101 protein-coding genes, 1 tRNA gene and 1 pseudogene (1 of these 103 running past the window's edge) are annotated in these 114,350 nt (G+C 64.4%); 49 read left to right on the top strand and 54 right to left on the bottom strand.

The genetic code is table 11. The annotated features are described in order from the left end of the window. Positions 1-664: 664 nt before the first annotated feature. On the top strand, positions 665-1,033 hold the full coding sequence (locus ABIB06_RS15510) for a DUF2794 domain-containing protein (RefSeq protein ID WP_247344437.1): 369 nt from the start codon (positions 665-667) through the stop codon (positions 1,031-1,033). Positions 1,034-1,060: 27 nt separating this feature from the next. On the opposite strand, the gene ABIB06_RS15515 is transcribed toward ABIB06_RS15510, so the two are convergent. From ABIB06_RS15515 to ABIB06_RS15530, 4 genes are all read right to left on the bottom strand, one after another. Further along, complete coding sequence (locus ABIB06_RS15515; protein WP_354049765.1) at positions 1,061-1,591, bottom strand: GNAT family N-acetyltransferase; 531 nt, start codon at positions 1,589-1,591, stop codon at positions 1,061-1,063. A gap of 291 nt (positions 1,592-1,882) precedes the next feature. Continuing rightward, positions 1,883-2,674 (bottom strand): Bax inhibitor-1/YccA family protein, encoded by a 792-nt coding sequence (locus tag ABIB06_RS15520; protein WP_247344431.1) that lies wholly within the window; start codon positions 2,672-2,674, stop codon positions 1,883-1,885. A 269-nt stretch (positions 2,675-2,943) separates the two neighbouring features. Next, positions 2,944-5,514 carry an ABC transporter permease gene (locus ABIB06_RS15525; protein ID WP_354049764.1) on the bottom strand — a complete coding sequence of 857 codons (2,571 nt, stop codon included), beginning with the start codon at positions 5,512-5,514 and terminating at the stop codon, positions 2,944-2,946. Continuing rightward, the gene (locus ABIB06_RS15530) at positions 5,511-6,233 is read right to left on the bottom strand and encodes an ABC transporter ATP-binding protein (RefSeq protein ID WP_354049763.1); all 723 of its coding nucleotides are present in this window, start codon (positions 6,231-6,233) and stop codon (positions 5,511-5,513) included. Before ABIB06_RS15530 ends, ABIB06_RS15525 begins: the two co-directional genes overlap by 4 nt. A 55-nt stretch (positions 6,234-6,288) precedes the next feature. Between ABIB06_RS15530 and ABIB06_RS15535 the strand changes: the two genes are divergently transcribed. Together ABIB06_RS15535 and thpR are read left to right on the top strand one after the other, a co-directional pair. Further along, positions 6,289-6,924: an arylesterase gene (locus ABIB06_RS15535; RefSeq protein ID WP_354049762.1), complete on the top strand. Its 636-nt coding sequence runs from the start codon at positions 6,289-6,291 to the stop codon at positions 6,922-6,924. A gap of 173 nt (positions 6,925-7,097) precedes the next feature. Continuing rightward, a complete protein-coding gene (gene thpR / locus ABIB06_RS15540; protein WP_354049761.1) occupies positions 7,098-7,634 on the top strand; it encodes an RNA 2',3'-cyclic phosphodiesterase in 537 nt (178 codons plus the stop codon). Positions 7,635-7,675: 41 nt separating this feature from the next. On the opposite strand, the gene ABIB06_RS15545 is transcribed toward thpR, so the two are convergent. Beyond that, positions 7,676-7,930: a type II toxin-antitoxin system VapB family antitoxin gene (locus tag ABIB06_RS15545; protein WP_354049760.1), complete on the bottom strand. Its 255-nt coding sequence runs from the start codon at positions 7,928-7,930 to the stop codon at positions 7,676-7,678. Between the two features lie 138 nt (positions 7,931-8,068). Here ABIB06_RS15545 and zapE point away from each other — a divergent pair, with 138 nt between their 5' ends. The 10 genes from zapE to ABIB06_RS15595 all read left to right on the top strand — a co-directional run bounded on the left by zapE (position 8,069) and on the right by ABIB06_RS15595 (position 20,630). Further along, entirely contained in the window at positions 8,069-9,253 is a 1,185-nt protein-coding gene (gene zapE / locus ABIB06_RS15550; protein WP_354069137.1) for a cell division protein ZapE, read from the top strand. A gap of 255 nt (positions 9,254-9,508) precedes the next feature. Then, positions 9,509-10,477 carry a malate dehydrogenase gene (mdh, locus tag ABIB06_RS15555; protein ID WP_247344412.1) on the top strand — a complete coding sequence of 323 codons (969 nt, stop codon included), beginning with the start codon at positions 9,509-9,511 and terminating at the stop codon, positions 10,475-10,477. A 202-nt stretch (positions 10,478-10,679) separates the two neighbouring features. Next, positions 10,680-11,876 carry an ADP-forming succinate--CoA ligase subunit beta gene (gene sucC, locus ABIB06_RS15560; protein ID WP_247344410.1) on the top strand — a complete coding sequence of 399 codons (1,197 nt, stop codon included), beginning with the start codon at positions 10,680-10,682 and terminating at the stop codon, positions 11,874-11,876. A gap of 4 nt (positions 11,877-11,880) precedes the next feature. Beyond that, positions 11,881-12,360, top strand: coding sequence for a DUF1579 family protein (locus tag ABIB06_RS15565; RefSeq protein WP_354049758.1), 480 nt, complete (start codon positions 11,881-11,883; stop codon positions 12,358-12,360). Positions 12,361-12,394: 34 nt separating this feature from the next. Then, on the top strand, positions 12,395-13,279 hold the full coding sequence (sucD, locus tag ABIB06_RS15570) for a succinate--CoA ligase subunit alpha (protein ID WP_354049757.1): 885 nt from the start codon (positions 12,395-12,397) through the stop codon (positions 13,277-13,279). A 137-nt stretch (positions 13,280-13,416) separates the two neighbouring features. Further along, entirely contained in the window at positions 13,417-16,386 is a 2,970-nt protein-coding gene (locus ABIB06_RS15575) for a 2-oxoglutarate dehydrogenase E1 component (RefSeq protein ID WP_354049756.1), read from the top strand. Between the two features lie 182 nt (positions 16,387-16,568). Next, positions 16,569-17,813: a 2-oxoglutarate dehydrogenase complex dihydrolipoyllysine-residue succinyltransferase gene (gene odhB, locus ABIB06_RS15580; protein WP_354049755.1), complete on the top strand. Its 1,245-nt coding sequence runs from the start codon at positions 16,569-16,571 to the stop codon at positions 17,811-17,813. Between the two features lie 52 nt (positions 17,814-17,865). After that, positions 17,866-18,627 (top strand): SDR family oxidoreductase, encoded by a 762-nt coding sequence (locus ABIB06_RS15585; RefSeq protein WP_249804385.1) that lies wholly within the window; start codon positions 17,866-17,868, stop codon positions 18,625-18,627. Between the two features lie 38 nt (positions 18,628-18,665). Next, positions 18,666-20,066 (top strand): dihydrolipoyl dehydrogenase, encoded by a 1,401-nt coding sequence (lpdA, locus tag ABIB06_RS15590; RefSeq protein WP_354049754.1) that lies wholly within the window; start codon positions 18,666-18,668, stop codon positions 20,064-20,066. Between the two features lie 33 nt (positions 20,067-20,099). Continuing rightward, the gene (locus ABIB06_RS15595) at positions 20,100-20,630 is read left to right on the top strand and encodes a hypothetical protein (protein WP_354049753.1); all 531 of its coding nucleotides are present in this window, start codon (positions 20,100-20,102) and stop codon (positions 20,628-20,630) included. Between the two features lie 97 nt (positions 20,631-20,727). Here the strand turns inward: ABIB06_RS15595 and ABIB06_RS15600 are convergent, their stop codons facing one another. Then, on the bottom strand, positions 20,728-21,318 hold the full coding sequence (locus ABIB06_RS15600) for a DUF4337 domain-containing protein (protein ID WP_247444070.1): 591 nt from the start codon (positions 21,316-21,318) through the stop codon (positions 20,728-20,730). 120 nt (positions 21,319-21,438) lie between these two features. Between ABIB06_RS15600 and ABIB06_RS15605 the strand changes: the two genes are divergently transcribed. Beyond that, complete coding sequence (locus tag ABIB06_RS15605; RefSeq protein ID WP_247444069.1) at positions 21,439-22,002, top strand: hypothetical protein; 564 nt, start codon at positions 21,439-21,441, stop codon at positions 22,000-22,002. A 4-nt stretch (positions 22,003-22,006) separates the two neighbouring features. Here the strand turns inward: ABIB06_RS15605 and ABIB06_RS15610 are convergent, their stop codons facing one another. Next, positions 22,007-22,972, bottom strand: a complete 966-nt coding sequence (locus ABIB06_RS15610; protein ID WP_247344385.1) for a tyrosine recombinase XerC — start codon at positions 22,970-22,972, stop codon at positions 22,007-22,009. Positions 22,973-23,083: 111 nt separating this feature from the next. Here ABIB06_RS15610 and ABIB06_RS15615 point away from each other — a divergent pair, with 111 nt between their 5' ends. Next, positions 23,084-25,294 (top strand): primosomal protein N', encoded by a 2,211-nt coding sequence (locus tag ABIB06_RS15615; protein WP_354049752.1) that lies wholly within the window; start codon positions 23,084-23,086, stop codon positions 25,292-25,294. A 234-nt stretch (positions 25,295-25,528) separates the two neighbouring features. Here ABIB06_RS15615 and ABIB06_RS15620 read toward each other — a convergent pair whose 3' ends face one another. After that, positions 25,529-26,038: a septal ring lytic transglycosylase RlpA family protein gene (locus ABIB06_RS15620; protein WP_247339432.1), complete on the bottom strand. Its 510-nt coding sequence runs from the start codon at positions 26,036-26,038 to the stop codon at positions 25,529-25,531. A gap of 636 nt (positions 26,039-26,674) precedes the next feature. Here ABIB06_RS15620 and ABIB06_RS15625 point away from each other — a divergent pair. The 6 genes from ABIB06_RS15625 (at position 26,675) to ABIB06_RS15650 (ending at position 33,504) form a co-directional block, all read left to right on the top strand. Beyond that, positions 26,675-27,235, top strand: a complete 561-nt coding sequence (locus tag ABIB06_RS15625; RefSeq protein WP_247339434.1) for a F0F1 ATP synthase subunit delta — start codon at positions 26,675-26,677, stop codon at positions 27,233-27,235. Beyond that, positions 27,235-28,764, top strand: a complete 1,530-nt coding sequence (gene atpA / locus ABIB06_RS15630; RefSeq protein ID WP_247339437.1) for a F0F1 ATP synthase subunit alpha — start codon at positions 27,235-27,237, stop codon at positions 28,762-28,764. The genes ABIB06_RS15625 and atpA overlap by 1 nt, the downstream gene beginning before the upstream one ends. A 154-nt stretch (positions 28,765-28,918) precedes the next feature. Then, positions 28,919-29,794 carry a F0F1 ATP synthase subunit gamma gene (locus ABIB06_RS15635; protein WP_354049751.1) on the top strand — a complete coding sequence of 292 codons (876 nt, stop codon included), beginning with the start codon at positions 28,919-28,921 and terminating at the stop codon, positions 29,792-29,794. A gap of 54 nt (positions 29,795-29,848) precedes the next feature. After that, positions 29,849-31,291 carry a F0F1 ATP synthase subunit beta gene (gene atpD, locus ABIB06_RS15640; RefSeq protein WP_247339443.1) on the top strand — a complete coding sequence of 481 codons (1,443 nt, stop codon included), beginning with the start codon at positions 29,849-29,851 and terminating at the stop codon, positions 31,289-31,291. 86 nt (positions 31,292-31,377) lie between these two features. Then, complete coding sequence (locus tag ABIB06_RS15645; RefSeq protein WP_247339445.1) at positions 31,378-31,785, top strand: F0F1 ATP synthase subunit epsilon; 408 nt, start codon at positions 31,378-31,380, stop codon at positions 31,783-31,785. Positions 31,786-31,935: 150 nt separating this feature from the next. After that, positions 31,936-33,504: an adenylate/guanylate cyclase domain-containing protein gene (locus tag ABIB06_RS15650; RefSeq protein ID WP_354049750.1), complete on the top strand. Its 1,569-nt coding sequence runs from the start codon at positions 31,936-31,938 to the stop codon at positions 33,502-33,504. A gap of 255 nt (positions 33,505-33,759) precedes the next feature. On the opposite strand, the gene ABIB06_RS15655 is transcribed toward ABIB06_RS15650, so the two are convergent. The 10 genes from ABIB06_RS15655 to proB all read right to left on the bottom strand — a co-directional run bounded on the left by ABIB06_RS15655 (position 33,760) and on the right by proB (position 43,430). Next, a complete protein-coding gene (locus ABIB06_RS15655) occupies positions 33,760-34,260 on the bottom strand; it encodes an RNA pyrophosphohydrolase (RefSeq protein ID WP_354049749.1) in 501 nt (166 codons plus the stop codon). Between the two features lie 63 nt (positions 34,261-34,323). Then, positions 34,324-34,827 (bottom strand): RNA pyrophosphohydrolase, encoded by a 504-nt coding sequence (locus ABIB06_RS15660; protein ID WP_247339447.1) that lies wholly within the window; start codon positions 34,825-34,827, stop codon positions 34,324-34,326. A gap of 76 nt (positions 34,828-34,903) precedes the next feature. Continuing rightward, positions 34,904-36,133, bottom strand: a complete 1,230-nt coding sequence (locus ABIB06_RS15665; RefSeq protein WP_354049748.1) for a divergent polysaccharide deacetylase family protein — start codon at positions 36,131-36,133, stop codon at positions 34,904-34,906. A 144-nt stretch (positions 36,134-36,277) separates the two neighbouring features. Next, positions 36,278-37,636 carry a S41 family peptidase gene (locus ABIB06_RS15670; RefSeq protein ID WP_247444063.1) on the bottom strand — a complete coding sequence of 453 codons (1,359 nt, stop codon included), beginning with the start codon at positions 37,634-37,636 and terminating at the stop codon, positions 36,278-36,280. Then, positions 37,633-38,964, bottom strand: a complete 1,332-nt coding sequence (locus ABIB06_RS15675; RefSeq protein ID WP_354049747.1) for a murein hydrolase activator EnvC family protein — start codon at positions 38,962-38,964, stop codon at positions 37,633-37,635. The genes ABIB06_RS15670 and ABIB06_RS15675 overlap by 4 nt, the downstream gene beginning before the upstream one ends. A 33-nt stretch (positions 38,965-38,997) precedes the next feature. Beyond that, the gene (rlmH, locus tag ABIB06_RS15680) at positions 38,998-39,480 is read right to left on the bottom strand and encodes a 23S rRNA (pseudouridine(1915)-N(3))-methyltransferase RlmH (protein ID WP_247444061.1); all 483 of its coding nucleotides are present in this window, start codon (positions 39,478-39,480) and stop codon (positions 38,998-39,000) included. A 94-nt stretch (positions 39,481-39,574) separates the two neighbouring features. Continuing rightward, on the bottom strand, positions 39,575-39,931 hold the full coding sequence (rsfS, locus tag ABIB06_RS15685) for a ribosome silencing factor (protein WP_247339456.1): 357 nt from the start codon (positions 39,929-39,931) through the stop codon (positions 39,575-39,577). 224 nt (positions 39,932-40,155) lie between these two features. Then, the gene (locus ABIB06_RS15690; RefSeq protein ID WP_247444060.1) at positions 40,156-40,800 is read right to left on the bottom strand and encodes a nicotinate-nucleotide adenylyltransferase; all 645 of its coding nucleotides are present in this window, start codon (positions 40,798-40,800) and stop codon (positions 40,156-40,158) included. A gap of 20 nt (positions 40,801-40,820) precedes the next feature. Next, on the bottom strand, positions 40,821-42,116 hold the full coding sequence (locus tag ABIB06_RS15695; RefSeq protein WP_354049746.1) for a glutamate-5-semialdehyde dehydrogenase: 1,296 nt from the start codon (positions 42,114-42,116) through the stop codon (positions 40,821-40,823). Positions 42,117-42,308: 192 nt separating this feature from the next. Further along, positions 42,309-43,430, bottom strand: a complete 1,122-nt coding sequence (proB, locus tag ABIB06_RS15700; protein ID WP_247339465.1) for a glutamate 5-kinase — start codon at positions 43,428-43,430, stop codon at positions 42,309-42,311. 194 nt (positions 43,431-43,624) lie between these two features. On the opposite strand from proB, the gene ABIB06_RS15705 reads away from it, so the two are divergent. Beyond that, positions 43,625-44,590 carry a Bug family tripartite tricarboxylate transporter substrate binding protein gene (locus ABIB06_RS15705; protein ID WP_354049745.1) on the top strand — a complete coding sequence of 322 codons (966 nt, stop codon included), beginning with the start codon at positions 43,625-43,627 and terminating at the stop codon, positions 44,588-44,590. A gap of 133 nt (positions 44,591-44,723) precedes the next feature. Here ABIB06_RS15705 and ABIB06_RS15710 read toward each other — a convergent pair whose 3' ends face one another. The 3 genes from ABIB06_RS15710 to ABIB06_RS15720 all read right to left on the bottom strand — a co-directional run bounded on the left by ABIB06_RS15710 (position 44,724) and on the right by ABIB06_RS15720 (position 48,091). Next, positions 44,724-46,358, bottom strand: coding sequence for an alkaline phosphatase family protein (locus tag ABIB06_RS15710; RefSeq protein WP_354049744.1), 1,635 nt, complete (start codon positions 46,356-46,358; stop codon positions 44,724-44,726). Positions 46,359-46,456: 98 nt separating this feature from the next. After that, a complete protein-coding gene (gene obgE, locus ABIB06_RS15715; protein ID WP_354049743.1) occupies positions 46,457-47,497 on the bottom strand; it encodes a GTPase ObgE in 1,041 nt (346 codons plus the stop codon). 114 nt (positions 47,498-47,611) lie between these two features. After that, on the bottom strand, positions 47,612-48,091 hold the full coding sequence (locus tag ABIB06_RS15720; protein WP_354049742.1) for a MaoC family dehydratase: 480 nt from the start codon (positions 48,089-48,091) through the stop codon (positions 47,612-47,614). Between the two features lie 132 nt (positions 48,092-48,223). Here ABIB06_RS15720 and ABIB06_RS15725 point away from each other — a divergent pair, with 132 nt between their 5' ends. Then, complete coding sequence (locus tag ABIB06_RS15725; RefSeq protein WP_354049741.1) at positions 48,224-49,138, top strand: DMT family transporter; 915 nt, start codon at positions 48,224-48,226, stop codon at positions 49,136-49,138. Between the two features lie 3 nt (positions 49,139-49,141). On the opposite strand, the gene ABIB06_RS15730 is transcribed toward ABIB06_RS15725, so the two are convergent. From ABIB06_RS15730 to rplU, 3 genes are all read right to left on the bottom strand, one after another. Then, positions 49,142-49,735 carry a GNAT family N-acetyltransferase gene (locus ABIB06_RS15730; RefSeq protein ID WP_354049740.1) on the bottom strand — a complete coding sequence of 198 codons (594 nt, stop codon included), beginning with the start codon at positions 49,733-49,735 and terminating at the stop codon, positions 49,142-49,144. Between the two features lie 156 nt (positions 49,736-49,891). Next, complete coding sequence (gene rpmA, locus ABIB06_RS15735) at positions 49,892-50,161, bottom strand: 50S ribosomal protein L27 (protein WP_007598923.1); 270 nt, start codon at positions 50,159-50,161, stop codon at positions 49,892-49,894. A 97-nt stretch (positions 50,162-50,258) separates the two neighbouring features. Next, positions 50,259-50,654, bottom strand: a complete 396-nt coding sequence (gene rplU, locus ABIB06_RS15740; protein ID WP_247444051.1) for a 50S ribosomal protein L21 — start codon at positions 50,652-50,654, stop codon at positions 50,259-50,261. A 345-nt stretch (positions 50,655-50,999) separates the two neighbouring features. Here rplU and ABIB06_RS15745 point away from each other — a divergent pair, with 345 nt between their 5' ends. Then, positions 51,000-52,148 carry an ROK family protein gene (locus ABIB06_RS15745; RefSeq protein WP_354049739.1) on the top strand — a complete coding sequence of 383 codons (1,149 nt, stop codon included), beginning with the start codon at positions 51,000-51,002 and terminating at the stop codon, positions 52,146-52,148. Positions 52,149-52,695: 547 nt separating this feature from the next. Further along, positions 52,696-52,785, top strand: a tRNA-Ser gene (locus tag ABIB06_RS15750). A 377-nt stretch (positions 52,786-53,162) separates the two neighbouring features. On the opposite strand, the gene ABIB06_RS15755 is transcribed toward ABIB06_RS15750, so the two are convergent. Next, entirely contained in the window at positions 53,163-53,453 is a 291-nt protein-coding gene (locus tag ABIB06_RS15755) for a ParB N-terminal domain-containing protein (protein ID WP_354049738.1), read from the bottom strand. A gap of 395 nt (positions 53,454-53,848) precedes the next feature. Between ABIB06_RS15755 and ABIB06_RS38905 the strand changes: the two genes are divergently transcribed. Then, positions 53,849-54,010, top strand: coding sequence for a type II toxin-antitoxin system VapC family toxin (locus tag ABIB06_RS38905; protein ID WP_502916551.1), 162 nt, complete (start codon positions 53,849-53,851; stop codon positions 54,008-54,010). A gap of 86 nt (positions 54,011-54,096) precedes the next feature. Here the strand turns inward: ABIB06_RS38905 and ABIB06_RS15765 are convergent, their stop codons facing one another. Next, positions 54,097-54,375: a PIN domain-containing protein gene (locus tag ABIB06_RS15765; RefSeq protein ID WP_354049736.1), complete on the bottom strand. Its 279-nt coding sequence runs from the start codon at positions 54,373-54,375 to the stop codon at positions 54,097-54,099. Between the two features lie 224 nt (positions 54,376-54,599). On the opposite strand from ABIB06_RS15765, the gene ABIB06_RS15770 reads away from it, so the two are divergent. Then, positions 54,600-55,460, top strand: coding sequence for a DMT family transporter (locus tag ABIB06_RS15770; RefSeq protein ID WP_354049735.1), 861 nt, complete (start codon positions 54,600-54,602; stop codon positions 55,458-55,460). 7 nt (positions 55,461-55,467) lie between these two features. Here the strand turns inward: ABIB06_RS15770 and ABIB06_RS15775 are convergent, their stop codons facing one another. Beyond that, entirely contained in the window at positions 55,468-56,676 is a 1,209-nt protein-coding gene (locus ABIB06_RS15775) for an EAL domain-containing response regulator (protein WP_354049734.1), read from the bottom strand. Positions 56,677-57,232: 556 nt separating this feature from the next. Continuing rightward, positions 57,233-58,396, bottom strand: a complete 1,164-nt coding sequence (locus tag ABIB06_RS15780) for a hypothetical protein (protein ID WP_354049733.1) — start codon at positions 58,394-58,396, stop codon at positions 57,233-57,235. 339 nt (positions 58,397-58,735) lie between these two features. Here ABIB06_RS15780 and ABIB06_RS15785 point away from each other — a divergent pair, with 339 nt between their 5' ends. Further along, positions 58,736-59,356 carry a LuxR C-terminal-related transcriptional regulator gene (locus ABIB06_RS15785; protein WP_354049732.1) on the top strand — a complete coding sequence of 207 codons (621 nt, stop codon included), beginning with the start codon at positions 58,736-58,738 and terminating at the stop codon, positions 59,354-59,356. Between the two features lie 81 nt (positions 59,357-59,437). Here the strand turns inward: ABIB06_RS15785 and ABIB06_RS15790 are convergent, their stop codons facing one another. The 3 genes from ABIB06_RS15790 to ABIB06_RS15800 all read right to left on the bottom strand — a co-directional run bounded on the left by ABIB06_RS15790 (position 59,438) and on the right by ABIB06_RS15800 (position 61,064). Continuing rightward, positions 59,438-59,686, bottom strand: coding sequence for a hypothetical protein (locus ABIB06_RS15790; RefSeq protein ID WP_247339500.1), 249 nt, complete (start codon positions 59,684-59,686; stop codon positions 59,438-59,440). A gap of 161 nt (positions 59,687-59,847) precedes the next feature. Continuing rightward, positions 59,848-60,225: an Hpt domain-containing protein gene (locus ABIB06_RS15795; RefSeq protein WP_354049731.1), complete on the bottom strand. Its 378-nt coding sequence runs from the start codon at positions 60,223-60,225 to the stop codon at positions 59,848-59,850. A 137-nt stretch (positions 60,226-60,362) separates the two neighbouring features. Further along, positions 60,363-61,064 (bottom strand): Crp/Fnr family transcriptional regulator, encoded by a 702-nt coding sequence (locus ABIB06_RS15800; RefSeq protein ID WP_354049730.1) that lies wholly within the window; start codon positions 61,062-61,064, stop codon positions 60,363-60,365. A gap of 664 nt (positions 61,065-61,728) precedes the next feature. Between ABIB06_RS15800 and ABIB06_RS15805 the strand changes: the two genes are divergently transcribed. From ABIB06_RS15805 to ABIB06_RS15830, 6 genes are all read left to right on the top strand, one after another. Beyond that, positions 61,729-64,554, top strand: coding sequence for a hybrid sensor histidine kinase/response regulator (locus ABIB06_RS15805; protein WP_354049729.1), 2,826 nt, complete (start codon positions 61,729-61,731; stop codon positions 64,552-64,554). Positions 64,555-64,662: 108 nt separating this feature from the next. Beyond that, positions 64,663-65,136 (top strand): chemotaxis protein CheW, encoded by a 474-nt coding sequence (locus ABIB06_RS15810; protein ID WP_354049728.1) that lies wholly within the window; start codon positions 64,663-64,665, stop codon positions 65,134-65,136. A 29-nt stretch (positions 65,137-65,165) separates the two neighbouring features. Further along, positions 65,166-65,552 carry a response regulator gene (locus tag ABIB06_RS15815; RefSeq protein ID WP_354049727.1) on the top strand — a complete coding sequence of 129 codons (387 nt, stop codon included), beginning with the start codon at positions 65,166-65,168 and terminating at the stop codon, positions 65,550-65,552. 59 nt (positions 65,553-65,611) lie between these two features. Next, entirely contained in the window at positions 65,612-66,493 is an 882-nt protein-coding gene (locus ABIB06_RS15820; RefSeq protein ID WP_354069140.1) for a CheR family methyltransferase, read from the top strand. Positions 66,494-66,495: 2 nt separating this feature from the next. Next, on the top strand, positions 66,496-66,810 hold the full coding sequence (locus ABIB06_RS15825) for a PilZ domain-containing protein (protein WP_247345200.1): 315 nt from the start codon (positions 66,496-66,498) through the stop codon (positions 66,808-66,810). 141 nt (positions 66,811-66,951) lie between these two features. Continuing rightward, positions 66,952-67,455 carry a response regulator gene (locus tag ABIB06_RS15830; RefSeq protein WP_247345197.1) on the top strand — a complete coding sequence of 168 codons (504 nt, stop codon included), beginning with the start codon at positions 66,952-66,954 and terminating at the stop codon, positions 67,453-67,455. A 48-nt stretch (positions 67,456-67,503) separates the two neighbouring features. Here ABIB06_RS15830 and ABIB06_RS15835 read toward each other — a convergent pair. Then, positions 67,504-67,792 (bottom strand): annotated as a pseudogene (locus ABIB06_RS15835) (hypothetical protein). Between the two features lie 150 nt (positions 67,793-67,942). Here ABIB06_RS15835 and ABIB06_RS15840 point away from each other — a divergent pair. After that, positions 67,943-68,578, top strand: coding sequence for a response regulator transcription factor (locus tag ABIB06_RS15840; RefSeq protein WP_354049725.1), 636 nt, complete (start codon positions 67,943-67,945; stop codon positions 68,576-68,578). A gap of 151 nt (positions 68,579-68,729) precedes the next feature. Here the strand turns inward: ABIB06_RS15840 and ABIB06_RS15845 are convergent, their stop codons facing one another. The 3 genes from ABIB06_RS15845 to ABIB06_RS15855 form a co-directional block, all read right to left on the bottom strand. Beyond that, positions 68,730-72,230, bottom strand: a complete 3,501-nt coding sequence (locus tag ABIB06_RS15845; protein ID WP_354069142.1) for a PAS domain S-box protein — start codon at positions 72,228-72,230, stop codon at positions 68,730-68,732. A 67-nt stretch (positions 72,231-72,297) separates the two neighbouring features. Continuing rightward, positions 72,298-72,726, bottom strand: coding sequence for a response regulator (locus ABIB06_RS15850; protein ID WP_354049724.1), 429 nt, complete (start codon positions 72,724-72,726; stop codon positions 72,298-72,300). Between the two features lie 192 nt (positions 72,727-72,918). Continuing rightward, positions 72,919-73,635, bottom strand: coding sequence for a GntR family transcriptional regulator (locus ABIB06_RS15855; protein WP_354049723.1), 717 nt, complete (start codon positions 73,633-73,635; stop codon positions 72,919-72,921). A 91-nt stretch (positions 73,636-73,726) separates the two neighbouring features. Here ABIB06_RS15855 and ABIB06_RS15860 point away from each other — a divergent pair, with 91 nt between their 5' ends. From ABIB06_RS15860 to ABIB06_RS15885, 6 genes are all read left to right on the top strand, one after another. Next, positions 73,727-74,746 (top strand): ABC transporter substrate-binding protein, encoded by a 1,020-nt coding sequence (locus ABIB06_RS15860; RefSeq protein WP_354049722.1) that lies wholly within the window; start codon positions 73,727-73,729, stop codon positions 74,744-74,746. Next, complete coding sequence (locus tag ABIB06_RS15865; RefSeq protein WP_354049721.1) at positions 74,746-75,507, top strand: ABC transporter ATP-binding protein; 762 nt, start codon at positions 74,746-74,748, stop codon at positions 75,505-75,507. The genes ABIB06_RS15860 and ABIB06_RS15865 overlap by 1 nt, the downstream gene beginning before the upstream one ends. Positions 75,508-75,518: 11 nt before the next feature. After that, positions 75,519-76,379, top strand: coding sequence for an ABC transporter permease (locus ABIB06_RS15870; protein ID WP_354049720.1), 861 nt, complete (start codon positions 75,519-75,521; stop codon positions 76,377-76,379). Further along, entirely contained in the window at positions 76,376-78,115 is a 1,740-nt protein-coding gene (gene araD, locus ABIB06_RS15875) for an L-arabinonate dehydratase (protein ID WP_354049719.1), read from the top strand. The genes ABIB06_RS15870 and araD overlap by 4 nt, the downstream gene beginning before the upstream one ends. Positions 78,116-78,125: 10 nt before the next feature. Next, positions 78,126-78,845: a ribonuclease activity regulator RraA gene (locus ABIB06_RS15880; RefSeq protein ID WP_354049718.1), complete on the top strand. Its 720-nt coding sequence runs from the start codon at positions 78,126-78,128 to the stop codon at positions 78,843-78,845. A gap of 83 nt (positions 78,846-78,928) precedes the next feature. Beyond that, on the top strand, positions 78,929-80,020 hold the full coding sequence (locus ABIB06_RS15885; RefSeq protein ID WP_354049717.1) for an SMP-30/gluconolactonase/LRE family protein: 1,092 nt from the start codon (positions 78,929-78,931) through the stop codon (positions 80,018-80,020). 194 nt (positions 80,021-80,214) lie between these two features. Here the strand turns inward: ABIB06_RS15885 and ABIB06_RS15890 are convergent, their stop codons facing one another. Beyond that, entirely contained in the window at positions 80,215-82,320 is a 2,106-nt protein-coding gene (locus tag ABIB06_RS15890; protein ID WP_354049716.1) for a S9 family peptidase, read from the bottom strand. A gap of 155 nt (positions 82,321-82,475) precedes the next feature. Between ABIB06_RS15890 and ABIB06_RS15895 the strand changes: the two genes are divergently transcribed. Both ABIB06_RS15895 and ABIB06_RS15900 read left to right on the top strand, forming a co-directional pair. After that, the gene (locus tag ABIB06_RS15895; protein WP_354049715.1) at positions 82,476-83,912 is read left to right on the top strand and encodes an MBOAT family O-acyltransferase; all 1,437 of its coding nucleotides are present in this window, start codon (positions 82,476-82,478) and stop codon (positions 83,910-83,912) included. Further along, complete coding sequence (locus tag ABIB06_RS15900; RefSeq protein WP_354049714.1) at positions 83,912-85,018, top strand: hypothetical protein; 1,107 nt, start codon at positions 83,912-83,914, stop codon at positions 85,016-85,018. The genes ABIB06_RS15895 and ABIB06_RS15900 overlap by 1 nt, the downstream gene beginning before the upstream one ends. 30 nt (positions 85,019-85,048) lie before the next feature. On the opposite strand, the gene ABIB06_RS15905 is transcribed toward ABIB06_RS15900, so the two are convergent. The 3 genes from ABIB06_RS15905 to ABIB06_RS15915 form a co-directional block, all read right to left on the bottom strand. Further along, positions 85,049-86,236, bottom strand: coding sequence for a pyridoxal-phosphate-dependent aminotransferase family protein (locus ABIB06_RS15905; protein WP_354049713.1), 1,188 nt, complete (start codon positions 86,234-86,236; stop codon positions 85,049-85,051). Positions 86,237-86,397: 161 nt separating this feature from the next. Further along, complete coding sequence (locus ABIB06_RS15910) at positions 86,398-87,138, bottom strand: thermonuclease family protein (RefSeq protein ID WP_354049712.1); 741 nt, start codon at positions 87,136-87,138, stop codon at positions 86,398-86,400. A 132-nt stretch (positions 87,139-87,270) separates the two neighbouring features. Beyond that, the gene (locus ABIB06_RS15915) at positions 87,271-89,001 is read right to left on the bottom strand and encodes a hypothetical protein (protein ID WP_354049711.1); all 1,731 of its coding nucleotides are present in this window, start codon (positions 88,999-89,001) and stop codon (positions 87,271-87,273) included. A 418-nt stretch (positions 89,002-89,419) separates the two neighbouring features. On the opposite strand from ABIB06_RS15915, the gene ABIB06_RS15920 reads away from it, so the two are divergent. Continuing rightward, entirely contained in the window at positions 89,420-90,268 is an 849-nt protein-coding gene (locus ABIB06_RS15920; protein WP_354049710.1) for a caspase family protein, read from the top strand. Between the two features lie 166 nt (positions 90,269-90,434). Here the strand turns inward: ABIB06_RS15920 and ABIB06_RS15925 are convergent, their stop codons facing one another. The 3 genes from ABIB06_RS15925 to ABIB06_RS15935 all read right to left on the bottom strand — a co-directional run bounded on the left by ABIB06_RS15925 (position 90,435) and on the right by ABIB06_RS15935 (position 93,016). Next, on the bottom strand, positions 90,435-91,322 hold the full coding sequence (locus tag ABIB06_RS15925; protein WP_247345150.1) for an efflux RND transporter periplasmic adaptor subunit: 888 nt from the start codon (positions 91,320-91,322) through the stop codon (positions 90,435-90,437). A gap of 317 nt (positions 91,323-91,639) precedes the next feature. Continuing rightward, the gene (locus ABIB06_RS15930) at positions 91,640-92,764 is read right to left on the bottom strand and encodes a lactonase family protein (protein ID WP_354049709.1); all 1,125 of its coding nucleotides are present in this window, start codon (positions 92,762-92,764) and stop codon (positions 91,640-91,642) included. 120 nt (positions 92,765-92,884) lie between these two features. Next, positions 92,885-93,016, bottom strand: a complete 132-nt coding sequence (locus tag ABIB06_RS15935; RefSeq protein WP_256467631.1) for a hypothetical protein — start codon at positions 93,014-93,016, stop codon at positions 92,885-92,887. Between the two features lie 131 nt (positions 93,017-93,147). Between ABIB06_RS15935 and ABIB06_RS15940 the strand changes: the two genes are divergently transcribed. Beyond that, positions 93,148-93,324, top strand: coding sequence for a hypothetical protein (locus ABIB06_RS15940; protein ID WP_354049708.1), 177 nt, complete (start codon positions 93,148-93,150; stop codon positions 93,322-93,324). A gap of 96 nt (positions 93,325-93,420) precedes the next feature. Beyond that, entirely contained in the window at positions 93,421-93,543 is a 123-nt protein-coding gene (locus tag ABIB06_RS15945; protein WP_279666951.1) for a hypothetical protein, read from the top strand. 29 nt (positions 93,544-93,572) lie between these two features. Here ABIB06_RS15945 and ABIB06_RS15950 read toward each other — a convergent pair whose 3' ends face one another. From ABIB06_RS15950 to ABIB06_RS15975, 6 genes are all read right to left on the bottom strand, one after another. Then, complete coding sequence (locus ABIB06_RS15950) at positions 93,573-93,932, bottom strand: hypothetical protein (RefSeq protein ID WP_354049707.1); 360 nt, start codon at positions 93,930-93,932, stop codon at positions 93,573-93,575. A gap of 206 nt (positions 93,933-94,138) precedes the next feature. Further along, positions 94,139-95,056 (bottom strand): MBL fold metallo-hydrolase, encoded by a 918-nt coding sequence (locus tag ABIB06_RS15955; protein ID WP_354049706.1) that lies wholly within the window; start codon positions 95,054-95,056, stop codon positions 94,139-94,141. A 93-nt stretch (positions 95,057-95,149) separates the two neighbouring features. After that, entirely contained in the window at positions 95,150-96,355 is a 1,206-nt protein-coding gene (locus ABIB06_RS15960; RefSeq protein WP_354049705.1) for an NAD(P)/FAD-dependent oxidoreductase, read from the bottom strand. 108 nt (positions 96,356-96,463) lie between these two features. Next, on the bottom strand, positions 96,464-96,754 hold the full coding sequence (locus ABIB06_RS15965; RefSeq protein WP_354049704.1) for a hypothetical protein: 291 nt from the start codon (positions 96,752-96,754) through the stop codon (positions 96,464-96,466). A gap of 98 nt (positions 96,755-96,852) precedes the next feature. Continuing rightward, the gene (locus tag ABIB06_RS15970; RefSeq protein WP_354049703.1) at positions 96,853-97,812 is read right to left on the bottom strand and encodes a helix-turn-helix domain-containing protein; all 960 of its coding nucleotides are present in this window, start codon (positions 97,810-97,812) and stop codon (positions 96,853-96,855) included. Between the two features lie 320 nt (positions 97,813-98,132). Then, positions 98,133-100,796, bottom strand: a complete 2,664-nt coding sequence (locus tag ABIB06_RS15975) for a bifunctional diguanylate cyclase/phosphodiesterase (RefSeq protein ID WP_354049702.1) — start codon at positions 100,794-100,796, stop codon at positions 98,133-98,135. Between the two features lie 261 nt (positions 100,797-101,057). Here ABIB06_RS15975 and ABIB06_RS15980 point away from each other — a divergent pair, with 261 nt between their 5' ends. Next, positions 101,058-102,071 (top strand): LysM peptidoglycan-binding domain-containing protein, encoded by a 1,014-nt coding sequence (locus tag ABIB06_RS15980; protein ID WP_354049701.1) that lies wholly within the window; start codon positions 101,058-101,060, stop codon positions 102,069-102,071. A 158-nt stretch (positions 102,072-102,229) separates the two neighbouring features. Beyond that, positions 102,230-103,498 (top strand): Spy/CpxP family protein refolding chaperone, encoded by a 1,269-nt coding sequence (locus ABIB06_RS15985; RefSeq protein ID WP_502916552.1) that lies wholly within the window; start codon positions 102,230-102,232, stop codon positions 103,496-103,498. On the opposite strand, the gene ABIB06_RS15990 is transcribed toward ABIB06_RS15985, so the two are convergent. The 3 genes from ABIB06_RS15990 to ABIB06_RS16000 all read right to left on the bottom strand — a co-directional run bounded on the left by ABIB06_RS15990 (position 103,499) and on the right by ABIB06_RS16000 (position 109,397). Then, positions 103,499-104,326 (bottom strand): hypothetical protein, encoded by an 828-nt coding sequence (locus ABIB06_RS15990; protein WP_354049699.1) that lies wholly within the window; start codon positions 104,324-104,326, stop codon positions 103,499-103,501. Positions 104,327-104,632: 306 nt separating this feature from the next. Then, complete coding sequence (locus tag ABIB06_RS15995; RefSeq protein WP_354049698.1) at positions 104,633-107,080, bottom strand: adenylate/guanylate cyclase domain-containing protein; 2,448 nt, start codon at positions 107,078-107,080, stop codon at positions 104,633-104,635. 250 nt (positions 107,081-107,330) lie between these two features. After that, a complete protein-coding gene (locus ABIB06_RS16000; RefSeq protein ID WP_354049697.1) occupies positions 107,331-109,397 on the bottom strand; it encodes an AsmA family protein in 2,067 nt (688 codons plus the stop codon). Positions 109,398-109,658: 261 nt separating this feature from the next. Here ABIB06_RS16000 and ABIB06_RS16005 point away from each other — a divergent pair, with 261 nt between their 5' ends. Then, entirely contained in the window at positions 109,659-110,333 is a 675-nt protein-coding gene (locus ABIB06_RS16005) for a Crp/Fnr family transcriptional regulator (protein WP_247345109.1), read from the top strand. Between the two features lie 71 nt (positions 110,334-110,404). Here ABIB06_RS16005 and ABIB06_RS16010 read toward each other — a convergent pair whose 3' ends face one another. The 3 genes from ABIB06_RS16010 to ABIB06_RS16020 form a co-directional block, all read right to left on the bottom strand. Beyond that, the gene (locus ABIB06_RS16010) at positions 110,405-110,584 is read right to left on the bottom strand and encodes a DUF433 domain-containing protein (protein ID WP_354049696.1); all 180 of its coding nucleotides are present in this window, start codon (positions 110,582-110,584) and stop codon (positions 110,405-110,407) included. A gap of 63 nt (positions 110,585-110,647) precedes the next feature. Next, entirely contained in the window at positions 110,648-113,797 is a 3,150-nt protein-coding gene (locus ABIB06_RS16015; protein WP_354049695.1) for an efflux RND transporter permease subunit, read from the bottom strand. Further along, positions 113,797-114,350 carry the 3' portion of an efflux RND transporter periplasmic adaptor subunit gene (locus ABIB06_RS16020; RefSeq protein WP_354049694.1) on the bottom strand. The gene runs 376 nt beyond the window's last position, so 554 of the gene's 930 nt are visible here — the last part of the coding sequence; its start codon lies off the right edge, out of view; the stop codon is at positions 113,797-113,799. The genes ABIB06_RS16015 and ABIB06_RS16020 overlap by 1 nt, the downstream gene beginning before the upstream one ends.

Consider the following 114,350-nt stretch of genomic DNA (forward strand, 5'->3'; position numbering starts at 1 on the left):
CAACCAAGTGCACCAGAGGATCATGCGGCCACACTGCTCCAGGCGGAACCCCGCAGCCACGATACCGTGTTCATGGTCCGTGTGCAGCGCCGGTTCGGAGCTGGGGGCTCATGGTGAGGAGCGCGCCCTTGCGCGCGTGGCGGACGATGCTGCGCATCGCCGCGAGAACCATGCAGGCCCCGCTGATGCAGCCCGGCCTCGATCCTTCGAGACGCCGCTTCGCGGCTCCTCAGGATGAGGGGAAAGAGTTTGTGGTGAGATATCCGTCGAGGCAGAAACATCCCGGCACAAACAAAAAAGGACCAACTTGCGTTGGCCCTCCTTGTCGTGCGAACAGACCCGATCCTGACGACCCCGGGGGGCTGGGGGCTGAGGAATCCGGAACCGAAAGGACCGGGTCAACGCACACCTGCTTCTTCGCAGGGCAGGGCGGCAGTCGCTTGGCGGAAAAGCGGCGACACTATGATTCTTGCTAACGATCCCGTGACGATTTGCGCGACAGAGTTCCACCCTGCGTGTGCCCGGAATTCATCGGATTTTATGCGTCCTCTCAAGGCCCCCTTGCGGTGGGGAACAGTTGGGGCAATCATGCAGCTGTCATGATCCGCGGTTCCGGGGACGGTCTTCGCGGACGTGGTCATGCTGTGGCGACAGGAGGCTTTCTATGAGTCTGTCGGAGGATGCCGATCCGAGCGAACAGCGCGCGGCGGCGCGCCCAGCCGCTGCGAATGCGCAACTGGGCCGGGTGACGTTCAACCGGCTCGAGTTGCATCGTATTCTCAATCTCTACGGCCGTATGGTCGCCGACGGCGAGTGGCGTGACTATGCCATCGACTTCCTGAAAGACCGCGCCGTGTTCTCGGTGTTTCGCCGCGCCTCGGAAGTGCCGATCTATCGCATCGAAAAAGATCCGCGCCTCGCGCGCAAGCAGGGCATGTACAGCGTGATCTCTGCGACGGGTCTGATCCTGCGCCGCGGCCACGAGCTCGAACGCGTGCTGCTGGTGATCGATCGCAAGCTGGCTGTGGTGTAGCTGCCCACCCATCCTGCGAGAGCGAGCCTAGTTCCCCGGCACCGTACCCGCGCCCTCGCCGAGGTCGCGCTGCATCATCACCGTATCCAGCCAGCGGCCGAATTTCAGCCCGACGCTGGGGTGCGTGCCGATCATCTTGAAGCCACCCTTGGTGTGCACGCCGATCGAGCCGGCATTGGCGGAGTCGCCGATCACCGCGATCATCTGGCGGAAGCCTCGCGCCTCGCATTCGGCGACCAGACGCTCCAGCAACAGAAGTCCGACGCCGCGACGGTGAAAGCCTGGATCGAGATAGATCGAGTTCTCGACCGTGAAGCGGTAGGCCGGCCGCGGCCGGTAGGCCCCCGCATAGGCATAGCCGGCAACGCGGCCGTCGAGGATGGCGACGAAATAGGGATAGCCGCCGTCGATCAGCGTACGATAGCGGCGCGTCATCTCGGCGAGGTCGGGCGGGTCCAGCTCGAAGGTCGCGGTGCCCTCGCGGACGGCCTGCTGGTAGATGGCGGTGATGGCGGGAAGGTCGGCCTCGAGGGTGGGCCTGATTTCAGGTGCGGACATGGGGCGAGATTAGAGCGTTCCCGGGACGGCTGGAAGAGGCAACGGCTTCTCGGCGTGGTCTTCGCGAGCGCAGCAGGCCCATCTTCTCCGCTGTCATGCCCCGCATAGGCATCCAGTACTCCGAGACAGCGCGGCTAGAACGGAGCCGCTGCGGCGTACAGGATCGCCCGCCCCAGTGCGCAATTGCGGACAAGGCGGGACGATGACAGCGGCGGGTGCTGCGACGTCCGGCCCCAAACAAAAACCCCGGCCTTTCGGCCGGGGCTCGTGTTGTTCGCTCTGGGCTTGCGCTTAGTCGCGCTGGCCCAGGAGCTGCAGGAGCAGCGTGAACAGGTTGATGAAGTTCAGGTACAGCGACAGTGCGCCGGTGATGGCCGCACGCTCCGCGACTTCACCGCCGGCCGAGGCGTAGCCGTAGATGTAGTCATTCTTCAGCCGCTGGGTATCCCAGGCGGTGAGACCCGCGAACACCAGCACGCCAACCACCGAAACGACGAACTGGAGCAACGAGCTCGCCAGGAACAGATTGACCAGGCTCGCGATGACGATGCCGATCAGGCCCATGAACAGGAACGAACCCATTCCGCTCATGTCACGCTTTGTGGTGTAGCCGTAGAGGCTGAGCGCGCCGAAGGTCGCCGCGGTGATGAAGAACACCCGCACGATCGAGGTGTGCGTGAAGACCAGGAAGATCGAGGACAGCGAGACGCCCATCAGCGCGGCGAACACCCAGAACAGGATCTGGGCGGTCGAGGGCGCGAGACGGTTGATGCCCGCCGAGATCACGAACACCATGGCGAGCGGCGCGAGCATGAACAGCCACTTCAAGGGGCTGACGAACATCGCGTAGCCGAATGGCGTCAGGAACAGCTTGCCGACGCGGACGGCTTCCGGGGTCGGAACATCCGTCACGGCGGCCATGTAGACGCCGAGTGCGGCAAGGCCGGTGATGGCCAGGCCGATGCTCATGTAGTTGTAGATGCGCAGCATGTAGGCGCGCAGGCCGGCATCGACCGTCGCGGCGTCAACACGCCCGGCGGCCCTGCCGAAAGGAGAAGCGTAGTTACGGTCTAGGTCCGACATGGTCGAATTCCCGTTGGTTAGCCCGGTCCGGCATGAGGGCTCCATGCCACCGGTTCGTCAAATTCTATCTCGGATACCGATGTCTGCCGACTAAATTTTGGCTAACAATCGGGGCTCCGAACCCATTCGATATGTGGGAAACTAACACATTCGCTGCAACCGTCCACGCGCGGCTGAATGTCGCCCTCGCCCGCAATCCTGGCGAGCAAACGTGGTTAATCGCCGGAATCGTGCGATTCCGCCCCCGCACAGCCGCCCGCTACCATTTGTCACAAATTCCGCAGCACCGTGGCGGGCTTTTTGTTCAACGCTAGGAGCGTGCCGGCGAGCCCGAGCCCGACCGTGACGACCAGGGCGGCCGCGACCACGCCAGCCGCGCTGCCGGCCTGCCAGACGAAGGTGAGCGTCATCAGCCGGGTCACGATCATCCATGCAGCGACGCTGCCGGCGAAAACGCCGAAAACCGCAGTGGCGAGGCCGATCAGGAGGTATTCGAGCGCATAGGCGCCGAGCAGCCGCAGCCGGGTCGCGCCCAGGGTCTTGAGGATCACCGCATCGTAGACCCGGTGGCGATGGCCGGCGGCGAGCGCGCCGCCCAGCACCAGGATCGCCGAAATCAGGGTCACCGCGCTGGCGCCTCGGATCGCCAGCGCCAGATTGGTCACGACCGAGCCGACCGTCTCCATCACCTCGCGCACACGCACGCTCGTCACCATCGGATAGGCGTCGGCGACCTCCTTGATGATCTTGCCGTCGCCAGCCGCGTCGCCGCCGGCTTCCGTCAGCGTCGCGATGTGGGTATGCGGCGCGCCCTTGAATGCGTTCGGCGAGAACACCAGGACGAAATTGATGCCGAGGCCCTGCCAGTCGATGCTGCGCAGATTGCTGATCTTCGCGGGGATGTCGCGGCCGAGGATATTGACCACGACCTCGTCGCCGAGCTTGAGGCCGAGCCCGTCCGCGATCTTCTTCTCCATCGAAACCAGCGGTGGGCCGGTATAATCGGCGCTCCACCACTCGCCCTCGACCACCTTGGAGCCTTTCGGCAGATCGGCGGTATAGGTCAGGCCACGGTCGCTCTGCAGCACCCACTCGGAATCGGTAGTGGGCTTGAGCTCCTCGGCGCGGACGCCGCGGGCTCCGACGATGCGCCCGCGCAGCATCGGCACGTCCTCGACCTTCGCGCCAGGGGCGATCTGGCGCAGATAACCGTCGAACTGCTCGGCCTGCGTGCTCGGGATGTCGATGAAGAAGAACGATGGTGCGTGCTCGGGCAATGCCGCCAGGAACTGCCGGCGCAGATTGCCGTCGATCTGGGTGATGGTGACGAGCACCGCGAGCCCGAGGCCCAACGACAGCACGACCGAGGGCGTCAGCGCGCCCGGCCGGTGGATGTTGGCGATCGCGAGGCGCAGCATCGGCAACCGCGTGCGCGGCAGCCGCCGCGCGATCGCCATCAGCAGCACGGCAATGCCGCGCAGCAGCGCGAACACGACGACGGAGGAGGCCACGAACACCGCGGCGATGCGCTTGTCGAACGACAGGCCAATCACGACCGCGATCAGCAGCGCGACCACGACGGCCATGAAAACGAGGTAGCTCCAGCGTGGCCGGTGCCATTCGTTGCTGATGGTGTCGCGGAACAGCGCGGCCACCGGCACGTCGTGCACGCGCCCGAGTGGCCACAGGCCGAAGGCAAGCGCAGTGAGCAGCCCATAGACGAACGACAGCGCGAGCTCGTCGGCATGCACCGCCGGGACCACCGGCAGCGGCAGCAGCTTGCCGAACAGGCCGACGATCGCAAAGGGCATGGCGGCGCCGAGTGCAAGGCCGATCAACGAGCCGATCGCTGCGAGCAGGAGAACCTGCGCGAGATAGATGCCGAACACGTCGCGCCCGGTGGCGCCGACGGCCTTCAAGGCCGCGATCACCTCGAGCTTGTGGTCGATATGGCTCTTGACGGCATTGGCGACGCCGACACCGCCGACCAGCAGCGCAGCGAGGCCGACCAGCGTCAAGAACTGCGTGAAGCGGCTGATATTGCGTTCGAGCTGCGGCGAGGCATTGGAACGGCTGCGGACCTCCCAGCCGGCCTGCGGCGCGGCGTTGCGCGCATCCGCGATGAAGGTTTCGGTGTCGCGCTCGCTGTTGGCGATCTCCGGCAGCTTCACCCGATAGACCCAGCGCACCAAGCTGCCGGGCTGGATCAAGCCGGTGGCGCGCAGGCCCGCCTCGCTGATCAGGAAACGCGGGCCGAAGCCGATGCCGCCGGCGAGCTTGTCGGGCTCGGCCTCGACGGTGCTGCGGATCTGGAACGTTGCTGAGCCGACGGTGACGCGATCACCGGTCTTGAGCGAGAGCCGCGCCAGCAGCGTCGGATCGGCGGCGGCGCCGAACGCGCCGTCGCGCTCCGCGAGCAGGTCGGACATCGGCAGCGGCGGCGCCAGCGTCAGCTGTCCGAGCATCGGATAGGTGTCGTCGACCGCCTTCATCTCGACCAGTGCGAGCTGGCCCTCCGCCGACCGCGCCATGCCGCGCAGTGTGGCGGCGCTCGAGACCGTACCGCGCGAACGCAGGAAGGCGACTTCCTCCGGCTTCGCTTCGCGCTGAAACAAGACGAACGACACGTCGCCGCCGAGCAGCGTGCGGCCCTCGCGAGCGAGGCCGTCGCTCAGGCTCGCCGAGACCGAGCCGACGCCGGCGATGGCCATCACGCCGAGCGCGATGCAGGAAATGAATACGTAAAAGCCGCGCAGGCCGCCGCGCAATTCGCGCAGCGCGTAGCGCAGCGACAGCGCGACGCCGTTGGGCTTCGCGAACGGTTCGACTGCTGCGCTCATGCGGGTGCAGACTGCGTGTCGATGCGCCCCGAACGCAGGCGGATCACGCGATCGCAGCGATGCGCGAGCGAGGAATCGTGCGTGACCAGCACCAGGGTCATGCCGCGCTCGGCATGCTTGCTGAACAGGAGATCGACGATCTGCTTGCCGGTGGCTTCGTCGAGATTGCCGGTCGGCTCGTCGGCAACGAGGATCGCGGGATCGGGCGCCAGCGCGCGCGCCAGCGCAACGCGCTGCTGCTCGCCGCCGGAGAGTTGCGTCGGGTAATGATGCAGGCGGTCGCCGAGCCCGACCGATTGCAGCTCCTGCGCCGCGCGCTTGGCGGCGTCGGGATTGCCGGCGAGCTCGAGCGGCACGGCGACGTTCTCCAGCGCCGTCATCGTCGGGATCAAATGGAAGGACTGGAAGACGATGCCGACCTGGCGGCCGCGGAAGCGGGCCAGCGCGTCCTCGTCGAGGGCATTGAAAGGCGTGCCGCTGACCACCACCTCTCCGCTATCAGGACGCTCCAGCCCAGCCATCACCATCAGCAGCGTGGATTTGCCCGAGCCTGACGGGCCGATCAGCCCGATCGTCTCGCTGCGGCCGACGCGCAAGCTGATATCCTTGAGAATGTGAACGCGTGCCGCGCCCGTACCCAATGACAGATTGACGTTGGAGATGGCGATGGTGTCTGCCGAGCTGTCGGCGAGCGAAGAGGAAGAGATGCGAGTGTCCATGGTCCGGTCATATGGCAACTCCGTACGCGCGGTCGAGAGGCGTTACGGATTGTTCATGCACATAGCCGTGTTGATGTTCGCTTTGATGACGGTCGCAAATCCGGCGTGGGGGGAAGCGACAAAATCGGTCAAGCTTGTCGTTCTCGGCGATTCCTTAAGCGCCGGTCTCGGTCTCCCGGCCCAGGAAGCATTCCCCATAAAGCTTAAAAAAGCCTTGCAGGACAAAGGCATAGAAGCCGACATGACCAATGCCGGGGTGTCCGGGGACACCTCGTCGGGTGGCCGTGACCGGCTCGACTGGTCGGTCCCTGACGGAACCGATGGTGTCATCATCGAGCTCGGCGCCAACGACGCGTTGCGCGGCATCGATCCCGATTTGACGCGCACCGCGCTGGCCGAGATCGTCCAGCGCCTCAAGGTGCGCAAGATTCCAGTCATGCTGTGCGGCATGCTGGCGCCGCCGAATTACGGCCCGGATTATGCGGCACGCTTCAATTCGATTTATCCGGATCTGGCGAGAAAATTCGACGTGCCGCTCTATCCGTTTTTTCTTGACGGTGTCGCAGCCGACGCCAAACTCAACCAGGCCGACGGCATTCATCCGACCGCGGCGGGCGTCGACATCATCGTCAAGAATATCTTGCCCACGGTTGAGGCATTCCTTGGCACGATAGCTGAGCAACGGCGTTGAAAAGCAGGCAGCGCCGACCGCAATTCCCAGGGTTTTACCGGGGTGAGGCGCGCGATGCTTCGCAGGGTCACACAACTGCGATAGGAATTGGGGTACCGGTGATTCGTCGCCGGCTCTAAAATTTGGATATGGTCTTTCCGAGGATCATGCCCAAGCATCGGGAGTGCGAAACGATGCCGCGTTTGTTCACCGGTCTGGAAATTCCGGCCGAGATTAGCCAGTCGCTTTCCAATTTGCGGGGCGGGCTTCCCGGCGCCCGCTGGATCGATCCCGAAAATTACCATGTCACCCTGCGTTTCATCGGCAATATCGACGGCATGTCCGCCAACGAAATCGCCTCGATGCTGTTTCGCGTCGACCGCAAGCCGTTCGAGGTGAAGGTGCAGGGACTGCAGAGTTTCGGCGGACGCAAGCCGCGTGCGGTGGTCGCAACCATCGTGCCAAGCAAGCCGCTGATGGAATTGCAGGCCGAGCTCGAGCGCATGATGCAGCGGATCGGCCTCGACCCTGAAGGCCGCAAGTTCATCCCGCACGTCACGCTGGCCCGTCTGCATGACGCCACCGACCGAGATGTCGCCGACTATCTCTCGCTGCGCGGCTATTTTCCCAGCAAGGCGTTCACGGCCGAACGCTTCGTGCTGTTCTCCTCGCGCGCCTCCACCGGCGGCGGTCCCTATGTGGTCGAGGACGCTTACGAGTTGTGTGAGTGAGCTTGGCTCGCGAGCCATATGGCGCGTGGCGTCTATCGCGGTCAGAATGGCAACCCGTGTTTGTCATAGACAACAATTTCGTCTGCCGTCTGGTCGGCTACCACAGGCAGCTCGCTCCAGCGTCGGCGGCTCGCAGCCATATCGTCCAAGAGAGCAGTCTTGCGGTGCTGATTGTCGATCCGGCTAAGCCGCTCCTCGATAGCTCGCTTCGTCGCGACCACAACGGTCTCGCCGGTGAGTTGCGCCAGCCTCCACGCGAGATGCTCGGTCTCGGGGTCCTTGATACTAAGAGCCATGTCAGGAACCTCAAAGTAGCCGCTAAACTCTCTGATATTTCAATCATCCGCCCGCACCCACGTGACCAGGGTAAGCGCATGCGCCCCTTGCGCCAATACACAGTTGCAATTTCCGCCGGTCTCTGGCGGTAAAGAGCCATGCTCTCGATTCCCAGTTCCCCATTCCGCGAGGCGTATCAGGCCCTGATCGTATCAGGCGCGATCGAGGCCGACGCTGCGCAGGCCGAGATCGCCGAAGCCTATACGGCGCTCGACCAGCGGCTCGCCGATTACAAGCCGCCGCGCAAGCAGGGCCTGCTCAGTCGCCTGTTCAGCAGCGACAAGGACGAGGCGCCGCACGGGCTCTACGTCCATGGCGAGGTCGGCCGCGGCAAGACCATGCTGATGGACCTGTTCTTTCAGCACAGTACCGTCGAGCACAAGCGGCGCGCGCATTTCCACGAGTTCATGGCCGATGTGCACGAGCGCATCTACGACTATCGCCAGGGCATCGCGCGCGGCGAGATCGCCGACGGCGACGTCATCACGCTGACCGCGAACGCCATCTTCGAGGAGAGCTGGCTGCTCTGCTTCGACGAATTCCACGTCACCGACATCGCCGACGCGATGATCCTCGGCCGCCTGTTCGCAAAGCTGTTGGAGCTCGGCACCGTGGTGGTCGCGACCTCCAACGTCGCGCCTGACGATCTCTACAAGGGCGGCCTGAACCGTTCGCTGTTCCTGCCGTTCATCAAGCAGATCACCGACCACATGGACGTGCTGCGGCTCGACGCGCGCACCGACTTTCGGCTGGAAAAACTTCAGGGCGTGCCGATGTGGCTGACGCCGGCAGACACTGAGGCGGACACCGCGCTCGACCGCGCCTGGTCGAAGATGTCCGGCAGCGCCAAATGCAAGTCGCGCGATATTTCGATCAAGGGGCGCATCCTGCACGTGCCGTGCTCGGCCCCCGGCGTGGCGCGGTTTTCGTTCGCCGATCTCTGCGAGAAGCCGCTCGGCGCATCCGACTATCTCAGGCTGGCGCACGACTATCACACCATCCTGGTCGACCATATTCCAGTGATGGACCTCTCCCAGCGCAACGCCGCCAAGCGCTTCATCACGCTGATCGACACACTCTATGACAATGCCGTGAAGCTGATGGCTTCCGCCGATGCCAACCCGATCTCGCTGTACCTCGCCCACGAGGGCAACGAGGCCAACGAGTTCAAGCGAACGTCGTCGCGCCTGATTGAAATGAGCTCGGAATCCTATCTGGCGCTGCCCCACGGCCGCAAGGATTCCACCGCCAGCGGCTCGACCAAGGGCTTGGTGGAGACTTAAGAGGGCTTGGTGGAAGAGGGCTTGGTGGAGACTTAAGTCCTATTTGCCAGCGCTGTCATTCCGGGGCCGCGACGGAGCCCGTCATCGGGCCATGTTTCGTGCAAACCGGTTGGATGCGATCTGGAATGACAGGGATGCGCTCCAATACGCGGCAAGCCCGACAAATGGGCAACCGGCGACTTGAACGGGGGAGGCTAAAGGGATAACCACCCGTCTCAGTTTTCCCCTCCTGACGTGTCTAAAGGACAGGTTCACATGGCGCGCGACAAGATTGCTTTGATTGGCTCCGGTCAGATCGGCGGAACGTTGGCTCATCTCATCGGCTTGAAAGAGCTGGGCGATGTGGTGATGTTCGACATCGCCGAGGGCGTGCCGCAGGGCAAGGCGCTCGACATCGCGCAGTCCTCGCCGGTCGACGGCTTTGACGCGCATTTCACCGGCGCGAACTCCTACGAGGCGCTCGACAACGCAAAAGTCTGCATCGTCACCGCCGGCGTGCCGCGCAAGCCCGGCATGAGCCGCGACGACCTCCTCTCCATCAACCTCAAGGTCATGGAGCAGGTCGGCGCCGGCATCAAGAAGTACGCCCCCGACGCTTTCGTCATCTGCATCACCAACCCGCTCGACGCGATGGTCTGGGCGCTGCAGAAGGCCTCCGGCCTGCCGCACAAGAAGGTCGTCGGCATGGCCGGCGTGCTGGATTCGTCGCGCTTCCGCTACTTCCTGGCCGACGAATTCAACGTCTCGGTCGAAGACGTCACCGCCTTCGTGCTGGGCGGCCATGGCGACACCATGGTGCCGCTGGTGAAGTACTCCACCGTCGCCGGCATCCCGCTGCCCGACCTCATCAAGATGGGCTGGACCTCGCAGGCGCGCCTCGACGAGATCGTCGACCGCACCCGCAACGGCGGCGCCGAGATCGTCAATCTGCTCAAGACCGGCTCGGCCTTCTATGCGCCCGCGGCCTCCGCGATCGCAATGGCCGAGAGCTATCTGCGCGACAAGAAGCGCGTGCTGGCCTCAGCCGCCTACCTGAACGGCGAATACGGCGTGAAGGACATGTATGTCGGCGTGCCCGTCGTGATCGGCTCCAAGGGTGTCGAGCGCGTCGTCGAGATCGAACTCGTCGGCAAGGACCGCGAGGCCTTCGACAAGTCGGTCGGCGCGGTTCAGGGCCTGGTCGACGCCTGCAAGAAGATCGCACCCGATCTTCTCGGCCGCTAAGGTCAAAACGTCCCCGCCGAAGACGAAACCCGGTCTTCGGCGGTTTCATTTCCGGAGGCCGCGTCGGGCGGGTTCCGGGTCCGCAAGTCCAGAGATCGATGTCAAAGAATCCGAGTTGCAGTTCCTGTGGTATATGGTATGCCAGCCACAAGACTGAGGTGGGCCCATGCGGTCACCGCCCGCGGGTTCAGGGAGCGACCATATGAATATCCATGAATATCAGGCCAAAGCGCTGCTGAATGAGTTCGGCGTGGCGATCTCCAAGGGCGTTGCGGTCCTGAAGGCGGCTGACGCAGACGCAGCGGCCAAGGCCCTCCCGGGCCCGGTCTGGGTGGTCAAGAGCCAGATCCACGCCGGCGGCCGCGGCAAGGGCAAGTTCAAGGAGGCGTCCGCCGGCGACAAGGGCGGCGTCCGCATCGCCAAGTCGGCCGCGGAGGTCTCCGAGTTCGCCAAGCAGATGCTCGGCGCCACGCTCGTGACGATCCAGACCGGCGCCGCCGGCAAGCAGGTCAACCGCCTCTACATCGAGGACGGCTCCGACATCGACAAGGAATTCTATCTTTCGATCCTGGTCGACCGCGAGACCTCTCGCGTCTCGTTCGTGGTATCGACCGAGGGCGGCGTCAACATCGAAGACGTCGCGCACAACAGCCCCGAGAAGATCGTGACCTTCTCGATCGATCCCGCGACGGGCATCATGGGCCATCACGGCCGCACCGTCGCCAACGCGCTGAAGCTTTCCGGCGATCTCGCCAAGCAGGCCGAGAAGCTCACAGCGCAGCTCTACGCGGCGTTCGTCGCCAAGGACATGTCGATGCTGGAGATCAACCCGCTGGTCGTGACCAAGCAGGGCCAGCTCCGCGTGCTCGACGCAAAAGTGTCGTTCGACGACAACGCGCTGTTCCGTCACCCCGAGGTGCTGGCGCTGCGCGACGAGACCGAGGAAGACGCCAAGGAAATCGAGGCGTCGAAGTACGATCTCAACTACGTCACGCTCGACGGCAACATCGGCTGCATGGTCAACGGCGCCGGTCTCGCCATGGCGACGATGGACATCATCAAGCTCTACGGCATGGCGCCGGCGAACTTCCTCGACGTCGGCGGCAGCGCCAGCAAGGAAAAGGTCGCGGCCGCCTTCAAGATCATCACCGCCGATCCCAACGTGAAGGGCATCCTGGTCAACATCTTCGGCGGCATCATGAAGTGCGACGTGATCGCCGAGGGCGTCACGGCTGCGGTGCGTGAAGTCGGCCTCAGCGTGCCGCTCGTGGTTCGCCTCGAAGGCACCAATGTCGAACTGGGCAAGAAGATCATCCGTGAATCCGGCCTCAACGTGGTGCCGGCCGACAATCTCGACGACGCCGCGCAGAAGATCGTGAAGGCCGTCAAGGGAGGCTAAGGCCATGACCCAGGACCATCTCGCCGCATCATCCCCGCTGCCGGAGCACGCGCGTCTTGCCGCGTTCGCCGGCGAATGGAATGGCGAAGAGGTGGTCTTTCCGTCGCGCTGGACGGAAGGCGGGCCGGCCACCTCGCGCACCGTCGCGCGCATGGACCTCAACGGGTTTTACCTGATCCAGGACTCGGTTCAGATGCGCGACGGCAAGCAGGTCTTCGCCACCCACGGCATCTTCACCTTCGACCGCGAGGACCGGACCTACAAATTGTTCTGGTACGACTCGCTCGGCTACACGCCGCCCTCGCCCGCCTCCGGCGGCTGGGTCGGGAAGACCCTGACACTGGTGCGCGGCTCGCTCCGCGGCAATGCGCGCCACGTCTACGAAATCATCGACGACGATTCCTATTCGTTGAAGATCCAGTTCTCGCCGGACGCGGAAGGCTGGGCCGACGTCCTCACCGGCGTCTACCGCCGCATCCACTGACCTCTCACACGTTAGTTTCGCGAAAGCAGACCTCATGTCCATCCTGATCGACAAGAACACCAAGGTCATCTGCCAGGGCTTTACCGGCAAGAACGGCACGTTCCACTCGGAGGCCGCGATTGCCTACGGCACCAAGATGGTCGGCGGCACTTCGCCCGGCAAAGGCGGCGCGACGCATCTGGGCCTGCCGGTGTTCGACACCGTGCGCGAGGCGCGTGAGAAGACCGGCGCCGACGCGTCCGTGATCTACGTGCCGCCGCCGGGCGCGGCCGATGCGATCTGCGAAGCCATCGATGCCGAGGTCCCGCTGATCGTCTGCATCACCGAGGGCATTCCTGTCATCGACATGGTGCGCGTGAAGCGTTCGCTGGCCGGTTCCAAGTCGCGTCTGATCGGGCCGAACTGCCCGGGCGTCATGACCGCCGGCGAATGCAAGATCGGCATCATGCCGGCCAACATCTTCAAGACCGGCAGCGTCGGCATCGTCTCCCGCTCCGGCACCCTGACCTACGAAGCCGTGTTCCAGACCAGCCAGGAAGGCCTCGGCCAGACCACCGCGGTCGGCATCGGCGGCGATCCGGTCAAGGGAACCGAATTCATCGACGTGCTGGAAATGCTGCTGGGCGACCCCAAGACCGAGTCGATCATCATGATCGGCGAGATCGGTGGTTCCGCCGAGGAAGACGCCGCCCAGTTTCTCAAGGACGAAGCCAAGCGCGGCCGCAGGAAGCCGATGGTCGGCTTCATTGCCGGTGTCACGGCCCCTCCCGGCCGCCGCATGGGCCATGCCGGCGCGATCATTTCGGGCGGCAAGGGCGACGCGGGTTCCAAGACCGACGCGATGAAATCGGCAGGAATTACAGTGTCTCCGTCTCCCGCCCGCCTTGGGCACACGCTTGCCGAAAAATTGAAGGGCTAATTCACTCCTTCGCACTTTTCCGGGCGAAGTTTCGCAGCAAATAGGGTAAATGGTGCCTGTCGCGCTGGTCCTCTGCCGGGGAGCCCAGCGCCAGCGCCGTTTGTTATGCGCGAACCGAAATCGCCAGGAACTCAAGTATGTCTCGCCAAGACGCGAACGCAGCCTTTGCCCTCTCCTCCTTTTTGCAGGGCACCAACGCCACCTACATCGATGAAATCTACGCCCGCTACGAGAAGGATCCGTCCTCGGTGGATGCCGAGTGGCAGGACTTCTTCAAGAGCCTCAACGACCAGCCGGCTGACATCAGCAAGAACGCCGAAGGCCCGTCCTGGGAGCGCGCCAACTGGCCGCTGACCCCGCAGGACGATCTGACCTCCGCCCTGGACGGCAATTGGGCGGAAGTCGAGAAGACGGTCGGTGCCAAGATCGCCGCCAAGGCGCAGGCCAGGGGCGGCGATAAGGGCGGCGGCCTCTCCTCCGCCGACCTGCTCCAGGCCACGCGCGACTCGGTCCGCGCCTTGATGCTGATCCGGTCCTACCGCATGCGTGGTCATTTCCACGCCAAGCTCGATCCGCTCGGCATCGAAGCCCAGCGCAATCGCGAAGAACTCGATCCGCGGACCTACGGCTTCAGCGAAGCCGATTTCGACCGCAAGATCTTCCTCGACCATGTGCTCGGTCTCGAATACGCCAACTTGCGCGAAATCACCGCGATCTGCGAGCGCACCTACTGCCAGACGCTCGGCGTCGAGTTCATGCACATCACCAACGCGGCGCAGAAGGCGTGGATCCAGGAGCGGATCGAGGGGCCGGACAAGGAAATCTCCTTCACCCGCGAAGGCCGTCGCGCCATCCTGATGAAGCTGGTCGAAGCCGAAGGTTTCGAGAAATTCTGCGACACCAAATTCACCGGCACCAAGCGCTTCGGCCTGGACGGTGCTGAATCGCTGATCCCCGCGCTCGAGCAGATCATCAAGCGCGGAGGCAATCTCGGCGTGAAGGAGGTCGTGCTGGGCATGCCGCATCGCGGCCGCCTCAACGTGCTGACCCAGGTAATGGGCAAGCCGCATCGCGCGCTGTTCCACGAGTTCAAGGGTGGCTCGGCCAATCCGGACGCGGTCGAAGGCTCGGGTGACGTCAAATATCACCTCGGCGCATCCTCGGATCGCGAGTTCGACGGCAACCGCATCCATCTGTCGCTGACTGCCAATCCCTCGCATCTCGAGATCGTCGATCCCGTCGTGCTCGGAAAAGTCCGCGCCAAGCAGGATCAGCACGGCGATCCGCCGGACCAGCGCATCTCGGTGATGCCGCTCCTTATGCACGGCGACGCAGCGTTTGCCGGCCAGGGTGTGGTCGCGGAATGCTTCGGCCTGTCGGACCTGAAGGGCTACCGCACCGGCGGCTCCGTGCACTTCATCGTCAACAACCAGATCGGCTTCACCACCTATCCGCGTTATTCCCGTTCTTCGCCGTATCCGTCGGATGTTGCGAAGATGATCGACGCGCCGATCTTCCACGTCAACGGCGACGATCCGGAGGCCGTGGTGTTCGCGGCCAAGGTCGCGACCGAGTTCCGGCAGAAATTCCACAAGCCCGTCGTCATCGACATGTTCTGCTACCGCAGGCATGGCCATAACGAGGGCGACGAGCCGGCTTTCACCCAGCCGGTGATGTACAAGAAGATCGCGGCCCATCCGTCGACGCTCGAGCTCTACGCCCGCCGCCTGATCAGCGAAGGCGTGCTGACCGAGGGCGAGGTCGAGAAGGCCAAGGCGGACTGGCGCGCGCGGCTCGATGCCGAGCTCGAAGCCGGCTCCGGCTACAAGCCCAACAAGGCCGACTGGCTCGACGGCAAATGGGCCGGCTTCAAGATCGCCGATCAGGAAGAAGATGCGCGGCGCGGCGTCACTGGCGTCGACACCGCAGAACTGAAGGATATCGGCCGCAAGATCACCAAGGTGCCGGACGGTTTCCGCGTCCACCGCACCATCCAGCGCTTCCTCGACAACCGCGCCAAGGCCATCGACACCGGCGCCGGCATCGACTGGGCGACCGGCGAGGCATTGGCGTTCTGCACCCTGCTCAACGAGAATCACCATGTCCGCCTGTCGGGTCAGGATTCCGAGCGCGGCACCTTCTCGCAGCGCCACTCCGTCCTGATCGACCAAGAGGACGAGAGCCGCTACACACCGTACAACCATCTCGGCAACGAGCAGGGCCATTACGAGGTCATCAACTCGCTACTGTCGGAAGAAGCGGTGCTCGGCTTCGAGTACGGCTACTCGCTCGCCGAGCCGAACACGCTGACGCTGTGGGAAGCCCAGTTCGGCGACTTCGCCAACGGCGCGCAGGTCGTGTTCGACCAGTTCATCTCCTCGGGCGAGCGCAAATGGCTGCGCATGTCCGGCCTCGTCTGCCTCTTGCCGCACGGCTATGAGGGCCAGGGGCCAGAGCATTCCTCGGCGCGTCTGGAGCGTTTCCTGCAGATGTGCGCCGAAGACAACATGCAGGTGGTCTACCCGACCACGCCGGCGAACTATTTCCACGCGCTACGCCGGCAGCTTCATCGCGAGATCCGCAAGCCGCTGATCGTGATGACGCCGAAATCGCTGCTGCGTCACAAGCGGGCTGTGTCGCGTCTCGAGGAACTCGCGAAGGGAACGACCTTCCACCGCATCCTCTACGATGACGCCCAGATGCAGCCGAGCGAGGCGACCAAGCTCGTTCCGGACGACAAGATCCGCCGCATCGTGCTCTGCACCGGCAAGGTCTATTACGATCTCTACGAGGAGCGCGAGAAGCGCGGCATCGACGACATCTACCTGATGCGCGTCGAGCAGCTCTATCCGGTGCCGCTGAAGGCGCTGGTGGCCGAGCTCTCCCGCTTCAAGAAGGCCGAAATGGTGTGGTGCCAGGAAGAGCCGCGCAACATGGGTGCCTGGCACTTCATCGAGCCCTATCTGGAATGGGTGCTGAATCAGGTGAACGGTGTGAGCCGGCGTCCGCGTTATGTCGGCCGCGCCGCTTCCGCCGCGACCGCCACTGGCTTGATGTCGAAGCATCAGGCGCAGTTGAAGGCGTTCCTGGACGAAGCACTGAGCTGAGCTTTTTCGAGCTGCGTCATGCCCCGCCTTGTGCGCAATGGCGCACTGGAGCGGGGCATCCGGCAAACCGTGGCGTCCGTGGTGAATGCGAACGTTTGGGCCTGCTGGATGGTCTGCTTTTCGCCGGCCGATGACACCTGAAAATTCCCGACCGCATTGGCGATCTCCTTAAGGAAAAGACCATGACTGAAATTCGTGTGCCGACCCTCGGCGAATCCGTCACTGAGGCCACCATCGGCCGCTGGTTCAAGAAGGCCGGCGATCCCGTCGCCGTCGACGAGCCCTTGGTGGAGCTCGAGACTGACAAGGTCACCATCGAAGTCCCGGCGCCCTCCGCCGGCACGCTGAGCGAGATCGTCGCCGCCGATGGCGCGACCGTTGCGGTCGGTGCGCTGCTCGGCCAGATCACCGAGGGCGCCGCTGGCGCTGCCAAGCCGGCTGCCGCTGCGCCCGCAAAGCCCGCGGCTGCCGCTCCTGCCGCCGCCGCGGCTGCTCCCGCTGCGGCGTCAAAGGCGCCGCCGGCCGACGCCCCGCTCGCCCCGTCCGTGCGCAAACTCTCGGCTGAGACCGGCATCGACGCCTCGACCGTTCCGGGCTCCGGCAAGGACGGCCGCGTCACCAAGGGCGACATGCTCGCCGCGATCGAGCGTGCGGCGTCTGCGCCGACCCCGGTCAACCAGCCTGCCGCCGCCGTTCAGGTCCGCGCGCCGTCGCCGGCCGATGACGCCGCCCGCGAAGAACGCGTCAAGATGACCCGGCTGCGCCAGACCATCGCGCGCCGCCTCAAGGACGTGCAGAACACCGCGGCGATGCTCACGACCTTCAACGAGGTCGACATGACCAACGTCATGGCGCTGCGTGCCCACTACAAGGATGCGTTCGAGAAGAAGCACGGCTCGAAGCTCGGCTTCATGGGCTTCTTCACCAAGGCCGTCGTGCAGGCGCTGAAGGACATCCCGGCTGTCAACGCCGAGATCGACGGCACCGATCTGATCTACAAGAACTACTACCACATCGGCGTCGCCGTCGGCACCGACAAGGGCCTCGTCGTGCCCGTGGTGCGCGACTGCGACAGCAAGTCGATCGCCGACATCGAGAAGGGCATCGCCGATTTCGGCCGCCGTGCCCGTGACGGCCAGCTCAAGATCGACGAGATGCAGGGCGGCACCTTCACCATCACCAATGGCGGCATCTACGGCTCGCTGATGTCGACCCCGATCCTGAATGCGCCGCAGTCGGCCATCCTCGGCATGCACAAGATCCAGGAGCGGCCGATGGCGATCGGCGGCAAGGTCGAGGTCCGCCCGATGATGTACCTGGCACTGTCCTACGATCACCGCGTCATCGACGGCAAGGAAGCCGTCACCTTCCTGGTTCGCGTCAAGGAGAGCCTGGAAGATCCGGCTCGCCTGGTGCTCGATCTCTGATCCCTGATGCTCTGCGAGCGCCGTCGCCTTTCGCGGCGGCGCGTGTCGAACCATGGAGGCGCGCGTGACGGATAAAGTCGTTGTCATCACCGGCGGCAGCCGCGGCATCGGCCGCGCGACCGCGATTGCGGCGGCCGCGCGCGGCTTTCGCGTCGTCGTCGGCTATGCCAGCAACAAGCAGGCCGCCGACGAGGTGGTTGCCGCGATCGAGGCCAGCAACGGCAAGGCGATCGCGGTCAAATGCGACGTCGCGGAGGAAAGCGACATCCTCGCGCTGTTCCAGGCGGCGGACAAGTTCGGCACGCTCGGCGCGCTCGTCAACAATGGCGGCATCGTCGGGACCAGCGGCGTGCGTGTCGACGAGATGTCGGCCGAGCGCATCCAGCGCGTCATGGCGGTCAACGTCACCGGCTCCATCCTCTGCGCCCGCGAAGCGGTGAAGCGGATGTCGACCAAGCACGGCGGCCAGGGCGGCGTCATCGTCAATCTGTCGTCGGTTGCCGCCAAGCTCGGCGCACCCAATACCTATGTCGATTATGCCGCCTCCAAAGGCGCGATCGATTCCTTCACCATCGGCCTTGGCTACGAGGTCGCAAGCGAAGGCATCCGCGTCGCGGGCATCCGCCCCGGGCTGATCGACACCGAAATCCACGCCTCCGGCGGTGAGCCCGATCGGCATCATCGTCTGGCCCATATGGTGCCGATGAAGCGCGTCGGCACCGCCGACGAAATCGCCAACGCCATCGTCTGGCTGATGTCGGACGAGGCCTCCTACGTCACCGCCGCCACTCTCGATGTGTCTGGCGGACGCTGACACATCCTCATCACGCTAAACTCACGGGACTTTCTCTCATGGCTACCTACGATCTCGTCGTCATCGGCACCGGACCGGGCGGTTATGTCTGCGCGGTGCGCGCAAGCCAGCTCGGCATGAAAGTCGCCGTGGTCGAAAAGAACGCCACGCTCGGTGGCACCTGCCTCAATGTCGGCTGCATGCCGTCGAAGGCGCTGCTGCACGCCTCCGAAATGTTCGAGGAAGCCGGGCACTCCTTCGCCAAGATGGGCGTGTCGGTCTCGGCGCCGAAGCTCGATTTGCCTTCGATGATGAACTTCAAGCAGCAGGGCATCGACGGCAACGTCAAGGGCGTCGAGTTCCTGATGAAGAAGAACAAGATCGACGTGCTCAAGGGCACCGGCAAGATCTTGGGCACCGGCAAGGTCGAGATCTCCGCCGACGGCAAGTCGCAGGTGATCGAAACCAAGAGCATCGTGATCGCCACCGGCTCGGACATCGCACGGCTGAAGGGCATCGAGATCGACGAGACCCGCATCGTGTCGTCGACCGGCGCGCTCTCGCTGGACAAGGTCCCCGGCAAGCTGCTGATCGTCGGCGCCGGCGTGATCGGCCTCGAACTCGGCTCGGTCTGGCATCGTCTGGGCGCCGAAGTGGTCGTCGTCGAATTTTTGGATCGCATCCTGCCCGGCATGGACGGCGAGATCGCCAAGCAATTCCAGCGCATCCTGGAGAAGCAGGGTTTTGCGTTCAAGCTCGGCGCCAAGGTCACAGGCGTGGACACCTCCGGCAAGATGCTGAAGGCGAGGGTCGAGCCCGCCGCCGGCGGCGCTGCCGAGACGCTGGAAGCCGACGTCGTTCTGGTCTGCATCGGCCGCGCGCCGTACACGGACGGGCTGGGGCTGAAGGAAGCGGGCGTAGCGCTCGACAATCGCGGCCGCGTGCAGATCGATCCGCATTTCGCCACCAGCGTGAAGGGCGTCTATGCCATCGGTGACGTCGTGGCGGGCCCGATGCTTGCACACAAGGCCGAGGATGAAGGCGTCGCGGTCGCGGAGATCATCGCCGGGCAGGCCGGTCACGTGAACTACGATGTTATCCCGGGCGTCGTGTATACCACGCCGGAAGTGTCCTGCGTCGGCAAGACCGAGGAGGAGCTGAAGCAGGCGGGCGTGGCTTATACGGTCGGAAAGTTTCCCTTTACCGCCAACGGCCGCTCCAAGGTCAACCAGACTACCGACGGCTTTGTGAAGATTCTCGCAGATGCGAAGACCGATCGCGTGCTCGGCGTGCACATTATCGGCCGCGAAGCCGGCGAAATGATCCATGAAGCGGCCGTTCTCATGGAGTTTGGCGGCAGCGCCGAGGATCTTGCCCGCACCTGTCACGCGCACCCGACCCGCTCGGAGGCCATCAAGGAGGCCGCGCTTGCAGTCGGCAAGCGGGCCATCCATATGTAGGTCGCGCCCAGCTCCGAATCGGGCGGGAAACACATGCTGCGCCGCCTGCTTCAACCGATCTGGGTCCTGCTTGCGATCATCTTCCTGATCGAAGCTTGGCTGTGGGATCATCTCGAACCGATCGTCGCGCGGGTCGTCGCAATCATTCCGCTCGCGCGGTTCAAGCAATGGCTGTCGGAGCGCGTCGACGCGCTGTCGCCGGCGATGACGCTGATCGTGTTCGCGGTCCCGATCGTTCCGCTGTTTCCGCTCAAGCTGGTCGGCCTGTGGCTGCTCACGCACGAATACTGGACCAGCGCGGTCGTCACCATCCTGTTCGCAAAGCTGCTCGGGGTCGGCGTCACCGCTTTCGTGTTCGACGTGACGCGCGACAAGCTGATGGAGATGGGCTGGTTCGAGCGGCTCTATCAGCTCGTGATGAAGCTGCGCGCCAAGGCCGCCGAGCTGGTCGATCCGGTCAAGCGCCGCATCAGGGAGCTGATCGCCGGCAACGGCGAGGGCTGGTCCTCCCGCACGTTCCGCCTGATCCAGCGCTTTCGCAAGAGCGTGCACGAAGCGCGCTGATCACTGCCACTTGTTCGGTGTCATTGCCCGCGAAGGCGGGCGGCGTACAGGATGCCGCTTCGCGGAGCATGACAGCGGTGTACGTCTCTTCAGCGCATCAATGCAAATGCAGCAGATGGGGCATCCACAGGCCGAGCGCCGTCATGAAGATGCCGGCCAGGGTCAAAACACCGGCGACATAGGCGAGCGCGATGATGCCGGTGATGATGGTGGCCGAGGCCAGCACGATGCCGATCTGGAAGGCGGCCGACGCCAGTTCGAAGTGATGGTATTTCGCGGTCGCCTCGTCGCGCTCGTGCTCGGCGTGCTTGGCCTTTTCGGCGAGCTGCTCGGTGCCTTCGCCGGTCTCCGGCTCGGAGCGATAGCGCGCCGCGGTCTTGGTCCAGTCGTCGATCTGCTTCTGCACCGTCGCCTTGATGGCGTCGTCGGTGGTGGCGCCGAGCGTGAGCTTGCCCTGCTCGGACGCGGTCAGCACCACGGTGCGGCGAACGCTCTTCGCCTGGAAGAACGCCCAGAGATTGGCGGCCTCGACGTTCTTGCTGATCGATTCGGTCTGGGCGCCCTTGCCGAGCGTCTCCGAGATCGCCAGGAACAGCGCCAGCACGGCGATCAGGAGGGCGATCTTCTTGTTCGAGCCGGACGCGTGCTCGGCATGCTCGGCATGCTCCATGCTTTCATGTGCGCTCATAAGTCCCTCCTGGCTCGGTTCCCCACGATTGACCGAACCGTTGTTCCGGCGCAAGCGCCAAGCGATCATTTGAGCGGATGCTTTAAGGGATTTTTTTGTCACGCGTCTTACGTTCAGCGCATGACTACAGCGGAATTCATCGCCTGGGCGCTTTGGCCGATCGTGGCCCTTTTCGTCGTCCTGCTGGCGGCGATCAGCCATCCCCGGCTGCGCCTCTACGTCATCGTGGCCGCGATCAGCGCGTTCTTCGTCTACTTCGTCCTCGGCCTTCTCTACTGGCGCAGCTCGATCGCGGGCGTCACGGATGCCTATCTGTTCGGCGTGATGTTCTCGCTGACTATGTTTGGATTGGCCCTGCGCAGGTTGATGAACGGCGGCCAGGGTTCGCCACGGCTTTCCAAGTGGAAGCTTGTGGTCGCCCTTGTGCTTGGTGCTGCCGGGACCTGGCTATTCGCCAGCACATTGTATTCGGACTATGCCGAGCCGCGCCTCGTGATTGAGGGGCGCGTGGAGAGCTTACGCGGGTCCGGCAAGCGAATCGCCGAACATCTTGCCGATATCGGGGGTCACACGGTGAAGGCGACGACGCCGGTCTATGACCGCCTCAAGTTCAAGCCCTATGTTCGCGCCGAGATCGGCCGCGGCTCGAACTACATCTTTGACATTGAGTATCTCGCCGACTGATGCCTCACCGCCGCGGATGCGCGCTGGCATAGACTTCCAGCAGCCGCTCGGAATCGATGCCGGTATAGATCTGCGTGGTCGAGAGCGAGGCATGGCCGAGCAATTCCTGAATTGCGCGCAGATCGCCGCCGCGTGACAACAGATGCGTCGCGAAGGAATGGCGGAGCGCGTGCGGCGTGGCGCTGTCGGGCAGGCCGAGCGCGCCGCGCAGCCGCTCCATCGCGAGCTGGATGATGCGCGGGCTCAAGGGCCCGCCGCGTGCGCCGACGAAGATCGGGCCTTCGGCCGGCAGCGGATACGGGCACATCGCGACGTACTCCTGCACGAGCGCGAGCACGTTCTGGAGCACCGGCACCATGCGGGTCTTGTTGCCCTTGCCGGTCACGATCAGCACGTCGCCCTCGCCGGGACGCGGCACCTCGCGGCGCGTCAGGCCAAGCGCTTCGGAGATACGCAGGCCTGATCCATACAGAAGCGCCATCACCGCGGCATCGCGCGCCAAAATCCAGGTCTCGCGATCCTCGCCGGCGCGTTCGTCGGCGTCCGCAAGACGTTTGGCGGACGCCATCGGCAACGGTTTTGGCAGGGTCTTGGCGACTTTCGGCGCGCGGATCGCCGAGAGTGCGCCGACCTTGCCCTTGCCTTCGCGTTCGAGAAAGCGGCCGAACGAGCGCAGGCCCGCGAGTGCGCGCATCAGCGAGCGGCCGGCAATATCGTCGGCGCGGCGCATCGCCATGAAGGCACGGATGTCGGTGGCCTCAAGGGCGGCGAAACGCTTGAGCGTGACGCGCTCGCCCCAATGGGCGCAGAGGAAATCCAGGCACTGCCGCAAGTCGCGGCTATAGGCTTCCAGCGTCTTCGGCGACAGCCGCCGCTCCGCGCCGAGATGCGACAGCCAGCGCGTCATCTCCTGCGCGATCGAGGGATCGGCGCTGGCGAGCTCGATTTGTGGGGCGGCCGCTTTGCTCATGCGCTCTGGACGTAATGATTCCACTCAGTATATCGCATCACACCCGTTTACTGTTCGCTAAGGCCTCCCCCAGGCGTTAGCTTCAAGGCCCCCAGGTTCCGATTCTCCCTCATGGATCATTCGTCGCGCAGCCAGACCGCCCCCGCCAACGCGACCCGCATGGTCGACGTGCTGGTGCCGGTCGCGCTCGACCAGACCTATTCCTACAAGGTGCCGCGCGGGATGGAGCTGAGGGCGGGCGATCTCGTCGGCGTGCCGCTCGGCCCGCGCGAGGTGATCGCGGTGGTCTGGGCCGAAAACGCCAATCCGGATCCGCGCCTGCACAACCGTCTCAAGGAGGTCAGCGAAAAGCTCGACATCCCGCCGTTGAAGCCCGAGCTGCGTTCCGTGGTCGATTGGGTCGCCAATTACACGCTGAGCCCGCGCGGCATGGTGCTGCGCATGTGCCTGCGAATGGGCGAGAACCTCGGCCCAGAGCGGGTGCGCGCCGGCGTGCGCCTGGTCGGTGATTCCCCGCGGCGGCTAACGCCGGCGCGGCAGCGCCTGATCGAGGTGCTGTCGGACCGGCTGCTGCACAGCAAATCGGAAGCCGCCAAAGAAGCCGGCGTTTCGGCCGGCGTGATCGACGGCCTCGTCGACGAAGGCACGCTGACGGTCGAGCCGATGCCGCCGCCTCCGCCGCCGCCGGCCCCCGATCCGGATTTCAGCCGGCCGGATTTCACACAGCTCCAGTGCATTGCTGTCGATACGATGCGCGCGCTCGCGGCCAACGGCACCTTCCACGTCGCGCTGCTCGACGGTGTCACCGGCTCGGGCAAGACCGAGGTTTACTTCGAAGCCGTGGCCGAGGCGATCCGCCGCGGAAGACAGTCGCTGATCCTGATGCCGGAGATCGCGCTGACCGGCCAGTTCCTCCACCGCTTCGCGCAGCGTTTTGGCGTGCGCCCCTTGGAATGGCATTCGGAGCTGACGCCGCGCACCCGCGCGCGCAATTGGGCGGCGATCTCCGAGGGCAGCGCGCCGGTCGTGGTCGGCGCGCGCTCGGCGCTGTTTCTCCCTTACGGCAATCTCGGCCTCATCGTCGTCGATGAAGAGCACGACCAGGCCTACAAGCAGGACGAGGGCGTCCATTATCACGCGCGCGACATGGCGGTGGTGCGCGCGCATATCGCAAAGGTCCCGATCGTGCTGGCCTCGGCGACGCCGTCGGTCGAATCCGAGGTCAATGCGCGCAAGAACCGCTATCAGCGCATCGCGCTGCCGTCGCGCTTCGGCGGTCAGCACATGCCGCATATCGAGGCCATCGACATGCGCCGCGAGCCGCCGGCGCGCGGCCGCTTCATCTCGCCGCGACTCGCTTCCGAGATCAAAATCGCGATCGAAAAGCGCGAGCAGGCGCTGCTGTTCCTCAATCGCCGCGGCTATGCGCCGCTGACGCTGTGCCGCGCCTGCGGTCATCGCTTCGCGTGCACCATCTGCGATGCCTGGCTGGTCGATCACCGCTTTCGCCAGCGGCTCGTCTGTCACCATTGCGGCTTCTCGATGCCGCGTCCGCAAACCTGCCCGCATTGTTCGGCGGAGGAATCGCTGGTCGCGGTCGGGCCCGGCGTCGAGCGCTTGCAGGAAGAGGCGGCCGCGCTATTCCCGGAAGCGCGCACCATGGTGCTGTCGAGCGATCTCATCACCTCGATCGAGACGATGCGCTCCGAACTGAATGACATCGCGGAGGGTCGCGTCGACATCATTATCGGCACGCAGCTCGTCGCCAAGGGCCACAATTTCCCGCGGCTCAATCTCGTCGGCGTGGTCGATGCGGATCTCGGCCTGTCCAATGGCGATCCGCGTGCGTCGGAACGCACCTGGCAATTGCTCAACCAGGTGATCGGCCGCGCCGGGCGCGAGCAGGGTCGCGGCGTCGGCTATCTGCAGACCCACCAGCCCGACCATCCCGTGATGAAGGCGCTGATCGCCTGCGACCGCGAGGCCTTCTACGACAGCGAGATCGACTTGCGCGAGCGCACGCTCTATCCGCCGTTCGGGCGGCTCGCGAGCCTGATCATTTCCGCCGGCGACCGACCGAGCGCCGAAGGATTTGGCCGCCGTCTCGTGGCGCTCGCGCCGCGCGACGAGCGCGTGGTGGTGCTGGGCCCGGCGGAAGCCCCGCTCGCGGTCATCAAAGGCCGCTACCGCTTCCGCATCCTGGTGAAATCGGCGCGCGGCTTCGACCTGTCGGATTATTTGCGCAACTGGCTTGCCGTGTGCCCGAAGCCGAAAGGCAATCAAAAGCTCGAAGTCGACGTCGATCCGCAGAGCTTTTTATAGGGACTACAAAACTCTCTCCCCGTCATTGCGAGCGCAGCGAAGCAATCCAGATTCTCTCCACGGAAGCCGTCTGGATTGCTTCGTCGCTGCGCTCCTCGCAATGACAAAAGGGATAAAACAAGCCCGCCGTCCCCCAAGACGGCGGGCTTGTTTCACCCGCGCTGATCCCGCTGCTCACACGTCCATGCGGACGATGACGGGAACTGCACTTGTGCGGTGAGGCGCTGTCGCGCCCTAGGAGACGACTTCCGCCGTGACGCGGCCGACGCCGGCACCGGTGAGGCCGATGGCCCGGGCAGCGCCCGTGGAGAGGTCAAGGACACGGCCGCGAATGAACGGTCCACGGTCGTTGATGGTGACGATGACGCTCGAGCCGCCATGGGTGACGCGCAGCTTGGTGCCGAACGGCAGCGAACGGTGCGCCGCGGTCATGGCGTTCTGGTTGAAGCGCTGGCCCGAGGCGGTCTTGCTGCCGGACTCGTTGCCGTAGAACGAAGCCATGCCGGAGAAGCTGCGGCCCGTGCCCGACGACGGCGTCATCGACGCATTGGCGCTGCGCCAGTCGGAGGTCGTGCTGGCATCGTTTTCGGCGTGGTGGCGGTGATGATGGTGAGAATACCGATGGTGATGCCGGGATTTTGCGGAAGCTTCGGTGGCAGTTCCACCGACGAGGAGTGTTGCGGCAACGAAAGCGATCGCCGTACGCGGCCGGGTCACAGAGCCCAGCATCTTCAAAGACAGCATTTAATGGTCCTAAGCTAGTATTGCCACATATGAGGCAAGTGGAGCCCTCGTAAGTTTGTGAGCGGGATGGCGTTTCGATTCCTAATGAGGCGTGAATTGGGCAGTAAATCCGTTCTATGTCCTCATGAAACATCTTGTTACTGTCGACCGGTATTCAGCTGATGTCCCGTAACCTTTGATTTTAATGTTTTGTTAACCTGCCAATTACTTAGAAATACTGTAAACGGAAGTCATCGCTTTCAGTGTTCAGAATTGGGTAAGTATTCGGCGAGTGAAGCCGGCGGGGCAGGAATCACGCCTCAGCGATCCGTGTTCATGGCCGCTATGCGCTCAGGGCAGGAACAAATGGGCGGGCATCGGCGCCAAGCGCGCGACAATTCCGTCAGGTGGCAAGTCGTCGTTGCGTCGTCTTGGACTGCGACGGACTGGCGAAAGAACGTCGTGCCTTTAATTTGGCGTCATGTTGCACGTGCGCGCCTGCTATGTTAGCAAAGCCGCGATTTTAACGAGCCCGGCACGTACCGTGCGGGGTCGAAAATCGAAGTCCCGCTTGAATTCCAAGGGCTTGGATCGCTTGGCGCCGCTTTGTGGCGACGGTTTTTCCCTTGCGAGTTTGACAGCAAAAAGAGCGCGTCTGTGGCTGCAGAAGATACGTCCGTTTCCGGTGTGTCGGGTCGTTATGCAACGGCCTTGTTTGAACTGGCCCGCGACCAGAAAGTGGTCGACGAGGTCAAAGCCGATCTCGACAAATTCGAGGGCTTGCTGAACGAAAGCGCCGATCTGACGCGCCTCGTCCGCAGCCCGGTGTTTGCGGCCGAAACGCAGTCCAGGGCCCTCTCGGCCGTGCTGGACAAGGCCGGCATCGCCGGCATCTCCGCCAATTTCCTCAAGGTTCTGACCGCCAACCGCCGCCTGTTCGCGGTGGCTGACGTCATCCGCGCCTACCGCGCCCTCGTCGCCAGGTTCAAGGGCGAGGTAACGGCCGACGTCACCGTGGCGGAAGCGCTCTCGAACAAGAATCTCGACGCCCTCAAGGTTGCCCTGAAGTCGGTGACCGGCAAGGACGTCGCGCTCAACGTGAAGGTCGACCCCTCGATCATCGGTGGCCTCGTGGTCAAGCTTGGCAGCCGTATGATCGATAGTTCGCTTCGCACCAAACTCAATTCGATCAAGCACGCGATGAAAGAGGCAGGCTGATGGACATCCGCGCCGCGGAAATTTCCGCGATCCTCAAGGACCAGATCAAGAATTTCGGCCAGGAAGCTGAAGTCTCCGAAGTCGGACAGGTGCTGTCCGTCGGTGACGGTATCGCTCGCGTCTTCGGTCTGGACAACGTCCAGGCCGGTGAAATGGTCGAGTTCGAGAACGGCACCCGCGGCATGGCGCTGAACCTCGAAACCGACAACGTCGGTATCGTTATTTTCGGCGCCGACCGTGAGATCAAGGAAGGCCAGACCGTCAAGCGCACCCGCGCCATCGTGGACGCGCCGGTCGGCAAGGGCCTGCTCGGCCGCGTCGTCGACGCGCTCGGCAACCCGATCGACGGCAAGGGCCCGATCCAGGCCGACAAGCGCATGCGCGTCGACGTCAAGGCGCCCGGCATCATTCCGCGCAAGTCGGTGAACGAGCCGATGGCGACCGGCCTCAAGGCGATCGACGCCCTGATCCCGATCGGCCGCGGCCAGCGCGAGCTGATCATCGGCGACCGTCAGACCGGCAAGACCGCGATCGCGCTCGACACCATCCTCAACCAGAAGCCGCTCAACGCGCAGCCGGACGAGAACATCAAGCTGTATTGCGTCTATGTCGCGATCGGCCAGAAGCGTTCGACCGTTGCCCAGTTCGTGAAGGTGCTGGAAGAGCAGGGCGCGCTCGAATACTCGATCATCGTCGCCGCCACCGCCTCCGATCCGGCGCCGATGCAGTACATCGCGCCGTTCACCGGCTGCACCATGGGCGAGTACTTCCGCGACAACGGCATGCACGCCGTCATCATCTATGACGATCTGTCCAAGCAGGCCGTCGCCTACCGCCAGATGTCGCTGCTGCTGCGCCGCCCGCCGGGCCGCGAAGCCTATCCTGGTGACGTGTTCTATCTGCACTCCCGCCTGCTCGAGCGCGCGGCGAAGCTGAACAAGGACCAGGGCTCCGGCTCGCTGACGGCGCTGCCGGTCATCGAAACCCAGGCCAACGACGTGTCGGCCTACATTCCGACCAACGTCATCTCGATCACCGACGGCCAGATCTTCCTGGAAACCGATCTGTTCTTCCAGGGCATCCGTCCTGCCGTGAACGTCGGTCTGTCGGTGTCGCGCGTCGGCTCCTCGGCGCAGACCAAGGCCACCAAGAAGGTCGCCGGCAAGATCAAGGGCGAGCTCGCGCAGTACCGCGAAATGGCGGCGTTCGCGCAGTTCGGCTCCGACCTCGACGCCTCGACCCAGCGCCTGCTCAACCGTGGTTCGCGCCTGACCGAGCTCCTGAAGCAGCCGCAGTTCGCGCCGCTGAAGATGGAAGAGCAGGTCTGCGTGATCTGGGCCGGCACCAACGGCTATCTCGATCCGCTCCCGGTCAACAAGGTGCGCGCGTTCGAGGACGGCCTGTTGTCGTTGCTGCGCGGCAAGAACGTCGAGATCCTCAATGCGATCCGCGACAGCCGCGATCTCTCCGACGACAGTGCTGCCAAGCTGAAGTCGGTGGTCGAAGGCTTCGCCAAGAGCTTTGCATAAGATAGCCGTCGCATGGCCGGGCTTCTTGTCCCGGCCGTCCGTGCCTCATCGCATGGCGGCGAAGACGTGAATGCCCGGGACTAGCCCGGGCATGACGACAGGGACAGGCTAACGGTCTGATCGCAAGAGATCGAACCGTCGGGGTGAACGAAGAATGGCCTCACTTAAAGACATGCGGGTTCGCATCGCCTCGACCAAGGCGACGCAGAAGATCACCAAGGCCATGCAGATGGTCGCCGCGTCCAGATTGCGCCGCGCCCAGCAAGCGGCCGAGGCGGCGCGGCCCTATGCCGACAAGATGAGCGCGGTAATCTCCAACATCGCCAGCGCCGCTGCGGGTTCGCCCGGCGCGCCGACGCTGCTGGCCGGCACCGGCAAGGACCAGATTCACCTGCTGCTGGTCTGCACCGGCGAGCGCGGCCTGTCCGGCGCTTTCAACTCCTCGATCGTGCGCCTCGCGCGCGAGCGCGCGCAGGCGCTGATTGCGCAGGGCAAGGAAGTCAAATTCTTCTGCGTCGGCCGCAAGGGTTATGAGCAGCTCCGTCGCCTGTTCGACAAGCAGATCGTCGAGCACCTCGACCTGCGCAGCGTTCGCCAGCTCGGCTTCGTCAACGCCGAGGACATCGCGAAGAAGGTTCTGGCGCGTTTCGACGCCGGCGAGTTCGACGTCTGCACGCTGTTCTACTCGCAGTTCAAGTCGGTGATTGCGCAAATCCCGACCGCGCAGCAGATCATTCCGCTGACTGTGGAAGCAAAGGCGGCGAACGCGCCGTCGACGTCCTACGACTACGAGCCGGAGGAGGACGAACTTCTCTCCGGCCTGTTGCCGCGCAATATCGCCGTGCAGATCTTCCGCGCGCTCCTGGAAAACAACGCTTCGTTCTACGGCGCGCAGATGAGCTCGATGGACAATGCCACCCGCAATGCCGGCGAAATGATCCGCAAGCAAACCCAGATCTATAACCGAACCCGTCAAGCCCAGATCACCAAGGAGCTGATCGAGATCATCTCCGGCGCCGAGGCGGTCTGACGCACGAACCAAACGACGGTCGTTCAAGTAAAGAATTTCGAAGGAGAGCTAATCATGGCCACAGCAGCTAACCAGGTCGGTCGCGTCACCCAGGTCATGGGCGCCGTCGTCGACGTTCAGTTCGAGGGCCACCTGCCGGCCATTCTCAATTCGCTGGAAACCAGGAACGGCAGCATCCGCCTCGTGTTGGAAGTCGCGCAGCATCTCGGTGAGTCCACCGTGCGCACGATCGCGATGGACGTGACCGAAGGTCTGGTGCGCGGCCAGGAAGTGACCGACACCGGCCAACCGATCGAGGTTCCGGTGGGCGCCGGCACGCTCGGCCGCATCATGAACGTCATCGGCGAGCCGATCGACGAAGCGGGCCCGATCCCGTCCGAAGGCAAGCGCGCCATCCACCAGGAAGCGCCGACCTACACCGACCAGGCCACCGAGGCCGAGATTCTCGTCACCGGCATCAAGGTCGTCGACTTGCTCGCGCCTTACGCCAAGGGCGGCAAGATCGGCCTGTTCGGCGGCGCAGGCGTCGGTAAGACCGTGCTCATTCAGGAGCTGATCAACAACGTCGCCAAAGCGCACGGCGGCAATTCGGTGTTCGCCGGCGTCGGCGAGCGCACCCGCGAAGGCAACGACCTCTATCACGAGTTCATCGAATCCAAGGTCAACGCCGACCCGCACAATCCCGACCCGAGCGTGAAGTCGAAATGCGCGCTGGTGTTCGGCCAGATGAACGAGCCGCCCGGTGCCCGCATGCGCGTCGCGCTGTCCGGCCTGACAGTCGCCGAGCACTTCCGCGACCAGGGCCAGGACGTGCTGTTCTTCATCGACAATATTTTCCGCTTCACTCAGGCAGGCTCGGAAGTGTCGGCGCTGCTCGGCCGTATTCCCAGCGCCGTGGGCTATCAGCCGACGTTGGCAACCGACATGGGCGCGCTGCAGGAGCGCATCACCACCACAAACAAGGGCTCGATCACCTCGGTGCAGGCGATCTACGTGCCGGCCGACGACTTGACCGACCCGGCGCCGGCGACGTCGTTCGCGCATTTGGACGCCACCACGGTGCTGAACCGTGCGATCTCGGAAAAGGGCATCTATCCGGCGGTCGATCCGCTCGACTCGACCTCGCGCATGCTGCAGGCGAATATTGTCGGCGAAGAGCACTATACGACCGCGCGCATGGTCCAGCAGGTGCTGCAGCGCTACAAGTCGCTCCAGGACATCATCGCCATCCTCGGCATGGACGAGCTTTCGGAAGAGGACAAGCTGACGGTGGCCCGCGCCCGCAAGATCGAGCGTTTCCTGTCGCAGCCGTTCCACGTCGCCGAAATTTTCACCGGCGCGCCCGGCAAGTTCGTCGACCTCGCGGACACCATCAAGGGCTTCCGCGGTCTCTGCGAAGGCAAGTATGACCACCTCCCGGAAGCCGCCTTCTACATGGTCGGCACCATCGAAGAGGCGCTCGAGAAGGGCAAGAAGCTGGCGGCTGAGGCGGCCTAAGCTGCGAACGGCGAGTAGGGAGTAGCGAATGGTCTCGCTGCTCCCGCTCCATTCGCTATTCGCTACTCACCATTCGCAGGTTTCCCATGGCCACCTTCCACTTCGATCTCGTCTCGCCGGAAAAGCTCGCATTCTCGGGTGAGGTCGACCAGGTCGACATCCCCGGCGTCGAGGGTGACTTCGGCGTGCTGGCGGGACATGCGCCGGTCGTGGCTGCGATCCGGCCCGGCATTCTCACCATCACCACCGGCGGCAAGCACGAGAAGATCATCGTGCTCGGCGGTCTCGCCGAAGTCTCCGAAAAGGGCCTCACCGTGCTCGCCGACGTCGCGACGTCGCTGGCCGAGCTCGACCGTGCCCAGTTCGCCGCGACCGTCTCGGAGATGGAAGAAGGTTTGAAGGAGCACGAAGGCAGCGAGCTCGATCAGGCCATCGCGCGGCTCGACCATTTCAAGAGCATCCAGCAGCAGCTCAACAGCACGGCTATGCACTAAGCCCCGGCGCATCGCACCGGGGCTCAAGCTACAAATTCCTGAACAAGTTCAGCGCTCGTCACGGAAGTGGCGGGCGCTGAAACTTTGTTGCACCGCGCCACCGATAGCGGCATTCTGCGCTGGCGAATTTTGTTCCGGGGCGGGCAGCAGATGAAACGCAAGATCGCAGCGATTTTCGCGGCCGATATTGCCGGTTACTCAAGGCTGGTCGCGGAAGACGAGGAGGAGACGCTGCGGCGTATGGCCTCCTATCGTGAGGTCGTCGACGATTTCATCGCGAAGGCCGGCGGACGCATCTTCAACACGGCAGGCGACGCCGTGCTCGCGGAATTTCCAAGCGCCGTCGATGCGGTGCGCTGCGCGATCGACATCCAGGAATCCCTGCGAACCCGCAACATGGCCTATCCGCCGAGCCGGCAGATGTCGTTCCGCATCGGCATCACCATCGGCGACGTGGTTGAGCGCGACGGCGATCTGCTCGGTGATGGCGTCAATATCGCCGCCCGGCTCGAGGGCCTCGCCGAGGTCGGTGGCATCTGCGTCTCCCGCGCCGTACACGAGCAGGTCGCCAACAAGCTGTCGGTGCAATTCGCCGATATCGGCGCGCAGGAGGTTAAGAACATCCCGACGCCCGTGCACGCCTACATGGTGGCGATGCGGCGCGTGGACGGCAGTTACGCAACGCCGCAGATCAAGAAGGTGGCGAAAGTAGCGCCCGCGCTGAATTGGATGTGGCCGCTGGTGGTCGGTGTCGTCTCCGTCGTCGCGATTGCTGTCGGCGGCTTTCTCTATTTCACCAAGCTCGAGACCAACAAGGTGTCGGCCATCGCAGCGATCGCGCCAGGCCCTGCATCAAGCCCGATGCCCATGCCGGCACCATCCGCCTCGCCGATGGTCGGCAAGTTTCCTGCCGACAGCGTGCCCTTCATCGGCGAGCGCATCCGCGGCTACCTCGGTGGCGAATATTCCGCCGCCGGCGACTACAAGGCCTTTGCGCTGAACGTCGGCGGCGTCACCGGCTCCGCGCTCAATCAGCCGAACGAGGAAGCCGCGCGCAACGCCGCGCTCGATCAGTGTCAGAAGCGGGCGGATGCCGCGCAGTCGCCGCGGCCCTGCGAGCTCTATGCGGTCGGCAACAATGTCGTCTACACGCACGGCAAGCCGCCGATGCCGCCGCAGCCCTTTATCCGGCACGATCCAATGACCGAGCGCGCCTTCGTCCCAAAGGACTTTCCGATGGTGCGCGATCCCGCAAAAGTCCGGCTCGAGAACATGTTCGTCCCCGCGGCGAAATCCCGCTCGGTCGCGCTCGGCCCGGGCGGTCAATATTTCATGGTGATGGGCGCATCATCCGCCGACGATGCTGCGCGGCGCTCCGTGGAATCGTGCGGCGCGATCGCCGGCGTCGCCTGCATGGTCGTTGCGGTCGACGAGAATTTCGTCGTGCCGATCCCGACCCTGCTCAGGATCACCGGCTTCTTCCATGCGGCGGCCAATGCCTCGATCGCCACAGATGCGCGCGACGAGGTCGTGCGCAAGCTCGCCGATGGCATGGGCTGGAACGCAGTCGCGGTCGGCACCGCGGGCCGGCCGGGCGTCGGCCTGAAGGCCGCGGACGAGCAGACCGCCGTCAATTCCGCGCTCGCCGACTGCGCCAGGCGCGACAGCGATTGCCACGTGATCGCGATCGGCCCGTTTACGGTGGGACCGGTGAATTAGGCGTGTGCTGATTAGGCCCGATCGTTGACGCTTGCGAGACGCGCTCCCTCGCTCGCTCGCGGGGGAGGGCTGGGGAGAGGGTGCATCTACAAAGAGACAGTCCCTAAACGGAGAAAGCCCTCACCCGGCACTTCGGGCCGACCTCTCCCGCAAGCGGGAGAGGCTGAGCGAGCCCGTGGCTGGTGGTGCGGTCATCCATGCCCGTCCTAAGCGCTGGAATGCGCTCTGCAACGACACCGGCTTGTTCTAACGTTTTTAGTTTGTGAAGGGCGCAAACTGCTGCGCGACCGCGCGGTAGACCTCGCGGCGGAACGGGACCACGACATCGGGGACACGGTCGAGCCGCTCCCAGCGCCAGGCGTCGAACTCCGCGGGCTGGTCGTTGCGCGGTGTCAACGGATCGATCTCGTCATCCTTGCCGGTGAAGCGCAGGGCGAACCATTTTTGGCGTTGCCCGCGGAATTTCGCCAGCCGATGCGTCTGCGGTCCATCGTAAGGCGGGAATTCGTAAGTCAGCCAGTCGGTCTCGCCGAGATAGGCTGCGCTCTTGACGCTGGTCTCTTCCCAGAGCTCGCGCAGCGCCGCATCGCGCAGATCCTCGCCCTCGTCGACACCGCCTTGCGGCATTTGCCAATCGAGGCCCGGCAGGATGATCTCGGGTCCGTCGCCCTTGAAGCGATGCCCGATCAGCACCCGGCCGTCGGCATTGAACAGCGCGATACCCACGTTGGGGCGATAAGGCTTTTGATCGGTCACGTGCGGATCTCTCGTCGTCATTCCAGGCGTTGCATTAGCATCAACCTGGAATGGCGACTTGAACTAATCCTCCGCCAGCGCGGAAAATTCCTTCACTACGCGCTCATAGACCGGGCGCTTGAACGGGACGATCAACCCGGTCAGGTTCTTCATCGGCTCCCAGCGCCAGTTCACGAACTCGGCCTTGTGGCCGCCGCCGGGCTTTTCGACGTTGATCTCGCTGTCCTTGCCGGTGAAGCGGACCGCGAACCATTTCTGGCGCTGGCCGCGATAGCGACCCTTCCACGCGCGGCCCGCAACAGTGCGTGGAATGTCGTAAGTGAGCCAGTCCGGAACCTCGCCGAGCCGCTCGACCGAGCGCACGCTGGTCTCCTCGTAGAGCTCGCGCCTGGCGGCGTCCCAATTGTCCTCGCCGGGATCGACGCCGCCCTGCGGCATCTGCCAGACATGGGTGTCGTCGACATGCTCGATGCCGCCGGCGCGGCGGCCGATGAACACCAGGCCTTGCTTGTTGATCAGCATCACGCCGACGCAGGTCCGGTAGGGCAGATCCTCGTAACGCGCCATTCCGCCAGGCCTCTCGCATGCTGTCGGTAAGGCTTGATCCGGCCCCGCAGGACCCGCGCCGTACCAATCCGTTGATTTAGCTGGATTTTGATTTCAGCATCGCGGTTGTCAATGGCACCAAAAGGATACCTCGGTCGCTCAATGTCTTGGTCCAGGCGCCGATGCGCTCGATCGAGACCGGGAGGGCGGAGGCGGTGCCCACGGCCGCGCCGCGCTCGCGCGCCGCCGCTTCGAGCTTGTTCAGGGCGCGGTCGATCTCGGCCGGGGTCGGCACCACGTCGATCGCGATGTCACCCTTGCCGAACGGCATCGCCTGGCTTGCCGCGGCCTGGGGCGCGATGCTGCGGGGCGAGGAGCCGTCGTCGAAGAAGCCGAGGCCACGTTTGGCCGCCTCGCGGATGATCGGCTGCATCGCCGGCTCCGTGGCGATGAAGCGGGCCCCCATGAAATTGGTGAGGCCGGCATAGCCCTGCATCCGGCTCAGATGCCAGTACAGGCGGTCCATGTTCTGGTCGGCACTCAGCGAGGTCAGCAGCGTCTGCGGTCCCGGATCGTTGTCGGGGAAGTCGTAGGGCTCCATCGGGATCTGGAGGAAGATCTCGTGGCGCTGGGCGCGGGCCCGCTCGGCGAGTTTTCCTGGATCGGAACCATAAGGCGTGAAGGCCAGCGTCACCGCCGCCGGCAGCCTCATGATGGCATCGGTGGTCTTGGCTGCGCCGACGCCGAGGCCGCCAATCAGGATCGCAACCACGGGCATCTTGGCGGCCTTGGCGCGGTCGGCATCCGCCGCATAGACGTTGAAGGGTTTCAGATCCCCGGCAACCACGGGGATCATGCCGTAGCGTGATTTCTCAAGGAGTTTTGGGTCGATCCCGGTCATGACGGGCGGCGGTGCGGAGGCCGCTCCGCCCTTGTCGGCGGGATCGCTGCCGCCGATCACCACGTCCTGGCGCGTGCCGGTGGAACCGTCGATCATGGTGACGGTCTTCTGCTCGCCCGCCTGCTTCGGCGCTTCCCTGGTCTCGTGCTTGCTTTCCTGTTTGCTTTCCTGGCCGTGGCCGGAAGCGGCCGGCTTCTCGTCGCTGGCCTTGTCCGTGGCTTGGGGCTCGCGGATCGCGAGCCGCGTCATCGGCTCGCCGCCGAGCGGATCCTTGTTGAAGATGGCGAAGCCGGCAAAAGCGACCAGGAACAGGCCGAGCAGCATCGCAAGCGCCTGCATGGCCGTGAACGGCAGCCGCCGCCGGTGTTTCCGGCGCGGCTTATCCTGTCCGAGCGGGGCGCTCAGATCATCGGCCGTTTCAGTCATGCGCGATCCCGAATCACTCACCCATGACGATACCACGGCGGGGTCAAGCGGCGGCAGGCCGGGATAGGCCGGGGGTGTCTGGCGTTCCACGCAAAAAGGGCGGCTCCGTGAGCCGCCCTTTCCGTCAGATCGCGATGCGCCGACCTAGTTTGCCGCTTTGGGCTTGTCGGCCGTGGTCTTGTTGTCGCCGCCCGGCGTGGGCGCCGCGGAGGCGCTGTTCTTGATGCCATGGAGCAAATCGTCGGCGAGCTTGAGCGCCTTGTCGTCCTTGGCGTCCGGCGGCACGTAGGACTGCGACCCGGTCTTCTCGTCGCCGTCGTTCTTGAGATGGCCGCGCAGCGAAGCCTCCCCCTTGGTGTCGGTGCGCGACTTCAGTTCGTCCGGCACGTCCTGCAGCACTTCGATGTCGGGCACGATGCCCTTGGCCTGGATCGATTTGCCCGACGGCGTGTAGTAGCGCGCCGTGGTCAGACGCAGCGCGCCGTTGCCCGAGCCGAGCGGAATGATGGTCTGCACCGAGCCCTTGCCGAACGAACGCGTGCCGACGATGGTCGCGCGCTTGTGGTCCTGCAGCGCGCCGGCGACGATCTCCGACGCCGAGGCCGAGCCGCCATTGACCAGCACGATGACCGGCTTGCCCTTGGTGAGGTCACCCGCATGCGCGGTACGGCGCTGGGTCTCATCGGCGTTGCGGCCGCGGGTCGAGACGATTTCGCCCTTCTCCAGGAAGGAGTCGGAGACGGTGACCGCTTCCTCGAGCAGGCCGCCCGGGTTGTTGCGGAGGTCGATGACGTAGCCCTTCAGCTTGTCGCCGATCTGATTCGAGAGGTTGGCGACCTCGCGCTTCAGGCCTTCGGTGGTCTGCTCGTTGAAGGTGGTGATGCGGATATAGGCGATGTCGTCGGCCTCGATGCGGGCGCGCACCGAGCGGACGCGGATGTTGTCGCGCACCAGCGTGACGTCGATCGGATTGTCCTGGCCCTTGCGGATGATCTTGAGCTTGATCTTGGTGTTGACCGGGCCGCGCATCTTCTCGACCGCCTGGTTCAGGGTCAGGCCCTGCACCGCTTCGTCGTCGAGACTGGTGATGATGTCGTTGGCCATGACGCCGGCGCGCGAGGCAGGCGTGTCGTCGATTGGCGAGACCACCTTGATCAGGCCGTCTTCCATCGTGACTTCGATGCCGAGGCCGCCGAACTCACCGCGGGTCTGCACCTGCATGTCGCGGAAGCTCTTGGCGTCCATGTAGCTCGAATGCGGATCGAGTCCGGTGAGCATGCCGCTGATGGCTGATTCGATCAGCTTGGTGTCGTCGGGCTTCTCGACATAGTCCGAGCGCACGCGCTCGAAGACGTCGCCGAAAAGGTTGAGCTGGCGATAGGTGTCCGCGGTGGCGGCCCGTGCGCTGGAGCCCATGAAGACCGCGCGCGGCTGGGTCACGAACAGCGTCAGCGCCGCACCGGTGGCCGCGCTGAGGAGGATAACTGAAGTCTTGCGCATCATCCGCGAACCTTCTCGCCTTCATTTGCGGCCCACCATGGGCCTGGATCGATTGGAGTGCCGTCTTTGCGGAACTCGACATACAGCACAGGTTGACTCGCGTTCGTGGCGAGAATGGAGGCGACTTGAGAGGTCGACCCCATGGACGCGACAGGCTCCCCCGTGAGGACAAACTGTCCGATGTTTACCGAAATGCGCTCCATCCCGGCGATCAGGACATGATACCCGCCCCCGGCATTGAGGATCAAGAGTTGTCCATAGCTGCGGAACGGGCCGGCATAGACCACCCAGCCGTCACACGGCGTCGTGACCTGGGAGCCGGGCTTACTTGCCAGCGAAATGCCCTTTTGGACCCCGCCGAGCCCGTCGGAACCGCCAAAATCCCTGATCTTGTTACCGTTAACCGGAAGAGGCAGGAGGCCCTTGGCGGCGGCGAAGGCCATCGCGGGAGTGGTCCGGGACCGGTCCTTGAAAGCGCCGGGGCCGGGTTTGGCGTTGGCGGCGGCCTTTGCCTCGGCCTGCTTGGCGGCCTCAGCTGCCTTCTCGGCTGCCTTTGCGGCGCTTTGCAGCTCCTGCTCCATCTTGGCGATCAGCCCCTGGAGATCGCCGACCTGCCTTGAGAGCGTGATGGCGCGCGAGTTCTCGGCGTCCAGGTCCTTTTCACGCGACGCCTGCTGGCGCTGCCGCTCGTCAACCAAGGCGGTGAGCCGGGTCTGGTCGTTGCGGACCTTGTCGCGGTCGGAGGCGAGCTGGTCGCGTTCGGTCGCGATGGTCTTGCGCAAGGACACGAGCTCGCCGAGCTCGCCGGCGATCTTCTCGGCGCGGCCGCGCAATTCCGGCACGACGGCGCCGAGCAGCATCGCCGTGCGCAGCGATTGCAGCGCGTCCTCGGGCCGCACCAGCAGCGCCGGCGGCGACCGCCTTCCGGCGCGCTGCAAGGCCGCCAGCACCTCGACGATGTCGGCGCGGCGCGAATCGAGCGAGCTGCGCATCGCCTGCTCGCGGCCGTTCAGCGAACGCAGCCGCGCTTCGGCTTCGTCGATCTTGGTCTCGACGGTGCGCACATTGGCGGCGGTGTCGATCAATTGCTGATTGAGCTGGGTGCGGTCCTGGCCGAGCGAGGTGATCTCGGTCTTGAGCTTGGCCTGCGCTTCCTCCGCGCTCTTCTTGCTTGCGCGGGCGGCCTCGAGCTCCTGCTCGCGCTGCTTGATCGCATCGGGCGAGATGGCCGCAGCCTGCGGCGCAATTGTTTGACCTTGCGTCTGAGCTTGCGCGAGGCTTGCGCCGGTCACGCCGGCGATCAGCAGCAGGTTGAGAATCGGCGCTCGCATCGCTTTAGGCAAAGGTGCTCGTTGTAGCGCGCATCATGCGCGGTGATAGGGGTGGCCGGCCAGAATGGTGGCGGCCCGATAAAGCTGTTCCAGAAGCATGACGCGGACCATTTGATGCGGCCAGGTCGCAGAGCCGAACGCGATCGCGAGCTTAGCCTTACGGCGCAATTCGGGCGAAAGTCCGTCCGCCCCTCCGATCATGAAGATAGTATGACCGGCCCCCTCGTCGCGCCAGCGGCCGAGATGCCGTGCGAATACGGTGGAATCCAGATTCTGGCCGCGCTCGTCCAGCGCCACCAGGATCGATTTCTCGGGAATATGCGCGGAGATCGCCGCGGCCTCTTCGGCCATCCGCGTCGCCGTGTCGCGTGCGCGGCTTTCGGGCAATTCGTGGATGGCGAGCTCGCGGAATCCGAGCTTTCGGCCGACCTCGTCGAATCGTTCGAAATAGCGGTCGGCAAGCTCCCGTTCGGGACCCTGCTTCAGCCGGCCCACCGCAATGACAGCAACACGCATGATAGCTTCAAGGTAGCGTTTTCAAGACCGCGCGCAAATTGCGCGCGCACGACGCTAGCATGCGCGTCAGCCGATTCGAAATCGGCCAGAGCCTCTAGATCGCCTTCGCCGCCCCTGGGCCCTGCGTGTACAATCTCTCGAGATTGTAGAACTCGCGGACCTCGGGTCTGAACACGTGAACGATCACATCGCCGGAATCGATCAGCACCCAGTCGCAATTGGGCAAGCCCTCGACGTGGATGTTCTTGATGCCGTTTTCCTTGAGGCCTTTGGCGACGTTCTCCGCGATCGCGCCGACGTGCCGGTTGGCCCGGCCGGTGGTGACGATCATGTAGTCGGAGTAGGCCGATTTGCCGCGAAGGTCGATGGTGACCGTCTCTTCCGCCTTCATGTCGTCGAGGCGGGAGAGGATCAGGCTCAGCGTCTTGTCGGCGTCGGGTTGCGCCTTCAAGGCTGCAGCTTTGGTCGATGTTTTACGCGCCGGCTTGGCAACCTTGGGTAAAACAGACTTCGTCGAAGCTGACTTGGACAATACAGATGTGGCCAGGGACCATTCCTTTCACTGTATCGCGAACGCCGAATCCGACGCTCACTGGTTACACTACATCATGTGGGGTTAAGGGTTTCAATATGCCAGAGAGCCCGAAGTTGACAACGACCTCCGCAGAGTCTGACTCACTTCGTACCTTTCCAGCTTCCGTCCGGGTTCCGTAAGCCGGTCGAAGAGAGATTCAGCTTCATTCCGGTCAGGAAGACCCACGCCGGCGCAGCCCGGTCCGCAAGCAATGCTGCCTCATTCTCGGGCACGCGGTAGCGCTTGAGCGCCTGGGCGGCGGGAGAGGCGAGCGCGCGAAAACTCTGCGGTGGGCGATCGATGACCGCAATCGGCACCTGGCCGGCGATGCGCTGCCAGTGCTGCCAACGATGGAATTGAGCGAGGTTGTCGGCGCCCATGATCCAGACAAAGCGCAGGCCGGAGAGACGGCGGCGCAAGGTGTTGATGGTGTCGATAGTATAGCGCGTGCGAATGACGGATTCGAGACAGCTCACCTCGATCCTGGGGTCGTCGGCAATTTCGCGCGCCGCCTGCATGCGCCGGCCGAGCTCATGCAGCGTGCCGTTCTCCTTCAGCGGATTGCCTGGCGTCACCAACCACCAGACGCGATCGAGCTGAAGGCGTTTCAGCGCGAACTGGCTGATCGCGCGATGGGCCTGGTGCGGCGGATTGAACGAGCCGCCGAGCAGCCCGATGCGCATGCCCGAAGTGTGGGTTGGTATGGCCTGCGCGAAGGAACGTGGCGCGACGAAATTGTTGCTCAATGCCCCGCGCCCCGCGTCGTTTACGGCCGCGTCTGCCCGGTGCCGTGGATGCGATACTTGAAGCTCGTCAGCTGCTCCGCCCCAACCGGGCCGCGGGCATGGAATCTGCCGGTGGCGATGCCGATCTCGGCGCCGAAGCCGAACTCGCCGCCGTCGGCGAACTGCGTCGAAGCGTTGTGCAGCACGATCGCGGAATCGACCTCGCTCAGGAATTTCTTCGCAGCGGTCTCGTCCGCGCTCACGATCGCATCGGTATGGTGCGAGCCGTGGTTCTGGATATGCGCGATCGCGCCGTCGACGCCGTCCACCACCTTCGCCGCGATGATCGCGTCGAGATATTCAGTGTCCCAATCCTCCGCGCTCGCAGCCTTGACGCGCGCATCGGTCTTCTGCACGGCGTCGTCGCCGCGTACTTCGCAGCCCGCCTCGATCAGCATCTCGACCAGCGGCTTCAGCTTTGTGCCGGCAGCAGCGCGATCGACCAGCAGCGTCTCGGCCGCGCCGCAGACGCCGGTGCGGCGCATCTTGGCGTTGAGCACGATCGACTTCGCCATGGCGAGGTCGGCGCTGGCATCGATATAGACGTGGTTGACGCCCTCGAGATGCGCGAACACCGGCACGCGCGCTTCCTGCTCGACGCGCGCGACGAGGCTCTTGCCTCCGCGCGGCACGATCACGTCGACGGCGCCGTTCAATCCCGACAGCATCATGCCGACCGCCGTGCGGTCGCGCGTCGGCACCAACGTGATCGCGGCTTCGGGGAGGCCGGCTTCACGCAGGCCCTGCACCAGGCATTCATGGATGGCGCGGCAGGAGCGAAAACTGTCGGAGCCGCCGCGCAGGATCACGGCATTGCCGGACTTCAGGCACAGCACGCCGGCGTCCGCCGCAACGTTCGGCCGGCTCTCGAAAATCACGCCGACGACGCCGAGCGGCACGCGTACGCGCTCGATGGTCATGCCGTTCGGCCGTTGCCAGCTCTCGGTGACGATGCCGACCGGATCGGCAATGCCGCGCACGATGCCGATCCCCTCGGCCATGCCCTCGACCCGCGCCGGCGTCAGCGTCAGGCGGTCGATGAAGGAGGAGGTGGCGTTGCCGGAGGCGCGGGCATCAGTGACGTCCTCGGCGTTGGCGGCGAGGATCGCGGCAGAGTTCGCGCGGATCGCCCGCTCCATGGCTTCGAGCGCCCGGTTCTTCTGCTCCGGCGGCGCCAGCGCCAGCACGCGCGCTGCAGCGCGGGCACGGGTACCGAGATCGGTCATCAGCGCCTGAAGATCGGCATTGCCGTCGATGGCTTTGAGGGGGGCGGCCATAGCTCGTTCAACCTTCTGCTAAGGCGGTGTCCTAGCACGGAAATCCCGCTTTTGCGAAGGGTCGGGAGGGTATGGCAGGGCTTCACGTGCCGGACGACAGCTCGGTCAATGGCCTAGCTCCGGCATCATGGCAGGGCTTGCCGGCCATCCACGCCTCGGCCGTCGCCTGCAAGAACGTGGATGCCTGCCGGTCTACCCGCCCATCACCAGATCGTCGCGGTGGATCATCTCTGACCGCCCGCTGATGCCGAGGATGGCCATCACGTCCGGGGAAGAGCGGCCCTTGATCCGCTCGGCGTCGTCGGCATCGTAGGCGATCAGGCCGCGGCCGACCTCGCTGGTGTCGGGGCCTCGGACGATCACGGCGTCGCCGCGGGCGAACTGGCCCTCGACCTTGATCACGCCGGCCGGCAGCAGGCTGGCGCCGGCACGTAGCGCGGCGACTGCGCCGGCGTCGATGGTCAGCGTGCCCTTCGGTTCCAGCGAACCCGCGATCCAGCGTTTTCGCGAGGTGATGGGATTGGCGGGCGTCAGGAACCAGGTGCAGCGGCTGCCATCGGCGATTGCCTGCAAGGGATGCTCGATCTTGCCGGAGGCGATCAGCATATGCGTGCCGCCGGTGGTGGCGATCTTCGCCGCCTCGACCTTGGTGCGCATGCCACCGCGGGAGAGTTCGGACTCGGCGTCGCCGGCGACAGCCTCGATCTCCGACGAGATGCTGTCGACGACGGGAATGAGCTTGGCGTTCGGATTGTTCTTCGGCGGGGCATCGTAGAGCCCGTCGATATCGGACAGCAGCACCAGCAGATCCGCGCTCGCCATGGTGGCGACGCGCGCGGCGAGGCGGTCGTTGTCGCCGTAGCGGATCTCGTTGGTGGCGACCGTGTCGTTCTCGTTGATCACGGGGATCGCGCGCCACTCGAGGAGCTTGCCGATGGTGGAGCGCGCGTTGAGATAGCGGCGGCGCTCCTCGGTGTCCTGAAGCGTCACCAAAATCTGGCCGGCGCCGATGCCGTGGGCACCGAGCACCTCCGACCAGATCCGCGCCAGCGCGATCTGGCCGACGGCTGCCGCGGCCTGGCTCTCCTCCAGCTTCAGCGGGCCGCGCGGCAGTTTGAGCCGGCTGCGGCCGAGCGCGATTGAGCCCGAGGAGACCACGAGCACGTCACGGCCCTCGCCGTGCAGCTTGGCCATGTCGTCGGCGAGTGCGGCGAGCCAGGACGCCCGCACCTCGCCCCTGTCGGAATCGACCAGCAGCGCGGAGCCGACCTTGACGACGATGCGGCGGAATTGACTGAGTTCGGGGCTGGCCATGAGTGTATGTGTTGGCGCGTGTGACGGATTGCTCTGCATCGGACACGGCGGAGCGGAGAGCGGCGCCGGTAAGGCCTGCTTTTGCAGCAGGACGATGGCCGGCGCAAGGCGGCAGGCCCGGTAAACGCCGCTTGTCGGGGGCGCCTGTCTGGCTCTAATTGTCGCCAACGATAATGGGCTCAAAGAGGAAACCAATGGATCGCCGCAACTTCATCGCCGGATGCCTGGGGTTGCCGCTGCTGGCACAAGCGGGCGGGTCGCAAGCGCAGGCCGGGCTGACGAAAATGATCTTCCCGTTCGCGGCGGGAGCGGGCGGCGACACGCTGTGCCGGCTGATCGCGCAGGAGATGGCGCCGGCGCTGCAGCGGACCATCGTGGTCGAGAACCGCACCGGCGGCGACGGCCTGATCGGCATCAAGGCGGTGAAGGGGGCCAGCCCCGACGGCAGCATGGTGCTGGTGACGACCGGCCCCACGATGTACCTGCTGCCGATGGTGGAGGCGACGCCGAGCTTCGATACTGCAAAGGATTTCGTCCCAGTATCGCTGCTGGCCCGGTTCGAATTCGCCGTCGTGATCGGCCCGGGGATCGATGCCGCCGACTTCAAGGGATTTGTCGGCTGGTTGAAGACGCATCCGGACAAGACGTCGTTCGGCGTGCCGAGCAATGGCACCATTCCGCATTTCATGGGCTCCAAGCTCGAGAAGGATCTCGGCATTCCCATGACGCGGGTGCCCTATCGGGGCAGCGCGCCCATCCTCAATGACATCATCGGCGGCCACATCTCGTTCGGCATCACCACATTGGCCGACGCGCTGCCGCAGCATCGCGCCAAGGGCGTGAAGATCATCGCGGTCGCGAGTGCGGAACGCTCGCCGTTCGCGCCCACCGTCCCGACGCTGAAGGAGAGCGGCATCGATCTCGTCGCGGACGCCTGGTACGGCATGTGGCTTCCCGCCGGCAGCTCGCCGGAATTCGCAAGCAAGCTCGGCGCGGCCGCAAGCGCCGCGCTCGCCAAGCCCGAGGTGAAGGAGAAGCTGACAGCCATTGGACTGATCCCGGTTGGCAGCAGTGCGGATGGCTTGACCAAGGAGCTCGCCGCGAACACCGCCTTCTGGCAGCCGATCGTCAAGGCGACGGGGTACAAGATCGAGAATTGAGAAGCGTAGCGCGATTTCTCCCCTCATCCTGAGGAGCGCGCTCTTTGCGCGCGTCTCGAAGGATGCAGGCCGAGGTGCGAGAGCCGGGCCTGCATGGTTCGAGACGGCGCTTCGCGCCTCCTCACCATGAGGATTACAACTTCGCGCGCTGTTCGATGCCGTCCTTGATCGACGCGAGTTCTTTCTCGTCCCAGATGCCGATCAGGATGCCGCCCTTCACCTGAAGCTGGTTGTCGGCATAGTTCGCGATCTTCTCGCGGGGTGTGGTGATGTGGTCGTTGGGATGCAGCGCCCAGTCGAACAATTCCGCCTGTAATCGCGCGATGATGCCGGCGCACTCCGGGTCGTCGCCGCGATCCAGAAACTCTTCCGGATCGGTTTCGAGGTCATACAGCATCGGGCGGAAGCCGGAGGCATGGATGTATTTCCAGCGGCCGTCGAACACCATGAACAGGCGGCAGCGTTCGATCGGCTGGTTCAATTTCAGCCGGACATCCTGCATGGAATAGTCGTATTCGGAGAAGGCGACCTTGCGCCAGTCGGATGGAGTCGGCCCGCGCAGCAGCGGCAGCAGCGAGCGTCCTTCGAGGATGTGGCCCGGCACCTTGCCGCCGAAATAATCGACGAAGGTCGGCGCGAGATCGATGGCTTCGACCAGCGCGTCACTGCGCGTGCCGCGCGTCGCGCCGGCTTTCTTCGAGGGATCGATGATGATCAGCGGAATCTTGGCCGACTGCTCGTGGAACAGATCCTTCTCGCCCATCCAGTGATCGCCGAGATAGTCGCCGTGATCGGAGGTGAACACGATCATGGTGGATTCCACGAGATCGCGCTCCTCCAGAAACTTCATCAGCACACCCATCTGGTCGTCGATCTGGGTGATCAGGCCCATATAGGTCGGGATCACTTTCTCGCGGGCCTCGTCGCGCGCCATGTTGCGGGAGTAGCGCATGTCCATATAGGCGCCGAACACCGGATGCGGATTCTGGCGCTCGCGCTCGGAGCGGATCACCGGGATCATGTCATCCGGCGAATACATGCTGGCGTAAGGTTCGGGCGCGATGTAGGGCCAGTGCGGCTTGATGTAGGAAAGATGCAGGCACCACGGCTTGCCGTCGGTTTCGGCCTCGCTGATGAAGTCCATCGCGCGGCGCGTCATGTAGGGCGTCTCGGAATGTTCGTCCGGCACGCGCGCGGCCTTGTCGGCATGCACGAGCAGCCAGCCGTTTTGCAAGGAGCCGTCTTCCGCCGCACCTGAATTGGCCCAATGCTCCCAGGGATTGGTCGCTTCAAAACCCTGCTGGCGCAGATATTCGTCGTATCTCGGACGCGGACGGCCGGTCGGATGCAGGCCGTCGTCGCGTTCATAAGGCTCGAACCCGCATTCGGCGACGTGCACGCCGATCACCGATTCCGGCGGGATGCCGAGCGCCTTCATGCCTTCGAGATCGGGTGCCATGTGGGTCTTGCCGACTAGCACGTTGCGTACGCCGAGCTTCTTGAGGTGATCGCCGAGGGTGGGCTCGCCGACGCGCAACGGCCAGCCGTTCCAGTGCGAGCCGTGCGAGCGCATGTAGCGCCCGGTGTAAAACGACATCCGCGAGGGGCCGCAGATCGGCGACTGCACATAGGCCTTGCTGAACAGCACGCCGCGCTTCGCCATGGCGTCGATGTTTGGTGTCTTCAGCGTGGGATGGCCGGTGCAGCCGAGATAGTCATAGCGAAGCTGGTCGCACATGATCCAGAGAACGTTCTTCGCGCGCGCCATGCGTCATCCCCGCCGTGTCTTGATTGTTCGATGCTGCGCTATGGCGTCAGCGAAGACAAGCAGGGGGGGATCAGGTCGACCGGATCAGACCGACCAGATCAAACTGACCACGGCTCGGCTTCGGCCGCGCTCTTCGCCTTGGCGGAGACCGGGCTTTCGCCGATCACATCCGCCAATGCGCGCAACGCTTCCTTCACGCCGTCGCCGGTGACGGCGGAGAGCAGCAGCGGCGTCTTCTTGGCGGCGCGCTTCAGCCGGTCCTTCTGCTTCTTCAACTCGTCCGGCTCGACCGCGTCGATCTTGTTCAGCGCCACGATCTCGATCTTGTCGGTGAGCTGCCCGGCATAGGCGTCCAGCTCCGTTCGCACCGTTTTGTAGGCCTTGCCGGCATGCTCGCAAGTCGCATCGACGAGATGCAGCAGCACGCGGCAGCGCTCGACATGGGCAAGAAAGCGGTCGCCGAGACCCACACCTTCATGCGCGCCTTCGATCAGACCGGGGATGTCCGCCAGCACGAATTCGCGGCCATCGGCATTCACGACGCCGAGCTGCGGATGCAGCGTGGTGAAAGGATAGTCGGCGATCTTCGGCTTGGCCGCGCTGACTTTGGCGAGGAAGGTCGATTTGCCGGCATTGGGCAGGCCGACGAGGCCGGCATCCGCGATCAGCTTCAGCCGCAGCCAGATCCAGCGCTCTTCGCCGGGCTGGCCGGGATTGGCATTGCGCGGCGCGCGGTTGGTCGAGGTCTTGAAATGCGCGTTGCCGAAGCCGCCATTGCCGCCCTCGGCCAGCACGAATTTTTCGCCGACATTGGTGAAATCGTGGATCATGGTCTCGCGATCCTCGTCGAAGATCTGCGTGCCCATGGGAACCTTCAGCACGATCGCCTTGCCATTGGCGCCATGGCGGTCCGAGCCTGCGCCGTTCTCGCCCTTCTGGGCCTTGAAGTGCTGCTGGTAGCGATAGTCGATCAGCGTGTTCAGGCCGTCTGCGACCTCGATGATGACATTGCCGCCGCGGCCGCCATTGCCGCCGGAGGGACCGCCGAATTCAATGAATTTTTCGCGGCGGAACGCCACGCAGCCGTTTCCGCCGTCACCGGAGCGGATATAGACCTTTGCTTCGTCGAGGAATTTCATCGGCCATAGGTAGGCCAGCCGGTCCCGCGCGGCAACCCGGATGGACCCGCAAATCGGCCGAAATTCGGCGATTTATGGGCCTTGCTTAACCGCAAGACCAGGTCCGGGACGACGTCAGAGCGGCCGCCGCCGGATCAGGAATTTCTGCGTGCCCTCCAGCACCAGCTCCTTGCGCTGGTTGAACACGGTGCTTTTGAGCGTCACCGTGCCGGTCGAGCGTCCCGGCACCAGCTCGACGACCTCGAGCGCGGGATAGATGGTCTCGTCGGCGAACACCGGTTTGAGGAATCGGCTCGACTGCTCGAGGAAGCCGACCAGGGATTCCTCGACCATGAACGGAAATAGGCCCGCGCCGGGTGCGGTGTGGATCAAGGTCTGAAAACCGTGGGCCAGCAAATGCGGCATGCCGCGGCTGCGGCAATACTCCACATCATAGTGCACCGGATGGGTGTCGCCGCTCGCGGTCTGGAACGCCGCGAACACCGCATTGGTCTGCGTGCGGCTCGGCAGCACGAAACGCTCGCCGACCACGAAATCCTCAAACCAGCGTTGCGCGGGGATCATGCGATGCCGGGCCGGATCGAAGTCGGTCATGTCTTGGCTCGCTTCTTGGCTCTTTCGTTCGTGGGCAGCCTATCGCTACCGCGACGCGGAGAGTGCGACAATCCGTTCAATTCGTCCAACGCGGGCTTGTCCCGGCGGCGTGCGTCATTACAACGGCGCTCGATGCCCCTTTTCAAAAATCTCTCCGCCTATGACGAACGCTCGGCGCGGCTCGCCGGCATTGCACTCATGGTGCTGTCGATCTTCATGTTCTCGTTCGGCGATGCCATGGGCAAGTTCCTGGTCGGGACTTATTCGGTGGGGCAGCTGCTGTTTCTGCGCGCCTGCGCGGCGCTGCTGCTGCTGTCGCCGCTGGTCTGGCGGCAGCGTCACCAATTCCGGCATCTGGAGCGGCCGGGTCTCCAGCTCTTCCGCGTGGTGCTGTCGACGCTGGAAGTGGCCGCCTTCTTCCTCGCGACGGTCGATCTGCCGCTCGCCGACGTCATCACCTATTATCTGGCCGGCCCCATCTTCGTCACCGCGATGTCGGCGATCTTCCTCGGCGAGAAGGTCGGCTGGCGGCGCTGGACCGCGATCCTGATCGGCTTCTGCGGCGTGCTGATCGCGCTGCGGCCGTCGGCGCAGACGATCAGCCTGCCGGCGCTGATCGCGCTTGGCGGCAGCCTGTCTTTCGCAACGCTGATGCTGATCACCCGCAGCCTGCGCAAGACGCCCGATATCGTGATGGCGTCGTCGCAATTCGTCGGCACGTTTTTGCTGGGCGCGGTGCTGTCGGCGTTCCACTGGGTGCCGCCGACATCAGGCAGCCTCGTGATCTTCGCGCTGGCGGGATGCGTCTCGGTCGCCGCGCTGTTCTGCGTCAACCGCTCGCTCAAGCTCGCGCCGGCCAGCGTCGTCGTGCCCTATCAATATTCGATGATCGTCTGGGCGGTGATCTTCGGCTTCGTCGTGTTCGGCAACGTTCCCGAGGTCGCCACCATCGTCGGCGCCGCCATCATCATCGGCGCCGGGTTCTATATCTACCTGCGTGAGCGCGATCTCGGCCGCGCCGGCGGAGAGCTGAATCCGCCGGCGTAGCGCCTACCTCACGCGCCTTGCACTGCTCCAGCTCTTCAGCGAGGCCCACACACTGCGCGAGAGACGGAAGCAGTCGACGGGCGTGGACGAGCCCAGCGCCAGGAACCGATGCAGCTGGACGCCGCTCCATTGGAAGCCGCACTTCTCCAGCACGTTGCGCGACGCCGGGTTGGTGACGCGTGCACCTGCATAAAGATGGTCGTCCTCGAACTCCTCGAAGAAGAAGTCGATCGCGCCGCGTGCGGCCTCGGTGGCAAAGCCCCGGCCCCAATGCTCGACGCCGAGCCAATAGCCGAGCTCGGCATTGTCGGGCGTGGAGCGGTCGATGCCGACCATGCCGACCGGACCGGAGTCCTGCTCGATCAGGAACACGGTCTCGCTGCCGAGCGCGGCGGTGGCGCGGACGAATTCGACGGCGTCGTCCTGCGAATAGGGATGGGGAAGGCGGCGGGTGTTCTCGGCGACGCGACGGTCGTTGGCGAGGAGGGCGATGGTCCTGACGTCGGCGAGGGTCGGCCGCCGCAAGGTCAGCCGCTCGGTGGCGACGACGCTTGGTCTCGCCTCCCGCAAGGTCACGCTCGAAAAATCCTGCAACATGTCCGGCTCCGTCGAAGTCACTAAGTGAAAAGTGAGCAAGTCAAACGAAAGGGGAGGCCGGTTTCCCCGCCTCCCCTGGAGCCTTCGATCTCTTTGATCTCAAGGACTCCGCCGGTTCGGTCTGGGACCCGGCGGACTCCAAATTTGATCCACCGTCTATTCAGCCGCCTCTGCGAGCGGGAGCACCGAGATGAAGGTGCGACCATTGGCTTTGGCCTGGAATGTTACGCGACCCTCGACCTTGGCGAACAAAGTGTGGTCGGTGCCCATGCCGACATTAAGGCCGGGATGCCAGGTGGTGCCGCGCTGACGCGCAATGATGTTGCCGGGAATCACAACTTCCCCGCCGAACGCCTTGATACCGAGGCGCTTGCCTTTGGAATCGCGACCGTTGCGCGATGAACCGCCTGCTTTTTTGTGAGCCATGGCTCGTCTCCGAAATCTTACGTATTTCTAGATCAATTCCTTGACGGAATCATTTCACAATTTCTCACGCATCACTTCGTGATTGCGCGTGATCAAATTATGCGGCGTCGGCTTCTTCGGTCGTGGTCTCTGGCTTGACGACCTTTTCCCGCTTCGGACGCGGGCCCTTGGTGGGCTTGGCGCCGTCCGTCAGGATCTCGCTGATGCGCAGCACCGTGATCTCGTCGCGATAGCCGCGCTTGCGGCGCGAGTTCTTGCGGCGGCGCTTCTTGAACGCGATGACCTTGGGGCCACGCTTGTGGTCGAGCACCTCGACCGCCACGGACGCGCCTGCGACCGTCGGCAGACCCAGGAGCGGCGTGTCGCCGCCGACCAGCAGAACTTCGTTCAACTGCACGATCGAGCCGACTTCGCCTTCGATCTTGCCTACTTCCAGGACATCATCCGGAACGACGCGGTACTGCCGGCCGCCGGTTTTGATGACTGCGAACATCGTTGTTTTCCTTCGTGTTCATTCCCGGCCTCGCGACATAGTGTCGGGGCCGGCTTTTTGTCAGTCGCGGGTTTATGCGAATATTGGTTTATGCGAGTTTTGTGCGGGCGGGAGTTATCCCTTTGAAAACCCACGCAAAAACAAGCAGCGCGAGAAACGCCCCGCGCCGGTTGCGGGATTTATAGCCGCTCGCTCCCGGGAGTCAAGGAAAAGCAGGCGAAAACGGCCCGGAATTGAAGGATTTGGGCCAGATTGGAGCTCCCTGCTGAATCCCGCGCCGCGCTGCAACCAACCGGTTCCGCCGCCGTTGTCCTGACGAAGTTCGCAAAGGGCGAGGGGGCATCCATGGCAACGGAAGAGCTGGTCAAGACGACGGGCATCGCCACCCACGGCGGCGCGCGGCTGCCGTCGGTGGACGTCGACAGTTTGAACATCGAGATGAAGGACGAGGACGGCTTTCTCGGCGACCGCGCCAGCAAGGGCGCGTTCCGCGAGATCCTCGATCGCTGGCGCAAGCCGCTGCGCAAGACTGGCGAGGACCCGTTCGGCAAGGAGCCGTCGGAGGAGGTCAGCAAGAAGACCCTGGATGCCATCCTGGTCGGTGACGATGTCGAGGCCTCCGCGGTCGTGCACAGCGCGATCGAGGACTTCGCGCAGGAGCTCGCTTACGTCACGCGCCGCTTCCTGAAGTCCAAGGCCTGGGCCAAGACCGAGCGGATCGTGGTCGGTGGCGGTTTCCGCGATTCCCGGCTCGGTGAGCTCGCGATCGCCCGCGCCGAGATCATCCTCAAATCCGAGGACTTCAAGATCGACATGATGCCGATCCGCCATCATCCTGATGAAGCCGGCCTGATCGGCGCGCTGCATCTGGCGCCGTCATGGATCTTCGAAGCCTATGACAGCATCCTCGCCGTCGATATCGGCGGCACCAACATCCGCTGCGGCCTGGTCGAGACCGGCTGGAAAAAGGCAAAAGACCTGTCGAAGGCCAAGGTCGTGAAGTCCGAGCTGTGGCGTCATGCCGACGACGAGCCGACGCGCGAAGGCGCAGTGAAGCGGCTCACCAAGATGCTGAAGGGGCTGATCACGGAGGCCGAGGCGGAAGGCTTCAAGCTGGCACCCTTCATCGGCATCGCCTGTCCCGGCGTGATCGACGAGGACGGCTCGATCGAGAAAGGCGCGCAGAACCTGCCGGGCAATTGGGAGAGCAGCAAGTTCAACCTGCCGGCGAGCCTGATCGAGGGCATTCCTGAGATCGGCGAGCACGACACCGCGATCCTGATGCACAATGACGGCGTGGTTCAGGGACTCTCGGAAGTGCCGTTCATGCAGGACGTCGATCGCTGGGGCGTGCTCACCATCGGCACCGGGCTCGGCAATGCCCGCTTCACCAACCGCCACAAGGACAGCGGCCAAGGCAAAGATAACGGAAAAGACCGGGATTCCACGGACAACGGCAAGAAAAAGAGCAAGAACGGCAACAAGGCCGACTAGCTGGCGTTTTCGAGCGAAGTGGATGCCGGTTCGCGTCAAGAAAACGCGCCAAAACAAGAATCTGGAGACCCGTTCCGATTTCATCGGAACGGAAACGGCTCCAGAGTAACCTTGACTGGTTAGGTTAAGGGCCGGTTTGCGTTGCGGCGCACCGGCCGCACGCTAGGGTCGAGCCGTCGCCTCACCTGGCCGGCGAAGCCGCCCTTCCCAGCCAGTATTTCAATGAGCGGCACCGGGACCGCCAGTGTTTACCGCGTCTGGCGGTCCCACCTCCCTTTGGGGGCACCTTTGGGCTTACCGGGAGACCGGTGATTCGGGCGGCGATGGCGCCACCTCGAGGCTCGCGCCGGGTCATTGGCGAACGGTTCACGCCCAATTCGCTCAAGCTGCCGCCGAAATCCGAGGGGCGTCCCCATCGCCACCGCGACATCGTGGGGTCCGGCCGGAAAACCGGTCTGATTTTCCGCTCGCGCGCCTTGTCTGGCCCGCCATCCTCGCCTATTAACGCCCCAACCACAGGGGCCCTGCTCCTTACTTGGCGCCTTCAGGAGAGGTGGCAGAGTGGTCGAATGCACCGCACTCGAAATGCGGCATAGGTGCAAGCCTATCGGGGGTTCGAATCCCTCCCTCTCCGCCAGCCTACCCTTCCAAGGAAGCATATCAGCCACTGCCCGCGATACCGGGGCGCTGCCGGTTAGCTGCAGGCCAATCGCATATGGCTCGGAGATGCAGGCTGAAACTGAATCGGATTGCGAACGAAGCGGAATGATTTCGCTCTTTTCCTTCGAGAATTCCGAAGTTTTTGCCATGTGGATTGCCCTGCGGTTAGCTGTGCGGCTTAGGCTGCGCGACGTCATGGCCGCAGCAGGGGACCAAGTCGCGTACACCCGCCATTCTACGGGCAAAAGTAGAGGGGAGTAGCACCGTCGCGAAAGGCTCGACGAACAGTATCTCAATCGGCATTCTACCGGCTCCGTCGCGGTCCCGCGAACGGCGCGCCGAGCGCGAACAGGATCACCCGCACAAGCCTTGGTCACACCTGCAGATCGGGGAGGCGCCCAAGAAAACTGACGTCGGCAGGAATGCGTCGTGGCTGTCCTGTCCCTTGATAATGTAGTCGGCAAGCTTCTTCGCCCGCGCCGTGTTCAGCAGCCGCTGATAGCCCTTGTCGTCAGCGTCTTCGGGATCAAGCGTTTCGACGCTATAGAAATCCTTCGAGACCAAATCCTTTACTTTTAGTGCGGTGGCATAAAGCACGAGCCCGCCCTGCCGGACTCGCGCCGCTGGAATTGTGATTTTGGCCAAGTTGCCCCTCCAGAAAATGATTGTGTCCACTCTAGAATCAAACGTAGGTTGTAGATGAAATCACGTCGTTTTCCGTTTCGCAACGCCCCGCGACACGATGCGGTGGGCTTTCCGTTACGGTGACAGTGCACTAACGATGCGGCGCGCCTGATGGTGAGGGCGTCTAAATGCGGCATGCGATGCTCCTTGCTATCCCCTGTGCTGCCAACGATAGCGTCTATTTCGATGTCATAACCGTGGGTTGAGCTTCGGCCGCGCAAACTCTTTCAGTGTTATGGGCTTGCCGAACAGGTAGCCTTGCACGAGGTCAAAGTTAAGCTCGTTAGCAGCCAGTAGGTGTCGCCGCCATCGTTGCCAATCTCGACGACGCGATTGCCGATCAGGGCTTCGCTGGCTTGCCGATCAGCCTTCGGCATGGGCAGGTGGCGGGCGCCTTGCCCGGCCCTCACCGCGACCCATTCGACCGGATGCTGATCGCCCAGGCGATGCTGGAAAATCTCGTGCTTGTCTCCAATGAGCAAGCCTTCGACGCCTATGGCGTCGGAAGGTTATGGTGAGGCTCGCCGCCCGAATCGTGGCCCACCACGGCGACGATCGTCTGCGCCATGGCGCGCAGCGCATCCGACCACCGCCCACACTCCGATCACCGCTTGTCTTTCACGACGTTGAACGGATTGATCACCCTCGCACCCAGCCCGGCGACGTCGCGGTCGTTGCGCGTCACCAGTGTCAAATCGTGCGTCAACGCGGTCGCCGCGAGCAGGCCATCGATGACCGAAACGGATCTGATGGCGCTAATGCGACCCCATTGGTCGGAGACGGCGTTGTCGATGCCGAGCACGCGTCCATCGAATGCGGCCTCGACCTCCCGCAACCAGCGTTCGAGCGCCGCCGCGCTGCCGGTATCCCCGGGGGCGAGCAAGTTCGATGCTCTTTCGTATCTCACCGAGGCCTCTTGAAATTTTGCCCAACGAGTCAACCGACTCCGCCCCCGCGTAAGTCATTGATCTTGCAGTCGCCGCCTACTGTGCATGGGGTTGTTTTCGCGTTTTTTTGTTGTTCGGCCCCGGAAGGCTTAAGAGTAATCGTCACGCTACCCCGGCTGGCCTCTCCAGATCGGATCACCACCCAACAAGCGAGACGGACATGCAATCTTCCGGGAGCGGCTGGGGCAACGGGCTGCTCGGCGTCATCATCTTCAGCGGCTCGCTGCCGGCGACGCGCGTGGCGGTCGGTGATTTTTCCGCGCTGTTCCTGACGTCCGCGCGCGCGGTCATCGCGGCACTGATCGGTGTGGCCGTGCTCGGCCTGCTTCGTCAGGCGCGGCCGCAGCGGAAGGATCTCGTCTCGCTCGCCATCGTCTCCATCGGGGTTGTGGTCGGCTTCCCCCTGCTGACGGCGCTCGCGCTCCAGCACATCACGTCTGCGCATTCGATCGTCTTCATTGGCCTCTTGCCGCTGTCGACCGCGATCTTCGGCGTCTTGCGCGGCGGCGAACGGCCGCAGCCGATGTTCTGGCTGTTCGCGATTCTGGGCAGCGCCACGGTGGCGGGATTTGCCTTCTCCAACGACGGCTCCGCATCGCTGACCGGCGATCTGCTGATGGTCGCGGCGATTGTGCTGTGCGGGCTCGGCTACGCCGAGGGCGGCGCGCTGTCGCGTCGCCTCGGCGGCTGGCAGGTGATCTCCTGGGCGCTGCTGCTGGCGCTGCCGCTGATGGTGCCGATCGTGATCCTGACCTGGCCTTCGACCTGGAGCGGCGTCGGCGCGCCCGCCTGGATCGGGCTCGCCTATGTCTCGGTCTTCAGCATGTTCGTCGGCTTCATCTTCTGGTATCGCGGGCTTGCGATCGGCGGCATCGCCCGCGTCGGCCAGTTGCAGCAGCTTCAGCCGTTCTTCGGACTCGCGCTCGCAGGCTGGCTGCTGCACGAGCCCGTCGCCTGGAGCATGATTGCCGCGACCGCGCTGGTGGTCGCCTGCGTGTTCTTCGCGCGGCGGTTTGCCTGAGGCCGCCTCACGCGCCTCCCATCACCGTCAGCGTGCTCCTTGCGAACTTCTTCAGCGGCATCGGCTTGCCGAACAGAAAGCCCTGCACGCAGTCGAAGCCGAGCTCGTTCGCGGCGACGAGATCGGCGCGGCTCTCGACGCCTTCGGCCACGGTGCCGGCGCCGTAGCCCTGCGCGAGCTCGACGATGTGGCGGCACACCGTGCGCTTGAGGCGGTCAGTGCCGCTGCCGGTGACGAAGTGCCGGTCGGCCTTCAGCTTGATGAAGGGAATCTTGTCCATATCCATCAGCGACGGCCAGTTGGCGCCGAGATTGTCGATCGACAGGCCGATATTGTGCAGGCGCACTTCGCGGGCGACCTCGGCGAGGTGATCGAGGTCGCGGATCGCCTCGTCGCTGTCGATCTCGATCGTCAGCCCGCCGAACGCCGGATGCGTCGGCATGCGGCGGCAGAGATCGCGCACGGCCTGCGGCTCCGTCAGATACGACGCGGGCAAATTGATCGAGAGATCGACCGGGCTCTGCTGCTCCAGCAGATAGTGCCAGTCCTGCATGGCGCGCTCGATCACGAATTCGGAGAGGTCGCGCAGATGCGGGTCGTGCTCTTCGGGGATGAAATAGGCCGGCGGCACCACGCCCCAGGTCGGATGCCGCATTCGCACCAGCGCCTCGGCGCCGCTGCGGATCAGCGTGCGCGCGTCGATCCTGGGCTGGTACCAAAGCTCGAGCCAGCCGGCATGCAGGGCCTCGCCGACATGCACGGCCGGGCTCGGTGCCGGCTCGTTCGGCAGCAGCATCGCGACGCGCTCGCGCAACGTCTCCGCGGCAAAGGGCGTCGTCAGTGGCGGCAGCATCGCAAGGCCGTATTCCTCGCCGACCTGTTGCACGGCCCTGACGATGATCGACTCGCGGGCGCCGACGGCCAGAACCTTGCCGTCGAATGCCTCGCGCACCAGCGTCTCCAGAAACATGCCTGGCTCGATGCCGTCGGCAGCGATGCCGAGCAGGATCAGGTCGGGCAATTCGCTCGCCAGTACCGTTCGCAGCTCGTCGGCGCTGGCGCATTCGGTGGTGACGAACCCGAGATCCTCCAGCACTTCGGAGAGAAAAGCGCGCAGATGGCGCTTGCCGTCGGCCACGCATGCGCGCGGCGTCACCTTTCGTCGTCCGAAGGTTTTTGGCCTTCGTCCAGCGAGTTCAACAGTTTCATCTTTCATCGCAAACCACTCCCGTTCCGCGACAGGTGTTAGCGATGGGAGCAGTTTCAAATATGGAAGGCTTCAGTCGATTGTTGAATTATCTGGGTAACGTTAAAGCACCCATCATGTCTAAAATTGTCTGGATCTCGTTGGAGAAGTTTTTAGGTCTGCCCGCGCGGCGCGCGCAGGTGTGCGGCAATCAACGGAGATTTTCGCGACGTGCGGTGCGGCGGTATGCACGCGCACTGTCCTGCAATTGGACGACGCCGCGCGCGCCTTCGCCCAATTGAATAATGGCCGCCTCAATTGCCCGTGGGCTTCGCGCGATGCGCGTATGTTCCCGCTTCGCTCGTGACGGTTCTGCGACGATGCGTCCGGCTGCGCCGGCGCCATTGTGAAGCACATCACATGCGTATTGCTGCAGCTGCGCTATTGCTCTGGGCAGCCGGTGGTGGGCTGTCACGGATCGCAGCAATGACGACGCGGCGAATAATGTATTGGTGGTTCAGATTCGTGCTGTCAGGACGATTTCTCGATCGCTTCCTGTGCCTGCCGCGCGCGCAGTAGCGCGGGATCAGGTTTGGCCGATCAATTTGCGGAGCGCGGCCGCACCGTCTTCGATCGCATCGCGTCCCTTCCAGGCCAGATAGCTCAGCTTTCCGCCGAGCGTGTCGTGGCTGCGCAGCCGGCGCGAGCCGAGAATGTGGCCGACATTGGAAGGGAAGCGGCTCACCTCGGCGGACACCAGCGCCGCGATCGCGTCCATCAATTGCTGGAGGCGAATGCCCCATTCGCAATTCTCGATGCCGTCGATGCGCACCTTGAGCGCATACTCGGTGTCGTAGATCTCGGTGAGCAGGTCGCGCGCGACCAGCACCCGGTTGTGACGAAGCGCGATACGCAAAGCGAGGCGTTTGTCGTCGAGCTGGTCGAGCACCATGTGAACGACGCAGGCATAGGGTGCGGCGGCGACATCCGCGGCGCTCTTGCTCGCGGCGGCCTTGGTGGCAAGGCGCACCAATTGCCAGAACGTCTTCAGTCGCCTCGCTGCCAGCGTCAGCGCGAACGGCAGCGCCTCGGGATGGGCCTTCTTGAAGGCGTCTAATCGTGCGGTGATCTGATCAACCAGGCCGTCGTCGAATTTCGCGATTTTCTCGGGCAGCTTTTCGTTGAACTTCGGCAGCGCGGCGCCGGCGCGCAGCACATGCTGCATCTTCTTCACGTCGTCGAAGGCGGTGCGCGACGCCGTGTATTGCGCGAGCTTGCCGCGCGCGAACTCGGTGCTCTCCACTGATGCGAGCGTGCTCTCGAGGACCTTAACGACCTTGGTCTGGAAGGTCGATGCGATCTTCAGCACCTCCTTCGGGTTGTTGGCGGCGACCTGGTCGTTGATCGCCTTGATGTAGTCGCGCGCCATTGTCGGCAGCAGGTCGCGGCAGATCCACTCCCAGATCGGGGTGAGGGTGTTGCGCGAGATCCGCCCCAGATTGGCGTGCTCGGGCGCGCCGTCGATCAGGAGCAGCTCGAGCGGCGCGAAGAAATATCGCGAGGGGCTGGTGGCGCGCGCCTGGCTCGATCCGTCCTTGCGAAATTCGGCCCGCAGCTTGGAGTGGATATCGGCCGCGCCGGGCATGTCGATGCCGCACAGCTCAAGCCGCTCGATCTCACTGAGCAGGCAGCTGCGCGACAGCGGCGTCAGCTTCTGCAGGAAGTCCGATAGCTGGTCGATCTCGTTCATGGCACGCAATCTTCCGCAACGATTCCAGCAGGCCTACCGGCCCAATGCATGGAGGCATTTGCGCGCTCTCAAGTGCGACATAGAGAAGCAAGTCGCCGTTAATTTATCCGTAAAGTCCGGGAGCGGCGGTATCCGGCGGGGATGCGAATGGTTAAAAGGCTCCGGCCCATCTGCCCAGCATTTGGGCAGATTTATCAACCTAAGCATGTTGGATGATCGAGCCACTCAAGCATAAAGTGTGCCTATGCCGGTGTTTCAGCACAAAACGGCCAAAATGACCGTAGTCTTACGGAGAAAAAAGTTAACCACAGATCGGCCTGGGTTCCGCTAAACAGTGACATGGGGTCACAGAATGATACGGCCACTGATTCGCGGCCGTCGGAATGGTACGAAAGCAAAGCTGCTCCAACTGAAGAGCTCGATGTCGTCCGCCTGAACGCCGCCCGTGCCAAGGCGGCCGACGAAATGGCCGCCGCCATCGCCCGCGAGCTCAACGGCCCCGTCACTGCCCTCCTGCTCTACATGGGCGAAATAAAGCACCACAGCGATCAGCTCGCGCCTGTGACGGGCGACCGTGCCTATTTGCAGCGGGTGGTGGAGAATGCGCTGGCGCAGACCGAGCGGGTTTGTGGCCTGGTCAAGCAGCTTGCCGGTTCTCACAAGGGTGGCCTGCCGACCGCGTCCAGGGCCGAGGACGCCGAATCGAAGGCCGCCGCGCGCGCGCCGCAGCGGGTGCCGAGCGCCGAAATCCTCGGCCTGTCAGGCCAGAAGCGGCTGACCAAGCGCGAGCGCGAGGTGCTGAGGCTGATCAGCGAGGGCTATTCGAACAAGCAGGGGGCGCTTCGGATGCAGATCAGTCCGCGCACCTTCGAGAGCCATCGCGCCGAGGCGATGCGCAAGCTCGGTGCGCGCAACACCGCGGATCTCGTCCGTGCGGCGCTGCTGCATTCGATCGACTGAAGGCTCTTGTGCCGTGCCGCCCGTCGGCGGCGAGCGCCGGGCCCGAGCAATCTCGGGATAAAGCCCGGAGCCTGATCGCACTCAGAAATAATCTTCAGCGAACGGACGTGCGCGCGACGAGGGCCGCAGCGGCTTGAGCTCTTCCTTCGGCCCGTTGGGAATGATGGTGATGGTCCAGCGGGGCGGTGTGCTCGATTCCTGCACCAGCACCGAACGCACGAAGCCAGTCACCGTCGCCTCGCCAGCGGTCACCGTCGCCATCCGGCCGTTGAACTGTGCGATGCGGAAGCGACGGACCTCTTTCTGGTCCGCAGTCTCGTAGGTGAACATGGAAACCCTCCTGGTTTCCGGTGACTATCGCCACTTATGATTAGCCTTCTGTGAAAATCCCAAACCGTAGAAGTACGGCGGGGATGCACGCGTGAGTGGTCAGAGCGTTTTTGAGCGAAGTGGATGCCGGTTCGCGTGAAGAAAACGCGTCAGATAAGAATCTAGGCCTCGGGCTCCTGCGCGCGCGCGGCGGCGTAGGCGGCGTCCATCAGGTCCAGGAGATCGCGGAATTCGGGGCCACCAAGCCTCTCCGCGGTCATCTCCAGCCGCAGCGCCAGCGCCGCGAGCCTGACATAGCCGAACGTTGCGGCCGCGCTCTTCAGCGAATGCGCTTCGCGCGCGATCCTGCCGTGGTGCTGCGCGAGCGAGAGCGTGCGGAACTGTTGCAGGCGCGCGCAGGTCTCGCGCCAGAACACGTCGCGCACTTCACCGGCACCGTCCTCGCCGATCTCGCGCACCAGCGCCTGGTACGCGCCCGGCTCGCGCGCGGGCTCGGCCTCGTTCGCTGTCTGCGCCGCCGCGACGGTGACTTCGAACATGGGTTTGCCTGCCTCGATCACGGTTCGGTTGCCGCCCGGCCCGTAACGGCTGCGCGTCAGGCCCGTGTCTACGGCATCCCGATTTCAGTTCCGGTAGCAGGATGATCGGTGTTTGCAGGCCGGAATTAGCCGCCGGTTCACCAGCGCGGGCCGAGCAACCGGTCGTACTGCGCCTTCACGGTGGCGTAGCATTCGCACGCCGTCTGGCGCAGGCCGTCCAGGTTGAGGATCTGGATGTGCCCGCGGGTGTAGTGGATGAAATTGGCCTGCTGCAAGGTATTGGCGACCAGCGACACGCTGTTGCGCCGCGCTCCGATCATCTGCGCCATGGCCTCCTGGGTCAGCAGCAGCCGAAAGTCGCCGGAGAGGTCATGGGTGTGCAACAGGCAGCGCGACAGCCGCGATTCCACCGGATGGGCGGCGTTGCAGCCCGCGGTCTGCTGGACCTGCGCGTAGACCGCCAACCCGTGACGCGTGAGTAGCGTCCGCAGGGTGCCGCTCTGGTCGGCCGCGACGCGCAGCACGTCGAGGTCCATCACGGAGGCGGAACCGGGAACCAGCACGATCGCCGTGTTCAGCGCGCAGGCATCGCCCATGGTCGAGAGCGTTCCGAGCAGGCTATCGCGGCCGATCATCGCGACCTGCACATGCTCGCCCCTGGCGAGTTCCACCACCAGCGAAATGACGCCGCGGTGGGGAAAGTAGGCGCGCTTGAGCGTCTCGCCGGTCTCGACCAGCACCGCGTCATGCGGCAGATCGACCATACGCAAATGCGGGCGGATCAATTCATAATCGTCTGCCGACAGCGCGGACAGGAAACCGTTGGATGAACGCACCATCGTTTCCAAAGCTGCCTCCCGTCTCCTGGACCAGCGTGTCGCAGCACGCGAAACTGCTTGCTGCCCGGGTAAGTTTCATCATGTTCCCGTCGGGATATATTGGCAATTGGGACAAGATGTCCGTCCGCGGCTGCGACCGCGTGCACATCCGCGTCCAGGATGATCGCGTCGCTCGCCGCCATCAACGATTGTCTGGCGGAGCACCGTTCCGACGGCGACCTTGCCTCGGCGGGGCGCCTCGGTTTGCGCGGCACCGGCCGCAGCGGACGCGGCTAACCGTTCGTTTACCGCAAAACGCGGATCTGGCGAATCTCGGCAAAGCACCAAGCGACAGTGGCGAGAGCGCCCCGGATTGCAGGCGGCTCGGTTCAATCCGGGAAGGCCGTGCATATCGTGCTTCACGAGCAGGGCTTTCCTGCGCGCCTGGCTTTGCTGTTATCGGCACGTTTACCCAATGCGTCCGGCCGTCGCGGCGTGGTGCCGGTCTGGCCGAAAAACGCTGTCGCATGCGGTCGAACGACAAACTTCTCTTCAATATCCGTATTAGCACGGAGGATGAAATTAACGGGACCGTGAAAGGGGATGTCTAACGATCCAAGGTAGGGCTTCCGTCCATGCCGAGCGCGGCTCGGGCGTCGAGATCCAGGTCAGTAAGGCGTAGCTCATGGATGATCTGTTGCGGGAGTTTTTGACGGAAACCGGCGAGAGCCTGGACACGGTGGACAATCAGCTGGTGAAGTTCGAGCAGGAGCCGAACAACGCCAAGATCCTGGATAACATCTTCCGCCTGGTCCACACCATCAAGGGCACCTGCGGCTTCCTCGGATTGCCGCGCCTGGAAGCGCTGGCGCATGCCGGCGAGACGCTGATGGGCAAATTCCGTGACGGCATGCCGGTGACCGGGCAGGCGGTGACGGTGATCCTGTCCTCGATCGACCGCATCAAGGAAATCCTCGCTGGTCTGGAGGCGACCGAAGCCGAGCCCGAGGGCACCGACCGCGACCTGATCGAGAAGCTGGAAGCGATGGTCGAGCACGGCATGGCGGCGATGGCCGCAGGTGTCGCTGCTGCTCCCGTGGCCGAAGCGCCGCCGCTGGCGCCGGAAGCACCTGTCGCCGTTGAAGCCGCGCCGACCTCCGGCGTGTTGGCCGACCAGACCCTGGAGCGGCCGCTGCGTCTGGGCGAAGTGTCGCTCGACGAGCTCGAGCGCGCCTTCCGCGAGACCGCGATCGAAGCCCCGGCCCCCGCGCCCGTTGCCAAAGCTGAAGTAAAGGCCGCGCCCGCATCGGCCGCTGAAGCGCCGGCGCCTGTGGCCAAGGAAGCTGCCAAGGAAGCTGCCAAGGAAACGGCGAAGGACGCCAAGGACGCCAAGGCAAAGCCCGCCCCGAAGAAGTCGGGGGCCGACGAGACGGCCTCCGAGGGCGACCGCATCGCCAACCAGTCGATCCGCGTCAACGTGGATACGCTGGAGCATCTGATGACCATGGTCTCCGAGCTGGTGCTGACCCGCAACCAGCTGCTGGAGATCTCCCGCCGCAACGAGGACACCGAGTTCAAGGTGCCGTTGCAGCGGCTGTCCAACGTCACCGCCGAGCTGCAGGAAGGCGTCATGAAGACGCGCATGCAGCCGATCGGCAATGCCTGGCAGAAGTTGCCCCGCATCGTCCGCGACCTCTCGGGCGAACTCGGCAAGCAGATCGAGCTGGAGATGCACGGTGCCGACACCGAGCTCGACCGCCAGGTGCTCGACCTGATCAAGGACCCGCTCACCCACATGGTGCGCAACTCCGCCGACCATGGCCTGGAGACCCCGGCCGAGCGTCTCGCCGGCGGCAAGGGCGAGCAGGGCACCATTCGCCTGTCCGCCTATCACGAGGGCGGCCACATCATCATCTGCATCGCCGACAACGGCCGCGGGCTCAACACCGACAGGATCAAGGCCAAGGCGATCTCCTCGGGTCTCGCCACCGAGGCCGAGCTCGAGAAGATGAGCGAAGCCCAGATCCACAAGTTCATCTTCGCCCCGGGCTTCTCCACCGCGGCCGCCATCACTTCGGTGTCGGGCCGCGGCGTCGGCATGGACGTGGTGCGCACCAATATCGACCAGATCGGCGGCACCATCGACATCAAGTCGGTGGCCGGCGAGGGCTCCTCCGTCACCATCAAGATCCCGCTGACCTTGGCCATCGTCTCCGCGCTGATCGTGGAGGCCGCCGGCGACCGTTTTGCGATCCCGCAGCTCGCCGTGGTCGAACTGGTCCGTGCCCGCGCCAACTCCGAGCACCGCATCGAGCGCATCAAGGACACCGCGGTTCTCAGGTTGCGCAACAAGCTGTTGCCGCTGATCCACCTCAAGAAGCTGCTCAAGATCGACGACGGCGCCGTCTCCGATCCCGAGAACGGTTTTATCGTGGTGACCCAGGTCGGCAGCCAGACCTTCGGCATCGTCGTCGACGGCGTGTTCCACACCGAAGAAATCGTGGTCAAGCCGATGTCGACGAAGCTGCGTCACATCGACATGTTCTCCGGCAACACCATTTTGGGCGACGGCGCGGTCATCATGATCATCGACCCCAACGGCATTGCCAAGGCGCTCGGCGCCGCCGGCGCCTCGGCCCATGACATGGCCAACGAGAACGGGGCCCATCACATCGGAACGGGCGAGCAGACCACCTCGCTGCTGGTCTTCCGCGCCGGCTCGTCCCAGCCCAAGGCGGTCCCGCTCGGGCTGGTCACGCGCCTGGAGGAGCTGCCCGCCGACAAGATCGAGTTCAGCAACGGCCGCTACATGGTGCAGTACCGCGAGCAGCTGATGCCGCTGGTTGCCACGGAGAGCGTCACCATTGCCAGCCAGGGCGCCCAGCCGATCCTGGTGTTCTCCGACGACGGCCGCTCCATGGGCCTCGTCGTCGACGAGATCATCGACATCGTCGAGGAACGGCTCAACATCGAGGTCGGCGGCTCCAGCCAGGGCATTCTCGGCTCGGCCGTGATCAAGGGCCAGGCCACCGAAGTGATCGACGTCGGCCACTTCCTGCCGATGGCGTTCGCCGACTGGTTCACCCGCAAGGAGATGAAGCCGTCGCTGCACTCGCAGTCGGTGCTGCTGGTCGACGACAGCGCGTTCTTCCGCAACATGCTGGCTCCGGTGCTCAAGGCCGCCGGCTACCGTGTCCGCACCGCGCCGACCGCGCAGGAGGGCCTCGCGGCTCTGCGCGCGCAGACCTTCGACGTGGTCCTGACCGACATCGAGATGCCCGACATGAACGGGTTCGAGTTCGCGGAAGTTATCCGCTCCGACAGCAATCTGGGCGCGATGCCGATCATCGGCCTCTCGGCGCTGGTGTCGCCGGCGGCAATCGAGCGCGGCCGTCAGGCCGGCTTCCACGACTATGTCGCCAAGTTCGACCGTCCCGGCCTGATCGCGGCGCTGAAGGAACAGACCGCGGGCGCCGCCGGCGCCTCCGAGCTGAGCCGGGCGGCGGCGTAAGAGCATGATCCGGAAAAGTGCGAAGCGGTTTTCCCTCGCGACAAACGCGGAACGCGTTTGCGCGGAGATCATGCTCCAACAAACCGACATGGATCAGGAGATACGCACATGACCAGGAAGACCCAGTCCGGCGAAGGCGCCATGGTCGAATACGTCACCGCGATGATCGGCGGCCAGCTGTTCGGCCTGCCGATCTCCCGGGTCCAGGACGTGTTCATGCCCGAGCGCGTCACCCGCGTTCCGTTGTCCTCGCGCGAGATCGCGGGCGTGCTGAACCTGCGCGGCCGCATCGTCACCGTGGTCGACATGCGCGCCCGGCTCGGCCTGCCCAGGCCCGAGGACGGCAAGCCGCCGATGGCGGTCGGCGTCGACCTGCGCGGTGAATCCTACGGCCTGCTGATCGACCAGATCGGCGAGGTGCTGCGGCTTGCCGAAGACAACATGGAAGAAAATCCCGTCAACCTCGATCCCCGCATGGCCAAGCTCGCCGGCGGCGTCCACCGCCTCGACGGACAGCTCATGGTCGTCCTCGACGTCGATCGCGTCCTCGAATTGAAGACCGAAGTGCAAATGGCTGCGTGAGCCCCAAAAACATCGAAGCGGAGAACCAAATGAAAACGTGTTTGGTGGTCGATGATTCCAGCGTCGTGCGCAAGATCGCGCGCCGGATCCTGGAACGCCTGGAATTCGAAGTCACCGAGGCCGAGGACGGCTCGAAAGCGCTCGAGATCTGCCAGCGGAAGCTGCCCGACGCAGTGCTGCTCGACTGGAACATGCCGGTGATGGACGGCTTCGAGTTCATGGGCCACATGCGCCGCCTGCCCGGCGGCGAGGAGCCCAAGGTGGTGTTCTGCACCACCGAAAACAACGTGGCTCATATCGCTCAGGCGCTCAGCGGCGGCGCCAACGAGTACATCATGAAGCCGTTCGACAAAGACATCATCGCCGACAAGTTTGCTGAAGTCGGCTTGATCCCGGTCGGGCAAGTCATGGTCTGAGTTATCTGGCGGAGTGTTCCAGCCAGAGTGTTCCCAGTACAGCTTCCGAGAGGCTATCCGTGACCGCGACCGAATATGAGTATCTGCGTAAGTTCCTGAGGGATCATTCCGGGCTCGACCTGTCCGCAGACAAGCAATATCTGATTGAAAGCCGGCTGCTGCCGCTCGCCCGCAAGGGCGGGCTCTCCGGCATCGCCGAGCTCGTGCAAAAGCTGCAAGGCGCAGGCGCGGGCGCGCTGGTCACCAGCGTGGTCGAGGCGATGACGACCAACGAGACCTTCTTCTTCCGCGACAAGGTCCCGTTCGATCATTTCCGCGACACCATCATGCCCGAAGTGATCAAGGCCCGCGCCGGCCGCCGTAGCGTGCGGATCTGGTGCGCTGCCGGCTCGACCGGACAGGAGCCATATTCGCTGGCGATGAGCTTGAAAGAGATGGGTGCGGCCCTGACCGGCTGGCGCGTCGAGATCATCGCGACCGACCTGTCGCAGGAAGTGCTCGAGAAGGCCAAGGCCGGCATCTACAGCCAGTTCGAAGTGCAGCGCGGTCTGCCGATCCAGATGCTGATGAAATATTTCAGGCAGACCGGCGAGACCTGGCAGATCAATCCGGAGCTGCGGGCGATGATCCAGCACCGGCAGCTCAATCTGCTGCACGATTTCGCCCAGCTCGGCACCTTCGACGTCATCTTCTGCCGCAACGTGCTGATCTATTTCGACCAGGACACCAAGATCAACATCTTCAATCGTCTGGCGCGCCAGATCGAGGGAGACGGATTCCTGGTGCTGGGCGCGGCCGAAACCGTGGTCGGACTGACCGACACGTTCAAGCCGATTTCGGAGCGGCGCGGTCTCTACAAGCCGAACGACCCGCGTGCCGCAGCTGCCAAGCCGGCTCTCGCCGGCGCGGCGCCGCGCGTCGCTGTGATGGCGGGACGATAAGCATGTCCGAGGATGGAAAGGGTCTGGAGCGGGTGACGTTCAGTCGCGGCTACGATGTCTGCATCATGGCCATCGACGGCACCTGGCGCCGCGACTGCAAGCTCAACGCGATCTCCGACACCGACGCCATCCTCACGGTGGAAGGCTCGATTCAGGGCCTGAACTTGAAAGAGTTCTTCCTGCTGTTGTCGTCGACCGGCCTTGCTTACCGCCGCTGCGAACTGGTGCGCGTCAACGGCCTCGAAATGGACATCCAGTTCCTGCGTGGCAAGAATCGGAAGAAGCGCGCGGCCGGTGGCCGTGACGAGGCGGCGTGATCTTCACGTGCGTCTCGTCGCCGTTTGCCGAGACGTTGGTTCATATTTGCTGAAACATCCCAGTGAATTTGCCGTAGCGGCTTTACGTCGCCTAAGCGCGAGCCATGTATCCATGGCCGGTCTCAATCTCAGGATACGGTAATGCCCAGAAGCTCTCTCTCCCCCCTCCCGTCAAACCTGCCCGATGGCACCGAGCGGCGCGCACTTCAGCTCCTGGTGGTCGATGACGACGCCACGCAGCGCAGCCTGATCACGGTCGCCGCCAGACAGGCCGGCCACGAAGTCACCGTGGCGCCGTCCGTGGCGGAAGCGATCGAAAAGCTCCGCGCCGCGCGCTTCGACTGCGTGACGCTCGATCTCGTGCTGGAGGATGGCGACGGCATCGACGTGCTGGGCGAGATGGCAAAGGCAAAATTTGGCGGCGCCGTGATCGTCATCAGCGGCATGGACGGCAAGCGCCGCAGCGCCGCTCGCAGCTTCGCCCGTTCCGTCGGAATCGTGCTCCAGAGCCTGCCCAAGCCGCTGGATCTGGCGGCGTTGCGCATCAGCCTCGCCAATCTCGGCAAGACCGCGATGGGCCTGCCGGCGATCCACACCTGGGGTGGTGTCGCCAGCGACGCGATCGTGGAACGGCACCGCGCCTGAGCCGCGGGCCTGCCATGCAACGAAATGCGGCCGCCGCGCCGCAGCGATCTACACTGTGCTGCTGGCTTCCGACAGGCATTCCACGGCGTGGCCAAGGCCCGCCCGGCAGGCGTCGAGGGCGGCGCTTGCCGTGGCATACCGGGGCGTGACGTCGTCGAGGAGGAAGACGTCGGCGGAACCTTCCGGATCACTGCCGTGTTCTTGATCCATGGCTGTGGCGATCCGGCGCATGCTGGTCTCGATCTGCGAGATCAGCAAGCGAAGCAGCCGCAATCAGCAGACGGCTCTCGGCTTCGGGCATTGCGACCAGAGGCGGCGTAGCGGCCAAATTCAGCATGGATATTCTCCGTGCTCTGTAATTAGGCGACTTGCCGCTACTTGTGCGTTAAGTCCATGTCCCGTACAAATACGGGTGGGCCGAATCCGCGCCGAACGCCATAACGGTTGGCGCGGACGCGAATCCTTCATGCCAACCGGATGTGGGCACATGGCTGAACAAAGCTCTCGCGGTGAAATCTTCGTGGTCGACGACGACGCTGCCGTTCGTGACACCTTGTCGATGGTGTTGAAGGCGGCGGGCTATGAGGTGATCTGTTTTGCGGACGGCGCAGCATTGCTCTCCGTCGCGCGAAGCCGCACACCGGCGGCGGTCCTGCTGGACGTGCATATTCCCGGCAAGTCGGGCCTCGACGTTCTCAACGAGCTGCACGGCGAAGACTATCCGGCACCGATCTTCATGATCTCCGGACAGGGCGACATCGCGATGGCGGTGGGGGCCATCAAGAGCGGCGCGCTCGACTTCATCGAGAAGCCGTTCCGCGGCAGCGAGATCGTCGGCCGGCTCGACGAGGCGATCGGCGCCTATGCACGCAGGCAGTCGGAGAACGCCGCGCCGAAGTTCGGCTCGCTGCATTTCCCAGGACGCGAGCCGTTGACGCGGCGCGAGCGCGAGGTGCTCGAACAGTTCGCCGCCGGCGCCTCCAACAAGGAAGCCGGCCGCACGCTCGGCATCAGCCCGCGCACCATCGAGGACCACCGCGCCAACATCATGAAGAAGCTCGGTGCGCGCAATGCCGCCGATCTGATCCGGATCGTGATGACCGCGGCCCAGCGCGCGTCGTAAAATGGTCTCGTGCCCCGGCCGCAGCGCATCATGCAATGATGCGCCGCTGAGCCGAGGCCCACCTCTCCAACTCCACGGCTGACAGTTCTGGGTCCCGGCTCTGCGTCGCAGCGTTGCACGTTGCGCCTTGTCCGGGACACGAGATCGCGCCCTACGCTTGCAGCGCCTTGCGAATGATCCGCGCCAGATCCGATTTGCGATAGGGCTTCGCCAGCAGCAGAACGCCCGAATCCAGTCGGCCGTGGTGGATGATCGCGTTCTCGGTATAGCCGGACGTGTAGACCACCCGGAGATCGGGACGCGTCCTCTGGAGTTCGTCGGCGAGCTGCCGTCCGTTCATCTTGCCGGGCATGATGACGTCGGTGAACAGCAGGTCGAACGGTTTTCCGGCGGCGACGATTGCAAGCGCCTCCGTGGCGTTCGCCGCCTGCAAGGTGACGTAACCCAGCGAATGAAGCTGCGCCAGCACGTAGTCGCGCACCAGCCGGTCGTCCTCGACCACCAGGATCGTCTCGTGTCCGCCTTCGATCGTCACCGGCGTCACGCCCTCGCCGACCGCCGTCGGCGTCTTGCCGGGCGGCAGATACATCTTGATCGTGGTGCCGTGGCCTTCCTCGCTGTAGATCTTGATATGGCCCGCGGACTGCTTGATGAAGCCGTAGACCATCGAAAGCCCGAGGCCGGTGCCCTTGCCCGGCCCCTTTGAAGTGAAGAAAGGTTCGAACACCCTGGCCAGCATGTTGGCGGGAATTCCGGTGCCGGTGTCGCTCACCGCGATCAGCACGTAGTGGCCTGGCCTGATATCGTTGACGCTGGCATAGATTTCGTCGAGATAGGCGGCGCCCGTCTCCACGATCAGCTTGCCGCCGAAGGGCATGGCGTCGCGGGAGTTGAGCGCGAGGTTGAGGATTGCGGTGGTCAGCTGGTTGGGATCGACGATCGCGACGCAGCTCTCCGCCTCGAACACGGACTCGATCTGGATCTGCTCGCCCAGCGTCGGCCGCAACAGCTTCGCAGTGTCGATCATCAGCGAGTTGACGTCGATCTCGCGCGGCTGGAGCGGCTGCTTGCGTGCAAACGCCAGCAGATGCTGCGTCAGCTCGGCGCCGCGCCAGGCGGCCTCGTCGATCATCTTCGTGATCGCTGCAAGCTCCGGCTCCTTGGCCACCGCTTCGGCCAGGATCCCGATCGTGCCGGTGATGACGGTGAGGATGTTGTTGAAGTCGTGCGCCACGCCGCCGGTGAGCTGGCCGACCGCCTCCATCTTCTCGGCCTGGCGGATGCGGTCCTCGGCCGCGATCTTGTCGGTAAGGTCGCGGTAGAACACGTTGAACAGCAGGCCCTCGCGGCGCTTCAATGCCGTGACGCTCAGCTCGGCCTTGAATTCTTTGCCGTCGCGACGGCGGACCATGAGCTCGCGCCGGCGGTTGAGCGTCCGACCGTCCTGGGACACGAGAAAGCGTGCAAGGCCGACCTTGACCCTCTCGCGTTCACTTTCTGCGACGATGAGGTCGACCGCATTCTTGCCCAGCACGTCGTCGCGCCGCCAGCCGAACAGCTCTTCGGCCCGCGAGCTCCAGTTCAGGATGGTGCTGCGGTCATCGGTCTGGACGAAGGCGTCAAGTGCGGTCTCGACGATGTTGCGCGCGAGCAGCTCGCTTTCGCGCAAGGATTCCTCGGCATGCCTTGCCTCGGTCATGTCACGTCCGACGAAGAAATAGCGCTTGGCCTGATCGGACCAGTTGCCGAGCCAGGACAACCAGACCTCGCGCCCGTCCTTGTGGATGCAGCGGGTGTCGGCGAGCTTCGGACTGTCGCCGCGCCGCAGTGCGCGCATTTCCTCGCGAGATTGATCGAGATGCGCTGGGTGAATGAAGTCGACGCCGCTGCGGCCGATCATCTCGTCCGGCGGGTAGCCGAGAACGGCTTGGCTGCTCGGGCTGATCTGCACGATATGGCCGCGCGAATCCATGATCATGATCAGGTCTTGCGACGCATCGAACAGCTGTCGCCGCTCCTCGAGCGTTTGTTGCAGCGCTCGCTCGGTCTGGCGTGCGTCAGTGAGGCGGCGCGCCGAGCCGGAGGCGCCGATGATCTCGCCCAAAGCGCCCCTGATCGGCGACAGGCTCACCGAGATATCGACCGGAGTGCCGTCCTTACGCAGGCGCACCGTTTCGAAATGTTCGATGCGTTCGCCGCGCGAAATCCGCCGCAGATAATCCTTGCCCTCTTCGCGGCGATCGGCCGGCAGGAGGATCGAAGTCGGCTGTCCGACCGCTTCCTCGGCCGTATGGCCGTAGAGGCGCTCGGCCGCCGCGTTCCACCCGATGATGGTGCCGTCGAGCGTCTGCATGACGATCGAATCGTCCGAGGATTCGACCGCCGCGCTGAACAGGCGTTCGCGAACGGCGAGCTGGTCGCGCGCGGCCTCCGTGCGCCGGTGCTCCAGAACCTCGTGCTCCAATGCCGATGTCTTCGCGTTCGTTTCTTCGACCATGCGGGCGAAGGCACGCGCCAGCAGGCCGGTCTCGCCTGATGCGTCGATTGGAATATTGGCGGGCTTGCCGCGCCCGATCGCATCGACCGCGGTGGTGAGCCGGCCGATCGGCCGCGTCAGCGACTGCGCCAGCAGCACCGCCAGCACGGCGGCGACCATCACCGCGATGAGGCCGATCGTGATCGTCATCTTCTCGATGATGACGGCCGGCGCCATGAAGACGGCGTAGGGCACGATGCGGATGATGCCGGCCCACTGACCCTCGGCCAGGATCGCGGGCGCGATCGCGGTGCCGCTCGGCTTGCGGTCGTTTTCCCGCACGACCTGGGTCGCACCCAGGGTCGATCCGGTGACTGAAGAGAAATAAGGGAAGTCGTTCTGCCAGCGCGTCGGCGTCCCCAGTTGCGAGCCGAATTCGCGGGTGCGATCCGGATGCACGAGATAATCGCCGTTGCGGCCGACCACGTAGACCTGCTCCCCGCGCCGGCTCGTTATCCTGATACGGTCGAACACCTGGCGCATGTCGACATTGACGACGACGATGCCGAACAGCCGGTGACCGGACCCGAACAGCGGTGCCGCGACGCGTAGCGTCGGCACATAAGGCATCTGAATCACGCCATCGTCGACATTCAGATCGACCGGAGAGACGTAGACCTGATCCTCCGACAGCTTGATCGCTTCCTGGAAGAAGAAGCGCTCGTCCTTGTTTTGCAGGCCATCGTCGGGGACGATGCGCACCGATCCTGTCGGGCCGGATCGGTCGACCCGCAGATATTCGCTGCCGTCGATGTCGATGACGCGAAATTTCGCGTAGGTCGGGTTGGCTCCGACAACGGCCACGAGTTGGGACAGCAACCGCTCGCGCCAGTTCTTTTCTGACAGGTGGTCAGTTGGATCGACGCCGTTGTTGAAATGCGCTTCGATCATGCCGCGTACCGCGGCACGGGAGCGGAACGTGACAATATCGGCGCGTGCGCCGTCGGTCTGGACTTCGAGCTGGGAAGCCAGCAGCCGGGATTGTGTCTCGATACGGTCGAGCACGCGCGGCAGGAAGGCCTGCTCCAGGCTGTAATGGCTCAGCCATCCGGCGGCGGAGACCGCAACCGCGACCAGCAGAATCATTGCGATGGCCAGCCGGGTTGCGAGGGTCATGCCGGCCCTCCCGCCACGTCGCGTACGGCCCCGAATGTTCTGCTAGGTCGCAACATGAACCGCTCCGTCATCGGCCGCCGGAGCCGGCATCGGGTTGCGGCACGGTCGTCGATTGCGCTGTTTTCAGGCAGCGGTCGGCTGCGGCGAGCAGCGCGTCGGGGCGGAACGGCTTCTGCAGGCTCGCGACCGCGCCGAGCTTGGTTGCCATCTTGAGAAAATCCGGCTCTGCGAAAGCGCCCGGCGTGATCGAACGGCCGGAAATGACGATGATCGGAATGGTCGGCGCCCGCGCCCGGATGTGGCGCATCGTCTCCAGCCCGTCCATGCCGGGCATGAAGATGTCGAGGAACAGCAAGTCGAACTGGCTGGCCGCGAACAGCGCGAGCCCCTTGCGGCCTTCGCCAGCGAGGGTGACGTGATGGCCCGCTCTCTCCAGCAGCAGCCGGATTGTGATTTGCACGGCCGGGTCGTCATCCACGATCAGGATGTTGGCCACGTCAAAAACCTCCGGTCGGGCAGGGATGTTCCCAGCGACCCAAATCAAAGCTTCAAATACGAAACTGTTGCGCGGATTGTGCCTATCCTGCAAGCACTTCGCGCCCATCCGACGGTTGTAAACGGCGTCTGGATTCGACGGCTGTATATATGCACGATTACGTGCACATGATCAGGGGGCCGTCACACACGGCTAGTCGGTCAGGTACTCCGGATGGTGGCTCCGGATCTTGTCGAGCTCACTGAGCGTACCTGACAGATGCTTGCGCAAATGCTGTTGCGCGGCATCGGCATCGCCAGCCTCGATCGCGCGCGTGATCAGTCTGTGGTGGCGCACGATGTTCTGGGCTTTGCCGGGCGAAGGCAAATGCAGCCGGCGCAGCCGGTCGATATGTCCGCTGCGACTGCGCACCAGCGCCCACAAATCCTGCTTGCCGGCCGCGGCATAAAGCTGCGCGTGAAAAGAGTTGTCGTCGGCCATGAAGACCTCGAAGTCACCAGCCTTGGCAGATTGTTGTTGCAGCGCAATGGCGTGATCGAGGCGGATCACCAATGCGGCGTCGCTGTTGGCTGCGAGCAGGCGCACGATCTCCAGCTCCAGCGCCTGACGCAGGAAATGCGCCTGCTCGGCGCGGTTGATATCGATCCGGCTGACCACAGTGGCGTGCTGCGGAAACACGTCGACCAGGCCTTCTTCCTCGAGCCGCATCAAGGCATCGCGGACAGGCGTCGAGCTGACGCCGAACTGGCCGGCAAGCTCGGCGCGTGACAGCGGCGCGCCCGGCGGTAGCTCCAGGGCGATGATCGCATTGCGCAGCCGCTCGAACACCTGCGGCGCGGCCTGTCGGGCACGGTCGAGTCTTGATGCCGTTTTTGCGGGTGCGCGCGGCGCGGTATGGGCTGCTTCCATGTCGGGTCCCGCTTGCCTTTGATGCACTAATATATTAGTGCATCAGCAGGGTCAACGCAGCGCGACGCTCACCCGGAGGAAACACACAACAATGATCAAGCATCTCCGCAGCCAATTGGCGGCCGCCACCCTAATCGCCGCAACCGCTCTCTCGGTATCCACGGCGCAGGCGCAGCAGAAGTCCGAGATCTCGCTATCGCGCCAGCCCGGCATTTTCTACATGCCGAGCCACATCATGGAAAAGCAGAAGCTGATCGAGAAGCACGCAGCTCAGCTCGGCGTAGCAGGCGTCACCACCAAATGGGTCACCTTCTCCGGCGGCGGTGCGCAGACCGACGCGCTGCTCGCGGGCGGCGTCGATATTCTCAACACCGGTACAGGCAATCTTTTGTTGCTGTGGGATCGCACGCGCGGTGGCGTCAAGGGCATCGTCGCGACCTCGGCGCAGCCGATGACGCTGATCAGCCGCGATGCCAACATCAAGTCGATCAAGGATTTCGGCCCCGGCGACAAGATCGCCGTGCCGACCGTGAAAGTCTCGACCCAGGCGATCGTATTGCAGATCGCCGCCGCCGAGGCTTTCGGCGCCGACCAATGGTCGAAGCTGGACGTCAATACGGTGCAGCTCGGCCACCCGGACGCCTATGCGGCGCTGTCCAATTCCAAGCACGAGGTACACACCCACTTCTCGATCCCGCCCTTCACCTTCCTTGAGCTGAAGAACGTGCCCGGCGCGCATGTCGTGCTGAGCTCGCCTGACGTGATGGGCGGCCCGCTGAGCCAGGCGCAGTTCTTCACCACGACGAAGTTCGCCGATGCCAATCCGAAAATCATCCAGGCCGTGCGCGACGCCACCAAGGAAGCGCAGGATCTGATCCGCAGCGACACCAGGCAGGCGGTCGAGATCTACAAGGAGATCACCGGCGACAAGACCTCGGTGGAAGAGCTGCTCGATCTTCTGAAGGAGCCCGGGATGATGGAGTGGAATCTCGAGCCGCAGGGCACGATGAAATTCGCCGCCCATCTGTTCAAGACCGGCACGCTGAAGACCCAGCCCAAGGCCTGGACCGACTACTATCTCCCCGTCGCGCACGATCTGAAGGGTAACTGATGGCGCTGCTCGACGTCAGCTCCGTGACGCTGCGTTACAAGACCTCCAGCGCCGTCGTCACGGCCACCGAAAGGGTGAGTTTCACCGTCGACAAGTCCGATCGCTTCGTGCTGCTCGGGCCGTCCGGCTGCGGCAAATCGACCCTGCTCAAGGCCGTCGGTGGCTACATGGCGCCGAGCGAAGGCCGCATGACCATCAACGACCGCGAAATCCGCGGCCCTGGCGCCGATCGCATGATGATCTTCCAGGAGTTCGACCAGCTCCTGCCCTGGAAGAGCGTGCTCGCCAACGTGATGTTCCCGCTGCTGACCGCGCGAAAGCTATCGCGCAAGGACGCCGAAGCGCGGGCGCGGGCCTATATCGAGAAGGTCGGGCTGACGCGCGTGGTCGATGCCTATCCGCACACGCTGTCCGGCGGCATGAAGCAGCGCGTTGCGATCGCGCGCGGCATGGCGATGGAGCCGGACATCCTGCTGATGGACGAGCCATTCGCCGCGCTTGATGCGCTGACGCGGCGAACTTGCCAGGACGAGCTGCTTCAGCTCTGGAGCGAGACCAAATTCACCGTGCTGTTCGTGACGCATTCGATCGCGGAAGCGATCCGCATCGGCAACCGCATCCTGCTGTTGTCGCCGCATCCCGGCCGCGTCAAGGCCGAGGTGGTCGACGTCGACAAGGTCTCCAATGACGATGGCAGCGCCGGCCGGCTGGAAAAGGAGATCCACGATCTCCTGTTCGCCGCCGAAGCAACGGCGCATTGAGGGAAGCCGCCATGGGCGAAGCGAGAATATTGCTGCGTGACGCGCCGGCTGCCACCGCCGGCGCAGCCGAGGTCGAGCGCAAGCTGAGCGTGCTTGAGCTGCTGTGGAACGACGGTTTTGTCCGCAAGACCGTCATCATCCTGTTCCTGGCGGCGATCTGGGAAGCCTACGGCCTCACCCTAGACAATCCGCTGCTGTTTCCGACGCTGCACGATACCGTCATCACGATGTTCGAGCGCGTGAAGGACGGCACGATTCCGATGCGCGCATGGACGTCGCTGAAGGTGCTGTTCATGGGCTATTCGGCCGGCATCGTCCTGGCCGCGATCTTCACCGTGCTCGCGATCTCCACCCGCATCGGCACTGACTTCCTCGAGACTGTCACGGCGATGTTCAATCCGCTGCCGGCGATCGCGCTGTTGCCGCTCGCCTTGATCTGGTTCGGTCTCGGCAACGGCAGTCTGGTGTTTGTGCTGATCCATTCGGTGTTGTGGCCGGTCGCGCTCAACACCCATTCCGGCTTCAAGAGCGTGTCCAACACGCTGCGCATGGTCGGACGCAACTACGGCCTGCGCGGGCTGCCTTATGTGGCGAAAATCCTGATTCCCGCGGCATTCGGCTCGATCCTCACCGGCCTGAAGATCGGCTGGGCCTTCGCCTGGCGCACGCTGATCGCGGCCGAGCTGGTGTTCGGCGTGTCCTCGGGGCAGGGCGGGCTCGGCTGGTTCATCTTCGAGAACCGCAACCTCCTCGACATACCTGCGGTCTTCGCAGGCCTCTTGACGGTGATTATCATCGGGCTTTTTGTCGAGAACCTGATCTTCCGCGCCATCGAGCGGAACACCGTGCAGAAATGGGGCACCCAATCATGAGCAAGAAGAAAATGACGCCCGACCAGCTCCGCAGCGCGCGCTGGTTCGCACCCGACGATCTCCGCTCGTTCGGCCATCGCTCCCGCGCCATGCAGATGGGCTACGCGCCGGAGGAGTGGAAGGACCGCCCGATCATTGCGATTCTCAACACCTGGTCGGACGCACAGCCCTGCCACATGCATTTCAAGTCGCGCGTCGACGACGTCAAGCGCGGCATCCTGATGGCCGGCGGCCTGCCGCTGGAGCTACCGGCGCTGTCGCTGTCGGAATCGCTGTTGAAGCCGACCACCATGCTTTACCGCAACCTGCTGGCGATGGACGCGGAAGAACTTCTGCGCAGCCATCCCGTCGACGGCGTGGTGCTGATGGGCGGTTGCGACAAGACCACGCCAGCGCTGTTGCTCGGCGCGACCTCGATGAACATCCCGGCGATCTATCTGCCGGCCGGCCCGATGCTGCGCGGCAACTGGAAAGGCAAGACGCTCGGCTCCGGCTCGGACGGCTGGAAATATTGGGACGAGCGGCGCGCCGGAAAGATCTCCGACAAGGACTGGCTCGACATCGAGGCCGGCATCGCTCGCAGCTACGGCACCTGCATGACCATGGGCACCGCCTCCACCATGACCGCGATTGCCGAGGCGATCGGCATGACGCTGCCCGGCGCCTCCTCGATTCCCGCCGCCGACGCCAACCACATCCGCATGGCCTCTGAATGCGGCCGCCGCATCGTCGAAATGGTCTGGGAGGATCTGACGCCGAAGACGATCCAGACCCGCAAGGCTTTCGAGAATGCGATCGCTGTGGCGATGGCGATGGGCTGCTCGACCAATGCGATCATCCATCTGATCGCGCAGGCTCGCCGCGCCGGTCTCGATCTCGGCCTCGACGATTTCGAGATCGCAAGCCGCAAGGTGCCTGTCATCGCCAACGTGCGGCCGAGCGGCGATGCCTATCTGATGGAGGACTTCTTCTATGCCGGCGGCCTGCCGGCGCTGATGGGCCAGATCAAGCAGCATCTGCATCTCGATTGCATCACCGTCACCGGACGGACCGTCGGCGAGAACATCGCGGGCGCCGAAGTGCACAACGACGACGTGATCCGCTCGGTCGACAATCCCATCTACAAGGAGGGCGCGCTCGCCGTGCTCAAGGGCAATCTCGCGCCCGACGGCTGCGTCATCAAGCCGAGCGCCTGCGCGCCGCGCTTCCTCAAGCACACCGGGCCAGCGCTGGTGTTCGACGACTATCCCGCGATGAAGAAGGCGGTCGACGATCCCAACCTCGACGTCACCGAAGACCACATCCTGATCCTGCGCAATGCCGGGCCGCAGGGTGGGCCGGGCATGCCGGAATGGGGCATGCTGCCGATCCCGACCAAGCTCGTGAAGCAGGGCGTGCGCGACATGGTGCGTATCTCCGATGCGCGCATGAGCGGCACCAGCTATGGCGCCTGCATTTTGCACGTGGCCCCCGAATCCTATGTCGGCGGGCCGCTGGCGCTGGTCCGGAACGGCGACCGCATCACGCTCGATGTCGGCGCCCGCACCATCAATCTCGACGTCTCCGAAGCCGAGCTTGAAAAGCGCCGTGCCGCCTGGAAGCAGCCCGAGCGCCGCTTCGAGCGGGGCTATGGCTGGATGTTCACGAAACACATCAAGCAGGCCAATGACGGCTGCGACTTCGACTTCCTCGAAACTGACTTCGGCGCGCCGATCGGCGAGCCCTCGATTTACTAGAGAGTATGAGATGACCAAACTTACCGAAGCCACCCGCACCAAGCTGAAATCCGTTTCAACCGCCACCGTCGCAACCGCGTTGTTCAAGCGCGGCCTGCGCATCCAGATGATCCAGGATGTGCACCCGCTCGGTGCGGATCAGTCGACCATGGTCGGTGAGGCCTTTACGCTGCGCTACATGCCGGCCCGCGAAGATCTCAACACCATCGACGTCTTCAGGGATCGCTCCCATCCGCAACGCAAGGCGGTCGAGGATTGTCCGGCAGGCAGCGTGCTGGTGATGGACAGCCGCAAGGACGCGCGCGCCGCTTCCGCCGGTGCGATCCTGGTGACGCGCTTGATGAAGCGCGGTGTCGCCGGTGTCGTTACGGACGGCGGTTTTCGCGACTCGGCCGAGATCGCAAAAATCGGTATCCCCGCGTATCACCATCGCCCGAGCGCGCCGACCAATCTGACGCTGCATCACGCGATCGAGATCAACGTGCCGATCGGCTGCGGTGATGCGCCGGTGTTTCCCGGCGACGTCATTCTCGGCGACAGCGACGGCGTGATCGTGATCCCCGCGCATCTCGCCGACGAGATCGCCAACGAGACCTTCGAGATGACCGCGTTCGAGGACTTCGTCACTGAGGAAGTCAACAAGGGCCGCGGCATCTTTGGTCTCTATCCGGCGACGGACCCACAGACGCTCACCGACTTCGCCGCATGGCGGAAGGCGAACGGCCGGTAAATCCGCGCGCCAGCACCAAGTCATATCAAGAAACAAGCCGGCCGCACCAAGCGCCGGCCTTTAAATCACCCAGGGAGGACTCTATGAATTTCACACGACGCAATCTCTTGGCCGGCGCTGGCGCGGCGGCGGCTTCCACGTGTCTCGCCCGCGCCGCCGGTGCCCAGTCGTTTCCGTTCACGCCCAACCAGCGCTACCCCGATCCGGCCGTCCAGATCCTCGATCCGAGCTTTGGAAAATACCGGCTCTATTCCTCGACCGTCGAGCAGGTCGCGACCGGCATGCGCTGGGCCGAAGGCCCCGCCTATTTCCCCGAAGGCGGCTATCTGCTGTTCTCGGACATTCCCAACAACCGGATCATGAAGTTCGACGAGAAGACCGGGCAGACCAGCGTGTTCCGCGCCAACGCCAACTATGCCAACGGCAACGCGCGCGATCGCCAGGGCCGCCTCGTCAGCTGCGAGCACTCCGTCACCCGCCGCATCACCCGCACCGAGAAGGACGGCAAGATCACCGTGCTGGCCGACAAGTTCGAGGGCAAGCGGCTGAACGCCCCGAACGACGTCGTGGTGAAATCCGACGACAGCATCTGGTTCACCGATCCGCTGTTCGGCATCAGTGGCGAGTGGGAGGGCAAGAAGGAGAAGGCCGAGCAGGCCACCACCAACGTCTACCGCATCGCCAAGGACGGCAAGATTGCCGCTGTTCTCACCGACCTCGTCAATCCGAACGGCCTCGCCTTCTCGCCGGACGAGAAGAAGCTCTACATCGTCGAGTGGAAGGGCACGCCCAACCGCAGCATCTGGAGCTACAATGTCGGTGACGATGGCAGCCTGAGCGGCAAGACCAAGCTGATCGACGCCGCCGACCAGGCTTCGCTCGACGGTTTTCGGGTGGACCGCGACGGCAATCTCTGGTGCGGCTGGGGCTCTAACGGCGCGCTGCAATCCGAGCCGACCGAAATCGCGGGCCGCAAGGTGTTTCAGCTCAAGGGCAAGTCCGAAGATCTCGACGGCATCATGGTGTTCAACGCGGACGGCAAGCCACTCGCCTTCATCAAGCTGCCCGAACGATGCGCCAATCTCTGCTTCGGCGGCCCCAAGAACAACCGCCTCTATATGGCCAGCAGCCACTCGGTTTATGCGCTGTACGTGGAGGCGCACGGGGCGGTGTGAGGCGGCGCGTGCCTCACACTCGATGTCGTACCGGCGAAGGCCGGGAGCCATAACCCAGAGAGTAGTTTGGCGAAGGCCGCGGTTAAGAAATCTTCCGCAGTACTAGTACCGCGTGCCATCGATAAATCACGCGGTACGGGTCCCGGCCCCCGTGCGCAATTGCGCACTAGGCCGGGACGACAGTGGAGGGTGTGTTACACCCCAGCCTCCGCCATCCCCGCGGCCCACAGCGCGAACGCATAGACGATCGCGACTTCGTCGAGCCGGTTGAAGCGTCCTGAGGCGCCGCCGTGGCCGGCGCCCATGTTGGTGCGGAGTAACACCGGGCCGCCACCGCTCATCGTGGCGCGCAGGCGTGCGATCCATTTGGCGGGCTCCCAATAGGTCACGCGCGGATCAGTCAAGCCGCCCATCGCCAGGATCGCCGGATAGTCTTTCGCCGCAACATTGTCGTAAGGCGAGTAGGACAGGATGGTGTGAAAATCCTTCTCGCTCTCGATCGGGTTACCCCATTCCGGCCATTCCGGCGGCGTCAGCGGCAGCGTGTCGTCGAGCATGGTATTGAGCACGTCGACGAACGGGACCTCGGCGACGATGCCGGCAAACAGCTCGCCGGCGCGGTTGGCCACCGCGCCCATCAGCATGCCGCCGGCCGAGCCGCCATGGCCGACGATGCGCTTTGCGCTGGTGTACCTCGCGTCGATCAGCGCGCGGGCGCTGGCTGAGAAGTCGTCGAACGAATTGGTCTTCTTCTCGCGCTTGCCGTCGAGATACCAGCCCCAGCCCTTGTCGGCGCCGCCGCGGATATGGGCGATGGCGTAGACGAAGCCGCGGTCGACCAGCGACAGGCGGTTGGCGTTGAACGACGCCGGCATCGCCATGCCGTAGGAGCCGTAACCGTAAAGCAGCAGCGGCGCCGAACCGTCGAGCTTCACCCCACGGCGATAGAGGATCGACACCGGAACCTCGGCGCCGTCCTGCGCCTTCGCCATGATGCGCGTCGTGACGTAGTCGCTCGCATCGTGGCCCGACGGGATCTCCTGGCGCTTGCGCAGGGTGCGCGTGCGCTTGGTCATGTCATAGTCATAGACTTCCGACGGCGTCGTCATCGACGAATAGGCGAAGCGCAGCGTGGTCGTCTCGAACTCGTAGGAGCCCATCGTGTCGAGCGAATAGGCCGCCTCGTCGAAGGCGATGGCATGCTCCTCGTTCGATGCGAGATCGCGGATCACGATGGACGGCAGCGCGTTGGCGCGCTCCAGCCGCACCAGATGGCCGGCATAGAGATCGAGATCGATGATGTAGATGCCCGGACGATACGGGATCAAATCGCGCCAGTTCTTGCGCTCGGGTGAACTGAGCGGTGCAGTGACGATCTTGAAGTCGATGGCGTCGTCGGCATTGGTGAGGATGAAGAGCTCGTCGCCGCGATCGCCGAGCGAATATTGCACGCCCTCCTCGCGCGCCGCGACCAGGCGCGGCGGTGCCTCGGGGTTGGCGAGATCGATCAGCCGTTGCTCCGAGGTCTCGTGATCGCCGCCGGCGATCACGCAGAAGCGGCCGCTGGTACTTTCGTGCAGATGGGTGAACCAGCCGGAATCCTGCTCCTCGTAGACGAGGGTGTCGTCGGCCTGCCTGGTGCCGAGCTTGTGCCGCCACACCTGCATCGGGCGGTGATTGTCGTCGAGTTTCACATAGAAGAACGACGTCGCGTCCTTGCTCCAGACCACGCCGCCGTCGGTCTCCTCGACGACGTCGTCAAGATCCTTTCCGGTTGCCCAGTCGCGCACGCGGATGGAGAAATATTCCGAGCCCTTGGTGTCGGCGCTCCAGGCTTGCAGCTTGTGGTCGTTCGAGTGCCGGCTGCCGCCGAATTTGAAATATGCGTGGTCCTTGGCGAGCGCATCGCCGTCGAGCACAATATGGCCCTCGCCGCCGTCGCGCGGCATGCGGCCGAACAGCTCGTGCTGGCCGCCTTCGCGGAACTTGCGGAAATAGGCGAACTCACCGTCCGGCGACGGCACGCTGGAATCGTCCTCCTTGATCCGCCCCCGCATCTCGCGCACCAGCGACTTCTGCAGGGCGGCGGTATGGCCGAGCAGACTCTCGGTGTAGCCATTCTCTTCGTCGAGATATTTACGGATGTCGGGATCGAGCGCCGCGGGATCGCGCAGCACCTCCTGCCATTTTTCGTCCTTCAGCCAGGCATAGTCGTCGGTCACGGTGATCCCGTGCTGCGTGAAGGAATGCGGCCGGCGCGGGGCAATGGGGGGCTGGGAAGGTGTTTTGGCCTGTGTCACTCGATCCTCGTTCAGATGCGTGCTCCACCTTATATCGTCCCGATTCCACGAATTGCCAGCGTCACTGCGCCAAGGACTGCACCATCGGGTTGTTGACCGGCTGCATCTATGCTTTAGGGGCCAAATCCCTTTAGTCCCGCCTCCGGTCCAGGCCGATGCTGTTCAATTCCTATCCGTTCATCCTGCTGTTCCTGCCGTCCGCGCTGGCCGGGTATTTCTGGCTCGGGCGGCGCAGCAATCTGGCCCCGGTGATCTGGCTGGCGGCGGCCTCGCTCGCTTTCTATGCCATCGGCAACTGGCAGTTCGTTGCCCTGTTGTTGATCTCGATCGCCTTCAACTACGGCGTCGGCCATCTCCTCATCGTGGCGAAGCTTACTCGGTCGCAACGAAAGGCGGCACTCGCGATTGGCGTCGCCGGCGATCTCCTGGTGCTTGGCATTTTCAAGTATGCCGGCTTCGCCGCCGAGAACATTAACGCGCTAACCGGGACGCATTTCGCGGTCCACATCCTGCTGCCGGTCGGTATCTCCTTCTACACGTTCACCCAGATCGCGTTCCTGGTTGACGCTTATCGCGGGCAGGTCGCGGCTTACGCGCTGCCGCACTACGCGCTGTTCGTGACATACTTCCCGCACCTGATCGCGGGACCGATCCTCCACCACAAGGACATGATCCCGCAATTCGAGCGGGAGGAAACCAAGCATCCGCATGCGCATCTCATTTTGTGCGGAATCATCATCTTTGCGATCGGCCTGTTCAAGAAGACATGCCTTGCCGACGGCATCCAGCCGCTGGTCGCGCTCGCCTTCGATGCGCGCGCGCCGAGTTTTGATCAGGCCTGGCTTGGCTCGCTCGCCTACACCTTCCAGCTCTATTTCGACTTCTCCGGCTATTCCGACATGGCGATCGGGATATCGCTGATGTTCGGCATCTTCCTGCCCGTCAATTTCAACTCGCCCTACAAGGCCACCAGCATCGTCGAGTTCTGGCGCCGCTGGCACATGACCTTGTCGCAATTCCTGCGCGACTATCTCTACATCCCGCTCGGCGGCAACCGCCGCGGCCGCGTGCTGCGCTATGTCAATTTGATGATCACGATGCTGCTCGGAGGGCTCTGGCATGGTGCTGCCTGGACGTTCGTGGTCTGGGGCGCGCTGCATGGCGCTTATCTCTGCGTCAATCACGCCTTCAACGCGCTGGTGCCGAACATCCCGGGCGCTCTTGCGCGTCCGGTCCGGATCGCCGGGGCCGTACTCACTTTCCTTGCCGTCGTCGTCGCCTGGGTGTTTTTCCGTGCCGAGCGGGTCGACTGGGCGCTGCGGGTTCTCGGCTCCATGGCCGATCCGGCGAACGTCATCCTCGGCCGCGAGGAGATCGCGGCGCTGGCGCAGGTCACGATCTATGCCGCGCTGGTGTGGCTGGCGCCGAACACGCAAGGACTCATGGGATACGACCACGCCAACCGCAGGGTCGGAGAGGGCTTGATGGCGGGACGGATGCGGCCTCTGGTCCTCTATGGCGCGTCGCTGGTGCTTGCGTTCGGGATGTTGGGCATCCAGAGCCACAGCGAATTCATCTATTTCCGGTTCTGATGCGGGGCACGTTCACATATCCAGGGCGTCTTGTGCTCGCGAGCATCGCGTGCGTGCTCGGGGCGGCTGCGCTCATTTACGGCGTCGATCCCCTGCAACTGTTTCGGTCCTCGCGTCTCGTCGCACCCTTTTATTCGGACGACACGCGCGTGCAGAATGCGGGGCTGATCCGCACCCAGTCGTTCGACACCGCCTTCATGGGCACCTCGCTCGCGATCCATTTTCGTCAGAGCGATATCGACCATGCGCTCGGCGTGCACTCGCTCAAGCTGGCGATGACCGGCTCCAATTCGCGCCAGCAGGGTTTTGTACTGGAGCAGGCAATCGACCGCGGCGCAAAGCGCGTGATCTGGCAGATGGACGATTTTATTTTTGTCGATGCGGCTGACATCGAGACGGATCCTTATTTCTCCGTCGATCTCTATCGCGGGACGGCAAAGGGGATCGCGTCCTATCTTTTCAGCGCGGCGATGGCGAAGGAATCCCTGTTCGCGCTGCTGCGGTCGGTTCCGCCGTTGCGGCAGCCGCTGACCCGGGCCGCGCCGTTTCTCCCTGTCAAGTTCGCACTGCCTGACGTCGACGACATCTACGCGCTGCCGCGGGATTTCGACGTCGCCCGTGGCTACAATGCAGAGAAGGCGCTTGCCGCCTTCGCCTACATCACAAATCCCGTGCGCAGCCGCTTTCTCGGCGAAGGCTATGGCTACGACGCCATGGTGCGGCACTTCGAGCGCGATGCCGTGGGCCTGATCACGCGGCACCCAGACGTGACCTTCGACATCTACTTCCCGCCCTATTCGATCCTGCAATTCGTCGCGATGCGCGACGCCTCGCCTGCGACGCTGAAGATCGTCACCGATCTCACGACGCGCGTGGCGGAGCGCCTAACGCAGCTTCCCAATGTCCGCCTTTATGATTTCCGCGCGATCAAGGAAGTCACGCACGACCTCAACAATTACGGCGATGTCATCCACCATTCGCCGGTCGTTGATGCGAAGGTGCTGTCGTGGCTGGCGCGTGGGGAATATCGGGTCGATCCGAAGGCTTCACTTGCATCGCTGGACGAGTTGAAGGCACAGGTCGCGGCGTATCGCGTGGAGCGCTGATCTTCCCTTCTACACAACGCGAAGCTGGCCTTACACCGCCACCTCATTGCCAAGATACGCGACCGCCGCTTCGAGCCCGCCCTTGCCGTGCGGGATCTTCAGCGCGTTGAGACCGATCTCGATCACTCCCAACGTGCCGAGCAGCATCGGGGCATTGACGTGGCCCATATGGGCGATGCGGAAGGCTTTGCCGGTGAGGTCGCCGATGCCGTTGCCGAGCACGACACCGCATTTTTCCTTGCAATAGCTTTGCAGCACTGCCGGATCATGGCCGTTGCTCATGGTCACCGTGGTCACGGTGTTGGAACGCTCGCTGGCTTCGGCGATGTTGAAGCCGAGCGCCTGGCCTTCCGACCATGCGCCGACGGCGCGGCGAGCGGCTTCGCCGAGCAGGCTGTGGCGGCGGAAGGCGTTCTCCAGCCCTTCCTCGTGCAGGAGGTCGATCGCCTGGCGCAGCGCGAACAGCAGATGCACGGGCGCGGTGCCGGCGTATTTGCGGTAATGCTCAGCGCCTTCGCGCTCGCTCCAGCTCCAATAGGGCGTCGCCATGTTGGCCTTCTTGTGCACCTCGAGCGCGCGCGCATTGGCCGCGACGAAGCCGAGGCCGGGCGGCGTCATCAGGCCCTTCTGCGAGCCCGACATCGCGACATCGATGCCCCATTTGTCCATCTCGAACGGCATGCAGCCGAGCGACGCCACGGTGTCGACCATGTACAGCGCCGGATGGCCACTCGCCTTGATCGCCTTGCCGATCGCCTCGATGTCGTTCTGCACGCCCGAGGCCGTGTCCACCTGGACGACGACGACGGCCTTGATCGCATGCTCCTTGTCGCGGCGCAGGCGCTCCTCGACCTCGTGCGGCCGTACCGCGCGGCGCCAGTCGCCTTTGAGCACCTCGACCTCGGCGCCCATCAGGGAAGCCGCATGGCCCCAGCCGATCGCGAACCGCCCGCTCTCCAGCACCAGCACTTTTTCGCCGCGCGACAGCACGTTGCTCAGCGCCGCTTCCCAGGCGCCGTGACCATTGGCGATGTAGATGTAGGACTTGCCCTTGGTCGCAAACAGTTTTGAGATGTCGCCGAGCAGGCTCTCGGTCAGATCGGTCATCTGTTTGGAGTAGATGTCGATCGCCGGACGATGCATCGCCCGCAGCACCTCGTCGGGCATATTGGTGGGCCCGGGGATGGCCAGAAATTCCCGGCCCGCGCGAACGGTCATTGCTATACTTCCTTGTGTCGTGAAGACGGTCTGGAGGTTATTTTCTTCTTTTACGCGCCGCAGAAGCCCAAGAAAAGCACGTAAAACGCAGGTCTGGAGTGGTCTTTTGTTCTGAGCATGGTCCTGTCGGAAAGCCGCTTCACACTTTTCCGGACCATGCTCTATCTCTTGGTCTCGCGGCAGCCGGCGGCTTCCGCCTCTTCCACCGAGCAGAACCAGCGCGTGCCCTTGCTGATCTTCATCTTGATCTGCGCATACCAGCGGCTGGTCGGCTGGTGATAGATGCACTCGCCGCCGGTGTTGACGTTGCCCTTGATGGTGCAGTCCGGCGACGGCGCGACCGGTCCCGAGGCCGAAGCGAGCAGGATCGCATGCGCGCCCTCGGGCGGCTTGGTGGCGCCCAATATCGTGGTCTTCTTGTTGCGCACGCGCCAGTCCCAGGGCGCGATGAAGGCGCCCTGCCACATCCCGGCTTTTGCCTCCCGCGCGGCTGCCTCATCGGGTTCGTAATCGTGAGAGATGCGGGTGTAGGCCAGCGCCCAGCCGGTGCGAACCAGCCATTTCTGGATGTCTTCGCCGCCGACATCGCAGCGCGCCACGGTGCGGCCGCGCCGGTCGATCGACCTCGCATGGCAGACCCAGCTCTTGCCCTCGGTGTATTTGGCGAGCTCGTCGCGGGCCGCGATGCCGCAGGTCCAGCGCTCACGCTTGGTGTTGAGGCAGAGCTGGTCGATCGCGGGCGCGTCGATGCCGCCGAGCCGGATCCGTGTGTTGCCGATCACGACTGCGTCGCCGGCGCGGACCTTTGCAGTGCCGGTTATGTCGGCGGCCTCAGCCGGCGACGGCAAGCCGGGCAAGGATAAGGCGAGCAGTGACAGCGCAATCAGGAGTTTTCGCAACATGCCGGTCCGCGTGTGATGAAAATTGCGATAGACCTCGCAATTGTGGTCGGCTTTTGTCCGCCCGGCCAGCGTTTGCCAGGCAGATGGGCTTTCAACTTCCTGTCATTGCTTCCGGGGCACGACGAGACCATCTCACCCTCGTCCCGCCATTGCCCGCTTGGCCACCGCCAGCCCCATCAGCACGAACGCCGACGTCACCTCAGGCCCCCCGACCAAAATCCGCGTCGGCGTCTTCATCTTGTTCCACTCATAGGCGCGAAACGGGCCGCGGCGGCCGCCTTCGCCCAAGCTCGCGACGATCACGTTCAGCGCCGGCGCAAAGGCGCGCGGGTCGGCGCCGAGATGGCCGAGCGCGATCAGCGCCAGCGCCGCGTCGAACACGTTCATCTCGGCGGCCATCAGCTCGCCCTGGACGTAGGAGAGCACGCGGTGACGGATGAAATCGAAATCGCCATCGGGATCGACCGCGGCCTGCGCCGCCAGCGGTAGCGCCAGGAAGGCTGCGTAGCAGCGGCCGAAATAGGCACTGTAGAGCTCCGGCAGGTAATAGATGTGTGAGCGCGGATTGGCGAAGGCGCCGCTCGCGGCAAGCCGCTTCTGAAAGCCGATGATGCGATGCACGGTGGCGAGCCGCGCCGGCGTCTCCAATACTTTCCAGCGCGCGAGGTTGCGAAAGCTGACCTCGAGAATGTCGAGATTGAGCGTCGGATCGAGATCGTTGCCGTAGGGCCGCTCGCCCCGGAGATTGTCGATCCAGGTCGCGACCCCGCCCTCATAGTCGATATTGTCGTTGATCGGCACGGTCACACGCGGCTCGTTGACGCCCGCGCGCACCTGGTAGCCGGCGTAGAAATCCAGCAGCGGCTGGTCGAGGATCGGATCGGTGCAGCCGGCCTGCGTCGCCGCGGAGATCGAGCAGGCCGTGGTGTCGCAATCCGGCACGTAGACGCCGAAACCGAGGTCCTGCTTGATCTGGGCGAAGTAGCGCGAAAAGCGCGGATGCGGCGCGGGCGCCAGCGCGGTGATGACGTTGAACCGTGCGCCATCGAGGCCCTCGACTTCCTCGCGGCTGATGTTGACGCAAAAATCCACCATGTCGGCGATCGCGCTCTCAGCCGCCATCTTGTCGGCGGACGAGGCGAGCCCGGTCTCGACGTAACTCAACAGCGCCTCGATGAAGAACGCGTCGTAATAAGCCGAGCGGTGGCGGATCTGCACCGGCTCCCACATCGGCTCGGCAATGCCGGTCCAGGGCGGATTGACGACCGCGCGCGCCGGCGAGCGCGCAATGAAGACGCGGGCGAGATTGAACAGCAGCGAGGAGTTCTTGTAGCCGCGCGCGTTGAGGCCCGTGAGCGCCATGGTCAGCTCGCGCCCGCGGAAATCAGGATCGCCGATCAGGTTGAACGCGGCGTAGGTCGGCAGAAAGCCATTTTTGCGGTACGAGCCGAGCAGATGCTGCGCGCAGTCGCGGATCACGCCGTCGATCTGCGATTGTTGCGGCATAGCGCCCGTGAACATGGCCGGCGGCGGCTTGGGATGATCCAGCGCGATGCTGTCGACGAGATCGGCGACGGGCTGGCCGACCGCCGCCCAATCGGGCTCGGCCTCGTCGCGGGCGCGAACCAGCGCCTCGCGCAGCCGGGTCAGTTTTGCTTCGTCGCGCAGCTCGGGCACGCCCGCGCGTCGCAGCAGCACCCGCAATGCGGGATTGCCGAGCGCGGTCTTGTAGAACTTGGCCAGATGCGGATCGCCGCTGGCCGCAACAGACAATACGGGATCGCAGACGTCGTAAAGCGAGGGGCCGTCCTTCCGCGCTGTCAGCGCCCGGCAGGCGGCGCCGGCAAAATATTGAAAGCTCATGAAATACCTGGTCGCCGGAATTTGGCCGGGGGCCGGCCGGCACGCTCCCAGCCGCGCACCACCCCCTGCAACTCGTTGAAAAAGCTACCCGGATTCGCAGGAAATACAAATGTGATAGCGGTCACAGAAAGAGCCGGCACGAAGTCTGCATAATCAAGCTCCGGAAGGCTACGGGGACGCAAAAAATCACACATTGGGCGATGGAAATTAACTAATACCTTCAGCGGTTTAGCTCAAGTTTTGCGCAATCTATTGCCGGGGAGGCAATATCCGGTTAAAGGTTTGTTTGGTGCGGCGCCGCAAATTGCGCGCAATTCGGGGGCACACCCCGGCCAACCCCTCAAACCTAAAGACGCTATCGCGCTACTCAAACAGTGTGCGCGTGCTTGGCTGGTCTTTGGCACAGGAACGAACCGAGATGAATGTAACGCAGCTCGATCTTTCCCGACGCACGATCGCCGTCGCCGCAGCCCTCATCGGCACGGTGTCGCTCGTGATCGGCGCCCATGCTGCCCTCAATATGCGTACGCTCGATGCCGCCAAGGCCATCTCGACCGACCAGGTCACCGGCTCGATCGGCCAGACCTCGCGTCTCGCGCTTGTCATCGGCAATGGACATTACCCGGACGCCAGCGCGCCGCTGACGCAGTCGATCAACGACGCCCGCGCGCTGTCCTCGTCGCTGCGCAAGAGCGGCTTTGACGTCGACATGGTGGAAGACGCAACCAGGGACGACATGGTCCGCGCCGTCAATCGCCTGAAGTCCCGGATCAAGCGCGACACCGTCGTCATGCTGTTCTTCGGCGGCTACGGCGTAGAGGCCGGCCGCCAAAGCTACATGTTGCCGGTCGATGCCGTGATCTGGAAGGAAAGCGATGTCCGCCGCCAGGGCGTTTCCATCGACGGCGTGCTCGACATGATGAAGGAGCAGGGCGCCAAGGCCAAGCTCGTCGTGGTCGATGCTTCCCGCCGCAATCCCTATGAGCGCCGCTTCCGCTCCTACAGCCACGGCCTCGCGCCGATCACCGCGCCCGACAACGCGCTGATTCTTTCTTCGGCTTCGCCCGGCAAGGTCGTCGACGACGGCAGGGGCGAGCACAGCGTGCTGGTCAGCGAGTTCCTCACCAATCTCAATGCGCAGGGCAGCGCCGAGAGCGTCTTCAACAAGACCCGCGTTGCCATCTCCCGTGCGAGCGAAGGCGACCAGGTCCCGTCGGTCTCTTCCTCGCTGCTCGAAGACATCCATTTCGGCGAAGCCGGCGGCTAGTTTTTCTTAGGTTCTGCCAAGTCTCGTGCCCCGGACGCGGCGCATCATGCAATGATGCGGCGCTGAGCCGGGGCCTGGTTTTTTAGGCTATCGCCTGGACGAGAGATGGGTCCCGGCTCCGCGCAGCAGCATTACACGCTGCAGCGCGTCCGGGACTATAGCAACCCTACTTCGCAGCTTCCGCGGCCATCACCGGGCGCACGGCATCGCCTTCGCGCAACAGCGCACCGGCGCGGGCGACGACGACATCGCCTTCGTTGAGGCCGTCGCGGACCTCGATATTGCCGCCCGACATCAGTCCGACCTCGACGCGCTTGGTCTCGACGCGGTTGCGGCGGATCACCTGCACGACGGTGCCGGCGGAGGAATATTGCACCGAGGTCAGCGGCACCGCGACGTTGCAGCTCTGGCCGGACTTGATCAGCGCGCGCCCGCTCGCATTCAGCAACAGCCGCTTCTGCGAGGAGATGCCGATATAGACGATGCCCTGCTGGATGTTCGGCTCGACGGTCGGGCCGATGCGGCGCACCTTGCCGTCGATATCTCCGGCGCCGGCGATGCGCACGGTCGCCTGCTGGTTGACCGCGAGCTTGCGCATATCGGTGGTCGCGACGAGGCCGACGAGATCGTATTCGCTGCGCGCCACGATGGTGAACAGCGCCTCGCCCTTGGCTGAGGCGAGGTTGCCGATCTGCGCGGTCGATGTCGCGATCACGCCCGCCACAGGGGCGGTGACCTGAAGCGTGCCACCCTCGGGCAGCGCCAGCCGCGCCAGCACTTGGCCTGCGGTAGTGGTCTCGCCGGCTTCCGCCAGCACTTCCGTCACCTTCAGGCCGGGCCGCTCGGGCCGCACGGAGCTTTCCTCGCGCGCGACGATCGTGCCGGTGGCCTCGACGATGTCGGAGAAACAGGATTTTGCGACCTTCAGCACCGTGACTGCCGGTCCCTTGGGCGCGTCGTCATCGGCGGCGGGCGCGGGCTGGGCGGACAGCAACAGCAGTCCGGTGAGCGCAACGAAATGCTGGGAAAAAGAACGCGCAGGCAATGAACGCATCGGTCATTCCGGTTGGGGCCTTGATGGCCTCATCGATAACAGAAGCAACCGCGGCAGACTATGGGCCGGCCGGATGAGAATGCCGCAGCAGCACGGGCGGCGCGTTGCCGCCCGTTGAATTGGTCTTCGGGACCGGCGCCAAGGTTCGCTGTCTTTCCCCTGCGCCATCCTTCGAGACGCCCGCCTGCGGCGGGCCCTCAGGATGAGGTCGTGCTTCGCGGCGAGATATCAGACCCTCTTGGTGAGGAGCCCGCCAAAGCGGGCGTCTCGAACCATGCAGGCCGAACTCATCCCGCAGCCTCCAAAGGTGAGCAATCTCACGGCAGGCTCAAGAACTCCACCCAGTTCGGCTTCTTGCCGGTGGCGTAGGATTTCAGCTTGGTCAGCGCGCCGCCGCTCTGGTCGATGGCATAGACCGTCATGCTGTCGGAGAGTTCGCCGACGGCGGCGAGGTAGCGCCCCGAGGGATCGATGTGGAAGCCGCGCGGCTGCTTCTCGGTCGGCACGCTGCCGATCGTGGACAGCTTGCCGCTTGTTGCATCGACCTTGTAGGCGGTGAGCGTGTTGGTGGTGCGATCGGAAGCGTAGAGGAAACGGCCGTCGGGGGTGATGTGAATGTCTGCCGCCCAGGGCTTTCCCGAAAACCCCTCCGGCAGCGCGGTGGTGCGCTGGATCTCGTCCCATGCGCCGCTCTTGGCTTCGTACGCGAACGCCGCGACGTCGCCGTTCAGCTCGTGGATGAGATAGACGAACTTGCCGTTGGGGTGGAATACGAAATGTCGCGGTCCCGATTTCTCCGGCACCTTGTGGGCCGGCGGATCGCTCGGCGTGAGCGTACCGGTCGTGGCATCGAACGCGAAGGCCAGCACCTGGTCGGAGCCGAGATTGGTCGCGAACACGAAGCGGTTGTCGGGCGAGGGCAGGAAGGCGTGCGCATTCAGCCCGGTCGGGATCACCTGCTTCGGCTCGCCCGCGACGCCATTGGCGTTGAGCGGATTCAGCGCGACCTTGTTGCCGCCATAGGAGGCGCTGAACAGGAACTTGCCGCTGCGGTCGAGGGCGATATTGGCCATGCTGTCGGCGAGCGGCCCGTTGCCGATATGGCTGAGCTGACCCGTCTTGGGATCGATTGCAAAGCTCACCGCAACGAACGGCTGCGAGCGGACGCCCGCAATCAGCACGCGGTGGTCGGGTGTGATCGCGAGCGGCGTCGAGGAGCCGGGCTTTTCGACGCCGCTGAAGGCGGCCGTCTGCACGGGAACCATCTCGCCGCTCTCAGCCATCTTGAACACGCTGATGTCGTTGCTGTCGGCATTGCCGACATAGGCGAAGGTCTCGGCCATGCCGGCGCGGACTCCAGAAATGAGGGTGAGGAAAGCGAGGGTGGTGGCGATCGCAGTGCGGGGCGCGCGGGATGCGACGCGTCGGGTCGGTCTCAACATGGGGTCCTCCTGAAAGCCGGTGCGGCAGTGTCGTTTTGTCGCGAGGATAGCGGCAGCCGCCCCGCCGCACCAAATTCCAATTGGGATTGATCGATGCCGAAATGGTATCGGTGGGGAGGTCTACCGCACCGCCGCTGTGCGGGAGGGCAGATGCCGGCCGGGCGGAGGTTTGGGCGACCCGAGCACGGTCCACACGGTGACCGCGAGCAGCGCGCAGGTCAGGATCGTCCGGACGATGAGTGGTTTCCGCATCAGGCCGAATCCGTCCCTCAAATGAATGCCCCTGGGCGCGCCTTGCGATCGTGCACTGCAAACCGCGGCAATCCTATGAACTCGTTCACAGGCGGAAACGAACCAATGCCGCGCCAGCGCATTGAACCGTCATGCCCCGCGAAAACGATCTCGAAGGTAAGCCCGACATGGGCGGCAAGCATGGCGGCCAAGCCGGCCAGCCCGAGCCGCCGCCGCGCCCGCATCAAGGCGAGCGCGATGAGGATGTCGTGGCAAAGCGCCACACCGGTCAAACCGATCGCAACTCGGTGCCGACGAAACCAGAATAGCGCCTCGCCCGCGCCGCACTTGCATTTGGAACAGCAGCCTCGCCTTTCCGTTGTCCTGATCCCGCGGGCTGAGGAGATCGAAACGGAGGCTGGCACGTGTTTTGGATTTATTGGGACACCGCCTGGTCGCTCATCATCAGCGGCATCATGTTCGCCACCATCGTCACCCATCCCGACGCCGAGTTCGCCGAGATCCGGGCGGCCAAGCAGGCGAAGTAAGCCCGCGCCCTGCGAAATTTCCTGAACCCTCAAATCATGCTGCCGGGCATGAAGCAGCGGATCTTGGCGCGTCCGTTGATATAATACGGCCAGACCATGGTGCGGCCGGCACGGTTCGGCTCGGTGATCACGGCGTCGTCGGGCACCTCGATCCAATCGCCCATTAGCCTGACGCGATAATGTCCGTTTTGCGTGTCCCAATCGACGTCGTCGAGGGCGGTGCCGTCGGCGTCGGCACAGCAGGCGCCGCCGCCCTTGCTGTGCAGGCTCTCGAACCAGCCCTTGAGGGGAGAGTTTGCGTAGCGACCGTCGTCGCGGGCCTCCACGTAAGGCCCAATCAAGGCGGCCACCGCTACGAGCGTGATGATCCTGAAAGCCGCGATTGCCATATCGCCTCGTTCGATCTCGCGCGCGCGCAGACGAGAAGCCGCCTGCGCTGCACGTGACGCAATGCCGGCTGACGTCCGCCGACCGGGTTCCAGCCGTCTCAGTGGGGCGATAACCGCGAGGTCCGACGTTTGATCCTATTTTCAAGGGCGCGAACTCATCGATGACATGAGTCCGCGCCCTGCGTTGATGCTAATCCGGCAAGCGCTCAGTAGTCCCAGAACACCGGAACCCAACGAAAGGCGTTGCCGTCCACCGCGACCCGGCCCACGGACGGGAACGGCAGGTGCGTGGCCACCAGCATCTCGCCGGTCTTGGCGAGCTCTCGCAAGAGATTGATGCGTACGCGCGCCGCATCCTCGGGGTCGTGCTCGAAACCGTTGTGCCAGTCCGGTTGTTCGAACCCGACGGCAAACACGGCGTCGCCGGCGAATGTCAGCGCATCATCGCCGGACGCCATGCGAACCACGCTGTGTCCGGGGGTGTGACCGCCGGTGCGACGGGCGATGACGCCGGGCGCAACCTCGTGCTCGTCATCGAACAGCCGCAGCCGAGGGCCGTACTCCTTCACGAACCGCTTGGCGGTCGCTCGAAGCGCGTCCGGGAATCCTTCCGGCATGGCAGTGCGGGAAAAATCTGGCGCTTCCCAGAATTTGACCTCGGCAGCCGCGACGTGGATCCGCAGGTCTTTACGCAGTTGCTCCTTCACCCCGTCGACCAGCAGCCCGCCGATGTGGTCCATGTGCAAATGGGTCAGCACCAGATCGGTCACCGACGAAAGATCGATGCCGGCGGCCGCCAGTCGCTTGATCAACTGCCCGGCGCGCGGCAAGTTCAAGTTCGGGTCCGATCCCAGTCCGGCGTCGATGAGGATGGTCTTGCCGCCGCTGCGGACCATCACCGCGTTCAGCGCCCAGTCGAAAGCGTCCTGCGGCAGGAACATGTCGTGCAGCCAGGTCGCCCGGACGGCCGGGTCGGCGTTGTGGGCCAACATCGTGGTTGGCAGCGGCAGCACGCCATCGCTGACCACCAGCACGTCGATCTCGCCGATCTTCAGCGCGTAGCGCGAGGGAACGAGCTCTTCGGGTCCCGATGACCCGGGATATGAGGTGTTGTGCAGATTCATGTGGGTCTCCTGTTTCAAGGGTTGAGTTTCCGGCTGGTCTTGGTTGACCAGGCCGCACGGCCAGGAACGTGCAGCCGTCATCGCTTGGTGCGTCTAGAGCTCAGTCACGCGCTCCGGATCCGCAGAAGCGAGCGCAGCGGCGCGCTCGGCCTTCGGTGGGTAGATCCAGACAGTGTTGATCTCCTGCTTGGTCTTCTTGGCGGTCGCGCCGACCATCTCGACCTCGCGCTCCCATCCGCGCGTGAACAGCGCGCCGGCTTCACCGAGGTCGAGGCAGGTCACATAGGCCTTCTGGTGATAGGGCCTGGTCGGCACGCCCAGCAGCTCTGCCGCGGCGTTATTGCCGGCAAAGGCGCCCATCCGCGTGGCGTGCTGACACGACATCAGCGCGTGATTGCCCTCGTCGTCGCAGGCGGCGCGCGCAGCATCGCCGGTGGCGAAGACGCCCGCGACACCGGGCACGCGCAGATCGCGGTCCACCAGCAGCCGGCCGAAATTGTCGCGCCCGGCAGGTATCTGCGCGGTCAGCGGCGCGGCGCGAATGCCCGCCGCCCAGATCACGGTCTCGGTTTCGATGTGCTCGCCGTTCGACAGCGTGACGCCGGATTGATCGAGCGAGGCGACACCGGCGCCGAGCCGTGTCTCCACGCCGATCTTGCGCAGGGCTTCCTCGATGATGGGGCGGGCGCCCTCGCCCATGTCGGGCGCAATCGCAATGTTGCGGTCGACGATGATGATGCGGGGCCTGGCATCCTTGCCGAAGATATCGCGCAACCGCGCCGGCATCTCCGTGGCCGCTTCGATGCCGGTGAAGCCGCCGCCGGCGACCACCACCGTCTCGCGTCCGTTCACGGCGGGCCGCTTCGCAAGACCGTGCAGATGCTTGTCGAGCGCGACCGCGTCGTCGAGCGTATCGACGCTGAAGCCGTGCTGGGCGAGGCCCGGAATGTTCGGACGGAACAGCCGGCTGCCGGTGGCCACGACAAGGCGATCGTAGGAGAGCGTTTTGGTGGCGCCCTTGGCGGTGGCGATCTCCACCGTTCGGGCTTCGGTGTTGATGGTCTCGGCGCTGCCTTGCACATAGGCGACGTCGATCGACTCGAGCACATCGAGCAGGGGCGCCGTCAGGGTCTCGGGCTTCGCTTCATAGAGCCGCGGGCGAACCACGAGCGTGGGCGCGGGGGCAACCAGTGCGATCTCGAGCTGCTCTGGCGAGACGCCCTGGATCTCGCGCTGACGCGCCGCGGAAAGGGCGGCGTACATGCCGGCGAAGCCGGCACCGATGATAATGATTCGCATGGATTTGCTCCTTGTTGTCCCGCTTTTCGAAAGTCCGCGCGCGACCGCGTTGCTGCTTTAAGGGCAGCGTCCGGCAGCGGCACGAAGAGGTGAAGTCGTTGACTGGTCTTAAGGCGCCATGCAGCGTTGCAGCGGCGAACGCGGCGGCAAGCTGTAGCGAAAGACGAGCGGCTGGGGCTCCATTGCACCCCAGTCCTGATAGGGCAGGCCGGGGCCATTGCGGGTCATGATGGAAACCAGCGGATGCGTCGGATGCATCGAGTCCGCCGGAATTTCCACCTCCTCGCCCGTCGCCGACGTGAAGCGAACGGCCAGCGAGAGTCCGTACAAGGTTGCGGTCGCGAGGCTTCGGCGGCGTGATGCGATCAGCTGGCGGGTGACGAAGTTTTTCCAGGTCATCTTTGGTCTCCCTCGATTGGTCTGGACATGGTGATGATGTACCCCACCCGACTTGCCGCTGCCCCAGCGCGATTGCCGTCCCTGTCGAGGGATTGCTGCTAACGCACGCGCCTGCGCCAATCGCTCGGCGTTTCGCCCGTCAGCTTCTTGAATGCCGCGGCGAAGGCGGTCTGCGAGGAATAACCGAGCGCCGCGGCGACCGAGACGACCGATTCGTCGCTCTCCCGCAGCATGTTCATGGCCTGCTCAAGCCGGTGCTGGCGCAGCCAGGCATGCGGCGAGAGCCCGGTGCTCTCCTTGAAAGATCGGCAGAAATGGAAACGCGACAGACCTGCGTCGTATGCAAGCGCCGAGAGCGAAACATCCGCATCGCTGTCAGAACGCAGGCGTTCGATCGCCCGGCGCAGGACCGCCGGCGAAAGGCCGCCGATAATCGGCTGCAGCGTGGCCGGCACGCCGGCATGGGCGGCCAACAGGCGCGTCGCGAGAAGATCCGTCAATTGCTGTCTGAACAGCGCGTCCAGCGTGGCGCTGCCTTCGAGCGAGTCGGCCGCGCTCAGGAGCAATCGGGACGTGATGGCGTCGGGATGCCCGGTTCTTTCCAGCAGATCGTCAGGGCTTGCCGTGTTGGCTTCGTCGGCGATGCGCAGAAGCGTCCGTTGCGGAAGATAGAGCTGAACGACATGCAAGGGCCGGTGGATGTCCCAACGGGACGTCGAGCCGGCCGGAATGATCGTCACGACGCCGGCGCGCGCCGTCGCGATTGCAGCCGTTTTTCCCGTGCGTCGTTCCAGCGCCTGCGAGCCGGCGGGATAAGCCATGATGACGTGATCGGCCATCGGCTCGACAATGTCGTGCAGCGCCTCGTGTTTCCAATAGGCGATGGCGCCGCTTTGGGAATCGGAGGCCATGCGAAGCGGGTGCGTCTTGAGGACGCGCGCCATCTCCAGATTGGCGGCGCGCCGCTCGCATGTCGAATTGTCGTCTGGTTGCAGGTCCGGCGCGGGTGGCAAACTTTTGTGCGGGGGATTGCGCATGAGTGCGCTGCTTCCGATCATGGCGTGGCTCCTCCTGATCGCCTCAGGATTCCGACCAATCGTCCGTATTCGTACGGGTCGGCGCGTGTTCTATGCGCCGCGAAGGCCCGGCGTATTTCCTGAAGCCGCGATTCTTTGTCTGATCCTGCTCCAAGCCGGCGCGCACTTGCGCGAACGCACGGTGGGCGGGCGGCGGGTATGACAACAGGTCGGCAGGCCGTCACGCGGCTGTGACGATTGGACCATTTGTGGCGCAGGAACGCCGCATTTCCAAGCGAACAAGCGTTGTCCGATTTTGCGACAGATAGCCCAATGAGGAGGGTACGGTTGCCGGTGCGCAGCTACGCCGCTACCGCCTGCGCCGACAACAGCTGCCTCAACTTCGCCGCAGGCACGGCCGGGCTGAACAGCCAGCCCTGCATCTGGCTGCATCCGAGCTTTCGCAGCACCTCGCGCTGGGCCTCGGTCTCGACGCCTTCCGCGGTCGTCGCCATGTGACGGGCGGCGGCCATGTGCACCACGGCCTGCACGATCGGCGACGAGTCTTCGGACTGGCCGATGTCGCTGATGAAGCTGCGGTCGATCTTGATCTTGTCGAACGGGAAACGATGCAGATAGCTCAGGGAGGAATAGCCGGTGCCGAAATCGTCGAGCGCGATGCGTACGCCGAGCTCGCGCAGCTGCTGCAGGATCGTCAGCGCTTCCGCATCGTCGCGGATCAGCACGGTCTCGGTGATCTCGAGCTCGAGCCGTCCGGGCGCCAGCCCTGACTCCGCCAGCGCAGCTGCGACCTTGAGCGCCAGCGTCCTGGAGCGGAACTGTACCGGTGAAACGTTCACCGCGATATGGATGTCGCCGGGCCAGGACGCCGCCTCGGTGCAGGCCTGCCTCAGCACCCATTCGCCGATCTCGCCGATCAGTCCGGTCTCTTCGGCGACCGGAATGAAGTCCGCAGGCGAAATCATGCCGCGCTCGGGATGGCACCAGCGCAGCAGCGCCTCGCAGCCGTTGACGACGTTGGCCGCAAGGTCGACCAGCGGCTGGTAATGCACCTCGAACTCGCCGCGGGCGAGCGCCTGGCGCAAATCGAGCTCGAGCTGACGGCGCTGCCCTGCCTTGGCGTCGTATTCGGGCGCGAAGACACGGAAGGTTCGACGGCCCTCGGATTTCGCCGCATACATCGCGAGATCGGCGCGCTTGAGCAGATCCTCGAGAGTGTCGCCGTGGTCGGGGGCGATCGCGATGCCGATGCTGGCATCGGTCGGGATTTCCTGGCCGTTGCAGTTCACGGGCGCGCGCAGCGCCTTCAGGATCTGTTCGGCGAGTGCCGTCAGCTCGGCCTGATCGTTGGTGCCGGCCTTGACGATGGCGAATTCGTCGCCGCCCAACCGTGCGACCATGTCGTTGCCGCTGACGCAGGCGCGCAGCCGGTTCGCGACCTGGCGCAGCAGCTCGTCGCCGACCTCGTGTCCGAGCGAATCGTTGACGCCCTTGAACTCGTCGACGTCGATATAGAGGATCGCGAACGGCTTGCCCTGGCTGAGTTCCGCGACGCGGCGCTCCAGATGGCCGCGCATCAGCACGCGGTTAGGCAGGTCGGTCAGCGCGTCGTAATGCGCCATATGCGCGATGCGCTCGTCGGCGCGGATGCGATCGGTGACGTCGTCATGGGTCGCGAGCCAGCCGCCGGCGGCGCCGGGCTGGTTCTTGATCTCGATCAGGCGGCCCTCCGCGGTCTCGACGATCGCGCTCTGCGTCTGCCCGGCATTGCTCAAGATGCCGTCGCAATAGGAATCGACGTCGCCGTGGAACGAGCCGGTGTCGTGGCGATGCTGGATCACTTCGCGGAAATGGGCGCCGGGCTTCACGATTTCGGCCGACAGGCCGTACATCTCGATGTAGCGCCGATTGCAGACGATCAGCCGCTCGTCCTGATCGAACATCAGGAGGCCCTGCGTCATGGTGTTCATCGCGGTGTCGAGCCGCTGCTTCTCCACCGAGAGCCGGCGCGTCACCTGGCGGAAGATCAGATAAAGCGTGAGCACGAGCAGGCCGATCGACAGCACGGCGACGGTGACGAAGAATTTGGTTTGCGTGCGCCAGGTCGCTAGCGTCGCGTCGAGCGACTTGGTCGCGACCACGACCAGCGGCTCGCCGGTCAGCATGCGCGAGGCGACGATGCGGTCCTTGCCGTCCATCGGGCTTGCGAGCTGCGTGGTGACGAAGGTGCGCTCGAACACCGCCATCTGCTCGGGCGTTCCGTTGCGGAAATTCTGACCGATCATCGCGTCGGCATGCGGAACGCGCGCGAGCAGCTGGCCGTTCTGATGATGCATCGCGATCGAGGATTCCTCGCCGAGCCCGCTCGAGGCGAAGAAGGATTCGAGCTGGTCGGGCGTGATCGCACGCGAGACCATGCCGTAGAACTCGCCGTGCGGACCGGAGACGCGGCGCGCGAACACGATCGCGGCGCCACCGCCGAACCGTCCGGGCACGACTTCGATCTCTTCCTGCGCGGACGCGTCGTTCTTGAGCCGGTTGAAATAGCCGCGGTCACCGACCGAGATGTCGGCGACCGGCCAGCGCCGCGACGAGTTGATCAGAACGCCGTTGGAATCGAACACATTGGCGCCGGCGACATCGGACCAACCACTTGTCTTTGCGCGCAGCACCTCGTGCATGGCGAGTGTTGCCATCTGGCTGCGGAAGACATCAGCGGATTCGATGCTACGGCTTTCGAGTTCCGCGATGACGCTCTTCTGGAGCACCGCGAAATCCTCGAACTCGCGGTCGAAATGACGGGCGAGCAGCCGGACTGAGTTTTCCAGGCTGTCGCGACCGCTCTCGATCGCATTCTGCCGGAAGCGGTCGACCGTTAGCGCGGTGCCGATGGCCATTGCAGCCATCAGCACGAAACCGCCGACGATTAGCCAAGTCAGTGGCGCGCCGCGCCAACGGCGCAGCAACCCGCGCACGCGCGCGGTCCACCTGATCGATGTGCCCATGCAGCCCTCCCGTGGGATGCAAGATGCAGCAAAACCGACAAGAGCCGGTTACCAGCGAGGGTTAGGAAAATATGAATCAGAACGGATTCAGGCGGGTGCCGCGATGCGGTCGATCATTTGACGCCGGCGGGGTGGCGTCGGTTCATCCCTGGCGCGTTGGCTCATCATCCTATCGACCGTCTTGCTGCCGCGGCCAAAACGGCGCAATTTGCTGTTCCCGGCTGATTTGCAAGCTTCGTTTCTGATCAAGGTTCGTTTCTGATGACGATCGCATCCAAGGCCTTCATTGCATTCTGTCTGCTCGCTGTGGGCGGCACCGTGCTGGTGATCGGCCCCACCGAGCTGCGCCGCCTGCTGCCGAACTGGGCGAAGACCGACACCGTGGTCGCCGCCAGGCCGGAGGCCAAGGTCGAACAGAAGGTCGAACCCAAGCCGGAACTTAAGCCGGAAGAGCCAAAGCTCGCCGCCGTCGCGCCGCCGTCGCCAGCTGCGTCTCCGGCGCCGGCCCCCGAGCCGAAGGCGGGTGCGCTGGCCGAAACGCAGAAGCAGGTCACCGCCGCGCTTGTCGATCTTGCGCCGGTCAAGCCGCCGCCGGCGGTTGCGGATACCGGCCCCCGTTTCGACGTCGCGCGCGTCGACGATCACGGCGAGGCGGCAGTGATCGCGGGCCAGGCGACGCCGGGCGCCAAGGTCGAGCTGCTGCGCGACGGCAAGCCGCTCGACACGGTGGTGGCGGATGCATCGGGCCAATTCGTGATGACGCCGCCGCAGCTTCCTGCCGGTTCCTATGAGCTGACCCTGCGGGCGAAATCGCCTGACGGCACCGTCACGCAATCCGGCCGCGGCATGCCGGTGACGATCGCCGAAGCCGCGCCGCCGCCCGCGCGCCCTGTGCCGGTTGCGAAGCAAGAGGCGAAGGCCGAGAAGCCTGACGACAAGTCGGATGTCGTGGCATCGGTATCGGACAGGCCCGCGGCCCGGCCGAGATTGATGGGCGCACCGAAATCCAGGGGCATGTCAGGGGTCATGGCGCGGGCTCCCGCGGCCACGACCGTTGCATCGGCCTCGCCGGCGGACGTCGTCGGCGGTGCACCGGCGGAAGCAGGCGGCAACCGGGTGATCTCCCGCGGCGACAGCCTTTGGGCGCTCAGCCGGCTCGCCTACGGCGACGGCGCCCGCTTTGCCGTGATCTACAACGCCAACCGCTCCAAGATTCACAACCCCAATTTGATCTATCCCGGTCAGACCTTCGTGGTGCCGCAGAAGACGGAGTGACACCGCATCGGCACTGTCCGGTGCGCATTGCGACGCTTTGCCCTGTGTGCTTCCGGAACATTTGGTTCCTCCGCGCGTCAACGTGATGCGACGCGATGCGCGCTTGGCGCCGGAGGAGGGCCAGGGTGGACAGGTCAGTGGTCATGTCGAGATCCCGCATGGGTCTCAGGCTGGGGCTGGCGCTAACGGGCGCAATCCTCGTGATGCTGGTGGTGCTGTTGCCAAACTGCGCCGAGGCGCAGTTCGGATTGCGCGGCGGCCCGCTCGGTGTCGCGCGCTTCGCCATTGGCCACGTGATCGGCATGTCGCGCCTGCGCCACGCGCGCATGGCGGTGCGAGGCGGCCGATACCGCTCCGCTGCGCTGCGGTCACAAGATCCTCGCGGTGTTGAGCGCGAGCAGCCGGCCAATCCTTACGTCCTCCGTGCGGCGCTCACGGCGCAAGCTGCCCTGTCGGGCTGGCGCGGCGGCAAGCGCCCGCAAGGCTGGTGGCGTCATCCCGATGGCAGCTACGGCTGGGCTGGCCCGGTGTTCTGGCCGTTCGCGCATGACGACCTCACCACCGCAATCATCCTCGGCGATGCGACCAGCCTCTCGCTCTATGGCTATGGCGACATCTATGCCGCGATCTTTTCGCCCTATGCGGTAACCGAGCTTGCCGCCTACACCGCGCCGCAAGGCAGGCGCGGACGGAGAGTGCCGACCGCGGAGACTGTCTGCGATGCCAGCGACACCGGCGGCCTGCCGGTCGACCGCATCGCCGCTTCCGTGCAGCCGAACGAATTGCAGCGCACAGCGCTCGACGAGCTCGCCACCGCCTGGCTCGCGGCGGGTGACACGATCCGCGCCGCCTGTCCGACGCAGGTCCCTACGACGGCCATGGAACGCCTCGGCCTGATGCGCGAGCGCCTCGCGGCCATGATCAAGGCAACGGACGCCGTCGCACCTGCGCTGATAAAATTCGTCGATCTTCTGGACGACGGCCAGAAGACAAAGCTCGATGCGCTGGCCAAGGACCGCAGCGCCGCGCTCGCGTCGATCCAGGAAAAGAATCCCCAGGCGGCATCGGCCTGCCAGGCGGACAGCGATCCCCGCTACGACGAGAAAGTGCAGCGCCAATACGAGCAGCTCGTGCAGCGGCAATGGCCCGCGGCCGACATCGCGTCCACGCTCAAACTCGACGACATCGCCCGCGCGCGTCTCGACGTACTTCAGGACACCACGCTGCGCACCATGGAGACGTTGAGCGCCTGTCCGTCAAAAGCAGCACCGACCCCGCAGGCCCGCCTTGCCACTGTGAAGGCGCGGCTGGAGACGATGCTGCAGGCCGTGAGCGGCGTCAGCGATGCGCTCGACGATTTCGAGGCTGATCTGAGCGACGAGCAGAAGGCGGGGTTCGAGGCGATTGGGCCGAAGCGCGGGGTGTAATCACCCGCACGCCCAGTCGAACTTCATGTCCTTGAAGTCGAGCTGCGCGTTGCCGCCGCCAAAATTGTAGCCGCCGAAATATTCCTCGAACTCGACGTAGAACGGGCTCATCTCCGGCACCGCCTGGCAGGGCCGCATGGTGCCGCCGAGATGATTGTGGGCGTGCTCCTTGCCCCAATCGTGCAGGCGCAAATTGTCGCGACTCCGCACGCCGCCGACATAATAAAAGTAGGGCTGATAGCCGCTCGGCGGATTTTGGCGCGTGTGCTCGTCCTGCGGGCCCTTGCCGGCATTGGGATCGCTCGCACGCGGCTGCAACGCGATCGCGCGGGTCTCGGCGAGATCTCCGCGCGGAGGGCTCGCGAACATCTTCTTCGCGTAAGGCGGGGCAACCTCGAAGAAAGCGCTGGCGCCGCCGACGTCGAGCCAGCGCGGCCGATCGGCCGTCGCAAGCGCGAGCGGTGCGGGCGGCGTGGCCAACGCGCCGTCATATTCGCGGGCGGTCAGCAGCAGCGACGCATACTCGTAGTCGAGGATGTCAGTCATGCGTGACAGCCGTGGATGCGAGGCGCGCGCCTGCACCGCCTCGCGAATCTCGGGATCATCGGGCGCCCCGCCGTCATTGTGATCGGGCGCCGTGGCAAAGAACGACACCGCGACGATGTCCTCGCCATGCACGCGATAATCCTCCGGCAGTTTCAATGTGAAGCCGTGCATCAGCGGAAAGCCGGTGACGGGATCGAGCGGCCATTGCTCGTTGCTGATGCCCGGCGGCAAGCCATAGACCCAGCCATGATCGCGCTCACGATCGGCGGGCCGGTCCAGCATCTGCAAATCATAAGCACGCGAAGGCAAGGCAAACGCCACAGGTCGTCTCCATCCGGATGTTAGCCTCGACGCGGAGGCGATCGTTAGTCGCGCGGAGGAGGGATGTGGTTCGTCGGGATGATGCCATCCTGCCGGTGTTTTGCCCGACGTGTCAAACTGCCGGCCCCCAACATCGGCAGCCGCGTAAGTCATTGATCTCGCAGCGGCCGTCTACTGTGCATGGGGTTGTTTTCGCACTTTTTGTTTGGAGGGACGGCGGCAACTTGTAAGAATTTCTTACAAGTTCAGCTGTCGTTCAAAGCAAACTCACATCCGCCGCCTTGCGGCCGCCGCATCCACCACGTTCTCCACTTCCTCACGCCACGACAGAATCTCCATCGCGAGCACGGGGTGGTTAAAGCCCTTGAGCACGAGATCGTCGAGCGCGCGGGCTTCGACCCAGGGCTCGACCATGCCGTAGACGCGCCGGCTGACCACGACCTGCCCGGCCTTGGCTTCGTCGCAGAGGCGGGAGGAGAGATTGGTGACGCTGCCGATCGCGGCATATTCCAGCCGCTGCTCGAAGCCGATCTGGCCGAGCGTGGCGTAGCCCATGGCGACGCCGACGCCGAAGCCGAGCGAGTGGCCGCGGTTCTTCCATTTCTCGGTCAATTGGCCAATCACGTCGCGCATCTCGACCGCCATCTTGACCGCGCGCTTGGTGTGGTCGGCGAATTGAATCGGCGCATTGAACAGGATCATCACGCCGTCGCCGGCAAAGCGGTCGAGCGTTCCTTCGTAGCGGTGGATCAGCTCGCCGAGTGCCGCGTGATATTCGCGCAGCACGTTCATCGCCTCTTCCGGCTCGGTCGCCTCCGTGAATGATGTGAAGCCGCGCAAATCGCAGAACACGACGGTGACTTCGCGGCGGTGGCTGTCGAGCAGCGCGTCGTGGCCGTCGGACGACGCGATCAGCTGCGCCACTTGCGGGGCGAGGAAACGTTCGAGCCGCTTGATGCGGCCGATCTCGCCGAGTTGTTTCTCGACGCGCTCCTCCAGCGAGCGGTTCCAGTTGCGTAGCTGCTCGGTCTGCTCCTGGAGCTTTGCCGCTTGCTGTTGCACCGTTTCGTGCGCAGCGGCGAGCTCGCGGCCCTTGTGGTCGACCTCGGTGAACAGCCGCGCGTTGCGCATCGCGAGCACCGCCTGGTTGGCGAAGGTGCGCATCAGGCCGATGATGCTGGCGGCGAACTCGCCGCTGGCGCGGCGCAGCACCACCAGCGAGCCGAGCGTGCCCTGCTGGTCCACCAGCGGCACCACCAGCACCGAGTGGAAGCCGGCATCGATCGCGACGTCGCGCAGCGGTTGCTCGGAAGCCTGCTTGAGATCGGCAAGCGCGATCGGCTCGCCGCTCCCGGCCGCATCGCTCAGGATGTTCTGGCCTTCGTCGATCGTGACATGGGCGCCGTCGGCGGATTTGTCGATGCCGTTGGCCTCGACCAGATTGAAGCGGCGCGCCTGCGCGTCGTAGCCGTAGATCAGCACGGCATCGGCGTGGGTGATCTCGATCGCGCGCGCAGCGATCGTCGGCAGCACGGCATTGAGATCGAGCGAGGCGGCGACCGCGCGGCCGACCTCTTCCAGCACCTTGAGCTCGTTGATCGACTGCGCGAGATCGCGGGTGCGCTCCTCGACCTTGGTCTCCAGGTCCGAATAGGTCTCCTGGAGCTGGCCGGCCATGCGGTTGAACTGGCCGGCGAGATCTTCCAGCTCGTCGGAGGTGTGCACGTCGATGCGATGGCTGAAATCGCCCTCGCCGAGCTTGTGCGCGCCGTCGCGCAGCGCCGTGATCGGAATGATCATGCGGCGGGCGAGCAGCGTGCCGGCGAGGATCGCGACCAGCAGGCCCATGCCCATCAGCAGCGCGATGCGCACCAGCTGGTCGCGGATCGGCATCAAGGCCTGCGTGGTCGGTTGCTCGAACATCACACTCCAGCCGAGCTTCGGCACGATGCTCGCGGCGCTCATCACCGAATGGCCGTTGAAGTCGGTGCCCGAATTGTCGGGCTCGTGGCCTGGTGCGACCGCGGCCGCCACCTGCGGCAGCTTCGACAAATCCTTGCCGACATCGGGGCCCTTCGACGACGTCGCCAGCACGCGGCCGCGCGGATCGACCACATAGGCGAAGGCGGCCTTGCCGACCTGGGCGTCGGTGAGGTACTCGGAGAGAAAGCTGAGGTCGAGCTCGGCCACGGTGACGCCGGCGTTGAAACCGGAATGCGCCACCGAGATCGACATGAACGGCGTCCGGTCGGAGAACCACGCCGGCGCGTAGCTGACGCCGCGGGCGACGGTGTCGGTGAAGCGCATGTCGCGGGAGAGGTCGGCATTGCTGCCGGTCGTGGTCGACTGGCGCGAGACGCGCAGCACCTCGCGGCCCTCGCCGTTAAGCTGGAACAGCTGGTTGACGACCGAGACCTGGTGCAGCAGCTGGGCGTAGTCGGCGCGGCGCTTCTCCAGCGTGTCCTGGCTGGCCCGCGTCACCCAGCTGATTTGGCGCTCGAGCTCGGAGATCGACTGCTCGATCCGCCGCGCGGCAGCCTGCGCCTTGTCCTCGAGACCGTCGGTCAGCTGTGTCTTGGTGGCGCGGTAGGAGATCCAGCTCTCCATCGCCCCGTTGACGGCGAGCACGAACACGACGAGGCCGACGAGAGAGACGACGTATTTGGCGAACAGGCCCTCGCGTAGAAACCGTGTCTTCTCGTTCGCTCCCGCCATCCCGATCCTCTCGCGCCGCCATCGACGCCGGCGCTACGGCCTGTGCGGGCCCAGCGGTCCTTCTAGCATAATTTGCTAGCATAATTTGGACCGGACGACCGGTGGACCGGCAGGCTTGGTTACCCGCTGGGGAGGCCGGTTTGGGCCGGACGGGTGGTGAATTGTCGCAGTCTCATCCGTTCGGATGAAGCAGGGTGAGACAAAGCCGAGGTAAGGGATTGGCGTGGAGTCCAGAGCGTTGGTCCGCCCATCATCGATTGAAGAGCTGCCGCAGCACGTCGTTCATCGGCTGGCTGTCCTGCTGTGCCGTCGGCGGGTCCTTCTGGGCGGGGGGCGCGGGGGATGCCTGCGGCGCCGGTGTCGATGGCGTTGCCGGCAGGCTGCGGCTGCGGCCGGTGGCCGTTCCGTTGCCCGTGCCGGTTGCCGCACCGCTGGAAAGTCCCTGCTGGATCAGATTGCCGATCGCCTCGCCCAAGGGGCCGCCGAGCGGATTGTTCTGTCCCGGCTGCTGGGTTTGCGGATTGGCATTGCCGGCTGCATTGCCGCCACCCGGCGCGGTCGTGCCGCCGAGACCAAGGCTGCCCAAAATATTGTCGAGCCCGGCGCCGTCGGGGCCGAACAGGCCCTTCCCCATCTCGCGCAGCTTGGCATAGGCGGCGTCCGGATTGTCCAGCATGCCGCTCATGTCAGGATAGATCCGCGGCTGCGACCAGCTGCCCTGGATCATCACGGGGATGCCGAAGCCGACCAGCTCGGAGGCGCGACCCTGGCCTTCGGTCGTCATCACCAGCTTCGGCTCGACGCGAAAACCCATCATTTTGGTGTCGAGCGCGATGGTGCCGGCGCCGGTGAGTCGCACCAGCGGCCCGATCAGATTGAGATCGGTCGTCACCGCCTGACCCTTGTCGATGCGGAAGGACGCCGAGAGCTGCGACAGATCGGTGCTCTGCTCCTGGCTGTTGTTCTGGTTGTCCTGCCAGCCGGACAGCGTGCCCGACGTCAGCGAGCGGATCATCTGCGCGATGTTGATGCCCCGGATGGCGCCGTCCTGGAAATTGACGAAAGCGGTGCCCTGCATGTTCGCCATCAACGCGCGCTGGCTGGTGCCGGCGCTGCGCAGCGCGAGCTTGGCCTGCAGCTTGCCGTCGATCCGGTCGAATTCGGCAAGGCCCTGCAGCAGCGGCAGCGCGCGCACGCCGGTGAGGTCGGAATGCATGGCGAAGCTCGGCGCGCCGCTGGTCGCATCCAGGATCACTTCGCCCGAGACCTGGCCGCCATAGGCGCCGAGATTGGCGGTGCCGGCCTTCAGTACGCCGCCGGCGAGCTTTGCATCGATCGCCAGCGGCGCGAGGCGCGCATCGCCGATGACGGCCTCGTGCGCCGAGATCCTGATTTGCGCATCGACATAATTGAGCCCGGACACGTCGATCGGCGCATCGCTCCAGGGCTGTCCGGACGCGCCTTCCGGCGATTTCGCCAGCGGAATCGCGAGCCGCTGAAAGTCGAGATCGACCTTGACCAGAGGCTTGCTCGCGATATCGACCGAGGCCCAGCCGTTGAAGGCGCCATCGCCGAGCGTGCCACTCACGCCGTTGATCATCACGACATCGCCGCTCAGACGCATCTCGGCACGACCTGCGAGCTGAGACTTCAGCACATCGGGCATGTCGATGGCGAAATCCACCGGAATGGTCGGCCGGTCGGCTGGCGGCGCCGGCGTCGTCGCCTTGATGTCGAACTTGGTCGGATGCTCGCCGACCCGCGCGGTGCCGGTGATGTTGATCTTGCGGTCGCGATCGACGATCGCATCGGCATTGATGGCGCTGATGCGGCTCTCGACGCGGTCGCGCACGCGCGCGAATGCGATCTCGCCATCGGTGACTTTGACGCGGTCGATGGCGGCGCCATCCGTATCGAGCGCGATCGGCTTCGACGCGCCGCCGGCATTCGGCAGGCGCTCACGCAGCAGCGGCTGGTAGAGCACGGGATGGGTGACGACGAGCTCGCTGATCTTCGGGCGGCCCGACCAAACGCTCGAGAGCGACATGTCGGCCTGCACGCTGTCGATGGTCAGGCGTGTGATGCCGCTGCGGTCCTTGGGGTCGGCAAGCGTGAGGTCGTTCAGCGTCACGTTCAGCGTCGGCCACAGGCCGATCCTGGTGGTGCCGTCGATCGACAGGCGATAGCCGGTCGCGCTCTCGACCCGCGAGGCAATCGTCGAGGTCAGGAAGCCCGAGGGGATCCCGACCACCAGCAGGAGTGCGATCACGATGACGACGGCGGCCACCGCCGCGCCGGCGAATTTCACTGCTCTCATATCGGCTTTCCAGCGACGGACAATCGGCGTCGAATCCGGCAGATGACCGTCATTTGCACCCGTCCTTTGCGCCTGAGTTTATCCCGGGACGGGAAGCGGCTCCAAGCGCGTAAAAATAGTCTTGGGGTGCTGCAAAGTTATGTGACTTATGACACACTTCCCCGGCGCGGTTTTACGCGACCCTGATGTTGATGGTTCCAAGCGATTTGCCAAGGAAACGGGCCAGGGACACTGGCCACGGAAATTCACAAGGACATTGAAATGAGCAAGCAGGCCGAATTTGCGGTCATCCTGAAGATGAACGCGATGTTTGCCGATCTCGGCGCAGACGAGCTCCAGCGGCTGTCGAATCTCTGCCACACCCAGCATCTGGGGAACGGCGAGGTGCTATTCCAGAAGGGCGATGGCGGCGACGCGCTGTTCGGCGTACGTCGAGGCCAGGTCCGTATCGAGACCGGCTCCTCCGACGGCAGCCGGCTGACGCTGAACTTCATGGGGCCGGGTGACCTGTTCGGCGAGGTCGCGGTGCTGGACGGCCAGAGCCGCACCGCCGATGCGACCGCGGGCGAAGCCAGCGAGCTGTTCGTGCTGCGGCGCGAAGACTTTCTCGCTTTCCTCGAACGCGAGCCGAAGGTCGGGATCAAGATCATCGCGCTGCTGTGCCAGCGCATCCGCTGGCAGAGCGAGCGCATGGAAGAGTCCATGCTCCAGCCGCTGCCGGTTCGCCTCGCGCGGCGCCTCTGCGCGCTCGCCGCCGATTTCGGCTCGGAGGTGCACATCTCGCAGGAGCAGCTCGGCGTCTTCGTCGGTGCCGCCCGCGAGAGCGTCAACCGCCAGCTTCAGGCCTGGCGCAAGGAAGCGATCCTCGATCTCCAGCGCGGCCGCATCCTGCTGAGGAACATGACCAAGCTGACGGCGATCGCGCGGAACGAGTAAGTCGAGCGACTTCACTTCGCTTGGAAGGTGCGAGGGAGATCGGCGGCTGTGTCCTCTGCGAGGGAGGCCGCCTATCGCAACGCCTCATCAATATCTTCGCGCTCCAGATACGGGTAGTCATTGAGGATGGATTCGCGCGGCTCGCCGACTGCCAGCAGGCCGAGCAATCGTGCGACTGGAAACCGCAGCCCGCGAATGCAGGCTTTGCCGGTGCAGCCAGCTGGGTCCATCGTGATACGCACAAAAGCCATGTCGTAAGCTACGCGCGCGACCGACTTGTGCCAGCGCGCGCCTCTGCCCCGTCTTTTCGGAACCTACTCCGCTGCAGGGTGCGCAATGCCCTTCGGCACCGGCGCTGCCTCTGCCGGCGCAGCGCCGTGATGACCGGCGTCGTCCGCATCTTCGCTGTGCACGACCAGCCGCTTGCCGAAGCGCCAGATCAGGGCGCCGAGATCGTCCATCACCATGAACATTGCGGGCACGAACACCAGCGACAGGATGGTCGAGAAGATCAGGCCGCCGATCACCGCGAGCGCCATCGGCGAGCGGAACTCGCCGCCTGCGCCGACCGCAAGCGCGCTTGGCATCATGCCGGCGGCCATCGCGATCGTGGTCATCACGATCGGGCGTGCGCGTTTCATGCCTGCGTCGATCATGGCTTCTTCACGCGGTGTGCCGGCGCGAATGGACTCGATGGCGAATTCCACCAGCATGATCGCGTTCTTGGTGACGATGCCCATCAGCATCAGGATGCCGATCCACACCGGTGTCGTGAGCTGCTTGCCGGTGATCAGCAGGGCCGCGATCGCGCCGCCGATCGAGAGCGGCAGCGAGAACAGAATGGTGATCGGCTGCAGGAAGGTGCCGAACAGCAGCACCAGCACGGCGTAGACCATCATCAGACCCGCCGTGATCGCGGTGGCAAAGCCTTCGGACAGTTCATTCAGGCTTTCGGCATCGCCGGAGGGTGACACCTTCACGCCCTTCGGCCGGCTCTTCATGACCGGCAGGTCGTAGATCTTCTTGGTGGCGTCGCCGAGAGCGGCGGAGCCGACGAGATCGGCCGCGACAGTTGCTTGCCGCTCGCGATCGTAGCGGTTGATGCTGGTCGGACCCTGGTCGAGCTTGACGTCGGCGATGACCGAAAGCGGCACGCCGCCCTTCTCGCCATGCTCGCCGAGCGGCACGCGGAGCTGCTCGAGCGTCTTGAGATTGCCGCGCGCGGCATCCTCGAGCTGCACGCGGATCGGCACCAGACGATCGCCGACGTCGAATTTGGCGAGCGCGGGCCCGACGTCGCCGATGGTGGCGACGCGGATGGTTTGCGACAGGCTTTCGGTCGAGACGCCGAGCCGTGCGGCGAGATCGGCGCGCGGCTCGACGCGCAGCTCGGGCCGCTCCAGCGTGGTTTCCGAGATCACGTTGGAGATGGTCGGAATCCGCTTCATCTGCGTCGCGAGCTCGCTGGCGACGTTGTTGACGATGTTGGCGTCCGCGCCGGTCACGACCAGCGAGATGGCGCGCAGGCCGTTCTCGTCGAGGAACCAGAAGCGGATGTCTGGAATGTTCTCCAGCTCCTGGCTGATCGAGAATTCAAGCTCGCGCTGGGTGATGTAGCGGCTGTCCTTGGGCGTGTAGTTGATGATCAAAGCGGCGCGCCGGACTTCCTGGGTGCCCGGTGGAACGCGCCCGCCGTCGACGAAGATGCTCTTCACCTCAGGCCGCTTGCGCAGCCGGGCGACGATGTCTTCGGTGACTTTTTCGGTGTAGGCGAGCTGCGTGCCCGGCGGCAGCTCGAGGGCAACCAGTGAGCGCGAGCTGTCCTGCGCCGGCAGAAAACCCTGCGGCAGCAGCGTAATGCTCCAGATCGAGGCGGCGAAGACGCCGAAGCCGACCAGCACCGTGATGAAATAGTGCTTCACCGACCACGCCACGATCCTGTGATAGGACCGCAGCACGCGGCCGGGCGGCGGCTCTTGGTGATTGCCGTGTTTGAGGAAGTAGGCGGCGAGCACCGGCGTGACGAAGCGCGCCGCGAGCAGCGAGAAGAACACCTGCACCGAGACTGTGATGCCGAACTGCTTGAAGAACTGTCCGGCGATGCCCGACATGAAACTTGCGGGTGCGAAGATCGCGATGATCGTCAGCGAGATCGCGATCACCGCGAGGCCGATCTCGTCCGCGGCTTCGAGGGCGGCACGATAGGGCGACTTGCCCATGTTCATGTGCCTGACGATGTTCTCGATCTCGACGATGGCGTCGTCGACCAGAATACCTGTCGACAGCGTGATGGCGAGGAAGCTGACGAGGTTCAGCGAGAAGCCGAGCAGGTCCATTGCCCAGAACGCCGGGAAGATCGACAACGGCAGCGAGATCGCGGCGATGACGGTGGCGCGCAGGTCGCGCAGGAACAACAGCACGATGATGACGGCGAGGATGGCGCCTTCGAACAGCGTCGAGATCGCCGCGTGGTAATTGCCGTTGGTATATTCGACCGAGGTGTCGATCACCTTCAGGTCGACGTCGGGATAGGTGGCCTTGAGCGAGTCGATGCGCTTCTGCACGGCCTCGGCCACCTTCACGTCGCTGGCACCCTTGGAGCGCTTGATGCCAAGCGCGACGATCGGTTCGCCGTTGAAGCGGGCGAAGGTGCGGCGGTCGGCGATGGTGTCGGTCACGGTGCCGAGATCGTCGAGCCGGACCTCGCCGCCGCCGAACAGCGGAATCATGGTGCCTGCGAGGTCGCTCAGCGTCTTGGCGCCGGCGAGGGTGCGGATCGCCTGGTCGTTCTTGCCGATCTCGGCGCGGCCGCCGGCGACGTCGACATTGGTGCCGCGCAGGCTCTGGCTGACATTGACGGCAGTCAGCCCCATCGACTGCAGGCGGTCGGGATCGAGCGAGACCAGGATCTCGCGCTCGACACCGCCGATGCGCTCGACCTGGGCGACGCCGCGCACGCCCTGCAGCGCGCGCTTGACCACGTCGTCGACGAAATAGGAGAGCTGTTCCGGCGTCTTGCCGGGCGAGATCGCGGCGTAGGTGACGATCGGCAGGCCGATGACATCGACGCGCTGGATCAGCGGTTCGGTGACGTTCTGCGGCAGGTTGGAGCGCACGCGCGTCACCGCGTCCTTGACGTCGTTGAGCGCGCGGTCGGTGTTGGTCTCCAGCGCGAACTGGATGGTCGTCACCGACAGGCCGTCGGTGATCTGCGAGGTGATGTGCCTGACGCCTTCGACACCGGAGACGGCGTCTTCAACGGTCTTGGTGACCTGGGATTCGAGCTCGGCGGGTGCGGCGCCGAACTGCGATACCGCGACCGAGATCACGGGGATGTCGGCGGAGGGCAGCCGTGTCACCGCGAGCTTGGTGAAGGACACCCAGCCGAGGATCAGGAGGATGACGGAAAAGACCACCGACGGCAGCGGATTGCGGATCGACCATGCCGAGATATTGAGAGCCATCAGCGTACCCGCGTGCGATCGAGTTCATCGGCGAACATGGTCTTGATCTGGTCGCCGTCATGCAGCGAAGAGCCGGCGTCGGCCACGACGATTTCGCCGACGTCGAGGCCTTGCAGGATTTCCGTGGCGCTGTCGGACGACAGTCCGACCCGTACCTTGCGCGTCTCGACGATGTTGCCTTTGACGACCTGCACGGTGAGATGGTCGATCGCGGTCTTGGGAACCGCGACGCCGCAGCTTCGCTTGGCATCGATCGAGGCGCGGGCGAACACGCCGATTTTCAGCGAGGGATTGTTGGTGACGCTGATGCGAACGCGCCCGAGCTGGGTGGTGCGATCGATTTCGGGCGCCACCAGCCTGACTCGCCCGATCAAATCGGGCGAGTCGTCGCGGCTGATGCGCACGGTCGCGCCGGCGCTGAGCTTGGGCATGTGCACCGCCGGGACCTGCGCGTCGAGCTCGATCTCGTTGTTGACGGCGATGCGGAACATCGGACCGGCCTGCGGCGAGGCCGGCGCACCGACGATGGTGCGGACCTCGGTGACGAGGCCCG

This window comes from Bradyrhizobium sp. LB8.2 (assembly GCF_040548035.1).
Taxonomy (GTDB): domain Bacteria; phylum Pseudomonadota; class Alphaproteobacteria; order Rhizobiales; family Xanthobacteraceae; genus Bradyrhizobium.

Bases quoted from the DNA above. Each gene is read 5' to 3' on its own strand.
- ABIB06_RS15660 (WP_247339447.1), bottom strand. From the start codon at position 34,827: ATGGCGCGTTACGAGGATCTGCCCTACCGGACCTGCGTCGGCGTGATG.
- sucD (WP_354049757.1), top strand. From the start codon at position 12,395: ATGTCCATCCTGATCGACAAGAACACCAAGGTCATCTGCCAGGGCTTT.
- ABIB06_RS15730 (WP_354049740.1), bottom strand. From the start codon at position 49,735: ATGTTGCAGGATTTTTCGAGCGTGACCTTGCGGGAGGCGAGACCAAGC.
- ABIB06_RS15785 (WP_354049732.1), top strand. From the start codon at position 58,736: ATGGGGTCACAGAATGATACGGCCACTGATTCGCGGCCGTCGGAATGG.
- ABIB06_RS16005 (WP_247345109.1), top strand. From the start codon at position 109,659: ATGAGCAAGCAGGCCGAATTTGCGGTCATCCTGAAGATGAACGCGATG.
- ABIB06_RS15995 (WP_354049698.1), bottom strand. From the start codon at position 107,080: ATGGCGGGAGCGAACGAGAAGACACGGTTTCTACGCGAGGGCCTGTTC.
- rlmH (WP_247444061.1), bottom strand. From the start codon at position 39,480: ATGCGTGTTGCTGTCATTGCGGTGGGCCGGCTGAAGCAGGGTCCCGAA.
- ABIB06_RS15620 (WP_247339432.1), bottom strand. From the start codon at position 26,038: ATGCTGTCTTTGAAGATGCTGGGCTCTGTGACCCGGCCGCGTACGGCG.
- ABIB06_RS15895 (WP_354049715.1), top strand. From the start codon at position 82,476: ATGCTGTTCAATTCCTATCCGTTCATCCTGCTGTTCCTGCCGTCCGCG.
- ABIB06_RS15725 (WP_354049741.1), top strand. From the start codon at position 48,224: ATGCCCCTTTTCAAAAATCTCTCCGCCTATGACGAACGCTCGGCGCGG.
- ABIB06_RS15720 (WP_354049742.1), bottom strand. From the start codon at position 48,091: ATGACCGACTTCGATCCGGCCCGGCATCGCATGATCCCCGCGCAACGC.
- ABIB06_RS15510 (WP_247344437.1), top strand. From the start codon at position 665: ATGAGTCTGTCGGAGGATGCCGATCCGAGCGAACAGCGCGCGGCGGCG.
- ABIB06_RS15855 (WP_354049723.1), bottom strand. From the start codon at position 73,635: ATGGAAGCAGCCCATACCGCGCCGCGCGCACCCGCAAAAACGGCATCA.
- ABIB06_RS16015 (WP_354049695.1), bottom strand. From the start codon at position 113,797: ATGGCTCTCAATATCTCGGCATGGTCGATCCGCAATCCGCTGCCGTCG.
- ABIB06_RS15600 (WP_247444070.1), bottom strand. From the start codon at position 21,318: ATGAGCGCACATGAAAGCATGGAGCATGCCGAGCATGCCGAGCACGCG.
- atpD (WP_247339443.1), top strand. From the start codon at position 29,849: ATGGCCACAGCAGCTAACCAGGTCGGTCGCGTCACCCAGGTCATGGGC.
- ABIB06_RS15770 (WP_354049735.1), top strand. From the start codon at position 54,600: ATGCAATCTTCCGGGAGCGGCTGGGGCAACGGGCTGCTCGGCGTCATC.
- ABIB06_RS15780 (WP_354049733.1), bottom strand. From the start codon at position 58,396: ATGAACGAGATCGACCAGCTATCGGACTTCCTGCAGAAGCTGACGCCG.
- ABIB06_RS15605 (WP_247444069.1), top strand. From the start codon at position 21,439: ATGACTACAGCGGAATTCATCGCCTGGGCGCTTTGGCCGATCGTGGCC.
- ABIB06_RS15985 (WP_502916552.1), top strand. From the start codon at position 102,230: ATGGGTCTCAGGCTGGGGCTGGCGCTAACGGGCGCAATCCTCGTGATG.
- zapE (WP_354069137.1), top strand. From the start codon at position 8,069: ATGCTCTCGATTCCCAGTTCCCCATTCCGCGAGGCGTATCAGGCCCTG.
- ABIB06_RS15955 (WP_354049706.1), bottom strand. From the start codon at position 95,056: ATGAATCTGCACAACACCTCATATCCCGGGTCATCGGGACCCGAAGAG.
- atpA (WP_247339437.1), top strand. From the start codon at position 27,235: ATGGACATCCGCGCCGCGGAAATTTCCGCGATCCTCAAGGACCAGATC.
- ABIB06_RS15535 (WP_354049762.1), top strand. From the start codon at position 6,289: ATGCACATAGCCGTGTTGATGTTCGCTTTGATGACGGTCGCAAATCCG.
- ABIB06_RS15810 (WP_354049728.1), top strand. From the start codon at position 64,663: ATGACCAGGAAGACCCAGTCCGGCGAAGGCGCCATGGTCGAATACGTC.
- ABIB06_RS15965 (WP_354049704.1), bottom strand. From the start codon at position 96,754: ATGACCTGGAAAAACTTCGTCACCCGCCAGCTGATCGCATCACGCCGC.
- ABIB06_RS15695 (WP_354049746.1), bottom strand. From the start codon at position 42,116: ATGGCCGCCCCCCTCAAAGCCATCGACGGCAATGCCGATCTTCAGGCG.
- proB (WP_247339465.1), bottom strand. From the start codon at position 43,430: ATGGCCAGCCCCGAACTCAGTCAATTCCGCCGCATCGTCGTCAAGGTC.
- ABIB06_RS15840 (WP_354049725.1), top strand. From the start codon at position 67,943: ATGGCTGAACAAAGCTCTCGCGGTGAAATCTTCGTGGTCGACGACGAC.
- ABIB06_RS15980 (WP_354049701.1), top strand. From the start codon at position 101,058: ATGACGATCGCATCCAAGGCCTTCATTGCATTCTGTCTGCTCGCTGTG.
- ABIB06_RS15935 (WP_256467631.1), bottom strand. From the start codon at position 93,016: ATGCGGAAACCACTCATCGTCCGGACGATCCTGACCTGCGCGCTGCTC.
- ABIB06_RS15585 (WP_249804385.1), top strand. From the start codon at position 17,866: ATGGAGGCGCGCGTGACGGATAAAGTCGTTGTCATCACCGGCGGCAGC.
- ABIB06_RS15825 (WP_247345200.1), top strand. From the start codon at position 66,496: ATGTCCGAGGATGGAAAGGGTCTGGAGCGGGTGACGTTCAGTCGCGGC.
- ABIB06_RS15865 (WP_354049721.1), top strand. From the start codon at position 74,746: ATGGCGCTGCTCGACGTCAGCTCCGTGACGCTGCGTTACAAGACCTCC.
- ABIB06_RS15845 (WP_354069142.1), bottom strand. From the start codon at position 72,230: ATGACCCTCGCAACCCGGCTGGCCATCGCAATGATTCTGCTGGTCGCG.
- ABIB06_RS15905 (WP_354049713.1), bottom strand. From the start codon at position 86,236: ATGACCGTTCGCGCGGGCCGGGAATTTCTGGCCATCCCCGGGCCCACC.
- ABIB06_RS15710 (WP_354049744.1), bottom strand. From the start codon at position 46,358: ATGGCGCGCGCGAAGAACGTTCTCTGGATCATGTGCGACCAGCTTCGC.
- ABIB06_RS15515 (WP_354049765.1), bottom strand. From the start codon at position 1,591: ATGTCCGCACCTGAAATCAGGCCCACCCTCGAGGCCGACCTTCCCGCC.
- ABIB06_RS15930 (WP_354049709.1), bottom strand. From the start codon at position 92,764: ATGTTGAGACCGACCCGACGCGTCGCATCCCGCGCGCCCCGCACTGCG.
- ABIB06_RS15880 (WP_354049718.1), top strand. From the start codon at position 78,126: ATGACCAAACTTACCGAAGCCACCCGCACCAAGCTGAAATCCGTTTCA.
- ABIB06_RS15645 (WP_247339445.1), top strand. From the start codon at position 31,378: ATGGCCACCTTCCACTTCGATCTCGTCTCGCCGGAAAAGCTCGCATTC.
- ABIB06_RS15860 (WP_354049722.1), top strand. From the start codon at position 73,727: ATGATCAAGCATCTCCGCAGCCAATTGGCGGCCGCCACCCTAATCGCC.
- ABIB06_RS15920 (WP_354049710.1), top strand. From the start codon at position 89,420: ATGAATGTAACGCAGCTCGATCTTTCCCGACGCACGATCGCCGTCGCC.
- rplU (WP_247444051.1), bottom strand. From the start codon at position 50,654: ATGTTCGCAGTCATCAAAACCGGCGGCCGGCAGTACCGCGTCGTTCCG.
- ABIB06_RS15795 (WP_354049731.1), bottom strand. From the start codon at position 60,225: ATGTTCGAAGTCACCGTCGCGGCGGCGCAGACAGCGAACGAGGCCGAG.
- ABIB06_RS15925 (WP_247345150.1), bottom strand. From the start codon at position 91,322: ATGCGTTCATTGCCTGCGCGTTCTTTTTCCCAGCATTTCGTTGCGCTC.
- ABIB06_RS15990 (WP_354049699.1), bottom strand. From the start codon at position 104,326: ATGCTGGACCGGCCCGCCGATCGTGAGCGCGATCATGGCTGGGTCTAT.
- ABIB06_RS15790 (WP_247339500.1), bottom strand. From the start codon at position 59,686: ATGTTCACCTACGAGACTGCGGACCAGAAAGAGGTCCGTCGCTTCCGC.
- ABIB06_RS15545 (WP_354049760.1), bottom strand. From the start codon at position 7,930: ATGGCTCTTAGTATCAAGGACCCCGAGACCGAGCATCTCGCGTGGAGG.
- rpmA (WP_007598923.1), bottom strand. From the start codon at position 50,161: ATGGCTCACAAAAAAGCAGGCGGTTCATCGCGCAACGGTCGCGATTCC.
- ABIB06_RS15615 (WP_354049752.1), top strand. From the start codon at position 23,084: ATGGATCATTCGTCGCGCAGCCAGACCGCCCCCGCCAACGCGACCCGC.
- ABIB06_RS15595 (WP_354049753.1), top strand. From the start codon at position 20,100: ATGCTGCGCCGCCTGCTTCAACCGATCTGGGTCCTGCTTGCGATCATC.
- ABIB06_RS15960 (WP_354049705.1), bottom strand. From the start codon at position 96,355: ATGCGAATCATTATCATCGGTGCCGGCTTCGCCGGCATGTACGCCGCC.
- ABIB06_RS15970 (WP_354049703.1), bottom strand. From the start codon at position 97,812: ATGATCGGAAGCAGCGCACTCATGCGCAATCCCCCGCACAAAAGTTTG.
- lpdA (WP_354049754.1), top strand. From the start codon at position 18,666: ATGGCTACCTACGATCTCGTCGTCATCGGCACCGGACCGGGCGGTTAT.
- ABIB06_RS15870 (WP_354049720.1), top strand. From the start codon at position 75,519: ATGGGCGAAGCGAGAATATTGCTGCGTGACGCGCCGGCTGCCACCGCC.
- ABIB06_RS15830 (WP_247345197.1), top strand. From the start codon at position 66,952: ATGCCCAGAAGCTCTCTCTCCCCCCTCCCGTCAAACCTGCCCGATGGC.
- thpR (WP_354049761.1), top strand. From the start codon at position 7,098: ATGCCGCGTTTGTTCACCGGTCTGGAAATTCCGGCCGAGATTAGCCAG.
- ABIB06_RS15525 (WP_354049764.1), bottom strand. From the start codon at position 5,514: ATGAGCGCAGCAGTCGAACCGTTCGCGAAGCCCAACGGCGTCGCGCTG.
- mdh (WP_247344412.1), top strand. From the start codon at position 9,509: ATGGCGCGCGACAAGATTGCTTTGATTGGCTCCGGTCAGATCGGCGGA.
- ABIB06_RS15670 (WP_247444063.1), bottom strand. From the start codon at position 37,636: ATGATGCGCAAGACTTCAGTTATCCTCCTCAGCGCGGCCACCGGTGCG.
- ABIB06_RS15705 (WP_354049745.1), top strand. From the start codon at position 43,625: ATGGATCGCCGCAACTTCATCGCCGGATGCCTGGGGTTGCCGCTGCTG.
- ABIB06_RS15675 (WP_354049747.1), bottom strand. From the start codon at position 38,964: ATGCGAGCGCCGATTCTCAACCTGCTGCTGATCGCCGGCGTGACCGGC.
- ABIB06_RS15520 (WP_247344431.1), bottom strand. From the start codon at position 2,674: ATGTCGGACCTAGACCGTAACTACGCTTCTCCTTTCGGCAGGGCCGCC.
- ABIB06_RS15565 (WP_354049758.1), top strand. From the start codon at position 11,881: ATGACCCAGGACCATCTCGCCGCATCATCCCCGCTGCCGGAGCACGCG.
- ABIB06_RS15800 (WP_354049730.1), bottom strand. From the start codon at position 61,064: ATGGTGCGTTCATCCAACGGTTTCCTGTCCGCGCTGTCGGCAGACGAT.
- ABIB06_RS15530 (WP_354049763.1), bottom strand. From the start codon at position 6,233: ATGGACACTCGCATCTCTTCCTCTTCGCTCGCCGACAGCTCGGCAGAC.
- ABIB06_RS15885 (WP_354049717.1), top strand. From the start codon at position 78,929: ATGAATTTCACACGACGCAATCTCTTGGCCGGCGCTGGCGCGGCGGCG.
- sucC (WP_247344410.1), top strand. From the start codon at position 10,680: ATGAATATCCATGAATATCAGGCCAAAGCGCTGCTGAATGAGTTCGGC.
- ABIB06_RS15915 (WP_354049711.1), bottom strand. From the start codon at position 89,001: ATGAGCTTTCAATATTTTGCCGGCGCCGCCTGCCGGGCGCTGACAGCG.
- araD (WP_354049719.1), top strand. From the start codon at position 76,376: ATGAGCAAGAAGAAAATGACGCCCGACCAGCTCCGCAGCGCGCGCTGG.
- ABIB06_RS15665 (WP_354049748.1), bottom strand. From the start codon at position 36,133: ATGACTGAAACGGCCGATGATCTGAGCGCCCCGCTCGGACAGGATAAG.
- ABIB06_RS16010 (WP_354049696.1), bottom strand. From the start codon at position 110,584: ATGGCTTTTGTGCGTATCACGATGGACCCAGCTGGCTGCACCGGCAAA.
- ABIB06_RS15575 (WP_354049756.1), top strand. From the start codon at position 13,417: ATGTCTCGCCAAGACGCGAACGCAGCCTTTGCCCTCTCCTCCTTTTTG.
- ABIB06_RS15910 (WP_354049712.1), bottom strand. From the start codon at position 87,138: ATGTTGCGAAAACTCCTGATTGCGCTGTCACTGCTCGCCTTATCCTTG.
- ABIB06_RS15610 (WP_247344385.1), bottom strand. From the start codon at position 22,972: ATGAGCAAAGCGGCCGCCCCACAAATCGAGCTCGCCAGCGCCGATCCC.
- obgE (WP_354049743.1), bottom strand. From the start codon at position 47,497: ATGAAATTCCTCGACGAAGCAAAGGTCTATATCCGCTCCGGTGACGGC.
- ABIB06_RS15940 (WP_354049708.1), top strand. From the start codon at position 93,148: ATGCCCCGCGAAAACGATCTCGAAGGTAAGCCCGACATGGGCGGCAAG.
- ABIB06_RS16000 (WP_354049697.1), bottom strand. From the start codon at position 109,397: ATGAGAGCAGTGAAATTCGCCGGCGCGGCGGTGGCCGCCGTCGTCATC.
- odhB (WP_354049755.1), top strand. From the start codon at position 16,569: ATGACTGAAATTCGTGTGCCGACCCTCGGCGAATCCGTCACTGAGGCC.
- ABIB06_RS15650 (WP_354049750.1), top strand. From the start codon at position 31,936: ATGAAACGCAAGATCGCAGCGATTTTCGCGGCCGATATTGCCGGTTAC.
- ABIB06_RS15975 (WP_354049702.1), bottom strand. From the start codon at position 100,796: ATGGGCACATCGATCAGGTGGACCGCGCGCGTGCGCGGGTTGCTGCGC.
- ABIB06_RS15950 (WP_354049707.1), bottom strand. From the start codon at position 93,932: ATGGCAATCGCGGCTTTCAGGATCATCACGCTCGTAGCGGTGGCCGCC.
- ABIB06_RS15775 (WP_354049734.1), bottom strand. From the start codon at position 56,676: ATGAAAGATGAAACTGTTGAACTCGCTGGACGAAGGCCAAAAACCTTC.
- ABIB06_RS15635 (WP_354049751.1), top strand. From the start codon at position 28,919: ATGGCCTCACTTAAAGACATGCGGGTTCGCATCGCCTCGACCAAGGCG.
- ABIB06_RS15805 (WP_354049729.1), top strand. From the start codon at position 61,729: ATGGATGATCTGTTGCGGGAGTTTTTGACGGAAACCGGCGAGAGCCTG.
- ABIB06_RS15815 (WP_354049727.1), top strand. From the start codon at position 65,166: ATGAAAACGTGTTTGGTGGTCGATGATTCCAGCGTCGTGCGCAAGATC.
- ABIB06_RS15745 (WP_354049739.1), top strand. From the start codon at position 51,000: ATGGCAACGGAAGAGCTGGTCAAGACGACGGGCATCGCCACCCACGGC.
- ABIB06_RS15900 (WP_354049714.1), top strand. From the start codon at position 83,912: ATGCGGGGCACGTTCACATATCCAGGGCGTCTTGTGCTCGCGAGCATC.